This is a genomic window from Streptomyces sp. NPDC003035, from assembly GCF_042888285.1.
GTDB lineage: Bacteria > Actinomycetota > Actinomycetes > Streptomycetales > Streptomycetaceae > Streptomyces.
The window spans coordinates 1-113,295 of the sequence record NZ_JBIAPJ010000014.1; the positions used below are offsets into that span (position 1 = coordinate 1).

Sequence of the window (113,295 nt, forward strand, 5' to 3'; positions counted from 1 at the left end):
GACACCGGAAAAGGTCACCCGTTCCCACCCCGAACACCCAACCGCCCCACCAAGACCTACGCTCACCCCCACACACCAGAACGCAGTAATACACAGAAAAGAACGAGCAGTTGAATACCCCACGGGGCCCGTCGACGGCTTCGCCCGGCCCCTCGGGGACGGCACCTGGCTCACGTACGACGAGGAGAGCGACACGCTCAGCCGGTGGAGGACTGCTCCTCCGACTCCAGCAGCGTCTTGAGCCCGGCCAGGCGCTCGCGCCAGAAGTCCTTGTAGGCCGCGACGGCGTCCGCGTCCGGGAGCTTGGTGTGGCCGAGCCCGATCCGGGTCTTCGCGTCGCCCCGCGGCGTCAGATAGACCTCGATCCGGCTCGTCCCGCCGTCCCAGTCCGCCGTCACCGAGGTGCCCGGCCGGTGGGTGCGCACCTCCAGTTCGCCCTCCGGGAGCCAGCGGCGACGCAGTTCCTCGTCGGCGAAGGCGGCCGTGCAGCGGGCGGCCGGGGCGTTGACCGTCTTGCTCGCGCTCACCTGCCAGTCGCCGGTGGAGGACTGCCCGACGGCGCGCATCCCGCGCTCCTGCTCGTACCCGACGGTGATCGACTGGGCGTGCCAGCCGCTCACCCCCTCGGCCTCCACCAGGTGGCGGGCGATCTCGGTGTGCCCGCGCTCCGTCGCGCCCCAGGCGTCGAGCAGGGCGAACCAGTCGGCCCAGCCCTTGCCGGTCGCGGCGGCGAGGGCCGTGTCGGAGAGCTTCTCGGTGATCTTCCTGCCTGCGGGGCTCACGGTTCGACGTTAGCGTGAACCGTGGTGAGGTGCCTCGGACGGTTCTTCGAGAAAGATGCCGCAGCACCGATGAGTTCCGCCCGGCCCCGCCGTCTTACCTCCTGAATGCGCACACGACACGGACGAACCACAGGGGAGAGTGACCACCATGACGCAGATGATCTTCGTGAACCTGCCCGTGAAGGACCTGGAGACCTCGAAGGCCTTCTGGGGCAAGCTCGGCTACTCCTTCAACCCGCAGTTCAGCGACGAGACCGCCGCTTGCCTGGTCATCAGCGACACGATCTTCGCGATGCTGCTGACCGAGGCGAAGTTCAAGGAGTTCACCAAGCCGGGCAAGGAGATCGCCGACGCGACGAAGACGACCGAGGTGCTGATCGCGCTGAGCGCCGACAGCCGCGAGAAGGTCGACGAGCTGGCGGACGGGGCCCTCGCCGCCGGTGGTTCGGCGGCGAAGGAGCCCCTGGACTACGGCACCATGTACGGCCGCTCCTTCACCGACCCGGACGGCCACCACTGGGAGGTCATGTGGATGGACCCGGCGGCCGTCCAGGGCTGAGCCCCGCGGAGGGTCAGGCGGAGACGCCGCCGTCGATCACCAGGTCGGTGCCGACGACCGAGCCGGCGTCCTCCGAGGCCAGGTACAGTACCGCCGCCGCCACCTCGGAGGCCGCCGAGATACGGCCGAGCGGCGACTGTCCCTTCATCCGTACCTCTCGCTCGGCCTCGGTCTCGCCGGGCAGCAGCGACATCGTGGACTCCGAGGCGCCCGGGCTGACCGCGTTGATCCGGACGCCGTCGGCGATGTGGTCGCGGGCGGCGGCGCGGGTGAGCGCGGACACGGCCGCCTTGGAGACCTGGTAGCCGAAGACGCCCGGGATGCGGACGTGCGGGCCGAGGTTGGACGAGATGTTGACGATCGAGCCGCCGCCGTGGGCGCGCATGTGGGCGATCTCGGCCTGGAGCGAGTGCAGGACGCCGGTGACGTTGGTGTCGAGCAGCGCCTGCCAGTCCTCCAGCGGGAAGTCGGCGGCGGAGGCCCCGCCTCGGAAGATCCCGGCGTTGTTCACGGCGACGTCGAGGGCGCCGAAGATCTCGACCGTCCGGCGGACGAGGTGACGGACGTCCTCGGCCCGGGCCACATCGGCGGTGACGGCGGCCGCGGTGCCGCCCGCGGCCTCGATCAGGGACACCGTCTCGTCGAGGGTGGCCGCGCTGCGGCCGGAGACGACGACCTTCGCGCCCTCGGCGGCGAAGGCGAGGGCGATGGCCCGGCCGAGCCCGGTGCCGGCGCCGGTGACGAGGACGGTCTTGTGCGTGAAGCGTGCGGACATGGTGATGACAACTCCTGGTGAGAGAAACGAACGTCGTTACGCGGTACGAGTGGTCGGTGCGGTGGTCAGGGCGGCCAGGACGGCCAGGGCGGCGAAGCCGACGGCCGTCGCGGCGAGCGAGGAGGCGTCGCTCCCGATGGTGAGCAGCACGGCGAAGAGGACGGTCGGGCCGAGTTCCATGGCCGTGTTGAGAACGCCGCCCGCGAGCCCCGCGCGATGTGGCGGTACGCCGTCGGTGGCCAGGACCGCGGCCCCCGCGAAGGAGGCGGCGGCGCCGGCCGGGAGCAGGAGCAGGCCGGGCAGCAGGCCGGAGGCGTACGGGACGGCGGGGTCGAGCCCCGTCGCGGCGAGGAGCGCCAGCCCGCAGGCCCCCGTCGCGAGGCCGGCGGCGGTGACCCGCCCGGGGCCGTACCGCCCGATCAGCGGGCCCGTGAGCCGTCCCGCGGTGAGCAGGGCGGCGGCGAAGGGGACGAAGGCGGCCGAGGTGAGCAGCGCCGAGTAGCCGCGCTCCTGCTGGAGACCGAGCGAGAGCAGGACGAAGACGGTGGCCGTGCCCGCCGCGGTGAGCGCGATCGCGGCGAGGCCGATGCCGCGGCGGCGGTCGCGCAGGAAGCCGGGCGGCAGCAGCGGGTCCCCGGCCCGCCGCTCGACGGCCGCGAAGGCGGCGAGGAGAACCAGTCCGCCCAGCAGCGGGAGCAGGACGGCCGCCGAGCTCCAGGGATGGGCGTCGGTGCGGACGAGTCCGTAACTGCCCAGCGTGATACCGGCGGTGGCGAGCAGCGCGCCCGGCAGGTCGAGGGTGCGGCCGGGCCCCGGCGGGGTGCGGGGGAGGAGGCGCGGCCCGAGGGCGAGGGCGAGGACGGTCACGACGACCGGCACCGCGAAGGCCCAGCGCCAGTCGGTCAGGGCGGAGACGACGCCGGAGAGCAGATTGCCCGCGGTGGCGCCGAGGACGGAGAGGCCGCCCCAGGTCGCCATCGCCCGTCCGTACGCGGCGGGTTCGGGGAACAGGGTCCGCAGCACCGCCATGGCGGCGGGCGCGACGAGGGCCGCGCCGACGCCCTGCGCGAACCGGGCGGTGAGGAGCGCCTCGTACCCGGGGGCGAGCGGGGCCAGGGCGGACGCGGCCCCGAAGGCGAGGAGTCCGGCGGTGAGGACGCGCCGGCCGCCGTACCGGTCGGTGAGCCGACCGCCGAAGAGCAGGAGCCCGGCGAAGGTCAGCCCGTAGGCGGCGCTGAGCAGGATCAACTGGGCGCGGTCAAGCGCTAGTTCGGAGCCGATGCGGGGCAGGGGCACGGCGATCGACGCGAGCGTGAAGATGAGCGTGACCTGTACGGCCCCGAGCAGCGCGAAGCCCTGGCGGGCGGCGGACCGGGTGAGGGGGTACCCCTCACGGGGTGGGGTCTCGTCGGCCGCGTCGACCGACCGCCCGTCGGCCTCGCGCCGAGCGCGAGGCGCCCCGGCGGGGTGCGCCCCGGCCCCGGACCCGGTTCCGCGCTCGGGCCCGTGGCGGGGCGCCGGCCCAGGCCCAGGCCCAGGCCCGAGTCCGGCCTCCGCCCCGGCGGGCCTGCCGTCCGTGGCCCGGGCCATGCCCGTCCCTGCCTCTGGTGTCGACTTCGGCATCGCGGCCGCCCCCACTTTCTTGACCGTACGTTCCAATATGAAGGCCCAAGAAAAGGGCGCCGTGTGGCGCCCTTCGCGAAGGGTCTCGATCCAGCTCTCAGTCCAGCAGCGACAGCGCCTGTTCCGCCGCGTCGCGGACCCTCGCGGGGTCGCTCGACGCCTTGCCGACCAGGCGGATGCCCTGCATCAGAACGAGCAGCATCCGGGCCAGTGCCTGCGGATCGCGGTCCCCGGGCAGCTCCCCCTGGGCGCGGGCCCGGGCGAGGGAGGCGTGCAGCAGGGTCTCGATCTGCTCCCAGCTCAACTCCACCCGCCGCGCCACCGCCCCGTCGTGCGGCCCCAGTTCGGCCGCCGAGTTGGTGATGAAACAGCCGGTCAGGCGGACCTCGTCCGTCCCCGCCTCCTCGGCGAAGCGGCGGACCAGGGCCCGGACGGGCGGCAGCGCCGGTCCGGGTGCGGACAGCTCCTCCAGCATCAGCGGGTCACGCGTGCGGAGGTAGCAGTCCATCGCCTTCATGTACAGCTGGTGTTTGTTGCCGAAGGTGGCGTAGATGCTGGCGCGGCCGATCCCGAGGTGCTCGACGAGGTCCGACATCGTCGTCGCCTCGTAACCGCGCCGCCAGAACAGCTCCAATGCTGCCTGCAGCGCGGCGTCCGGATCGAACTCCTTGGTCCTGGCCACGCCCTCACCGTAGAACTATCTGGAACGCGCGGTCAAGTTACACCGCGTGGAGCGCACCCTCGTGGACACGGACCGGATACACCGCCACCGCGACCTCCTCGTCGTCCAGGCACCGGCCCGTCTCCAGGTCGAAGCGCTGCTTCAGGAGCGGCGAGGCCACGAACGGCCGGCCGTCCGCCGATCCGAGCAGCCCCCGCGACAGCACCTGCGCCCCGGTGAAGGGATCCCGGTTGTCGATCGCGTACGCGCGCCCCGACCGGTCCTTGAACAGCGCCGCCTGCCGGCCGTCGGGCAGCAGCACGGCCGCGCCCCGGCCCGGCGTCAGCCGGGACTCTTCGCAGACCGGCATCCAGGTGTCGGGCGACGGAGACAGTTCGAGCTTCATGGCTTCAGACCCTTTCCAGGCGGGTTCCGATGGTGAGGACCGTCAGGTCCGGCTTGATCTGGTCCCGCTCGGGCACGAACTTCACCGAGGGGTCCGGCGCTTCGGGCGCGTTCACGAACGACACGAAGCGGCGCAGCCGGTCCGGGTCGTCCAGGGTCTGGGCCCACTCGTCCTGGTAGTCCTCGACGTGGGCCGCCATCAGGGCCTCCAGCTCGTCGCAGAGCCCCAGCGAGTCGTGCACGACCACGTCCTTGAGGTGCTCGAGGCCGCCCTCCAGCCGCTCCAGCCAGGTCGAGGTGCGCTCCAGGCGGTCGGCGGTACGGATGTAGAACATCAGGAACCGGTCGATCAGCCGCACCAGTTCGGCGTCCGACAGATCCTGGGCGAGCAGGTCCGCGTGGCGCGGGGTCGCGCCGCCGTTGCCGCCGACGTACAGGTTCCAGCCGCTCGCCGTCGCGATGACGCCGAAGTCCTTTGACTGCGCCTCCGCGCACTCGCGCGCGCACCCGGAGACCGCCGACTTGAGCTTGTGCGGGGAGCGCAGGCCCCGGTAGCGCAGCTCCAGCTGGATCGCCATCTTCACCGAGTCCTGCACGCCGTAGCGGCACCAGGTCTGTCCCACGCAGGACTTCACCGTGCGCAGCGACTTCCCGTACGCGTGCCCCGACTCGAAGCCCGCGTCGACGAGGCGGGTCCAGATCGCCGGCAGCTGCTCGACCCGGGCGCCGAACATGTCGATCCGCTGACCGCCCGTGATCTTGGTGTAGAGCCCGAAGTCCCGGGCCACCTCGCCGATCACGATCAGCTTGTCCGGGGTGATCTCACCGCCGGGGATGCGGGGGACGACCGAGTACGAGCCGTTGCGCTGCATGTTGGCGAGGAAGTGGTCGTTGGTGTCCTGGAGGGACGCCTGCTCGCCGTCGAGGATGTAGCCGCCCGCACCGATCGTCGGCGCGAGGCTGGCCAGGATCGAGGCGACGGTGGGCTTGCAGATCTCGCAGCCCTCACCGCCGCGCGCAGCCTCCCGGCCGTGCGAGTCGAGCAGCTCGGCGAAGGAGGTCAGCCGCAGCGTGCGGGTGATCTCGTACAGCTCACTGCGGGTGTACGAGAAGCAGGCGCACAGCCCCTTGTCCTTCGGCTCCGGCAGCAGCTGCCCGATGAGCTTCACGCAACTGCCGCAGCCCGTACCGGCCTTGGTGCACTTCTTCACCTCGGGCAGCGTCGAGCACTGGGTGATCGCATGCTTGGTGACGTTGTGGCACGAGCAGATGACGGCGTCGTCGGGGAGCGCGGACGGGCCCAGCGCGACCGGCGCGCCCGCGCCCGCCGGCAGCACCAGCTGCTCGGGCGAGACCGGCGGCACGGTGCCGGTGAGCGGCCGCAGCATGCCGTACGAGTCGGCGTCGCCGACCAGGACACCGCCGAGCAGCACGCCCTCGCCGTCGACCACGAGCTTCTTGTAGACCCCGGAGCGGGAGTCGGAGTAGACGACGTCGAGGCAGCCCTCGGCCGTGCCGTGCGCGTCGCCGAAGGAGGCCACGTCCACACCGAGCAGCTTCAGCTTGGTCGACATGTCGGCACCGGTGAAGCCGGCCGTGTTCTCGTCGGCTTCCTCGGCGATCACCGCCGCCGCCGTCAGCGCCATCTCGTAACCGGGCGCGACCAGGCCGTACACCCGGCCGTCGGTGGCCAGCGCGCACTCGCCGATCGCGTACACGGCGGGGTCGGAGGTCCGGCAGTGCGCGTCGACCGCGATGCCGCCGCGCTCGCCGACGGTCAGACCGCAGTCGCGGGCGAGCTGGTCCCGGGGCCGTACGCCCGCGGAGAAGACCACCATGTCCGTCGCCACTTCGGAACCGTCCGAGAGGCGCATGCCGGTGACCGCGCCGTTCTCGGTCACGACCTCCTGGGTGCCCGTGCCGGTGTGGACGCTCAGCCCCATCTGCTCGATCGTGCGCAGCAGCGCCGCGCCACCGCCCTCGTCGACCTGCACCGGCATCAGCCGGGGCGCGAACTCTACGATGTGCGTGTCGAGCCCGAGCCCCTTGAGCGCGCCCGCCGCCTCCAGACCGAGCAGACCGCCGCCGACGACCGCGCCGGTCGTCGCCGTCTTCGCGTACTCCTCGATGGCGAGCAGGTCCTCGATCGTCCGGTAGACGAAACAGCCGCGGGCCTCCTTGCCGGGGACCGGGGGAACGAAGGGGTACGAGCCGGTGGCCAGGACGAGCGTGTCGTACGCGAAGACCTGTCCGGAGCGCGCGGTGACCGTACGGGCGTCGCGGTCGATCGTCTCCGCCGGGTCGCCGACGTACAGCTCGATGCCGTGCTTCTCCATGAAGCCGTCCTCGACCATCGACAGGTCGTCGGGGGTGCGGCCGGAGAAGTACGAGGTCAGCTGGACGCGGTCGTAGGCGGGGCGCGGCTCTTCGCAGAGCACGACGACCCGCGCCCGCTCGGTGACGCCGCGGTCCGCCAGCGCCTCCAGGAAACGCTGGCCCACCATGCCGTGGCCGACCAGGACGACAGTGGGGGTGTGCACGGGCATGGTCGACATCTCAGGAGCCTCCGTCATGGGTGAGCAGGTGGAGCAGGGGAGCGTCGGGAAGGGCCTCGTCGCCCTCCCACGCCCGGGCGAGCGTGCCGACCGCGGCCAGATCGCCGAGGAGTACGCCACCCACGAGGCGGTCGCCGCGGACGACGACCTTGCGGTAGGCGCGCCGCGTGGCGTCGGTCAGCTGCACGACGTCGTCGCCGGGCAGGGGGGTGGCCTCGCCGAAGGACGCCAGGTCGAGCGAGACCGGACCGCCGAGCGTGAGCCGGGTCAGGGCCCGGGTGCCGGTGTAGTGGGGCCGGGTGGATCCGGGGACCGCCGTCGTGGGTACCGAACCGCCCGGGGCGGAGGCGCCCGCAAGGGCGCCGCCCGTTGTGCCCACCCGTTCCGCCCCAGCGGAACGATTGCCCACAACGGACGGCACGGCGGCCTGCGTGCGCAGCACGTCCGCGAGGACGTCCGCCTGTTCCAGGGCCGGCCCGGCCAGGCCGTACACCCGGCCGTCGTGCTCGGCGCAGTCGCCGATGGCGTGGATGTACGGGTCGGAGGTCCGCAGCTCGTCGTCGACGACGATGCCCTTGCGGACGTCCAGACCGGCGTCCCGGGCGAGACCGACACGCGGCCTGACCCCGCAGGCCAGCACCACGACCTGGGCGTCGAGCACGAAGCCGTCGGCGAGTTCCACGGCCGTGACCGCGCCGTCCTCCTGGCGCAGGCCGCTGACCCGGCACTCGGTGTGCACCTCCACGCCCAGCGCCTCGACATGCTCGCGGAGCAGCTCCGAGGCATGGGCGTCCAGCTGGCGTTCCATCAGCCGCTCGCCCTGCTGGGTGAGCACGACCTCGGCGCCGAGCGCCGCCAGCGCGCGGGCCGCGGAGACCCCCAGCAGCCCGCCGCCGATGACGACCGCGCGGACGCCGGGCCGGAGGAGTGCCCGCAGCTCCAGACAGTCGTCGAGCGTACGGAACGGGTGGACGCCCGACGGCAGCCGCGAGCCGCGCAGGCCGCGCAGCGGCGGCAGCACCGGGTTGGAGCCGGTGGCCAGGACCAGCCGGTCGTAGCCGACCGCCGTCCCGTCCTCGCACTCCACGATCCGGGCGGCCCGGTCGATCCGCACCGCCCGCACCCCGCGCCGCACCGGCTCCTGCGGGGCGGGCAGCGCGATCACCTCGGGCGCGTACCGCCCGGCGAGGACGTCCGCGAGCAGCACCCTGTTGTACGGTGCGTGCGGCTCTTCGCCGAGGAGGGTGACCGGCAGGCGCTGGGCGAGCCGGGCGCCCGCCGTTCCGCCTCCGACCACCACGATCCGTGTACTCATGTCTCGAAGAGTGCGGGGTGGGTGTTACCCGACGGCATCCCGTTTGTTTCCCGCGCGGAACGCTGATCTCAGATCCGGGGGGTTCGCGGTGTGAGGCGCGCGGGTGTGAGGCTCGACCCGCGCCGACCTCCGCCGACTGCTGGAGACCGGCGCCGACCCGCGCCGACGGGTGGAGACCTGCGCAACCTCAGACGTAGCTCAAGTCTCCCGAGATCGATGGACGGCGCACCGATCGTCTCCCTAGGCTCGCGACCATGCCCGACATCTCCTTGACCACGCTCGTCCTGCTCTGCGTCGCCGCACTCGTGGCCGGCTGGATCGACGCCGTGGTCGGCGGAGGAGGGCTTCTGCTGCTGCCCGCGTTGCTGCTCGGGCTCCCGCAGGTCCCGGCGGCCCACATCCTCGGGACCAACAAGGCCGTCGCGATCGTCGGCACCTCCGGCGCCGCCGTCACCTACGTGCGCAAGGCCCCGGTGCAGGTGAGGACGGCGGTACGGATCGGGCTCGCGGCCCTCGCCGGGTCCATGGCCGGCGCCTTCTTCGCGGCCGGGATCAGCAGCGACGTGCTGCGCCCCGTGATCATGGTGGTGCTGGTCGGCGTGGCCGCCTTCGTGATGTTGCGGCCGTCCTTCGGGGCCCGGGGCGAGGACAGGGCGCCCGTCGGCCGGGCCCGTGTCGTCGCCGCGATCGTGCTGGTCGGCGGCGGGATCGGCTTCTACGACGGGCTTTTCGGACCCGGGACGGGCACGTTCCTGGTCCTCGCGCTCACCGCCGTGCTCCACCTCGACCTGGTGACCGCCTCCGCCACCGCCAAGATCGTCAACGTCTGCACCAACGCGGGCGCGCTCGCGATGTTCGCCTACCAGGGCACCGTCCTGTGGCAGCTCGCCGCCGTCATGGCGGTCTTCAACCTGGCCGGCGGGATGATCGGGGCGCGGATGGCCCTGAAGAAGGGCTCGGAGTTCGTCCGCGGGGTGCTGCTGTTCGTGGTCTTCTCGCTGGTCGCGAAGCTCGCCTTCGACCAGTGGAGCTGACGGGTCTCAGCGCACCCCGATGAGGTGGCCGAAGGCCACCACGTTCCCCTGGTAGCCGGACTTCTCGCTGAAACCGCCGCCGCAGGTGATCACCCGCAGCTCGGCCCGGTCCTTCTCCCCGTAGACCTTCTGGTCCGGGAAGTCCTTGTTCTCGTACACCTCGACGGCGTCGATCGTGAACACGGCGGTACGGCCGTCCTGCCGGTCCACCTCGATCCTGTTGCCCTTCTTGAGCGCGCCGAGCGCGTAGAAGACGGCGGGGCCCTTCGCGTTGTCGACATGGCCCGCGACGATCGCGGTGCCCCGGGCACCGGGCGGCGGGCCGTCCTCGTACCAGCCGGCCAGGTTGCGGTCGTCCGCCGGCGGCACGTCGAGCGTGCCGTCCGCGCTCAGCCCGAGCCCCGTCATGGGCGTGTCGACGTCGATCTCGGGGATGCGCAGGCGGACGGGCGCGGAGGGCGGCAGCGGGTCGGCGGCGGCGTCGGTGTGCGCGTTCGGCCCGGCCGCGAAGGCCTCGGCGGCCGACGGGACCGGCGGGGTGACGTCCTCCGAGCCGTTCTGGACGAGCCAGAGGCCGACGCACACGGCGGCGGCTATGCCCCAGCCCTTGCTCCTGCTGCTCACGGTCCCTCCTTCGAGAAAAGTGCATGGCCCTGCCCCCGCCGGGCCTCGTGCGGGCGCGCGGCGGGGGCAGGACGCGGGCGGTACGCCCAGGGAGCCCGGGAGAACCCGGGGCCCCTCAGCGGCCCTGCGCGCCGCTCGCCCGGCGACGCAGGAGCCAGGTACCGCCGACGGCAGCCGCGGCCAGCACCGCCGCGCCCGCCGTGACCTGGGCGGTGTCGGGGCCGACGCTGCCTCCGACACCGGTCTTGACATGACCGCTGGGGACCTTGTGCCGGACGACGAGTTCGCCGCGAGCGGTCTTGCCGTTGTCGCAGGCGACGCTGATGCCGTACGTGCCGGCCTTGGCGTGCTGCGGGACCGTGAACTGACCGACCACGACCTCCTTGTGCGTGCTCGGGTTCAGCCGGAACTCGCCCGCGCCGAGCGAGTCCGCGTCCCCGATGCCGTGCCCGTTCTTGCCGCAGGCGAGGGTGTTCACGGTGACGGTGGTGCCGGGGGTGGCGGAGGAGGGGTAGACCTCCAGCGCCTCGGAGTTCCCGGCGTACGCCGCCGGTGCGGCGAAGGCGCCGATCGCGGCGACCGTCAGCGCGGTACCGGTGAGCAGGCGGGCAGTGGTGCGCATGGGGTCCTCCGGGGCGCGCGAGCGGTCTTCCGTAGGACCGAGGTAAGTGCCGTGACGCGCCCCGCGCCTGCTGATGGGGAATCAGAATTACGCCGTCCGGTGCGGTGTGTCGCCTGGCGGGCGGGCGTTTGCGCAGGTCGGGGCGGGTTACGAGGCGTCAGCTGACACCCGGTGCCGAATGGGTGACGGGCCTCCGGAGCGGCGCTCTCAGTCCCCCAGCGCGTCCCACGGCACCGAAGCGTAGGCCGTGTGCACGCGGTCCATCAGTTTCTCGTCGACCTCGAAGTCCCACCCGTCGATGTGCGACACCGGCGAGATCCCCCGGGAGTTCGTCACGAAGGCCGCCCGGAAGTCCCCGAGGTCGTCCAGGGTGACCCGGCGGCGCACCGACTCCAGGCGGTCCTCCAGCAGGGCCATCGTGACGCCGTGCAGACAGGGCGCCGACGGCCAGACCAGCGACGTGCCGTCCCAGAACGCGATGTTGGTGACGGCGCCCTCGGAGATCTCGCCGTCCGGAGACGTCAGCAGCGCCTCGTCGAAGCCCTCGCGCCGTACCGCCTCGCCGTAGTACGTCTGCCCGAAGCCCCCCACGTGCTTGATGTGGGCCGCCGGGCGCCCGTACACGACGGACTTCAGGCGCTGCGGGGTCGGAATGTGCGTGTACGGCTCGCGCACGGTCACCACCGTCCGGGTGCCGCCGGCGAGGTCCGGGTGGACGTACACCCGCGCCGCCGCGTCCCGGCGGCCCGCCGACTCCAGTGCGCTCCGCAGCAGCGCCCGTACGCGATCCCCGTCGGCGCCCTCGCCGAACAGCTCCCGGTTGGCGCGGTCGAGGCGGGCGAGATGCCGGTCGAGGCCCTGCACCCGGCCGTCGCGCACCTGGGCGGCGGTGAAGTGTCCGTAGCCGGTCAGGAGGCTCGCGAGGAGGGCCGGGTCGGTGGCGGGGGAGCCGTCGATCTCGATGTGCGGGAGCGGTGTCGTCATGCCTTCACCGTAGGGCCGGTACGCACGCGAAAAATCGGCGCTTGACCTCAACCAAACTTGAGGAAGAAAGATCCTCGGCATGGACATCACGAACTCCGCGAACTCCGCCACTTCCGCCAACTCCGCGCCGCTCAAGCTCGCCGTCATCGTCGCCAGCAACCGCGAAGGCCGCTTCGGCCCCGTCGTCGCCGACTGGCTGCTCGGCCGGACCGCCGAACGCGACGACTTCACCGTCGACGTCGTCGACCTCGCCGACATCGACCTGCCGACCTCCCTCTCGCACCACCCCGACGCGACCGTCCGCGCCGAACTGGCCAAGGTCTCCCCGGTCCTCGCCGCCGCCGACGCCTTCGTCGTCCTCACCCCCGAGTACAACCACTCCTTCCCCGCCTCCCTCAAGTCCCTCATCGACTGGCACTTCTCCGAGTGGCAGGCCAAGCCCGTCGGCTTCGTCTCGTACGGCGGGATGGCCGGCGGAGTGCGCGCCGTCGAGCAACTGCGCCAGGTCTACGCCGAGGTGCACGCCGTCACCGTCCGCGACACCGTCTCCTTCCACAACGCCTGGGGGCTCTTCGAGGAGGGCGGACGCCACAAGGACCCCACCGGTCCCGACGCCGCCGCCAAGACGATGCTCGACCAGCTCGCCTGGTGGGCCCACGCCCTGCGCGACGCCAAGTCCAGCCGCCCGTACGCCGCGTGAGGAAGGGGCGAATCGATGCTCCTGCGACTCGTCGGCGGCCGGCTGCGGCCCTACCGGCGCACGCTGGCCCTGGTCGTGCTGCTCCAGCTCGTCCAGATCGCCGCCTCGCTGACCCTGCCCACCCTCAACGCCGACGTCATCGACAACGGAGTCCTGCGCGGCGACACCGGCCATGTCCTGAGGGGCGGCGGCCTGATGGCCGCCGTCACCCTGCTCCAGGCCGCCGCGGCCGCGGCCGCCGTCTACTTCGGCGCGAAGATCGCCATGGGGGTCGCCCGTGACCTGCGCGCCGCCGTCTTCCGCCGCGTCCAGGACTTCTCCGCCCGCGAGATGAGCCGCTTCGGCACCGCCTCCCTCATCACCCGCACCACCAACGACGTCCAGCAGGTCCAGACGTTCGCCGTCCTCGTCCTGACGATGCTCGTGGCGGCACCCCTGATGTGCGTCGGCGGCGTCGTCATGGCCCTCGACCAGGACGTCCCCCTCGCCCTCCTGCTCCTGCTCTTCGTCCCGCTGATGGCCGGGGCGGTCGGCACCGTCGTCCTGCGCATGAGGCCGCTGTTCCGCGGGATGCAGGAGCGCGTCGACCGGGTCAACCGCGTGATGCGGGAACAGATCACCGGGATCCGGGTCGTCCGCGCCTTCGTCCGCGACCGGCACGAGCAGCGGCGGTTCGCCGCCGCCAACGACGAGCTGCGCGAGGTCGGCCTGCGGGTCGGCCGGCTCCAGGCCGTCATGTTCCCGATCGTGCTCATCGTCTGGGAGCTCGCGACCGTCGCCATCGTCTGGGCCGGTGCCCACCGGATCGAGTCCGGCGCGCTGCAGGCCGGTTCGCTGATCGCGTTCCTCGGCTACCTGCTCCAGATCATGATGTCGGTGATGATGGTCCTCTTCCTGATGATGCACATGCCGCGGGCCGAGGTCAGCGCCGAACGCATCCAGGAGATCCTCGCCACCGAGCCGTCGGTCTCCCCGCCCGTCGCACCCGTCCACCAGCTGCGGGGACCGGGACAACTCGAGATCCGCGGCGCCGACTTCAGCTACCCCGGCGCCGAGGAACCGGTCCTCCGCTCGGTGAGCCTCACCGCCCGCCCCGGCCGCACCACCGCCGTCGTCGGCTCCACCGGCAGCGGGAAGACCACCCTCCTCGGCCTCGTCCCGCGCCTCTTCGACGCGACCGGCGGCGAGGTCAGGGTCGGCGGCGTCGACGTACGCGACATGGACCGCACGCTGCTCGCCCGTACGGTCGGACTCGTCCCGCAGAAGCCGTACCTCTTCTCCGGCACGGTCGCGAGCAATCTCCGCTACGGCAAGCCCGAGGCGACGGACGAGGAGCTGTGGCACGCGCTGGAGGTCGCCCAGGCCGCCGACTTCGTACGGAACCTCCCGGAGGGACTCGACGCGCCGGTCGCCCAGGGCGGCACCAACCTCTCCGGCGGCCAGCGCCAGCGCCTGGCCATCGCCCGGGTCCTCGTCGCCCGCCCGCGGGTCTACCTCTTCGACGACTCCTTCTCCGCCCTCGACTACCGCACCGACGCGCTGCTGAGGGAAGCCCTCGCCGCCGAGACCGCCGACGCGACCGTCGTCATCGTCGCCCAGCGCGTCTCCACCATCCGCGGCGCCGACCGGATCGTCGTCCTCGACCAGGGCCGGGCCGTCGGCAGCGGCACCCACGAGGAACTGATGCGGGACAACGCCACCTACCGGGAGATCGTCCTCTCCCAGCTCACCGAGGAGGAAGCAGCGTGAGTACGACGCCGGAACGCCGAGGCCCCGCCGTGCAGCAGCGCGGTCCCGGCATCAGCGCCCCCTCCCTCGAACGGTCCCTCGACTTCCGCTCCTCCGGCCTGCGCCTGCTGCGCACCATGGCGCCCGAACGCGCCCGGCTGCTCGCCGTGCTCGCCGCCGCGGCGGTCGGCGTCACGCTCGCCGTCCTCAGCCCGATGATCCTCGGCCACGCCACCGACCTCGTCGTCTCCGGCGCCGCGAGCCCGGCCGGCGTCGACTTCCCGGCCGTCGCCCGGGTGCTCGCCACCGCGCTGGTCCTGGTCGTCGGCTCCGCCGGGCTCAACTGGCTGCAGCAGCGGCTCGCCACGACCGTCGTCCAGCGGGCCGGCCACCGGCTGCGCGAGGAGGCCCAGAACAAGCTGGCGCGGCTGCCGCTCTCCTACTTCGACAAGCAGCCGCGCGGCGAGGTCCTCAGCCGCACCACCAATGACATCGACAACATCACCCAGACCCTCCAGCAGGCCTTCAGCCAGATGGTGCGGGCCCTGCTCACCCTCGTGGGCGTGCTGGTGATGATGTTCTGGATCTCGCCGCTGCTCGCCCTGGTCGCGCTGGCGACCGTCCCCGTCGCGCTGCTCGTGGCCACCCTGATCGGCAAGCGCGCCCAGCCGCAGTTCGTGAAGCAGTGGGCCGTGACCGGCCGCCTCAACAGCCATGTGGAGGAGATGTTCACCGGACACGCGGAGGTCGTCGCCTTCGGGCGGCGCGACGAGGCGTCGGCACGCTTCGACGCGCTCGGCGAGGAGCTGTACGCGGCGAGCTTCCGTGCCCAGTTCATGTCCGGCTTCATCCAGCCGGCCCTCACCTTCGTCGGCAACGTCAACTACGTGCTGATCGCCGTGGTCGGCGGCCTGCGGGTGGCGAGCGGGACGCTGACCGTCGGCGACGTCCAGGCCTTCATCCAGTACTCGTACGAGTTCAACGGCCCGATCACCCAGGTCGCGGCCATGGCCAACCTGCTCCAGTCCGGAGTCGCCTCCGCCGAGCGGGTCTTCGACCTCCTCGACGCGGAGGAGGAGTCCCCGGCCCCCGCCGGCGCCCCGCGCCCGCAGCCGGTGACCGGCCGGGTCTCCTTCGAGAAGGTCGCCTTCCGCTACGAGCCGGAGAAGCCGCTCGTCGAGAACCTGTCGCTGACGGTGGAGCCCGGACAGACGGTGGCGATCGTCGGTCCGACCGGCGCGGGCAAGACGACGCTGGTGAACCTGCTGATGCGGTTCTACGAGGTGACCGGCGGCCGGATCACCCTGGACGGGGTCGACGTGGCGGGCATGTCCCGGGAGGACCTCCGCTCCGGGATCGGCATGGTCCTTCAGGACACCTGGCTGTTCGGCGGGACGATCGCCGACAACATCGCGTACGGCGTCCCGGGGAAGGTCTCGCGCGAGCGGATCGTCGAGGCCGCCATGGCCACGCACGCCGACCGCTTCATCCGCACCCTGCCCGAGGGCTACGACACGGTCCTCGACGAGGACGGCGCCGGGCTCAGCGCCGGCGAGAAGCAGCTGATCACCATCGCCCGGGCGTTCCTGTCCGAGCCGGTGATCCTGGTCCTCGACGAGGCGACCAGCTCGGTCGACACCCGCACCGAGGTCCTCATCCAGAAGGCGATGTCCTCCCTCCGGGAAGGCCGCACCTCCTTCGTCATCGCGCACCGGCTCTCCACCATCAGGGACGCCGACGTGATCCTGGTGATGGAGAACGGCTCGATCGCCGAACAGGGCTCGCACGACGAGCTGCTGGCGGCGGGCGGCGCCTACGCCCGGCTGTACGCGGCCCAGTTCGCGGTGGTGGCCTGACGGTACGGTGACGGCGTGACCGTCGCACTCACCGTACTGACCACCACCGACAGCGCCGCCAAGGCGCAGGAGCTCGCGCGCGGGGCGGTCGAGGACCGCCTCGCCGCCTGTGCGCAGATCTCAGGGCCCGTCACCTCCGTCTACCGGTGGCGGAACGCGATCGAGACGGAAGAGGAGTGGCAGGTCCTCTTCAAGACGACCGAGGCCCGGTACGAGGCCCTGGAGGCCCATCTCCTCGCCAGGCACGACTACGACACCCCGGAGATCGTCGCCACCCCGGCGGTCCGCGTGTCGGCGGCCTACCTGGAGTGGATCGAGGCCGAGACGACCGTGGCACCGTGACGGAGCCCGTGACAGGGCCCGTGACAGGCCCGCCGTTCTTCGTCTACGGCACCCTGCGACCCGGCGAGTACAACCACGACCGCTTCCTCCTCGGCCGCACCTCGGCGGAGGAGCCCGCCCGCCTCGCGGGCGCGCTGCTGTACGACGGCCCCGGCTACCCGTACGCCGTACCGGGCGAGGGATGCGTCGCGGGCGACCTGGTGACCGCCGCGCCCGGGGCGTACGGCGCACTGCTCGCCGTACTCGACGACGTGGAGTCGGGCGCAGGCTACGAGCGGGTGGAGCGCACCGTCGTACGGCTCCGGGACGGCGCGGCCGTCCGCGCCTGGGTCTACCTCGCGGCGCCCGGCACCCCGCTCGGCCCGCTCATCGGGGGCGGGGACTGGCGGGCTCGAGGCGGACCGCGCACACCTTGAACTCGGGCATCCGGGAGACCGGGTCGAGGGCGGGGTTGGTGAGGGTGTTGGCCCGGCCCTCGCCGGGCCAGTGGAAGGGCATGAAGACGGTGTCCGGCCGGATGGCGGTCGTGACCCGGGCGGGCGCCACCGCCCGCCCGCGCCGCGAGACCACGGCCACCCGCTCGCCGTCGGCCACCCCGAGCCGCTCCGCGAGCCGCGGGTGCAGCTCGACGAAGGCGCCGGGCGCGGCGGCGTTCAGCTCCTCGACCCGACGGGTCTGCGCCCCGGACTGGTACTGCGCGACCACCCGCCCGGTCGTCAGCACGATCGGGTACTCGGCGTCCGTCTCCTCCCCGGCGGCCCGGTGCACGACGGGCACGAACCGGGCCCGGCCGTCGGCGGTCGCGAACCGGTCGAGGAAGAGGCGGGGGGTGCCGGGGTGGGCGTCCCCCTCGGGCTGCTCCGGGCAGGGCCAGAAGACGCCGTTCTCCTCGCGGATGCGGCGGTAGCTGATGCCGGAGTAGTCGGCGGGGCCGCCGGCCGAGGCGCGGCGGAGCTCGTCGAAGACCTCCTCCGGGTCGGTGGGGAAGCCCTTCTCCCAGCCGAGCAGACCGGCCAGCGCGTGCATCACCTCCAGGTCGGTGCGGACCCCCTCGGGCGGGGTCAGGGCCCGCTGCCGCAGCAGCACCCGGCCCTCCAGATTGGTCGTCGTCCCGGTCTCCTCCGCCCACTGGGTCACCGGCAGCACCACGTCCGCCAGCTCCGCCGTCTCCGACAGGACCACGTCCGCGACGGCCAGGAAGTCGAGCGAGCGCAGCCGCTCCTCGATGTGGGCGGCGCGCGGCGCCGAGACGACCGGGTTCGAGCCCATGAGGAGCAGGGACTTCACCTCGCCGCCCAGCGCGTCCAGGAGTTCGTACGCGCTACGGCCCGGACCCGGCAGCGACTCCGGGGCCACGCCCCACACCCGGGCGACGTGCGCCCGCGCCGCCGGGTCGTCGAGCTTGCGGTAGCCGGGGAGCTGGTCGGCCTTCTGGCCGTGCTCCCGGCCGCCCTGGCCGTTGCCCTGCCCGGTGAGGCAGCCGTAGCCGGAGAGCGGACGTCCCGCCCGTCCGGTCGCGAGGCAGAGGTTGATCCACGCGCCGACCGTGTCCGTCCCCTTCGACTGCTGCTCCGGACCGCGTGCCGTGAGCACCATCCCGGTCTCCGCGTCGCAGAACATCCGCATCGCGTCCCGCAGTTGCGGCACCGGTACGCCGGTGATCCGCTCCACCAGCTCGGGCCAGTGCGCCATCACCCCGGCGCGGGCGGCCTCCCAGCCCTCGGTCCGCTCCCGGACGAACTCCTCGTCCACCCGTCCTTCGGCCACCACCAGGTGCAGCAGCCCGAGGGCGAGCGCGAGGTCGGTGCCCGGGCGGGGCGCGAGGTGGAGGTCGGCCTGCTCGGCGGTACGGGTGCGGCGCGGGTCGACGACGATGAGCTTGCCGCCGTTCTCCTTCAGCTCGGTGAGGTAGCGCAGCGCGGGCGGCATGGTCTCGGCCAGGTTGGAGCCGACGAGGATCACGCAGCCGGTGCGGGGAATGTCCTCCAGCGGGAAGGGAAGCCCCCGGTCGAGCCCGAAGGCCCGCTGGTGCGCGGCCGCCGCCGACGACATGCAGAAGCGGCCGTTGTAGTCGATCTGCGAGGTGGCGAGGACGAGCCGGGCGAACTTGCCCAGCGTGTACGCCTTCTCGTTGGTGAGGCCGCCGCCGCCGAAGACCCCCACGGCATCGGGTCCGTGGTCGGCGCGGGTCCGGCGCAGCCCGTCGGCGACGGCGGCGAGGGCCTCCTCCCAGGAGGCGGGCTCCAGGGCACCTGTGTCAGGGCATCGGACCAGGGGCCCGGTCAGCCTGACCCGGGAGGAGAGTACGGCCGGGGCGGTGCGGCCCTTGCCGCACAGCGCGCCCCGGTTGACCGGGAAGTCCGCGCGCTCGACCACCTCGACGGACCGCTCGGCCGTGGGGCGGAGCGACATACCGCACTGGAGGGCGCAGTAGGGGCAGTGCGTGGGGGTGGTGACAGCCTCGGACATGCGGAAAGCATGCGACGGGCGTGTTACGGGAGGGAGCGTGCCGGATTACAAGTCCTGCGCCATCTGCTCCCCCGCCCCCCGCCCGCGACGTGAGGGTCAGCCCGCCGAGGCGAGCGCCTCGGTCACGCCCTCCTCGCGCTCCCCGAGGAAGTGCGGGTCCGGTCGGAGCGCCGCGTCCAGGGCCGCCTTGCTCGCGGCGACGAGCTCGCGGACGCCGCCGTAGTAGAAGACGGAGTCGTGGGGTTCGACGACCTTCACGCCGTACGACTCGATCCCGGCCGCCCGGCAGAGCGCCACCGCCCGCTTGATGTGGAAGTCCTGCGTGACCAGGACCGCCCGGTCGACGCCGAAGATCTTCTTCGCCCGGACGCAGGAGTCCCAGGTGTCGAAGCCCGCGTAGTCGCTGACGATCCGGCCGTCGGGCACCCCGCGCCCGGTGAGGTACGCGCGCATCGCGTCGGGCTCGTCGTACTCCACGCGGCTGTTGTCACCGGTGACGAGGACGACCTTGACCTTGCCGGCCCGGTAGAGCTCGGCGGCGGTGTCGAGGCGGTGCGCGAGGTACGGGGTGGGGCGGCCGTTCCACAGGCCGGCGCCGAAGACGACGGCGACGTCCTGGACGGGCACGTCGGCGGTGGTGCGCAGCCGGCTGTCGGCGACGGCGTGCGTCCAGGTGGCCGGGGCGAGGGCGAGGACGGCGCCGATCATCACGGCCTGGACGGTGCGGCGGCGGGCACGCGTGGTGCGGGGGAGCGGCCTCACCCACTTCAGCCGGGCGGCCACCCGGGCCGGTACGCGTACGCGTCGCATTGGCTGGAACCTCCGTGGATCTTGTCTGCCCCGTCACTCCTCTCGACGCGTACGGGGGCCGTTCGGTTCACCCCGGCCGTACAGAACGGTGGCGAGGGCGACGCCGAGCAGGGTGCCGAGGAGCTGCGCCCCGACGAATCCGGGCAGCGAGGCGGGGGCGATGCCGGTGAAGGAGTCGGAGAAGGCGCGGCCGACCGTCCCGGCCGGGTTGGCGAAGGAGCCCGAGGAGGTGAACCAGATCGCCGCCAGGAGGTATCCGGCCACGGCGACCGGGGCGAGCGAGGAGCGGCCGATGCGGCGCAGCCCCAGGACGAGCAGGACGAGCCCGGCGGTGGCGACGGTCTCGCCGAGCAGCAGATGGGCGCCGGAGCGGACCTGTGTGGACCAGACGCCGGGCGGCCGCCCGAACATGGCCTCGGCGAGCAGGGCGCCGGCGACCGCGCCGGTGAGTTGGGCGGCGAGGTAGACGGCGACCTCGCGGACGCGTGGGGCGCCGTCCTCGCCGCGCCGGGCCCACCAGTCGGAGAGGGTGACGGCCGGGTTGAGGTGGCCGCCGGAGAGCGGGCCGAGGAGGGCGATGAGCAGGCCGAGCCCGAGGGCGGAGGCGAGCGAGTTGGCCAGCAGGCGCACCCCGACGTCCTGGCTGAGCGCGGCCGCCTGGATGCCCGAGCCGACGACGACGGCCAGCAGCGCGGCGGTGCCGACGAATTCGGCGACGGCCCGTCTGAGAAGCCCGAAGGGCCCGGGGACGGGAGAGGGATTCATTCGCATGGCGGAAAAGATATTCCGCTAGATAAAAGAATGAGGAGGTGAGGGGGAGAACCGTACGATCCACAGATGATCATCGAGGCTGTACGCAACAACGCCGAGTGGTGCGAGGCCATGTGCCGCGCCCACGGCCGCCCCGGCACGTTCGGCCCGCGCGCCTGGACCAACCCCGCCCGCACCCCGCTGTACTACCCGGACGCGGTGACGCTCACCGCCGAGGCGTCCGTACGGGACGTGCTGGCCGGCATCGACCGGAGCGCCCCCGGCGCCTCGGTCAAGGACAGCTTCGCCACCCTGGACCTGGCGGGCGAGGGCTTCCAGGAGCTGTTCGAGGCCCGCTGGATCCACCGGCCGGCCGGGCTGCCCGTGCCGGCCGTCGCCGCACGCTGGCAGGCGGTCCGCACCCCGGAGGAGCTGGCCGCCTGGGCCACGGCGTGGAGCGGCGGGGACGCCGACGAGGCCGCCCTCTTCCGTACCGAGCTGCTCGCCGACCCGGCGACGACCGTCGTCGCCGGACACGGCGAGGACGGCCGCGTCGTCGGCGGCGCGGTGCTCAGCGCGAGCGGCCAGGTCACCGGCGTCTCCAACCTCTTCGCCACCGAGGGCACCGACCCGGCCGAGGCATGGGCCGGCTGCCTCGGCCTCGTGGCGGACCGGGGACCCGTCGTCGGCTACGAATCCGGTGAGGACCTGCTCCCCGCACGCGCCCTCGGCTTCGAGGAGACCGGCACCCTGCGGGTCTGGCTGGACGCCGGAGCCTGACATCGCCGCCGGGCGGGCGGTGAGCCGAAGGAAAACACTCGTGACGCCTGCGCAACGGGGAGGCAACGAGCCGCCGTCAGGATCGGTGCATGACGGAGCCGGACACCACGTTCGACAGCACCGCCGAGCTGCTCGGCCGGATCACGACGCAGCTCGGCGGTCAGCTGAGCCATCTCCACCGTGACAGAACGCGCAGGCCGCCCATGAGCGACTCCATGAGCCCGCCCACCCTCGTCGCCGTCGGCCACGGCAGCCGCGACCCCCGGGCGCGCGCCACCCTCGCCCGGCTCCTCGACCGGGTCCGCGAACTCCGCCCCGGCCTCGACGTCCGCCTCGCCCACATCGAGCTGAACGCCCCCCTCCTCACCGAGACCCTCGCCGGCCTCACCGAGGAGGGCGGCCGCGACGCGGTCCTCGTCCCGCTCCTCCTCGGCCGCGGCTACCACGTCAAGCACGACCTGCCCGGCGCGGCCGCCGCCGAACCCGCCCTGCGCATCCGGATCGCCGCCCCGCTCGGGCCGCACCCCCTGCTCGTGGAGGCCCTCGCCGACCGGCTCGTCGAGGCCGGCTGGACCGCCGCGGACAGCGCGTCCCGGTCCACGGGCGTCGTCCTCGCCGCCGCGGGCTCGCGCGACCCCGAATCCCTCGCCGACATCCGCCGCACCGCCGCCCTCCTCGGCGAACGCCTCGGGGGAGTGCCCGTCCTCCCCGCGTACGCCTCCGCCGCCGCGCCCACCGTGCCCGAGGCCCTGCGCACCCTCGCCGCCCGCGGCCGGCACCGTACGGCCGTCGCCTCCTGCTTCACCGCCCCCGGACTGTTCGCCACCCGCGCCGCCGCCCACGCCCCCTGGATCGCCGCCGCCCCGCTCGGCGCCCACCCCGCCCTGGCCCGCCTGGTCCTCCACCGCTACGACCAGGCCCTGGCCCGCGCCCCGCGGCGGGAACTCGCCGTCAGTCGCTGACGCCGCCCGCGCGCCGTGGTTATTCTGCGGGCGGGGGGTGGATCATGCGGGGTGTCGCCAAGGGCGCATCGCTCGCCGGAATCGCGGCGGCGGTCGCCGTACTGGCCTCGCTGGCGGCCAACGCCGCCACGTCCAGCGACCGTTGGCCCGGCGCGCTCGACCGGATCCGACAGCAGCCCTGGTGGTGGGTGGCCGGACTCGCCGCCCTCGGGATCCTCGTCGCCGTGGCCATGGCCTGGCGCCAGGAGCGCGGCGCCACGGCCGCCACGGACCCGCCCCCGCCCCCGCAGCAGACGGTCCCGGACTGGGTCGTCGACCGCACCGAACGGGCCCGCACCGTCAAGGTCGTGTGCCGCACCCGCCGCCGCGGACGCGGCCGTACGGTCGCCATCACGACCTCCCTCGAAGGCGCGGGCGGCTTCGGCAAGACGGTCCTCGCCCGAGCGGTCGCGGCGAGTCCCCGCGTACGCCGGCACTTCCGCGGCCGGATCTACACCGTCACCATCGGCCGCGACGTCCGCGGCCGAGCGGCGATCGCGGCGAAGGTCGCCGAGACCACCCGCTTCATCACCGGCGACACGACCGCCTTCGACGACCCCGGCCTCGCGGGCGAGCACCTCGGCCGGCTCCTCGACCGCCGCCCCCGGACCCTGCTGCTCCTCGACGACGTCTGGGACGCCGAACAGCTCGCCCCGTTCCTGCGCGGCGGCGACCGATGCGTACGGCTCGTCACGACCCGCGTCCCCGGCGCCCTGCCGCGCGGCACCGAGCGGGTGCGGGTCGACCAGATGTCCCCCGCCCAGGCCCACGCCGTCCTCACCTGGGAGCTGCCCGAGCTCCCCGAGACACTCGTACGGGACTTGATGGAGGCCACGGGGCACTGGGCGCTCCTGCTGCGCCTCACCAATCGTCTGATCACCCGTCGGATCGCCACCGGCACCGACCCGGCTCAGGCGGCGGCGGAGGCGCTGCGCGGGCTCGCCGCACACGGTCCGGCCGCCGTGGACACCGACGGCGCCGTGCGCGCCCCCGCGGCGCTCGACCTGGACGATCCGGCCCGCCGTGCCCAGGCCGTACGGGCCACGGTCGAGGCGGCCACGACCCTGCTCCCGACCGGAGGCGACCAGCGCCTCGCGGAACTCGCCGTCTTCGCCGAGGACGAGTCGATCCCCGTCCCGCTGATCGCCCGCCTCTGGGCGTCGACCGGGCGCCTCACCGAGGCCGAGACGCGGTCCCTGTGCGGCGAGCTCGACCGGCTCTCCCTGGTGTCGCTCACCCCCGACCACGGCGGCCGGATCACCCTCCACGACGTGCTCCGGGACTATCTGCACAACGAACTCGGCGAGCCGGCCGTGACCGCCCTGCACGGCACGCTCGCCGACGCCGTGGGGGCCACTCCCTGGCAGCCCGCCGAGAACTCCCGGGGCTACGTCCTCGACCACGCGATCGAGCACCTGCTCGCCGCCGGACGGACGCGGGAGGCCGAACGCGTCGCGAGCGACCTCCGCTGGGTCGAGACCCGGCTGCACCAGCGCGGCCCGACGGCGGCCTGGGCCGACCTGGCCGCCGTCGTCACGGCCACGGCCGCGCACCTGGCCGACGACCTCACCCGCACCGCCCACCTCCTCACCCCCACCGACCCGCCAGAGCTGCTGACGAATGTTCTGCACAGCCGCCTGGAGTCCCTCCCGCTCTGGCGCGACCGCGTCGCCGAACGCCGGGCCGATCCCACCCTCGGACCGCATCTCCGTAACCGCCACACGCCGCCGGACCTGCCCGAACCGGCGCTGATCCGTACCTTCTTCGGCCACACCGGGCCCGTCTGGTCCGTCGCGGTCCCGCCCGGCGGTGACGCGCTCGTCACCGTCGCGGCCGACGGCATGGCACGCGGCCTCGACCCGAACAGCGGCGGCCGGCTCACCGTGGACGTCCACGGAGAGGGCCTCTTCCGGGCGCTCGCGATGTCCCCCGACGGGACGTGGCTCGCCACGGGCGGCTCCGGCCGCACCGTCCAGCTCTGGTCCCCGGACCGCGCCACGACGCCGACCAAGACCTTAGGGCCGGTGGGGAAGGAAGGGGGATCGGTACGCGCCCTGGCGGTCTCCCGGCGGCGGGTCGCCACGGTCGCCACGGACGGCACCCTGGACATGTGGGACGCCGAGACGGGGGAGCACCTCGCCTCCGCCGACCCGCTGCGCGGCAACGAGCCCACCTGCGCGGCGTTCGCCCCGGATGAGGGCTGGCTGGCCGTCGGGAGCAGCAACCGCGGCCTCGTGCGGTTCGACGCGGAACTCGTCCGCGACGCCACGCGCGACGCCACGATGAGCCCCTTGGTGAACGCCGTCGCCGTCGCCCCGGACGGCAGCTGGACGGTCTGCGCTCAAGCGGACGGCGGGCTGCGTGTCCGGGAGGAGCCACCGGCAGGCGAGGGGTGGCGGATCGATGCGCACACCGGTCCCGCCACCGCCGTCGCGGTGTCACCGAACGGAAGGTGGCTGGTGAGCGGTGGCGAGGACGGGACGCTCGCGGTCTGGGACCAGCGGACGCGTACCCGCCGTGCCCGCTACTCGGCCCACCGGGGCCCTGTACACGCCGTCGCTGTCACGCCCGATGGCGATCGGCTGATCAGCGCGGGGGAGGACGGGTCGGTCAAGGTGTGGGACAGCGCCGGACCCGAGCGGTTCCGGTCCGGCGAGGGTGAAGGGATGCGGACCGTCGTCGCCGTCGGCGACGGCGGACAGGTGGCCGTCGCGCACCGAGACGGAGTCGTCCGGCTCGGCAACCCGCTCGAGGGGACCTGGGGGCGCCCCCTGTCCTCCGGGAACGGGAACGACTACCAGGGGCCGATCGACTTCAGCGCGGACGGCGCCTGGTACGCCGTCGGCCACTTGTTCAGGGTCGAGCTCAGGGGCACCGGCGACTCGCCGGGTGCGAGACCCACCGTTCTACGGCTCGGCACCACCGTGTCGGCGCAGGCCCTCGCCATCGCTCCCGACGGCAGCTGGATCGCCGTCGCCGACTCCGACGGCGTGCTCCAACTGTGGGACCGCTCCACCGAGCGGCGGACCGCCCTCCTGCCACGCCCCCCGGGCGCGGTCGGCCGGGCGCACACCGTCGCCATCGCGCCCGACGGCACCTGGCTGGCCGTACTGCGCCACCGGTCCAGCTCCGGCCCCGAAGGGGCGGAGTCGTCGGTGCACGTGTACCGGCTCGCGCCGGGCCGGCGGTCGGCCGAGGGGCACCTCGACCTCCCGCACGACGGAAAGATCACCGACCTCGCCCTCACCCCCGACGGCACCCGCCTCCTCACCGCCTCCGCGACCGGCACGGTCAGCTTCTGGGACCCCCGCACCGGCGACCTCCTCGCCACCCTCACCGACCCCGACGGCCCGGTGCACGGTCTCTCCGTCTCCCCGGACGGACGCCGGCTCGCCACCGCCGGTGCCATGCTCCGCGTATGGGACGCCGACACCGGCCGTACCGTCGCCGGCGTCCGCGCCGAGACGCCCTACACCTCCTGCGCCTGGCTGACCGACGGCAGGGGGCTCGTCGCCGTCGGCGAACGCGGCCTGTATTCCTACGAGTTCCGCCCCTGATCCCACCCCCAGCCGCGTCCTCGTCCCACTTGTCCGTCCCGCCGGTTACCTTCGGTGCATGGAAGGCTTCACGGACACCCCCGGCACCACGGACACCCCCGGCTACGACGACACCGCGACGGAGCGCTGGGCCGCCGAGCCCGACAAGCGGCCCGGCCGGACCGCCTTCCAGCGCGACCGCGCGCGCGTGCTGCACTCCAGCGCCCTGCGCAGACTCGCCGGCAAGACCCAGGTCGTCACCCCAGGAACTCGCAGCCACGCCTGGGACGCCAGCCCCCGCACCCGGCTCACCCACTCCCTGGAGTGCGCCCAGGTCGGGCGGGAGCTCGGTGCCGCGCTCGGCTGCGACCCCGATCTCGTCGAGACCGCCTGCCTCGCCCACGACATGGGCCACCCGCCCTTCGGGCACAACGGCGAGGTCGCCCTCAACGACTTCGCCAAGGACTGCGGCGGCTTCGAGGGCAACGCGCAGTCCCTCCGGCTGCTCACCCGGATCGAACCCAAGCGGTTCATCTCCGACCCCGTCACCGGCGAGCCCGCCAGCGTCGGCCTCAACCTCACCCGCGCCGCCCTCGACGCCGCCACCAAGTACCCCTGGCCCCGGGGCGGCCACCCCGAGCACCCCGACTCGCCCAAGTTCGGTGTGTACGAGGACGACCTCCCCGTCTTCGCCTGGGCCCGGCAGGGCGCCCCCGCGCACCGCAAGTGCTTCGAGGCCCAGGTCATGGACTGGTCCGACGACGTGGCGTACTCCGTCCACGACTTCGAGGACGGCCTGCACGCCGGCCACATCGACCCGAACATGCTCTTCGCCGAGCCCGAGCGCGCCGACATCTGGGCCGTCGCCATCGGACGCTACGTACCGGAGGACACCGACCCGCAGGAGCTCGCCGACGCCCTCGACCGGCTCGTCGACCAGGACTGGTGGCCGCACGGCTACGACGGATCGGCCGTCGCCCAGGCCCGCCTCAAGGACGCCACCAGTCAGCTCATCGGCCGCTTCTGCCTCGCCGCCGAGGGCGCCACCCGCCAGGCGTACGGCTCCGGCCGCCTCACCCGGTACGCCGCCGAGCTCGTCGTCCCCCGCGAGACCCGCAACGAATGCGCCGTCCTCAAGGCCGTCGCCGACCGCTACGTCATGCAGCGCGCCGAACAGGAAGCGCTCCGCGCCGACCAGCGGATCGTCCTCGCCGAACTCGCCGAGGCGCTCACCGCCCGCGCCCCCGAGAGCCTCGAGCCGCAGTTCCGCGCCCTCTTCGACGCGGCGGACGACGACAGGTCGCGCAAGCGGGTGATCATCGACCAGATCGCCTCCCTCACCGACGCCTCCGCCCGCACCCTCCACGCCCGCCTCCGCCACCCCCACGCCTGAGGAACCCCGCCCCCTTCCGCCATCACGCTCCGTGCGGGACGCTCGGCTGAGGGCCCGAGGCGGTACGGCTCGCCGAACGCCCGGAGGCGTAGCGTAGAAGCGGTCGCAACGAGGAGGCATCAAGTGGTCGACGCAGATCAGACCTTCGTCATCGTCGGCGGAGGCCTGGCCGGGGCCAAGGCGGCGGAGACGCTCCGCTCCGAGGGGTTCACCGGCCGAGTGATCCTCATCGGCGACGAGCGTGACCATCCCTACGAACGCCCACCCCTCTCCAAGGGCTACCTCACCGGCAAGGAGGCCCGGGAGAGCGTCTTCGTCCACGAGCCCGCCTGGTACGCCCGCGCCGAGGTCGAGCTCCACCTCGGGCAGCCCGTCACCGCCATCGACCGCGAGGCCCGCACCGTACGCCTCGGCGACGGCACCACCATCCGCTACGACCGGCTGCTCCTCGCCACCGGCGCCGAGCCGCGCCGCCTCGACGTCCCCGGCACCGGACTCGCCGGCGTCCACCATCTGCGCCGGCTCGCTCACGCCGACCGGCTCCGCCACGTCCTGGCCGCCCTCGGCCGCGACAACGGCCACCTGGTGATCGCGGGCGGTGGCTGGATCGGCCTGGAGGTCGCCGCCGCGGCCCGCGGCTACGGCGCCGAGGTCACCGTCGTCGAGTCCGAGCCCACCCCGCTCCACCACGTCCTCGGGCCCGAGCTCGGCCAGCTCTTCGCCGATCTGCACGCCGAGCACGGCGTCCGCTTCGTCTTCGGCGCCCGGCTCACCGAGATCGTCGGCCAGGACGGCATGGTCCTCGCCGTCCGTACCGACGACGGCGAGGAGCACCCCGCCCACGCCGTCCTCGCCGCGGTCGGCGCCGCCCCGCGCACCGCCCTCGCCGAGGCCGCGGGACTCGACCTGGTCGACCGCGCGCACGGCGGCGGCATCGCCGTCGACGCGTCGCTGCGCACCTCCGACCCCGAGATCTTCGCGGCCGGCGACGTCGCCGCCGCCCAGCATCCGCTCCTGCACACCCGGCTGCGCGTCGAACACTGGGCCAACGCGCTCAACGGCGGCCCGGCCGCCGCCCGCGCCATGCTCGGCCAGGAGGTCGGCTACGACCGGATCCCGTACTTCTTCTCCGACCAGTACGACCTGGGCATGGAGTACTCGGGCTGGGCGCCGCCCGGCTCGTACGACCAGGTCGTGCTGCGCGGCGACGTCGGCAAGCGGCAGTTCATCGCCTTCTGGCTCAAGGACCGCAAGGTCCTGGCCGGGATGAACGTGAATGTGTGGGACGTCACAGAGCCGATCCAGCAGCTCGTCCGCGCCGGTGCCCCGGTGGACACCGAGGCCCTCGGGGACCCCTCCGTACCCCTGGAGAGCCTGATCTGAAACCCTCCCCGCCCACGACTGTGTCTTCCGCGGGGGACGACCCCCCGGACCCCCCGTAGAATTCCCGCGTGGCAGGCAGGATCAACGATGACGACGTGAAGGCGGTACGGGACGCGGTCCCGATCGACGCCGTCGTGTCCGAGTACCTCCAGCTCCGCAACGCCGGCGGCGGCAACCTCAAGGGTCTGTGCCCCTTCCACGACGAGAAGTCCCCCTCCTTCCAGGTCAGCCCGAGCAAGGGCCTGTTCCACTGCTTCGGCTGCCAGGAGGGCGGCGACACCATCGCCTTCGTGATGAAGATCGACCACCTCTCCTTCTCGGAGACGGTCGAGCGCCTCGCCGCCAAGGCGGGCATCACGCTGCGGTACGAGGAGGGCGGCTACAACCCCGGCCACCAGCGCGGCGAGCGCATCCGCCTCGTCGAGGCCCACAAGGTCGCCACCCAGTTCTACATCGACCAACTCGCCTCGCCCGAGGCCGAGATCGGCCGGAAGTTCCTCGCCGAGCGCGGCTTCGACCAGGCCGCGGCCGAGCACTTCGGCGTCGGCTACTCCCCGGCCGGCTGGGACCACCTCACCCGCTTCCTGCGCGGCAAGGGCTTCTCCGACAAGGAACTCATCCTCTCCGGCCTCTCCCAGGACGGCCGGCGCGGCCCCATCGACCGCTTCCGCGGCCGGCTCATGTGGCCGATCCGCGACGTCGGCGGCGACGTCGTCGGGTTCGGCGCGCGCAGACTCCGCGAGGACGACAACGGGCCCAAGTACCTGAACACGCCCGAGACGCCGATCTACAAGAAGTCCCAGGTGCTCTACGGCATCGACCTGGCCAAGAAGGACATCGCCAAGGTCAGCCGGGCCGTCGTCGTCGAGGGCTACACCGACGTCATGGCCTGCCACCTCGCCGGCGTCACCACCGCCATCGCCACCTGCGGCACCGCCTTCGGCGGCGATCACATCAAGATCCTCCGCCGGCTCCTGATGGACAACGGCTCGGCCCGCGTCATCTTCACCTTCGACGGCGACGCCGCCGGCCAGAAGGCCGCCCTGCGCGCCTTCGAGGACGACCAGAAGTTCGCCGCCGAGACCTACATCGCCATCGCCCCCGACGGCATGGACCCCTGCGACCTGCGGCTCGCCAAGGGCGACCAGGCCGTCGCGGACCTCGTCGAGCCGCGCACCCCGCTCTTCGAGTTCGCGCTGCGCCAGATCGTGAAGCGGTACGACCTGGAGACCCCGGCCGGCCGGGCCGCCGCCCTCGACGAGGCCGCGCCGATCGTCGCCCGGATCAAGAGCGTCGGCGCGCAGCACGAGGTCGCCGTCCAGCTCGCCGGCATGCTCGGCATCCTCGACACCCAGTTCGTCGTCAAGCGCGTCTCCCAGATCGCCCGCTGGCAGCGCGACCGGGGCGGCCGGGGCACCTCGGCGCCGGCGGCCTCGCAGCATGGGGGTGCCTCCCGCGGCCGAAGGGCTACGGGGGAGTACGAGACCCAGGCCCCCGCCGCGAGCGGCGGCCCGGCGCTCAACCTGCGCAGCCCCGCCCACCGCACCGAGCGCGAACTGCTCAAGCTGGCCCTCCAGCGCCCCGAACTGGTCTCCCCGGCCTTCGACGCGTACGGTGCCGACGAGTTCACCGCCCCGCCCTACGCGGCCGTCCGCCAGTGCATCCAGGACGCGGGCGGTGCCACCGGCGCACCCGCCGACTATCTGTCCGCCGTCCGTGAGGCCGCGCCCAACGACACCGTCCGCGCGCTCGTCACCGAACTCGCCGTCGAGGCGATCTTCGCCAAGACCGTCGACGAGGTCTACGCGGGCGCCCAGCTCGTCCAGGTCCGCCTGCGCGCCGTCGACCGCCGCATCCGCGACATCCAGGGTACCCTCGCCCGCCTCGGCCCCCACGCCGACCCGGAGCAGCTGGCCGCCGTACAGAACGAGCTCTGGGTCCTCACCCAGTACGGCCAGTCCCTGCGCACCAACGGGGCCGCGGCGCTCTGAGGCCGGGCCGCCTCTGACGTACGGTGACCCACCGGACTCAAAAAGTCACCGCACGCCCCTCGTGGCGGCGATGTGTCGTACCCCACACTGGGGGCGGTGCCTGAGCCCCCGGAGCACCGGCAGCGATCACCTGGAGGTCGCCCCCGTGCAGACCCAGACCCTGTCCCCGACGGACGTCGTGCCCGGGCAACGCCCGGCCGTCCCCCACCCGGAGGCGCCGGCCCCCGCAGAGCCGGCCGAGGTCTCCGATCCGCCCGAGCCCGTCGAGTTCGTGGACGACACACCCGAGCCGGAGCCGGTTCCCCGCCGGTTCGACCTCGGCGGGAACGGACCCTCGTCCGACCTGTTCCGCCAGTACCTGCGGGAGATCGGCCGCATCCCGCTCCTCACCGCCGCCGAGGAGGTCGAGCTCGCCCGCCGGGTGGAGGCCGGCCTGTTCGCCGAGGAGAAGCTGCTCAACACCCCTGACCTGGACTCCCGGTTGGCGCTCGACCTGGACCGGCTCGTCGTCCTGGGCCGGATGGCCAAGCGCCGCCTCATCGAGGCCAACCTGCGGCTCGTCGTCTCCGTCGCCAAGCGGTACGTGGGGCGCGGGCTGACCATGCTCGACCTGGTCCAGGAGGGAAACCTCGGCCTGATCCGGGCGGTGGAGAAGTTCGACTACGCGCGCGGCTACAAGTTCTCGACGTACGCGACCTGGTGGATCCGCCAGGCGATGTCCCGGGCCCTCGCCGACCAGGCCCGGACCATCCGCGTCCCCGTCCATGTCGTCGAACTGATCAACCGGGTCGTCCGCGTCCAGCGCCGGATGCTCCAGGAGCGCGGCTACGAACCCACCCCCGAAGAGGTCGCGGCCCAGCTCGACCTGACGCCCGAGCGGGTCGGCGAGGTGCTGCGCCTCGCCCAGGAACCGGTCTCCCTGCACGCCCCCGTCGGCGAGGAGGACGAGGTCGCCCTCGGCGACCTCATCGAGGACGGCGACGCCGCGAGCCCGGTGGAATCGGCGGCGTTCCTCCTGCTGCGCGAGCACCTGGAGGCCGTCCTCTCCACCCTCGGCGAGCGCGAACGCAAGGTGGTCCAGCTCCGCTACGGCCTGGACGACGGCAGACCCCGCACCCTGGAGGAGATAGGCCGCCTCTTCGGCGTGACGCGCGAACGCATCCGCCAGATCGAGTCCAAGACCCTCAACAAGCTCCGGGACCACGCCTACGCGGACCAGCTGCGCGGTTACCTGGACTAGAGGCCCAGCTCTTCTTCACCACGATGATCCGGAACCGCGGTGGCCGGCCCACGGGGGCTGACCCGTGCCGCTCATCATGCGGCACGGGTCATCGGCGAGTCGATCACTGCACGCGACCGGATCAGTCCACCTCGGCGACCGCCTGCGCGAACTGCGCCGCGTACAGCCGCGCGTACGCCCCGCCCGCCGCCAACAGCTCGTCGTGCGTGCCCTGTTCGACGATCGAGCCGTTCTCCATCACCAGGATCACGTCCGCGTCCCTGATGGTGGAGAGCCGGTGCGCGATGACGAACGACGTACGCCCGTGCGCCAGGCGCGCCATCGCCTTCTGGATGAGGACCTCGGTGCGGGTGTCGACCGAGCTGGTGGCCTCGTCGAGGACGAGGATCACCGGGTCGGACAGGAACGCCCGCGCGATGGTGATCAGCTGCTTCTCGCCGGCGCTGACGCCCGAGCCCTCGTCGTCGATGACGGTGTCGTAGCCCTCGGGCAGGGTGCGGATGAAGCGGTCGGCGTGCGCGGCCCGCGCCGCCTCCTCGATCTCCTCGCGGGACACCGCGCGGGACGCGCCGTACGCGATGTTGTCGGCGATCGTCCCGCCGAACAGCCAGGTGTCCTGCAGGACCATGCCGATCCCGGCCCGCAGGTCCTCCCGGGACATCGAGGAGATGTCCGCGCCGTCGAGGGTGATCCGGCCGCCGGTCACCTCGTAGAACCGCATCAGCAGGTTCACCAGCGTCGTCTTGCCCGCGCCGGTCGGACCGACGATCGCGACCGTCTGTCCGGGTTCGACCGTCAGCGACAGCTTCTCGATGAGCGGCTTCTCCGGCTCGTAGCGGAAGGACACCTCCTCCAGCGCGACCTTGCCCTTGACGTCGGCGGACCGCTCCCAGCCGCCGGCCGGCGGCGCCCCGGTCGCGCCGCGCTCGCCCAGGGGTGCGTCCGGTTCCTGCTCCTCGGCGTCGAGCAGCTCGAAGATCCGCTCGGCCGAGGCGACGCCCGACTGCACCAGGTTCGCCATCGACGCGACCTGCGTCAGCGGCATCGAGAACTGCCGGGAGTACTGGATGAACGCCTGCACGTCACCGATCGACAGCGTGCCGCTCGCCACCCGGAGCCCGCCGACCACGGCCACCAGGACGTAGTTGATGTTCGAGATGAAGAACATCACCGGCTGCATGACGCCGCTGTTGAACTGGGCCTTGAACCCCGCCTCGTACAGCGCGTCGTTCTGCTCGCGGAAGTCGGCCGCGGACTCGTCCTGCCGCCCGAAGACCTTCACCAGCGCATGGCCGGTGTACATCTCCTCCACATGGGCGTTGAGCTTGCCCGTGGACCTCCACTGCTGCACGAAGTGCGGCTGCGAACGCTTGCCGATCCTCGTCGCCACGACCACCGACACCGGCACGGTCACCAGCGCGACCAGCGCGAGCAGCGGTGAGATCCAGAACATCATCGCCAGCACGCCGACGATGGTGAGCAGCGAGTTGATCAGCTGCCCCATCGACTGCTGGAGCGTCTGGGAGATGTTGTCGATGTCGTTGGTCGCCCGGCTGAGGACCTCGCCGCGCTTGGCCTTGTCGAAGTACGACAGCGGCAGCCGCGCCAGCTTCGCCTGCACGTCCTCGCGCATCCGGTAGACCGTCCGGTTGATCACCTTGATCGACATACGGGTCGAGACCAGCATGAGGAGCCCGGCCGCCACGTAGATGACCAGCACCCACAGCAGCACCTCGCCCACGGCCGTGAAGTCGATGCCGCGCCCGGGGGTGAAGTCGACCCCGGACAGCATGTCGGCCATCCCGCCGTCGCCCGCCGCCCGCAGCCGCTCGATCTGCTGCGCCTTCGTCGTGCCCGCGGGCATATCCCGTCCGACGACCCCCGCGAAGACCAGGTCGGTCGCCTTGCCGAGGATCTTGGGGCCGACCACCGAGGCCGCCACGCTGAGCACACCGGCGATCAGCATCAGCCACAGCGCGCCCCGCTCGGGCGCCAGCTGCTTCACCAGCCGTTTGCCCGAGCCCTTGAAGTCCATCGACCGCTGGTCAGGGCCGCCACCGGCCATCATTCGTCCGCCAGGACCGGCCATCAGGCTGCCTCCGCCTCGGTCAGCTGGGAGAGCACGATCTCCCGGTACGTCTCATTGCCCGCCATCAGCTCGTGATGGCGTCCGGCGCCCACGACCCGGCCCTCGTCGAGGACCACGATGCGGTCGGCGTCCCGGATGGTCGACACCCGCTGGGCGACGATGACGACGGTCGAGTCCGCCGTCTCCTCCTTGAGTGCCTCTCTCAGCAACGCGTCCGTCCGGTAGTCCAGCGCCGAGAACGAGTCGTCGAAGAGATAGATCTCCGGCCGCTGCACCAGCGTCCTCGCGATGGCGAGCCGCTGCCGCTGCCCGCCGGACACGTTCGTGCCGCCCTGCGCGATCGGCGCGTTCAGCCCGTTCTCCAGCTTCCTCACGAAGTCGGCGGCCTGGGCGACCTCCAGCGCGTGCCACAGCTCCTCATCGGTCGCGTCAGGCTTCCCGTACCGCAGGTTCGTCGCCACCGTCCCGGAGAAGAGGTACGGCTTCTGCGGGACGAGCCCCACGGTCCGCGCCATCAGCCGGGGATCGAGCTTCCGTACGTCCACACCGTCGACGAGCACCTCGCCGCCGGTCACGTCGAACAGCCGCGGCACCAGACCGAGCAGGGTCGACTTGCCGCTGCCCGTCGAACCGATGATCGCCGTCGTCTCACCGGGCCGGGCCACCAGCTCCACGTCCCGCAGTACCGACTCCTCGGCACCCGGGTAACGGAAGTCCGCGCTCCGGACCTCCAGATGACCGCGCCGCTCCAGCTCGGTCACGGGCTCGGCCGGCGGCACCACGCTGCTCCCGGTGGACAGCACCTCCTCGATGCGCTCGGCGCACACCTCGGCCCGCGGCACCATCATGAACATGAAGGTGGCCATCATCACGGCCATCACGATCTGCATCAGATAGGCGAGGAACGCGGTCAGCGCCCCGATCTCCATCCCGCCGCTGTCGATGCGGTGCGCGCCGAACCAGACCACCGCGATGCTGGAGATGTTCACGACCGTCATGACGGTCGGGAACATCAGCGCCATCAGCCGGCCGGTCGCCATGGAGACGTCGGTCAGCTCGGTGTTCGCGCCCTTGAACCGCTCGCGCTCGTAGTCGTCCTTCACGAACGCGCGGATCACGCGGTTGCCGGTGATCTGCTCGCGCAGCACCCGGTTCACGGTGTCGAGCCGCTCCTGCATGGTCCGGAACAGCGGCCGCATCTTCTTCACGATCAGCGAGACCGCGATGCCGAGGACCGGCACCACGGCGAGCAGCACCGCCGACAGCGGCACGTCCTGCCCGAGCGCCATGATGATGCCGCCGACACACATGATGGGCGCGGAGACCATCAGGGTGAACGCCATCAGGACCAGCATCTGGACCTGCTGGACGTCGTTGGTGGTCCGGGTGATCAGCGACGGCGCGCCGAACTGCCCGACCTCCCGGGCGGAGAAGGACTGCACCCGCTCGAAGACGGCGGCGCGGATGTCCCGGCCGAGCGCGGACGCGGTCCGCGCCCCGTAGTACACGGCCCCGATGTTGCAGACGACCTGAAGCACGGAGACCGCGATCATCAGGGCGCCGAACCGCAGGATGTAGCCGGTGTCCCCGTCCACGACACCGTTGTCGATGATGTCCGCGTTCAGGGTCGGCAGGTAGAGGGAGGCGCAGGTCTGCAGGAGCTGGAGCAGGACCAGCAGAGCGATGGGCTTCTTGTACGGCCGAAGGTGGGTTCGGAGAAGTCGTAGGAGCACGGGTTCTACTATCGCCCGCACCCCCGGGACGTGACGACCGGGTTTTGTCGAGTCTTGAACGGACTCCGCTACCAGCCGAACGCCATCCCGCTAGGCCCCGAACGCGCCCGGGTGGATCTGCTCGCGCGTGGCCACGTACTGCTGCCGTACGGCCTGACCCACCGCCAGCTCCTCGCCCGGCTCCAGGACCTGCGCGGCGGCGCCCTGCCAGGCCGGGGGAGCGGTCGGCGAGAGCGTGCCCCGGGAGACACCGAGCGCCCACGCGGCCTGCCGGGCCGCGCCGAGCGCCGCGTAGTCCGCCGGCTGGGGGACGACGACCTGCGCGCCGAAGATCGCCGGTGCGATCGCCTGGACGGCGGGCAGCCCGGCCGCGGCGCCCAGCAGGAACACCCGGCGCACCTCGACCCCCCGCCCGCGCAGCACGTCCATCGCGTCGGTGAGCGAGCAGAGCATCCCCTCGAAGGCGGCCCGCGCGAGGTGCTCGGGCTTCATCGACTCGCGGCGCAGCCCGCTGAGGGTGCCGGCCGTGTGCGGCAGCCGCGGGGTGCGCTCGCCCTCCAGATAGGGCAGGAGGACGAGTCCGGAGGCGCCCGGCGTCGACTTCAGCGCGAGCGCGGAGAGCTCGTCCAGGCTCTCCACGCCGAGCATCTCGGCGGTGCCGCGCAGCGCCCGCACCGCGTTGGAGGTGTGGACGACGGGCAGGTGCATGCCGGTCGCGTCGGCGAAGGAGGTGATCAGACCGTGCGGGTCGGCGAGCGCCTCGTGGTGCACGGCCATCACCGAGCCGGAGGCGCCGAGGGAGACGACGGCGTCCCCGGCCGCGAGGCCGAGCCCGAACGCGGCGGCCATGGTCTCGCCCGTACCGGCGGAGATCAGCAGCCCCTCGGGGGTGGTCCCGGCGGCGTCGGACGGGCCGAGCACCTCGGGAAGCGCGGCCTGGTGACCGAGCGCCAGCTCGACGAGGTCGGGGCGGTAGGCGCCGGCGCCGGCCGACCAGTAGCCGGTGGCCGAGGCGGCGCCGCGGTCGGTGGTGCGGCGCGGGGGCCGGCCGAGCAGCTGCCAGACCAGCCAGTCGTGCGGCTGGAGGAGCATCCCGACGCGCTGGGCGTTCTCCGGCTCGGTGCGGGCCAGCCAGCGCAGCTTGGCGACCGGCTGCCCGGACTGCGGCACGCATCCGACGGCCTCGGCCCAGGCCTGCCGCCCGCCGAACGCCTCGATCAGATCGGCGGCGGCCACCTGCGCCCGCTTGTCGTTCCCGACCATCGCGGGCCGCACCAGAGCGCCCTGCGGGTCCAGCGGCACGATCGCGTGCTGCTGGGCGGAGACCCCGATGGCCTGGACGCCTTCGAGCAGCCCGCCGCCCGCGGCCTCGCCGAGCGAGAGCAGCCACGCCTGTGGATCGACGTCGGAGGCCTTCGGCTCGACGGGATGCGGGGCGTACCCCTGCCGCAGTACGGCACCCGTGTCCGCGTCGCAGACGACGATGCGTGTGAACTCAGCAGAACTGTCCAAGCCGGCGACTATCCCCATGACAGGAGATTCTGCCGCACGCGGGGGAGTAGGCGGAGCGCGTGTGGGGTAGAAAACGCTTTTTCGAGCGCGCGGTCGGCGCGCCTCAGGTGTTGCTCACGCCCCAGTCGTCCTCGGTGACCTGCCCGTTGTGATGGCGCAGCGCGTGGATCCGGTCCGTGACCGACGCGGGCAGCCTGTCGCCGACCTTGTCGCTCACGGCGTGGAGCGCCTTCCCGGCGACGTCCCGTCCGGTCTGGGCCGCGGACTCGGCGGCGTTGCGCACCGCCGGGTTCCGGCTGATGTCCTGCGCGGACTTCTTCAGCTGTTCGTAGCGCTCACGACCGGCCCGCGTCCCGATGACGTAACCGAGGGCCAGTCCCACGACGAACGTCAGCTTGTACCGCACGGCGGCACCACCCTTCCCTGGAGCTTCCCTGATGCATCACTGGTGCCCACGAACGGCCACGGCATACCGATTGGCGGAGCACCCCCCTGCTTGCGCTAATGTATGTGTCGCAGCGAACGCACGCCGCCCGGAACACCCCAGGTGAGTGCGTTCGGTGCAACCGCAGCAATCCCCTGTAGCTCAATTGGCAGAGCAGCCGGCTGTTAACCGGCAGGTTACTGGTTCGAGTCCAGTCGGGGGAGCGCGGTCTCCTGTAGCTCAATTGGCAGAGCAGCCGGCTGTTAACCGGCAGGTTACTGGTTCGAGTCCAGTCGGGAGAGCAGAGGAAAGAGGACCCTTCGGGGTCCTTTTTCTTGTCTCCGGGAACCATGCGCCACGCTGCGCGGTCCTCATGGTCGAGCAGCGCGCAGCAGTGCCGAGCATCCGGAGCAGGAGATCGTATGAGCGGCTATGCTGCGGCAGACGGCGCGCACACATGTACGCGCCACACCGTCAGGGGCGGTAGCTCAGCCGGTTAGAGCAGCGGACTCATAATCCGTCGGCCGTGGGTTCGAGTCCCACCCGCCCCACCAACCGCCCGCTGCCGCAGGAAGGTTTTTCCTGCGGTCGCGGGCTTTCTGCTGTCCATGGTGCACCCCATTGACCTGGGGTTCGTAGCGACACGCCAGCGTCACCCGGATGCTTAGCGCCCTCGCCTCGGGTGCGATGCCTGCCGGGGATGTTGGTGATGTAGCTTCGTTATGTACATCATGGACTCGCGGTGAGAGGCGGCCGGTATGTCTGTTACCCAGATCGATCTCGATGATGAGGCGCTGGCCGAGGCGATGCGGCTGATGGGTGTCTCGACGAAGAAGGAGACCGTCAACGGGGCGCTGCGGGACTACGTGGCGCGCGTCAAGCGGCTGGAGGCTGCCGAGAAGCTGGCCGCGCGGGGTGAGCGGGGCGAGTTCGAGGCCGCGGCTGCGGCGCATGCCGCTGCCAAGCGTGCCCGGCGGGCAGCCTTCGAGTGATCACGTACCTCCTCGACACGTCCACCCTGTGGCACCTCTTCCGTACGCCGGGGGCGTTGCGGCCCTGGGAAGGACACATCGCCGCCGGCGTGTTCCACATCTGCGAGCCCACGAGGGTGGAGTTCCTCCACTCGGCCACGAGCCCGGCCCACCGCGACGAGCTGGCCGAAGAGCTGGATGATCTCTGCCGGTTCTCACCGGTCCCCAAGAACGCGTGGCGCTGGGTCGACACCGCGCAGTACAAGCTCACCCAGCGCGGGCAGCACCGAGCCGCCGGAGCCATCGATCTCCTGGTGTGTGCGACGGCGGTCCATCACGGCCACACGGTGCTCCACGTGGACAACGACTTCGCCACGGTGGCGGGGGTTCTCAAGGAAGTGCAACAGCGAGACGTACGCGCCTGACTCTTCGTCGGCACCGAACGAGAACTGCTCCAGCACCGGCGTGGCAGGCCGGCTCGGAGAAGAGCAGTGACCAGCGCAGATGCCCCTCCGGAGCCGGAAACCGGGAGCCACCGACGCGGCTCCCCTGCCTTTTCAGTTCCGTCCAGGTGACGGCGGGCGGGGGGCCGTGACCCCGGGCCCCGGCGGGGCGTTCCACCGGGTGTCGCCTTCCTGCCACCCCTTGGACAGCGCCTTGCGTATCCGTCCCGTCCTCGCCGCCGTGGCGGCCTCCGCGCTGCTCGCGGTCCTTGCCAGGGCGGCGACCCCGGGCGCCGTTCCCGAAACGGGAGACGTTCTGTGACACGCGGTGTGCTGGTGGGGCGGCCGCTGGTGACGGGCCAGGTCGCGGGCGCGTACGACGCGGTGGTGATCGGGTCCGGGGCCGGTGGGCTGACGACGGCGGTCTGCCTGGCCCGGCAGGGACGGCGGGTGGCGGTGTTCGAGCAGCATTACACCGCAGGCGGCTACACCCACGCCTACCGGCGGCGCGGCTGGGAGTGGGACGTCGGCATCCACTACGTCGGCCAGCTGGCGCAGCGCGAGCCGGTCCGGGTGCTGTCGGACTACCTGACCGGCGGCGCTCTGCAATGGGCCTCGCTCGGGGACCCGTACGACGAGTACCGGCTGGCGGGCGAGGTACACCGGGCGCCTGTCGGCTTCACCGCCTACCGGGCCGGTCTGATCGCGCGTTTCCCCACCGAACGGGCAGGGATCGAGGCACTGTTCCGGCTGGTCGAGCGGTGCCGGGCGACGCTGCCCGTGCTCGCGCTGGGACGCCTGTCGGGCCCGGTGGTACGGCGACTGGCCCGCCTGCTGCGGGCGGCGGCCGTCCCGGCCGAGGCGCTGCGGCCGGCCCGGGACGTCGTGGCGGGGCTGGTCCGCGACGAGCGGCTGCGGCAGGCGGTGCTCACCCCGAGCGCGCTGCTGCTGGCCGACTCCACCGCCCGGCTGCCGTTCTTCCTCCTCGCGGTGCTGTTCGAGCACTTCCGCACCGGTGCCTGGTATCCGGTGGGCGGCAGCGCCGCCATCGCCCGCGCGATGCTCGCCCCGATCCGTACCGCCGGCGGAGAGGTCTTCGTACGGGCGCCGGTCGCCCGGATCGAGCTGGACGGGGCGCGGGCGACGGGTGTGACGCTGGCGGACGGCACCCGTGTGCGCGCCCCGGTAGTGGTCAGCGCGGCGGGCGCCCACCACACCTACCGCACTCTGCTGCCCCGCCCACCTGCCGGCGGCGCAGACCGCCTGGAGGGCATGCGGCGCGGATTCCCGTTCGTGATCCTCTTCGTCGGCCTCGACGGCGACCCGGAGGAACTGGGACTGCCCCGGCACAACCTGATGGTCACCGACGGCGACTGCGACGCCTTCTTCGACGGCACCGGCGGACGCACCAGCGGCCACTTCCTCTCCTTCTCCTGTGCCAAGGACCCGACCTGGACCGCACGGCACCCCGGCCGGTCGACCGGCGAGATCCTCACCTACGTCCACCCGGACCTGTTCGAGCCCTTCCATGGCTCACCCCGGCGCCACCGGGACCCGGCCTACCTCGCTCTGAAAGCCGAACTCACCGCGCAGCTCCTCGACCAGCTCCACCGCCACCTGCCCCGTACCAAAGGTCGAGTGGCCTATCACGAACTCGGCACCCCTCTGACAGCCGAGCACTTCACCGGCTGGCCCGGCGGCAGCCTCTACGGGCTCGCCAAAGACACCGCCGCCTTCGGCGACGGCCGCCACCCCGGCCTCGCGGACTGGCTACGCCCGCGCACCGAGGTCAAGGGTCTCTACCTGTCAGGCCAGGACTGCCTGGCGGGCGGCTTCCTCGGTGCGGTCACCGGCGGCCTCCTCGCCGCCCACGAAGCCCTCGACCCGGTCAGCCGCACCCGCCTGTGGACAGGACTCCTCAAACACGGCATCCGGCCACCCGTGCCCCAGTGACAGCCGAACGCGACCCGGCGGCCGCCGCCCCGGCAAGGCAGAGGGGCCGTCGGGGTGACCGGCCCGACCCGCAGGCCCCAGGCCGGCTGGTCATAACCGGCCCGGCCCTCCACTCACCGCGTGACCGCCGCCAGCAGGTTGCCCGCGATCATCAGGACGACACCGAGCCGGTGCACGGCGAAGCCGGTGCGGCGTGCCCGCATGATGTCACCGCTGCGGAAGCCGAGCAGGTACTGCCGCAGCCGCAGCAGTGAGGCGGGCAGCATCAGCGGCACGAACCACCAGGGAGCGATGCCCACCGCGCTCGCGGCGACGATCGTCAAGAACTCGGTCAGGGACAGGAGGCCGATGAAGCGGGCGTTGCCGCGCTCCGAGACCAGGGCGGCGACGGTGGGGCGGCCCACCGAGCGGTCGCCCTCGACGTCGTTGGTGTTGGAGTAGACCCCGAACATCAGCGGGCCGAACCCGAAGAGGACGGCCTGGATCAGGAGGAACCCGGTGGCCTGGCCGGTGACCATGCCGTAGGGCAGGATGACGAGGGCGAAGCCCAGGGCGACGAGATAGATCTCCTGGAAGCCGTGGTAGCTGAGCTTGACGCCGTAGGAGTACTGGAGAGTCACCACCCACAGGACGAGGAGCCCGATCGCGGTCCAGGCCGGGCGGTGCGGGGCGAGGACGGCGGTCACCCCGAACAGGAGGGCCGCCAGGACGGCGCTTGCCCAGGCGAAGCGCAGGGCTTCGGGCACGGTCAGCGCGCCGGCGACCAGTGGCTTGCGCTTCACGTTGCGCAGCGGGTGGTCGGGGCCGTAGTTGGTGAGGTCGCTGCCGTCGCGGAAGCCCGTGACGTCGTCGAAGGCGGTCATCGCCATGAGCAGGAAGACCTGCCCGACGAGGAACACGCCGAAGAGGGCGGCGGTGCGACCGGTGAGCGTGCCGGCGGGCAGCAGGACGGCGGACAGGGCGATGAAGGTACCCAGGTAGTAGTCGTAGACGTCCAGCTTGCCGAGCCGCGCGTAGGTCTTGAGCCTCCCGTCGGCACGAGGCGTCGGCGCGGGTCGCCCGGTGGGCGCGGTGGTCGTCGTGAGCGTGGAGTCGGTCATGTCGCCTCGGGGCTTGGGATGCTGTCTCGGGTGGTGTCGCGCGGCACGGCTGGAGTGCCGGCGGTGGGGATACGGAGGGGGCGGCGGCCTTGGACGGAGTAGAGGACGCCCGTCGCGGCGGCGAACTCCGGGGCACGCATCATCGAGCCGAGCCGGTCCAGTTCCGCAGGGGTGAAGCCGCTGTCGAGGAGCCGGGGCGCGAGGTGGGCGAGGTGGTGGAGCTGGAGGCCGAGCGCGGGCGTTCCGGGGGCGCGCACCAGGACGTGCGGCCGGATGCGGAGGTCGGTCAGGCCTGCCTCGCGCAGTGCGGCCGCCGCTCGGCGGCCCCAGGTGGGATCGCCGCCGCCCGCGCGCATCAGCGCCGCCTTGGCCGTGGTGAACCGCTCGTACAGACGGGCGTCTTCGGGAGAGGGCGCGAGGAGACACGGCTCGTGCCCGGCGTCGAACTCGTCGACCTGGAGGAGCCCGCCGGGCACGAGCGCGCCGATCAGCCGCCGTAGGACCGCCTGCCGCTCGGGCAGGTGCTGGAGGACCAGACGGGCGACGACGACGTCGTACGCGCTCTGGGGCAGCGGGTCCGTGACGACGTCGTGGGTGAGGACGGTCAGTCCGGACTCCGGCGCGATCCGGCCCGGCTTGATGTCGGTGGCGGTGACGGTGCCGCCGGGAGAGACCAGCCGGAGCAGGCCGCGCGAGACACTGCCCGCGCCGGCCCCGATCTCCAGGCAGTTCATGCCGGGGGCCACACCTGCCTCCCGGAGGTGACCGAGCGTCAGCGGGTCGAGCGCCCCTTCGAGGGACGCGTGGTGGTGGACGCTGTGCGGGCTGTCGTTGTCGAAGACGTAGCCGGGCGGGACGGTGGCGGCCGGGCGCGGCACGGGCGGGCTCCCGGTCATGTCCAGCGGCCGGTGCCGCAGGTTTCCGTGCTGCCCGTCAGCCGTTCGAGAAGGGCCGCGCGCCGGACCTTCCCGGTGCCGGTGCGCGGGACCTCGTCCCAGCCGACCACGACGGGTTCGGCGAGCGCCGGGAGGCCCTCCGCGGCCCGCTTCCAGCTCGCGGGGTCCAGCGTGCCGTCCTCCGTGACGACGACGGGCAGCGGGTCGGTGCCGGTCCGGGCGAGGACGACGCATTCCAGGGCCTCGGACAGCCGGTCCTCCAGCATGTCCTCGGCCTGCAGGCAGCTGAACCCGGGGAGGTGGTCGACCTCCCGGTCGAGGAGCCGGACGCTTCCGTCGCGGGCGATCGTCGCGATGTCCCCGGTGTTCCACCAGGAGCCGTGCCGCTTGGCCGTCCAGCGCTCCCGCTCACCCACGTAGTCAGGGGCGAGCGCTCGGGTGCGGCACAGGATCAGACCGGGGGTGCCGGTGGGCACCGGGCGGAAGGTGAGGGGGTCGACGGCCTTCAGACGGGTCTTCAGGGGGACGGGACGACCGAGGTCGCGCACGGTGGTCGCGGCGCCGTCGGCGGCCCTCGCGACGGAGCGGCGGGTGTGGAAGGCGAAGGTCAGCGGGCCGGTCTCGCTCTGGCCCCAGCCCTGCATCCACAGCGGTCGGCGCCGTGAACTGGCCTGGAGGTAGGAGCGGATGACCGGGGGGTGCACGGCGTCGTAGGTGCTGATGTAGGTCCGTACGTCCCGGAAGGGGTTGTCCAGGCGCCGGGTCAGCGGGCGCAGCCGCACGTAGCGGGACGGCAGCGCCTCGACGACGGTGGGCGGATGGGCGCGCAGCAGCAGGTCGGCCGTCTCGGGCCGCCCGCCGGAGGCGAGGGTGATGTGCCGGGGTGCGCGGGTGGGAGCGACGGCCGTCCAGCAGATGGTACGGCCGTGGGCGTAGGAGCTGGAGTTGAAGAGGCTGTCGTCGCGGCGCAGGCCGATGCGCGGCACCGGCAGGGTCTCGAATCGGGCGAGGTGGTGGACCAGGGTGCGAGTGGTGTGGGAGACCAGCTTCGGTACGCCGGTGGTGCCGCTGGTGTGGACGACGACCAGGGGGGCGTGGTCGTCGCGGGGGTGCGGTCCCGGGTCGGGGTGGCCGCTGAGATCGTCGAGGTGCACGGTGCCGGGCGGGAGGTCGCCGCCGGGGCCGAGGACGATGGTGGTGCGGGCCGTCCCCACGAGGTCCGTCGCCGGGTCGCGGGCGAGCACGTCGAGGTCGGTGACCAGGACGCGGGGGGCGCAGCGGTCCAGGAGGACGCGCAGGACCTCGGGCGCGAGGTGGTCGGAGAGTTTCACGGGGACGGCGCCGGTACGGACGGCGGCGCAGGCGATCAGGTCGTAGTCCCAGTGGTTCGCCTTGACGATCGCGACGCGCTCGCCGGGGCCGGCCCCGGCGGCGGCGAGCGCGCCGGCGGTCTCCTGGACCAGCAGGGCGAGTTCCGGGACGGTCCACTCGGTGGCGCCGGGGCCGGTCGGCGCCGGGGACAGGTCGAAGGGGCGGTCGAGGTGGAAGCGGGTGGGGGTGCCGGCGTCGGCGAGGTCGTCGAAGAGGACGCCAAGGTCGTGGGGGGTCATGCGACGGTCTCCTGCCGGACGGTGCGGCCCCGGCGCGGGGCGAGGTGGGCGAGGACGCGGGCGGCGGCGAGCGCCCCCGAACGGGCGGCGCCCTCGCTGGACGGCCGGGCGGCGACCCAGTCCCCGGCATACTCGACGGCGCGCGCCGGGCGGTGCAGGAACGGGGCGCGCAGCGCGAGGGCGTGGGGGGTGATTTCGGGCATGGCCTGCGGCCAGTGGTGCACATAGGTCGCGGTGAGGGCCGCGCCGAGTCCGGGTACGTAGCGTTCGGCGGCGACGGCGAGCCGGCGGCCTGCCTCCTCCTCGCCCGCCTCGACGAGTTCGGGGATGCGGCGCGGGGAGGCGAGCAGGCTGACCAGGCCCCGTCCGGCCGGGGCCCGGTCGGGGCACTTGAGGTGGTCCGCGATGACGCAGGACAGCAGCGCTTCCTCACACTCGGGGGTGAGGAGCGCGTAGGCGCCGCCGCGTGGAGCGAGCGGCCTGTCGAGGGCGCAGCTGACCTTGAGCATGGGCCGGTAGGTGGAGGCGGCCGGGTAGCCGATGGCGGCCGGGTCGGTGTCTCCGGTGAGCCGCAGCGCGATCGGGGCGGGGACGGCGAGGACCACCGCGCGGGCGGTGAGGGCGGCGCCGTCGACGGTGATCCGGGCGTGGCTGCCGTGGTCGGTGACCTCCTCGACCTCGTGGCCGTAACGCGTCTGGAGTCCTGCGGCCAGGCGGGTGGCGAGCAGGTCCATGCCGCCCCGGTAGGTGCGCCACGCGGAGACCGGCCCGACCGCGAGAAGCAGGCCGACCAGGGGCGCCGCGGCACTGCGTTCGGCGTCCCAGCCGAAGAAGGCGGCGGACAGCGGCTGGAACAGGTGGTCGGTGAGGTCGGGGTGGTAGCGGCGCGCGGCGGAGGCGACGGTTCCGGTGCCGAGCGGGGTGTCCTCGGGGTGGTCGTGGTCGAGGGCGGCGCGATGGCGTCCGCTCCAGGCGAGGAACCGGGCGAGTGAGGGCCGGGCGGCGGGCACGAGTCCGGCGCCGGTGAGTACGGCCCGGGGTTCGCCGACGCCGTTGTGGGGCCGTCCGTCGCGCCAGACGGCCATGGGGCGGCCGATGCGGGGTACGTCGTCGGGGGTGAGGCCGGCCCGGCGCACCAGCTGCCAGGTGGCGCGGTAGCCCTGGGCGGAGATCTGTTCGGCCCCGGTGTCGATGAGGTAGCCGTCGCGGCGGAGGGTGCGCATCCGGCCGCCGGGGGCGTCGGTGGCCTCGAAGACACACACCTCGTGGCCGTTGCGGCGCAGTTCGTGGGCGGCGGCGAGTCCGGCGAGTCCGGAGCCGACGACGGCGATGTCGAGATCAGGGGTCATGCGGGGGTACTCCGTGCGGGGGTGGGAATGGTGGCTCGGTCCGTTCGGGACGGTGCGGTCACCGGCGGGTGCGCAGGGCATGGGCGCGGACGGCGTCGGTGACGTGCTCGACCTGTGCGTCGGTGAGCCGGTGGTGGACGGGCAGGGACAGTTGCCGGCGGGCCGCGTCCCGGGCGTGCGGCCAGTCGGGGCCGGGCCGGTCGGCGGCGACGGGGGCGAAGGCTGCCTGGTCGGGCAGGGTCTTCGGGTAGTAGACGTGGGTGTCGACCCCTTCGGCGGACAGATGGTCGCGCAGGGCGTCCCGGTCGTCGGCGAGCAGGGTGTAGACGTAGTAGCAGCGGCCGTCGGTGCCCGGGGGCGGGGTGGTGATGCCGGGCAGGCCGGTGAGGTGTTCGGTGTAGTGGGTGGCGATCCGGGCCCGGCGGTCCAGGCGGGCGGCGAGGCCGGACAGCCGGTGCAGCTGGAAGGCGGCCTGGATCTCGTCGAAGCGGCTGTTGACACCGATGACGTGGTGCAGGCCGCGCCGGACGCCGTCCTGACCGTGGTTACGGAGCATCCGGACCCGGCGGCCGGTGTCCTCGTCCCGTGTGACGACGGCGCCGCCCTCGCCGGGCATCCCGAAGGACTTGACCTGGACGAAGGAGTACAGCCCGGCGTCCCCCCACAGTCCGGCGGGCGTTCCGTCGAGAACGGCGCCCTGGGCCACGGCGGAGTCCTCGACCAGGCGCAGCCCCCCGGCGGCGGCCAGGGCGGCGAAGCGGGGCATGTCCGCCATGACGGAGAACATGTGGGCCGGCATCAGCGCCTTGGTCCGCGGGGTGACCCGGGCCTGCGCGTCGACGGGGTCGAGGGTGAGCGTACGGGGGTCGATGTCGCCGAAGACGGGGACGGCGCCGGTGTGCAGGACGGCGGCGGCGAGCGGGGCGCAGCCGAAAGCGGGGACCACGACCTCGTCCCCGGGGCCGATGCCGAGAACGGTCAGGATGAGGTGCAGGGCGGAGGTGCCGCTGGAGCAGGCGACCACGTCGGCGGCGCCGAGCCGGTCGCGCAGGGCGTCCTCGAAACGGCGGGTGTGGTCGCCCAGGATGAACTTCTGGTCCGCGCCGGTACCGATCTCGTGCAGGAGCCGCAGGAAGGTGTCACGGTCCTCGTGGAAGAGGTCGGGCGGGAAGAAGGGGACTCGGTCGTCCGTGACGGCAGCGGGGTCCGTGCCTCGGTCGCTGGTCGTGGTCATGCGGGCACCTTCCCGGTGTGGAAGGCGCGGATGGCCGCGCAGACGCGGGCCACCTCCGCCTCGGTGAGGTCGGCGTACAGCGGCAGAGCCAGAGCGCGGCGGGAGGCGGCCTCGGCGACGGGGAAGTCACCGGGCCGGTGGCCGAGTTCCTCGAAGCAGGGCTGGAGGTGCAGGGGCCGGGGGTAGTACGTCTCGGTGCCGATGCCCCGGCCCTGGAGGTGGGCGGCGAGTTCGTCGCGCCGGTCGGTCTCGATCAGGTAGACGTAGAAGACCTCGTCGGGGGCGCCCGTGATCGCGGGCAGCCGGGTGATGCCGGGCGATCCCCGCAGCCCCTCGTCGTAACGGCGGGCCAGGACGGCCCGGTGGCGAATGTCCTCGTCGAGGACCGCCAGTTTGGCGAGCAGGACGGCTGCCTGGAGGTCGTCCATCTTGCTGTTGTGGCCGACGTGCAGCGTCTCGTTGGAGATGCCGGGGAAGTGGGCCAGGGTGCGTCCCGTCCGGCCGTGGTGCCGCAGCGCGGCCACGTGGTCGGCGAGGTCCGCGTCGTCGGTGAGGACGGCCCCGGCGTCGCCGAGCGCGCCGAGTGTCTTGCTCGGGAAGAACGACAGCACCCCGCCGAGTCCGTGCAGACCGGCGTGGATGCCGTTCTGCCGCATGCCGATGCCCTCGGCACTGTCCTCAAGGAGGGAAAGGCCGCGGTCGGCGGCGAAGGCGGAGAGCGCTGCCATGTCGGCCATCCGGGAGAAGAGGTGCACCGGCAGCATGAACCGGGCGACCTCCGCCGCCTCGGCCCCGATCCCGGCGGGGTGCATGGCGTACGTGTCCGGGTCGATGTCGGTGAAGACGGGCTGCCCGCCGGCCAGAACGACGGAGCTGGCGGTGGCGACGAAGGAGTACGCGGGGACCAGGACCCGGTCCCCGGGGCGCAGCCCGCACGCTTTCAGGAGCAGTACCAGAGCGTCGGTCCCGCTGTTCACACCGATCACGTGGCGGGCCCCGGTGTAGTGCGCGAGGGCCTTTTCCAGACAACCGACCTGGCGGGAATGCGAGAACTTGCCGTCGGCGAAAATCTCGTCCACTCCGGCCCGGAGATCCGGCCAGATCTTTTCGAACGTCTTCGCCTGGGTGAAAAAGGGAATACTGGATGGCGTCACGGAAGCAATTCTTCTCGGCCGGCGCTTCGCCGGCGTCAACTCGGGCCAGGACAAAGGGTCCGAGAGGGATGGCGGGCAGGTCGGTGCCCACCTTCTGGAAACCTGCCCAGCGAAACGTAACAGCAGGAAGAATGAAGTCACGAATCCTTAAAGGAGATTCATACTTTTCGGTGACGGCGCGTCTGATTTCCTTGACCGGCGTCGCGCGGTGCAGCGAGATTACTCGCTGCATCCCGCCCGAATCCCCGAATCGCCGAATGGAACAACCGTATGAAACAGCCCCTGATCGTCGGACTGGGCCGTTCCGGGGCCGGGTTGCACCTGCGGGCCCTGCGCACCGCCCGTGACCGCTCGCCGGACGTGTGGCGAGGGCCGGTCGTCGCCGTCGACCCACGGCCCGGGGAGCGGGCCCCGGTGCCGGACGGGGTCACCGTGGTGCCGTCGCTGGAACAGGCACGCGCCCTCCTGCCCCCCGGCCGTGCCGTGGTCCATGTCTGCACACCGCCCGCCACCCGGCTCGCCGTCCTCGCCGAACTGTGCGCCGCGGGCTACCGTGATCTGATCGTGGAGAAGCCGCTGGCCTCCGACGCCGGGGAACAGAGCGCCGTGACGGAACTCCACGCCCGCCACGGGCTGCGCCTCGCGGTGGTGGCGCACTGGCCCGCCTCCGCCCTGGCCGACCGCCTGCGCGAACTGATCGGCTCGGGCAGGCTGGGGCGGCTGCTGCGCATCGACGTCACCCAGCACAAACCGCGCTTCACCCGCTCGCTGCGCACCGACGACGGTCACCCCACGGCGTTCGACGTGGAGATGCCGCACTCCCTCGGCCTGGTCCTGTCACTCGCGGGCCCGGCCGAGACGACCGGTGCCCGGCTGACCGACCTGCGGATCGGAGAGACGGTGCGTCCCGGCCTGGGCTCCGCGCGACTCGAGCTGCTGCACGCGAACGGGGTGCGGACCCGTATCGTCTCCGACCTCACCGCGCCCGTACGAGAGCGCAGGGCCGCCCTCGTCTTCGAACACGGCACCGCCGTCGGCCACTTCGCACCGAGCGATGCCGACGATCACGTCCAGCTCGACGTCGACGGGCGGCGCGAGGTGTTCCGCGACGACGCGCTGACCGCGTTCCTGCTCCGGACCTACTCCCGGTTCCGCACCGTTCCGGCCGAGGACCCCTCCTGGGCGGTGGACTTCGCCCTGCACGCCGACGTGGTCCGGCTCCTGGACGCGGCCAAGCGGCGATGCGCGGACGACACCGCCGGCGCGCGCAACGAGGAGGCGTCCCGTGTCGCGGCCCGTTGACCTGACCGGCCGGATCACCGGCATCGGCGACGAGGCCGCCCCCGGCCTGGCAGGGCAGATCGCCGTCGCCCGGGAACTGGGCTGGTCCGCCCTGGAGTTGCGCACCCTGGACGGCACGGCGCTGGCCGACCTGTCCGCACCGGCCGTGCGGGACGCCGCCGGGCTGCTGCATGCGGCGGGCCTCGGCGTGGTCTGCCTCGATTCCCGGATCGGTAATTGGGCCCGCCCGGTCACCGGCCCCTTCTCCGCCGACCTGGAGGAGCTGGAGCGGCTCGCCGAACACGGCAGGGTTCTGGGCTGCCGCAGCCTGCGCGTCATGTCCTGGACCGGCGACGGGCTGCCCGAGGACGAGTGGGCGGCTCTGGCGATCGACCGGATGCGCCGCCTGGTCCGCCGCGCGGAGCGGCTCGGCGTCGAACTGCTCCACGAGAACTGCACGGGCTGGGCCGGCTCCGACGCCTCCCGGACACTCCGGATGCTGGCCGAGGTGGAGAGTCCGGCGCTGCGCGTCCTGTTCGACACCGGAAACGGGGTGCCGTACGGGTACGACGGCCACGCACTCCTCGAACGGCTGCTGCCGTACGTCGCCCACGTCCACGTCAAGGACGCGCTGCCCGGCGACCGGCCCGCCGAGGCCGTCTACACCCTGCCCGGCGAGGGCGTCGCCCGGGTCGCCGACTGCGTACGGCTGCTGGAGGAGCACGGCTACCGGGGCGCCTACTCCCTCGAACCCCATCTCGCGGTGGTCCCGCACGCGGGGCTGCGGGGCGAGGGCACCGACACGGCCGGCCCGTTCGTCCGGGCGGCCCGCCGCCTGGCCACCCTGCCCATCCCGCCCCTCCCCGCCCCGGCCGACACCGGCCCGGGCCTGCCCACACCCGCCCCGGCTCCTCCTTCTCTCCCCGCCCCCGCCGCCTCCCGGGTCCCCCCGCCGGCGCGGCCGCCCGTCGTCGACACCGGGCTGCTGCTGCACCTGCTGCACACGCCCACCGCGGGCCCCCTGGAGACCGGTCCCGACGCGCCCCACCTGCTGACGGCCGCCCTGCACGCCTACGCGACGGCGGCGGCCCGGCTCGGGTTCCGGACGGTACGCCTCGGCGCCCCGGCCCCCGCGACGGTGCTGCGCGACGACACCCCGCTGCCCGTACGGCGTGCCCTCGCCGCCGACCCGTCGTTCCTGGAACGCCAGCCGAGCCTGGTGCTGCGGCTGGGACCCGCGCTGCCCCGGGAGCGCACGCTGATGTTCAACGTGCACCTGGACACCGTCGCCGGCGGCGAACCCCCCACGTACGACGGGGCCCGGTTCACCGGCCGGGGAGCCGTGGACGCGAAGGGCCCGGCGGTGGCCCTGCTCGCCGGTGTCGCGGCCGCCGCCGCGACCTGCCCGGCGATCGGCCGGGGCGTCGCGGTGCTGGTACAGGCGGTGGCGGGCGAGGAGGGCGGGGCGCTCGGCACCTTTGGCACCCGGCCGCTCGTGGAGGCGGGATACGTGGGCCGGCTCAACGTGTTCTGCGAGCCGACGGGGCTGCGCCACCTGCCCCGCGCGACCGCCGCCGCCACCGCCCGCGTCACGGTCGACGGCGAGGACGCCGTCGACGACCGGCCCGGGGCCGGTCACAACGCCACCGTCCTGCTGGGCTTTCTCGCCCAGCACTTCGCCGCCGCCCTCGGCCCGGCCGCCTCCGGCGGGCCTTCGCCCACGGTCTGCGTGGCGGGGCTGCACACCGGCACGTCGCACAACAAGGTGTACGGCACCGGCAGTCTGCTGCTCAACCTGGCGTACTCCACCGCCACGGCCGGTGCTGCCGCCGAGCGCTCTCTCGTCCGGGCTCTCGATGAAGGGCTGCGGGAGTTCACCGCCCGCTTCTCCGGTACCCCCCTCTTCGCACGGACCGCGGCCGACGGGGCCCGGATCACCCGGCTGGAGTGGGAGAAGCGCGGTCTGCCCGCGCTCGGGCCCCAGCCGGCGTGGGGCGAGGAGCTGATGGCCCGGGCGGGCATCGCCCGGTGGCCGGACGACGAGCCGGGGTTCACCTGTGACGCGATCTGGCTGGACGGCGCGGCGGACACCTTCACCACGGTGTTCGGGCCGGGCTCGCTGGACGCCAACCGGGCTCACGCGGCGGGCGAGTTCGTCGATCTGGTCGACCTGGAGGCGTTCGCGGCCCGTATCGCCGCGCTGTCGACCGCCTTCGCCGATGACGTCCGGTACGGCGCGGCGGACCGCGCCTTACCGGTACCTACCGAGAGAGCAGGAACCGCATGACGTCCACGCTGCCCGACGGTGCCGCACCCCCGAGCACCGGCCCGGAGCCCGGCGACGGAAGGGAGGTGAGGGTCCCGTACGAGGCGCTGCTCGACGAGACCACCGCCTGTTTCGTCCGGCTCGGGGTCCCCGCGGCCCGGGCCCGACTCGCCGCCGAGGCGCTCTGCTACGGCGACCTGACCGGCATGGACTCGCACGGCGTGTTCAACCTGGGCCGGCTCTACCGGCCGCTGCTGGAGTCCGGCGGCGCCGACCCGGCCGCCGAACCGCACGTCCTGCGTGACCTGGGCGCCTGTGTGGTCCTGGACCACCGGCGGGCGCTGGGGCTGTGGGCCGCGTCGGAGGCGATGGACCTCGCGGTGGAGCGCGCGGCCCGCTGTGGCATCGGGCTCGTGTCGGTGCGGGGCGCCACCCACTTCGGCTGCGCGGGCGTCCACGCGCGGCGGGCCGCCGACCAGGGCATGATCGGGGTGGTGGCCTCCAACTGCGGCGGCCAGCGCATCGCCCGCCCGCCGCTCGGCGCCGCCGCCCTGCTGGGGACCAATCCGCTGAGCGTGGCGGCCCCGGCACTGGAGGGGCGCCCGTTCGTCCTGGACATGAGCACCACCGTCGTGCCCACCGGCCGGGTCCGTACGGCGGCCCGCGACGGGCGGGAGGCGCCCGAGGGCTGGCTCACCGACGACGCCGGGCGCCCGGTGCGGGACGCGGCCGCCTACGACCGGGGCGAAGCCTGGCTGGGCTGGCTCGGCGGCACCCCGGCGACCGGTGCCTTCAAGGGGTTCGGTCTTGGGCTCGCGGTGGAGCTGCTGGCCGCCGTGCTGCCCGGAGCGGCCACCGGTCCCGCCCCGGTGGCGCTGGAGGGGGACGGCAGGCCGGGCGGCAGCGACGACGACATCGGCTTCCTCGTCCTGGCGATCGCCCCCGGCGCGCTGCGTGACGGCTTCGACGAGGACGCCCGGGAGATGTTCGGCACGGTACTGGACTGTCCTCCGCTGCCCGGCCAGGGGCCGGTCCGCTACCCGGGCCACCCGGAGGCCGAACGCGCCGAGGAGCGGCGCGCGTCGGGCGTCCCGCTGTCCGTCCCGCTGCACGCCGAACTGACCGCTCTCGGCCTCCGGCTCCCGATCGCCCCGGAGAACCGATGACACCGATGAAACCGACCACAGGAGACGGCTCGCCGCCGCCCTTCGAAGGCACCTCCCCCTCGTCGCCGTCGCCGTCGTCGTCCCCCCGCCGCCTGGGCATCGCCGGGCTCGGGGTGATCTCGCGCTTCTACCTGGCCGCCGCCGAGCGTCTGCCCGGCTGGGAGGTGGCCGCGGTCTGCGACCTGCGCGAGGAGGCTCTCGCCCCGTACCGCGGCCGGGTCGCCTGCCACACCGACCACCGGGAGATGCTCGCCGGCCGGCCGCTGGACGCCCTGGTCGTGGCCGTGCCCAACCACGCGCACGCCGAGGTGTGCGCGGGCGCGCTGCGCGCCGGTGTCCCGGTGTGCGTCGAGAAGCCGCTCGCTCTGGACCCGGCGGACGGGCGACGGCTGGCCGCGCTGTCGCGGGAGTACGGCGTCCCGCTGTTCACGGCGTTCCACCGCCGCTACAACGACCGGGTCCTCGGGCTGCTGCGCCGACTGCCCCCGCCGGACTCGCGGGTGCGGGTGGAGTCCGTGCGGGTGCGGTACCTGGAGCGGATCGAGGAGCACATCGGCGCGGACACCTGGTACCTGGACCCGGCCCTCTGCGGCGGCGGCTGCGTCGCGGACAACGGGCCCAACGCCTTCGACCTGGTCCGGCTGTTGCTGGGCGACACCCCTTCGGAGGTCGTCGCCGTGGAGGTGACCCGGGACGCGGCCGGTACCGACCGGCAGGCCGTGATCGAGCTGGCCGGACCGGGCGGGCGGGGGCGGGTGGAGCTGGACTGGTCGTACCCGGGGGAGGTCAAGGACGTCCTGGTACGGCTCGACGACGGCACCGAGCTGTCCGCGGACATGCTGGACGGCCGCCCCGGTTTCAAGGAGTCGCTGTGGCACGAGTACGAGGGCGTCCTGCGGGACCTCGCCCGGCTGCGTGACCTGCCTGACCCCTCCCGGGCCGTGGAGGGCGGCCTGGCCGCGCTGGAGCTGGTCGCCGCCGTCTACGCCGCGGAGGCCGCGCCGGGTCTCCCGGCGCCCCGCGCCCCGCGGGAACCGCACCTCACACCCCGACCGGAGCCACGATGACCGCCTCCCCAGTCCTCCCCGCGTCCCCGCCTTCCCTGGACGCCGCCCGGCACGAGAACGGGGCCAAGCGCGCGGTGCGCGGGACCCTGGTCAAGGTGCTGCTGCACGAGCGTACGGATCGGGGCATGGCCCTGGAGCCGTTCGCGGCCCGCTGTGTCCGCCAGGGCGAGGTGCACGAGCTGGTCACGACCGACCGGTGGACGGACGTGCCGGGCTCCCGGGTGGACCGGGTCGGCTTCCTCGGCTTCGTGGAGCTGGAGCACGGCGGTGTCCTCGACCGGGGGGACACGGTGCTGATCGGCGGGGAGCCGGTGGGCAGCGTGCTCGGCTTCGACGGCTGCCACCTGCCCAACCACTACAACATCGTGATCCACGCGCCCCGGCTGCTGACCGGCCGGTCCCTGGCACTGGCGCCGGAGACCCCGGTGGTCTTCGTACCGGTCGACTGACGCGCGCTCACGAAGACGGCCGGCCGGCGCCCCCGAAGGGGTGCCGGCCGGCCGCATTCAGCTTCGGTGACGGACTCAGCCGAGCAGCTCGACGTCGGACTCACCGAGGTGGAAGCGGCGTACCGCCGTGAGCAGCTCGTCCTCGGACAGCGTGCCGCTGCCGTCGCTGTCGATCTGCCGGAAGGCGTCGCGGGCCTCGTCCTTGCTCAGGCCGAGCGCCTGGAGCCAGGTGGCGAACTCGCTCTCGTCGATGACGCCGTCGCCGTTCTTGTCGGCCAGGGCCACAATGCCCTTGGTGACCGGGCCGAGGACCGGGTTGAAGGTGGCGGCGCCGCCCTGGACGACCTCACCGGCGGCCTGGAGGAACTGCGCGCGGTCGATCGGGCCCTGCGGCGCGACGCCCGCCCTCTTGGCGAGGTTCTGGAACATGGCGATGAAGCCGTCGCGCAGCTGAATACCCTTCGCCGACTCGGGCTTCTCGCCGAAGGCACGGGCGATGTTGGCGGCCTCGGTGACGAAGTCCGAGGGCTCCAGCACGCCGTCTCCGTTCACGTCCCACTTGTCGAAACGCTTCGACAGGCGCTCCTGGGCGACGTTGCCGACTGCCATGGTCATGAGGTGTTCTCCTTGTTCTTCACTGCGCCGCCCGGACGGATGTCCGGACGGTCTCTCCCACGGCGCGGGACACGGATACGAGGCCCGGGCCGGAGGTCTGCGGGGCGTGGCGCGGCGTCAGAGCCGCACCACGTGTCGGCCTTCCGCCGTTCCCCGGGTGTCCAGTACGGGACAGGCGGCGGCGTCCCAGTCGGCCGACCGGTACTCCGAGTGCTCCTGGAGCAGCACCACCAGGTCGCTGCCCGTCAGGGCCTGCTCCCGTGAGGGCTGCCGGGGCACCGGGACGCCGTCCACCTCGAAGCGTTCGACGTACGGGTCGTGATAGGCGAGCCGCGTCCCGAGGGCACTCAGCGCGCGGGCCACGGGATAGGCGGGTGACTCCCTGGTGTCGGAGATGTCGGCCTTGTAGGCGACGCCGAACAGGGTCACCCGGGCCCGCGCGGGGTCCTTGCCCGCCGCGACGAGCAGGTCGCGGGCCCGTCCGGCGACGTGCTCCGGCATGGCGTCGAGGACGGTGCGGGCGGCGCGCAGGGTATGGAAGGCGAAGCCCTGTTCGGCGGCGCGGGTCATCAGGTAACGGGGGTCGACGGGGATGCAGTGGCCGCCCACGCCGGGGCCCGGCCGGAACCCGGAGAACCCGAAGGGCTTGGTCTCCGCGCAACGCAGCGCGTCCCAGATGTCGATACCGACCCGGTCGCAGTAGAGGGCGGCCTCGTCGACCAGAGCGATGTTCACGTACCGGTAGGCGTTCTCCAGCAGTTTGGCCATCTCCGCCTCCCGGGTACCGGCGGCGAGGACGACCTCGTCGACGAGACGCTCGTAGAAGGCGGTGGCGTGTTTGGCGCAGAGCTCGGTGCAGCCGCTGACGACCTTCGGCGTGGTGCGCAGGGTGTAGTGGCGGTTGCCGGGGTCGATGCGCTCGGGGGAGTACGACAGGTGGAAGTCCTCGCCGACGCGTAATCCGTGCGCTTCGAGGAGAGGCCGGACGATCTCCTCCGTGGTGCCCGGGTGGCTGGTGGATTCGACGCAGACCAGCATGCCCGGTTCCAGATGGCGGGCCACGGTACGGGCCGCCGAGGTCAGCGGTTCCAGGTCCGGTTCGCCGGCCGGGGTGAGTCCGGTCGGTACGCAGATGACGACGGTGTGGGCACCCGCGAGGATGCCGGGGTCGGAGCTGGCGCGGAAGCCCGCGGCGCGCATCGCTCCGATGTCCTCGGCGTGGATGTCCTCGATGTGGGAGCTCCCCTGGTTCAGCCCCTCGACGACGTCGGCGCCGATGTCGTAGCCGACGGTCGCCAGCCCCGCCTCGCAGGCCCGGCGGGCCAGCGGGAGGCCGACGTAACCGAGCCCGACCACGGCGACTTCTGTGGGCATGTGTCCCCCCATGTTTCCGGTGCGTCCCTCGCGATGGGTGGTCAGGTGCCGAAGCTGCCGCTGCCGGGCGCCACGTGGGAGCCATGGCCGGGAGCGACCTCGAGGGACGGCCCGAGACAGAACGGGTCGCCGTAGATGCGTACCGGCCCGTCCGTGGCATTGGCCAGCACGTGTGCCGTGCCCGGCAGTCTGTGGCAGCCGTTCGGGTTCTCGTACACGGCCAGGGGCTGTGCCTCCGTCCGGAAGACGGTGACGGTCCCGTCGGACGCGGAAGCGGGGGTCTGGAGAAGACCCAGCACCGCGCCGGTGGAGGCGAGGCCGAGGATGACGCGGGAACGCCGCAAGCGAGTTGCTCCATAACTTGCCGGGCCGCCGAGGGCCCCTGCCGCGAAGGGAGTTGAATCAAAAATTCCGTTTGCAGTTCCAGAATTGCATGCAATTCAGCGCTCAGGCGCTATTCATCCGCTACTTCCCCTGTATGAGTGAAATGTTCTGCCGTGGGTTCACGTGGACCGTCGCGCCGGGCGGTGTTCCGGCGCCCAGGGCTTCCACGGCCCAGCCGGTGACGGTGCGGCGGCAGACCTTCCCGGTGGGCCGCAGCGGCAGCCGCTCCAGTACCAGCAGGTACTCGGGGAACTTCCGCCGCTCCAGCCCCAGGGCTTCGAGATGCGAGGTCACGGTGTCCAGGACCGGCGCGGGCGCCCCCGGAACCGGCCGTACACACGCGCACAGCCGCTCCCCGAACTCCTCGTCCGGCACCGGGACGCACACCGCCTCGGCGATCCCGGGATCGGTGCCCAGTTCGTGTTCCACCTCGGCCGGGCTGATGGTGTAACCGCCTCTGATCACCACGTTCTTGAGCCGCCCGAGGACCCGCAGCCGTCCCGCCTCGTCGAGCGCCCCGAGGTCGCCGGTGCGGACCCAGCCGGTGGCGGTGCGGTAGCGGGCGTCCAGTTCGGGCGCGCCCACGTAGCACAGCGGGGTCATGGGCCCCTTGGCCTGGATCTCCCCCGGCTCCCCGGTGGCCGCCGGAGAACCGTCCGGCCGGACGATCCGGATGACGGCCACGGCGGGGTCGGGGGTGCCGGCGATGTCCCCCGCGGGGGCGGCGGTGTGGCAGTTGACACCGTCCGACGAGCCGTACACGGTGACGACCGGCACGCCGAAGCGTTCCCGGCAGGCGGTCGCGGTGGAGGCGGGCAGCGCGGCGCCGCTGGAGACGACGGCCCGCAGGCAGGAGGTGTCCTCCCCCGGGAGGCGCGGCAGGTCCGCCATCCGCCGCAGCATGGTCGGCACGGCGAACACGTGGGTGGGCCGGTGCTCGACGACCGCCCGGAGCGCGTCGGCGGCGTCGAACCGCCCGCGCACGATCAGGGTCGCCCCGAGCGCGGCGAGCGCGACCGGGACGCCCAGAGAGCCGTACGAGGAGGCCAGCGGGACGAGGACGAGGAACCGGAGCGGTCCGGCCGGAAGGCCGGCAAGGGCCCGCAGGTAAGCGGCCCGGCCCCCGGCCATGGCCTGGTGGCTGTAGGCGACCATCTTCGGCTCGGCCTCGGAACCGGAGGACACGAGGAGCCGTGCCGGCGCGGTGGCCTCGGCAGGGGGGCCGGACGGCCGGAACGTCCTGCCGGGTGTGGCACGGTCCAGCCGCCGCGCCCCGGTGGCCGCGCCCGAGGAGACCGTGAACACCGCTCGCAGCCACGGCAGTTCGGCCGCCGCTTCGAGGTCCCCGGCTTCGCTGAGGACGGCTCCGCCCGCCCTGGACCGGGCCAGGAGCGTACGGGTGTCGCGGATCCCTCCACCGAGCGGATAGGGGAGCGCGACCGCGCCGAGGGCGTAGACCGCCAGCTCCGCCGCCGCCGCGAGGCGCCCGTTGGCCAGCCGGAGCGCGATCACGTCCCGGGCGCCGAGCCCCGCCTCCGCGAACAGGGCCGCGATGCGCAGAACCTCCGCGTACAGCTCCCCGTAGGAGACGGTGCCCCGCTCGTCCACCACCGCCTCGCGGCCCGGGGAGGCCAGGGCGTGCCGTCGGAAGAGGGTGAAGAGGTCGGTGTCGGGGCACAGGCCCTGGGCCTCCCACGCCCTGCGGTCGGCGAGCGGGACCCGGTCGGGCAGGTCCAGGCCGTTCCGGGAGCGCCAGAGGGCCTCCCGCACGGTGTGCGTCGCGGTCATCGGGTCCTGCCTTCTCGGTCGGGACGAGCGAGCCGTTCGCAGGGTCGGCTCACCCGGGGGGGGCATCAGCGGACCGACGCCCCAGCAAGCGTGTGGAGGTGCCCGGCCAGTTGTCGGCAGCGGTCGGGTCCCGTCCTGGTCGATCACCAGGCAGGGGTGATGTGCCCTCCCGATGCCCACGCCGGTCCTGGTCCGGGCACGGTCATCAACAGGTCTCCTCCGTGAACGTCCAGGGCGTGGCGGGGCGGGCGTACGGGAGGTGCTCGTCCGGCGGCAGGACGGCCCGGGCGAAAGCCGGGTCCGTGGCGAGGCCGGCCAGGTCGGTGCGGACGGCCACGGACGGCAGTCCGGCCGCCCGCAGTTCGGCCAGCCACGCGTCCGTCCCACGGATCCTCAGCCGTTCCCTCACCGAACCGGCGCCTGAGGCGCCGACGGTCCGGGCGACCTCCTGGGGCCGGGCCCGCGCCTCGGCCCCCAGGTACAGCAGTCCGTCGGCGGTGGCCAGCGGGTGGTCCAGCGGGGACAGTCCGACCCGCAGGTCCGGGCGGGGGATCAGCGCGGCCGCGGACAGCAGCGACGACGTGACGCGACAGCCCTGGTGCGTCCGCTCGCGGGCGAGGAGACCGGCGAGTACCGCCTGCGCCAGGACCAGGCCGCCCAGGACGTCGGTGACGGTCATCAGGGAGGGGGCAGGGTGTTCCCCCGCGGGGCGCAGCGCGGCGGCGAGGCCGCCGTACACCTGGGCCAGGTAGTCGGTGCCGATCGGCGGCACGGCGCCGAGGGCGGTGCCGAAGCCGGAGGCGGAGGCGTACACCAGGCGGGGGTTGAGGGCGTGGAGCGCGTCGGCGTCCAGCAGGAGGGCCCGCTCCTTGCCGGGGGCCCAGTTGTGCAGGAAGACATCGGCGCGGGAGACCAGTTCGCCGACGGTGTCCCGTCCCTGGCGGGTGGTGAGGTCGGCCTCGACGGCGGGCTTGCCGTGGTTGAGCGCGGAGAACCGGACCGAGCAGCCACCGGCGACCGGGGGCAGGGCGCGCTGGGGGTCGCCGCCGGGTGGTTCGACGCGAACGACCTCGGCGCCGAGCATCCGCAGGACGTGTCCGGCCATGGGGCCCTGGACGCGGCGTGCCGATTCGACGACCCGTACGCCGGCCAACGGCAACGCGCCCCCGCAGGGCGCGGTCGTGGGCGGGGGCCGGTGGGGAGGGTGGGCGCGGGGGCCGGGTTCGACGGTCCAGGGGACAAGACCGGGCGACGCCGTCGTCTCCCCGATCTCGACGACCGACACGCCGTGCGCGGCGCCCGCCTGCCGTACGGCCTGCAAGGGATGGGCCAGAACGGCGGCACGGAGTTCCGGGGGCAGCGGACAGACCGCTGTCCCGAAGCGGGTCTGGAAGGGCAGCCAGCCGCGTCCCGCCGTCCGGGGCGACACGCCTAATCGGCGCCAGAACCCGGCCCAGGCCGTGGGGTCGAGCGTCTCGATCTCGACGCGCGCGGCGTCGGCGGTGACGAGGGTGGCGAGTCCCGTACCGCTTCCCGGCAGCGGCAGTTCGTCGTCAGCGGCTGTGGCGGCGGCGAGATACTGGGTGACCGTCAGGAGCGCCCCTTGGGCGAGGGAGGTACCGGTCCGCAGCGGTGGGCGGCCGTGGGCGCGGGCGAGCAGGGCCGCCGTGGCACCCTGGGCGGCGAGCACACCGGTCACGGTGGAGACGTAGTCCGCGACGAGCGGCGCGGGGGCGCCGGTGGCCCGGCCGTGCACCTGCATGACGCCGCACGCGGCCTGCACCGCGCGCTCGTCGCCCGCGTCGATGCCGACCGGCCCGGCGCCGCCGACGGCCCACCGGGGCCGGTCGGTCGCTCCGCCGGGCAGGACGCCGAGCGTGTGGCCGAGCACCTTCTCGGCCACCGTGCGGGCGGTACGGGCGGGCCCGGACACCGTCCAGGTCCCGGTCTCCTCGGACAGGCTCACGTGCGCCGCCCGTCTTCCCCGCCTCGCCGCATCGCGCCCTCTTCCTCCACCGAAACGATCTTTCCTCCGGAAGGAACAGGGAGAGGGCGGCCGGAGGCACGGTGTCGTCGCCACTTCACCCCCAATGATCAGGACTCGCAAGGCTGTCCGACAGGCCGCCGACGGACCGGCCTCTATGTGGCACGCGGTCGGCCGATCCCAGACCTGGTGCCGGTGCGCTCTCGTACGCACGGCCCACACCGCGCCCTCCAGCCGCTGCATGCAGCGTGGATCCCCGCTCGCATATCGCTCCGGGGCGGGCCGGCGAACACGCGGGCGGCGGCGCCCATGCCGGCTGGGACGTCCTCGCTCGGCCACCGAGCGTGTTCGTTCGCGTACTGACAGTCGCTACACTCCCCGTGCATGTTGCTCTGGCTGCTCAACCACTTCAGCACCTTCACTCTGGCCGTGGTCACCGTCGGCGGGACCGTCACTCTCGCCGTGGCCGGCAGTGTGCTGCTTCGGCGCAGGTACCCGTCGCTGGCGCAAGGTGAGCACAACGACATGGTCGGGGTGACGCTGGGCATGTTCGGCGCCATCTACGGGATCATCCTCGCCTTCGTCATCGTCACCCTGTGGACCCAGCTGGACGCCACGCAAACCGTCGTCGCGAGCGAGGCCACCAGCACCGCGCTCATCGCCCGCGATGCCACCGCCTTCCCGCCCACCGTCCGCGCCGACCTCGATGCCGCCCTCAGCGGCTATGTCCACGCCGTCGTCGAGGATCAGTGGCCCCTGATGCGCGCCGGGCGGCCGAGCTACGGGGCCACCGAGGGGCACCTCCGGGCCGCGTTCGAGGTGCTCCAGACGTACAACCCGCAGACCGCGCGCGAAGAGGTCTTCTACGAAGAAGCCGTCAGTCACCTCAACGATGTCGCGTCCCAGCGCCGCGCCCGGCTCACCATGGCCGACCAGCAACTCCCCCCACTGCTTCAGGCCCTGGCCTTCGGCGGCGCACTCGTCCTCATCCCGCTCACCTTCCTCTACGGCATGCGCAAGCTGCGCATCCAGCTCCTCTTCGTCGCCTCCGTCGCTGCCCTCATCGGCTTCAGCCTGCTCCTGGTCCTCGTCCTCGACCGCCCTTTCGCGGGCGACCTCAGCGTCAGCCCGGCCCCGTACCGAGAGGGAGCACTCGCGCGGTACTGGAGCCCGTGAGCCGGCCGGGTCGAGGCGCGATCACTCCGCGGCCTCGGCGGCCCGCGACATGAAGATGCTCATGCCGCGGGCGGCCCGGGACCGGACGACCCACTGGCGGGATGCGTAACCCGCGCTCGGGAACGGACCACACAGCCCTGTCTGTCGCCGCCGTTCGTTCAGCGGAGGGCGAGCGCGACGATCTGTGTGACCGCGTCCTTGTCGAAGTTGTCGTCGCTGACGAGGATCAGCGACCGCTCGCCGGACGGCAGGACGGGTCCCCAGGTCATGCCTTCGGTGTTGTCGACGGTGGACAGCCCGAGGGTGTGGAAGTCCGCGACGAGCTTCTTGCGCATGGGCACAACGTGCCGTCCGGCCAGGGAGTTCACCGCCCGTACGTCGGTGGCGCCCCGTGTGGTGGCGTCGTAGAGGCGGATCTTGTATCCGGAGCCGGCGACCCAGGTGCGTTCGAGCACGAGGTAGCGGTCGGGGTCGTCCGGGAAGGCGAGGAGGGACGGAACGCCGGTGTCGGGGCCCCAAGGGCTGTCCGGGTCGGATTCGGCGAAGATCTTCTCGATGGGGTACGCGAACTGTCCGAGCACCCGGCCGCCGCGGCTCTGCTGCGTGACGCGGACGAGCGCACCGTGCGTCAGGTCCGGCACCGGGCCGTCCTGGAGCAGTGGGCCCTCGACTGCGCTGGTGATCATCCTGCCCCGGGCGCCGAAGGTGAGCGCCTCGACGGCCTGGTTCCGGCGTGGTCCGCGCTCCGCTGTGATCGTGTAGTTCTCCGGCAGCCGCAGGCTGCCGCGGTGGGTGCCGTCCGGGTCGGAGATCTCGATGGACGGCTGGATCGACGGCGGGCCGGCCACGGCGGGCCGGTCGCCCTCCTGCCCCCACCAGTAACGGCAGTCGAGCGGGTCGACGCGGATCTCCTCCGGGTCGACGGCCTTGCCGTCTCCGAGGGCGGGCGAGGGGTAGACCGACCCGTCCGCCTGGCGGAGGGGTCGGGTTCCGTGAAGTCGACGGAGTGCACGCCGTCGGCGTCGACGTCCAGCTTCGCGGTGTAGAAGCGCGCGGGCTGGAGGAAGGAGCGGTCGTCGCTGATGAACACGTACTCGCCGGTGCACCGGTTGCGGTCGACGCCGGAAAGGCCACCGACCGTGGTGTCCTGGAAGTCGAGCTTGTACGGAACGATCTGCTCGCCGAGCAGGCGGGCCTGGACCGCGCGCCCCGACTCCGGCGCCGGGCCGCCGGGTTGGGGGGCGGCAGTCACCGCGGGAGCCAGCGTGGACGTCATGAGCAGTGCCGCGGCACAGGCGCGGTAGATCAGGGAGGCACTCATGCCGGTGATCATGGACCGCCCGCTCCCGTCCCGCAGTCACCCACACGGGTATTCCTCCCGCGGGTCGGCCGCCTCCCCGCCACCTGGCCCATCAGTCGGATGATCGGCCCAGCCGTGATCCGCCGACGGCCAGGCATGGCGACCTATGCGGTGATTTCGGGCCGCTGGCGGGCGGAGTTCCTGATTTCCGGGGCTACTCGATGACGAGCTCGACCTGGATGTTGCCGCGCGTGGCCTTGGAGTACGGGCAGAACGCGTGGGTCTTCTCGAGGAGGTCGCGGCCCGGCTCGCCCTGGAGGTGGTCGGGGAACTCGGCGCGCATGACGACCGCGAGGCCGAAGCCGCCGTCCTTCTCGTCCTTGCCGATCGAGACCTCGGCGGTGATCGAGGCGTCGTTGATGTCGATCTTCTCCTGGCGTGCCACCACGCCCATGGCGCTCGCGAAGCAGGCCGCGTAGCCGGCGGCGAAGAGCTGCTCCGGGTTCGTTCCCTGACCGCTGCCGCCGAGGGCCTGCGGGTGGGCGAGCGGGAGGTCGATGTGGCCGTCGGAGCTGACGGCGCGGCCCTCGCGGCCGTTGGCGGTGGCGACGGCGGTGTAGATCGCGTTCATGGATCCTCGTTTCCGGTCAGGGTCGGGGTGCGGTTATGAAGGTAGCGCGCTATTCAGTTGTGCACAACTCAATCGCTTGCGATGTGATGTCCCGTACCCTGGAGCCATGGCGACGCTCCACACGACCCGGGACGAGGACTTCCTCCGGCTCGACCACCAGATCTGCTTCTCGCTGCACGCCGCCACCCGCGCCTTCAACGGCGTGTACCGCGGCGCCCTCAAGGAGCTCGGGCTCACCTATCCCCAGTACCTGGTGATGCTGGTGCTCTGGGAACACGGCGAGCTGCCGGTGAAGGGGATCGGGGAGCGGCTGAGGCTGGACTCGGGCACGCTGTCGCCGCTGCTCAAGCGGCTGGAGGCGGCCGGATACGTCGAGCGGCGGCGCAGCGCGGAGGACGAGCGCTCGGTGACCGTGCGACCCACGGGGGAGGGCGCGGCGCTGCGGGCGAAGGCCCTCGACGTGCCGAAGCGGATCGCCGCCGCGACGGGCATGGAGCTGGAGGAGATCCGTGGCCTGCGGGCCCGGCTCGACGAACTGGCCGCCCGGCTCGACAGCGTCGACCCGGACGACCTGAGCGCCTGTGTGCAGGGCGCCTCCTAGGGAGCGCCGCCCGAGGTGATGCGCGGGACGCCCCGCAGCAGCACCGCCACCAGCACCGCCGTGACCAGCGCGAATCCCGCGCTCAGCGCCGACGCCGACTGCAGGGCCGTCGTGAACGACTCCCGCGCCGTCGCCAGCAGACTCTCGTCGGCCACCGCGCTCGCCGCGCCCAGCGACTCGCGCGCCGCGGCCGGGGCGTCGCCCGGAATACCGCCCCGGTAGACCGCGACCGCCACGCTGCCGGTCACCGCGATCCCCAGGGCCAGCCCCAGGTCGTACGCCGTCTGACCGGTCGCCGCCGCCGCGCCCGCCTTCTCCGGCGGGGCCGCGCCGACCGCCAGGGCGGTGCCGAGGACGCTGATCGGGGCCGACCCGAACATGATCACCGCGAGGCCCAGGGACGACACGCCCACCCCCGAGGCGAGGGCGATCGCCGCGTACCCGGTCAGCGCCACCAGCAACCCGCCGATCAGGACGAGGGCCGGGCGGAAGCGGCGGGCCAGCACCGGGGTCAGCTGCGATCCGGCGATCAGCCCCACCGCCCCCGGCAGCAGCCAGAGGCCGGCCTCCAGCGGCGACCGGCCGGCCACCGCCTGGAGGTACTGCGGGACCAGGTACTCCACGCCGTTCAGCGCGGTCATGCCGAGCAGCAGGGTGAGCAGCGCCCCTGTGAAGGCGCGGTCGCGGAAGAGGCGCAGATCGAGCAGCGGCGTGGCCAGCCGGCTCTGGCGGCGGACGAAGAGGAGCGTGAGGACGATGCCTCCGGCGAAGGCCGCGGCCGCCTCCGCCGTCGGGCCGTGCGAGGCCACCGACTTCACCCCGTACACCAGCGGCAGGACCGCCAGGAGGAAGAGCGCCACGCTCGGCACGTCGATCCGGCCGGCTTTCGGGTCGCGGTACTCCGGCAGCAGCACCGGCGCCGTGACCAGCGCGATCAGCATGACCGGCAGACCGATCAGGAACACCGAACCCCACCACCAGGACGCCAGCAGCACCCCGCCCACGATCGGGCCGATCGCCAGCCCGACCGAGAGCGCGGTCACCCACATCGCGATCGCGGTCGCCCGTTGACGCGCGTCGGTGAACATATGACTGATCAGGGCGAGCGTCGAGGGCAGGACGGCGGCCCCCGCCACGCCCAGCAGGGCGCGGGCCGCGATCAGCGTCTCCGGGTTCGGGGCGTACGCGGCGAGCAGCGAGGCCAGCAGGAAGCCCGCCGAGCCGGCCATCAGCAGCCGGCGCCGGCCGAGGCGGTCGCCGAGCGTGCCCATGATGACCAGGGTGCCGGCGGTGAGAAAGCCGTAGATGTCGGTGATCCACAGGATCTGGGCGCTGCTCGGCCGCAGATCCGCCGCCAGGTACGGAGTGGCGAGCCACAGCACGCCGAGGTCGGCCGTCATCAGGGTCACGGGCAGGAGCAGCAGGGCGAGCCCGAGCCACTGGCGGGCACCGGCCCGCGCCGGTGCCGCCTCGGAGGGCGTCGACAGGGTCGTGGTCATCGGGGCAGCGCTTCTTCCAGGGCCGCGCCCGCGTCCTCCAGCAACTGCCGCACCCGCTCCGGGCGCAGGTCCTTCGGTACGCCGGACAGCTCGGTGCCGTACACGACACGGACGGCGGAGTCCGTGATCCCGCAGTACTCCGAGACGCCGAGCCGCAGTTGGGTCTCCAGGACGGTGTCGAGGCCGAGCTTCTCGATGTCCTCCAGGGGGCTGCCCATCAGGGCCAGCCACAGCATCCGCTTCGAGGCCAGGCGGGGCTTGCTGCGCCCGTACGCGAAGCCGTAGTTCCACACCCGGTCGATCCAGCCCTTGAGGACGGCGGGCGGTGCCATCCACCACACCGGGAAGACGATCGCGATGTCGTCGGCGGCCAGGATGCGGTCCATGTGGGCGTGGACCTCGGGAGAGTACGCCTTCTCCCGGTTCTCCCAGTCCGGTTCGTCGGCCGGGTGGAGGACGGGGTCGAAGCCCTCGGCGTACAGATCGAGTACGTCGACGGTCCCGCCCTCGTCCTTCAGCCGTGCGTGGAGGAGCGTGGCGACCTGGGCGGTGAGGGAGTCCGTGCGGGGGTGGGCGTGGACGAGCAGGGTGTGGCGCGGCATGAGGTGTCCTTCGGGAGAGGGAGGGGAGAGCGCTCGGGGTCAGAGGCCGAGGCCGGAGCCGCCGCTCGCGTCGATGTTCTGGCCGGTCACCCAACGGGCGTCGTCCGAGGCGAGGAAGCCGACCACGTCGGCCACGTCCCCCGGCTGCCCGACCCGGTCGAAGACGGAGAAGCCGGCGGCGTGCGCCTTGGCGGCCGGGTCGGCCATCCACGGGTGGATGTCCGTCTCGATCGTGCCGGGGGAGACCGCGTTGACGGTGATGCCCCGGGCGCCGAGGGTCTGGGCGAGGGTCAGGGTCAGCACCTCGACCGCGCCCTTGGAGGCCGCGTACGAGGTCATGCCGGGGAAGGCGACCTTGGTGACCCCGGAGGAGATGTTGATGATCCGGCCGCCGTCGCGCAGCCGGCCGAGGCCGTGCTTGACGATGAAGAACGGAGCCTTGGCGTTGACCGCGAAGACCCGGTCGTAGTCGGCCTCCTCGACCTCGTCGATGGTGCCGGGCCCGGCGATCCCGGCGTTGTTCACCAGGATGTCGACACCGTCGGCGTGTGCGTCGAAGGCCGTCCACAGGGCTTCGGCGTCTCCGGGGACGCCCAGTTCGGTACGGATCGCGAAGGCGGAACCGCCGGCCTCCTCGATCGCGGCGACCGTCTCCTTCGCGGCGGCCTCGTTGCTCGCGTAGTGGACGGCGACGCGGGCGCCGTCGGCGGCCAGGCGCAGCGCGATCGCGCGGCCGATGCCGCGGCTGCCGCCGGTGACGAGGGCGGTCTTGCCGGTGAGCGTCTTCTTGCTGGTGGGGGCGGTCTGGAAGGTCATCGCGGTCTCCTCGGTGGTGGTGTTTCCTGCTGACGAGGGAGACTCTGCGGGACGGCGGTTCGGGTCCGGCTCGGGTGTGGTTCGGGTGTGGTTCGGGTCGTGTTCGGGCGGAGGGCTACGGTGGCCCCATGCGATTCGGGGTGCTGGGGGAGACGGCCGTCTGGACCGAGGACGGGCGGACCGTCCGGGTCCCGGAGCTCAAGGTGCGCACGCTGCTCGCCTCCCTGCTCGTCGACACGGGCCGGCCGGTGGCCGCGCACCGTCTCGTCGACGACCTGTGGGGCGAGGAGACGCCCGGCAATCCGTTGCGCGCCCTCCAGGCGAAGGTCTCCCAGCTCCGGCGCGTCCTGGAGGAGGCCGAACCGGGCGGCCGGGACCTGCTCGTCTCCCGCGCCCCCGGCTATCAACTCCTCCTCCCCAAGGACTCCTTGGACGCCGACCGGTTCACGGCGCTCGCCGCCCGCGCCCGCTCCGTCGCCGATCCGGAGCGGCGGGCCGGGCTGTTCGCCGAGGCGCTGGAGGTGTGGCGCGGTCCCGCGTTCGCGGACTTCGCGGACGAGCCGTTCGTCCGGGCCGCCGTGAACCGCCTCGAGGAGGAGCGCCTCCTCGTCCTCGAAGAGGCCGCCGTGAACCGCCTCGACATGGGTGAACACGCCCTGTTGACAGGAGAGTTGGCGGAGCTCGTCGAGCGGTATCCGCTGCGGGAGCGGCTGTGCGCCGTACGCCTGAAGGCGCTCTACCGTGCGGGCCGGCAGAGCGAGGCGCTGGCCGGGTACGAGGAGCTGCGCGCCCGCCTCGCGGAGGACCTGGGCCTCGACCCCGGACCGGAACTGGTCGCCCTGCACGGGGCGATACTCCGCCAGGACCCCGCTCTCGACGCGGTGCGGGCCGGCCCGTCGGTCTCCGCGACGGACCCCGTCCCGGCCGCGCGGTCGCGCGATGTCCATGAGGTCCGCGGCAATCTGCCCGTACCGCTCAGCGGGCTCGTCGGGCGCGAGGCCGCCGTCGAGGAGATCCGGGAGCTGCTCGCCGGGCGGCGGCTCGTCACGCTCACCGGCCCTGGAGGCGTCGGCAAGACGCGGCTGGCCGTGGAGGCCGCCGGGCAGGTGCGCGAGCTGTTCCCCGACGGGGTGTGGCTCGTCGAACTCGCCGGTGCGGGCGGCGCGCTGGCCGAGGTCGTCGCCGCGGCCATGGAGCTGCGCGACGACGGAGCCTGGGGACTGCGGCCCGTGGAGGGGTGGACGCCGGGCGGGGCGGAGCGGCTCGCCGCCGTCCTGCGAGGCAAGCGGATGCTGCTCGTCCTCGACAACTGCGAGCACGTGATCGACGAGGCCGCCACGCTGGCGGAGCTGCTCCTGCGCACCGTTCCCGACCTGGTGGTGCTGACGACCAGTCAGGAGCCCTTGTCGCTCGCCGGGGAGACGCTGTGGGCGGTGCCACCGCTCGATCTCTCCGGGGCGGTCGAGCTGTTCGTCGCGCGGGCGACCGCCTCGGCGCCCGGCTTCGTACCGGACGCGTCCCAGATCGCCGCCGTGGAGGGGATCTGCCGTCGCCTCGACGGCGTGCCCCTCGCCCTGGAGCTGGCCGCCACCCGCGTGCGGGCCCTCGGCGTGCACCGGCTGCTCGAACGGCTCGACGACCGGTTCCGGCTGCTCAGTGCCGGGCAGCGGGGCGCGCCGGCCCGTCAGCAGACGCTCCGCGCGGTCATCGACTGGAGCTGGGAGCTGCTGCCCGACCCCGAGCGCGCGGTCCTGCGGCGCCTGGCCGTGCACGCGGAAGGCTGCACGCCGGAGGCCGCGGAGGAGGTCTGCGCGGGCGGGGAGGTGGCGCCCGAGGACGTGCTCGACCTGCTCGTACGGCTGGTGGACCGCTCCCTCGTCGTCACCGTGGACGGCAAGGACGGGCCCCGTTACCGGCTGCTCGAATCCGTCGCGGCGTACTGTGTGGAGCGGATGCGGGAGGCGGGCGAGACCGGAGCCGTACGAGAACGGCACCTCGCGTACTACACGCGGCTCGCCCGGACGGCCGAACCGGAACTCCGCGGGCACGGGCAGCGGGAGTGGTCGGCGCGCCTGGACGCCGAGAGCGCGAACCTGCGCGCCGCCCTGGAGGGGGCGGTGCAGGAGGGGGCGGCGCAGGAGGCGTTGGGGCTCGTGGACGCGCTGGCCTGGTACTGGATCCTGCGCGGGCGCCTCGGCGAGGCGATCCGCTCGGTGACCACGGCGCTGGGAACGGAGGGCGGTGACGCCCGGCTGCGCGCGCGGGTCGAGGTGTGGCGGACCGGTCTGACGGTGATGAGCGGCGACGGCACCGACCGGCATCAGCGGATCGCGGCCGCGCTCGCGTCGTACGACGCGGCGTCCGGCGTTACGTCCGACGCGGTGACGTCCACCGGGCGGACGCAGGGTCACGCCCCCTGGGCGCGGTGGTTCCTGGCCCACGCGCTGTGCGGCACCGGAGCGCAGAGCGAGGGCGAGGAGCTGACCGGGGAGGCGCTCGACGGATTCCGGGAGCAGGGCGATCGGTGGGGCGAGGCCGCGGCTCTCTCGGACCGGGCCGTCCAGCGGCTCCTCAGGGGGGACCTGGCCGGTGCGGAGGCCGACGCCGCTTCGGGCGCCGAGCTGTTCGCACGGCTCGGGGACGTGTGCGGCGGGCTCTGGTCCGTCTATCCGCTGGCGACGGTCGCCGAGATCCGCGGCGAGTACGAGCGGGCCGCCCGGCTCAAACGCGCCGCCCTGGACGCCGCCCAGAGCTTCGGCCTGACCACCGAGGTGCCCGACCTCCTGTCGGGGCTCGGGCGGACCGCGCTGCTCATGGGGGACCTGGCGCAGGCCCGCGCGTACCACCAGGCGGGCCGGGAGAAGGCCGTCGAGGTCGGCTTCCGGGCGGGCGAGATGAACGCGGTCCTCGGCCTGGGCCTCGGCGCCCGCCGCGAGGGCCTCCTGGACGAGGCCGAGCAGCACCTCCTGGAGGTCCTCGAGGGGCACCGGCTGGTCGGGCTCGACGGAGCCAACGCGCTGATCCTCGCCGAGCTGGGCTTCGTGGCCGAGCTGCGCGGCGACGCGGAGGCGGCGCTGGCGCTGCACGAGGAGGGGTACGCGACGGCGCGGACGACCGGGGACCCGCGGGCGGTGGCGCTGGCGCTGGAGGGGCTGGCGGGCGCGCACGCCCTGGCGGGGCGGGGCGAGGCGGCGGCGGTGCTGTTGGGGGCGGCCGGGGCGGTGCGGGCATCGACGGGAGCGCCGTTGCCTCCGGCGGAGCGGGGGGACGTGGAGCGGGTCGAGGGCGTCGTGCGCGCCGCGCTGGGGGAGGTGGCGTTCGAGGGCGCCCACGCGCGGGGCGAGGGGCTTTCGCCGGAGGCGGCCGTGGCGGAGGCCCGGAGGGTCTTGGGCGAGCCGGTCCCGTAAGGGGAGCCGCCCTTGTGGGGCGTGCCCACCCCGTTCCGCCCTGGCGGAACAGACGCCCGCAACGGATGGGGTGGCGACAGGGAGGAAATGGTAAGGACCCACTCTCTGCGCCGCCCCTATACTCGATCCATGTCCTTTCCCACCCTCCGGCGGGCCACCGCCGACGACTCGCGTCGGCTGACCCAGCTCGTCCGGAAATCGGCCGCCTACCGCGGTGACTACGCCGCGATGGTCGACGGCTATGTCGTCGGTGGGACGTACATCGAGCACCACCCCGTCTTCGTCGCCGTGGACGAGCGCGAGCGCGTACTCGGGTTCTACGCGCTCCTCCTCGACGAGGCCGAGCTCGACCTCGCCTTCGTCGCCGACGACGCCCAGGGACGCGGTATCGGACGGCTGCTGATGGAGCACATGATCGGCCAGGCCCGCGCCGCCGGGCTCACCTCCATACGGGTCGTCGCACACCCGCCCGCCGAGGACTTCTACCTGCGGACGGGAGCCCGCCGCACCGGCACCGTCGAGCCCACCGGTCACATCCACTGGGCCAGGCCCGAGCTCCGGTTCGACGTCGCGTGAGCACCACCGAACAGACCGAGCGCCGCCGCGTCCTCGCCGACCTCACCCCGCTCCGTACCTCCGCGCACTACCGCCGCCTCTGGTTCGGCAACACCGTCTCCTGGGTCGGCCAGGGCATGACCGCGCTCGCGGTCTCGCTCCAGGTGTACGAGATCACCCGCTCGCCGTTCTCCGTGGGCCTCGTCGGGCTGTTCTCCCTCGTACCGCTGATCGTCTTCGGCCTCTACGGCGGTGCCATCGCGGACACCGTCGACCGCCGCAAGCTCGGGCTCGCCAGCGCCTCCGGCTCCGCCGTCCTGTCCGCCGCCCTCGCCGCGGTGGCGTTCGCGGGCTTCCACCGGGTCTGGTTTCTGTACGTGATCGTGGCCCTGCAGTCCGTCTGCGCCGCGCTCAGCTCGCCCGCCCGGAGCTCGATGATCCCGCGCCTGCTGCCGCCCGAGCAGCTGCGCGCCGCCAACGCGCTCAACTCGATGACGACGACCTTCGGCACGCTCGTCGGCCCGAGCCTCGGCGGTCTCATCGTCGGCTTCGGCGGCTACCAGATCGCCTACCTCGTCGACGCCGTCGCCTTCTCCGCCGCGCTGTACGCGATGTGGCGGCTGCCCTCGATGCTCCCCGAGCGGACCGGCACCAAGCGCGCCTCCGTCCTGGACGGGCTGCGCTTCCTCGCCACCCGGCCCAACCTGCGCATGACGTTCTTCTCGGACTTCTGCGCGATGATCCTCGCCCACCCGCGCGCGCTGTTCCCCGTCGTCGCCGTCCTCTGGTACGACGGCGACGCCCGCACCACCGGACTGCTCGCCGCCGCCCCGGCGGCCGGAGCGCTCCTCGGCGGGGTGCTCAGCGGATGGCAGGGGCGCATCCGGCACCACGGACAGGCGATCCTGCTCGCCGTCGCCTGCTGGGGCACCGCCATCGCCGTCTTCGGGCTCACCCGCAACCTCTGGCTCGGGCTGCTCCTGCTCGCCCTCGCCGGCTACTCCGACACCGTCTCCATGATCTTCCGCAACACGATGATGCAGGTCGCGGCCCCGGATGACATGCGCGGTCGACTGCAGGGCGTCTTCATCGTGGTCGTCGCGGGCGGACCGCGGCTCGGCGACTTCCTCGCCGGGGCGGTCGCCGATCTGACCTCCCCGGCCGTCGCCATCACCGGCGGCGGCATCGCCTGCGTGCTCGCCGTCGGCGTCCTCGCCTTCTTCGGGCGCGGATTCCTCCGCTACGACGCCCTCAAACCCACGGCCTGAACCGGCGGTTGGCCGCCACGGCACATAGCCGCCAGGCAGTTCCGCACTCGACCGGCACGATCGACGGCGGCTCCCTGGAGGTCTCGTACGACGACGGCGCGACCTGGCGGAAGGGCGCCCTGCGGTCCTCCTCGGTCGGACCGGCCTGGACGGGTGAGCCGCGGGTGCCGGACGGCGCGTGGTACGTCTCCCTCCGGGTGGGCGCGTCCGACGACCGCGGTGGCGCGGCCACGCAGGAGCTTCTGCGCGCGGTGGGCGTGACGTAGCACGGCCCGACGGGCATCCCGAGTGAGCCCGGGACGCCCGCTCTCCGGGAGGTGACGCCTCCTCGGATGGACGATCGTGTGCCCCGAACGCCCGTCAGCGTTTGCCGCTGTCCTATGCCCGGGACAGGCTCCGAGGTGAGCAACCCCGCTCGTCACAGGAGGTTTTCATGCGTAAGACCATTGCCACCCTCGCCCTGGCCGCCGCGGCCGTTCTCGCCGGCTCCGGCTCGGCCCTCGCCCACGGCGGCCCGGGCTGGGACGGCCCGGACTTCAGCACCGAAATCAGCAACGACACCCACCTGGTCGAGGTCGAGGTGGACCACACGGTCGTCGTCTGCGGCGACTTCAGCGAGTGCGAGGGCGACGAGGGCTGATCGTCCGCCGACGCGCAACGAAGCCCCCTCGCACCGAGGGGGCTTCGTGCTGTCCGGGCTCTGCCTAGGGGGCGTCTCGCGTCACGATCCCGCGCACGATCCCCAGCTCCACGAGGTCCTGAGGGCGCAGCCGGAGCTGGTCGGCGGTGACCGCGGCGTGCTCGGGTGTCCTCTTGAGGATCGCCGCGGCGAGCTCCGGGGCGATGACGGAGAAGTAGCCGTCGGGCGTGGTCCAGGTGTTGTCCCGCGCGGCCAGCGCCAGGGCCCCGCCCGAACCGCCCTCGCCGACCAGGAGCGACGTCACCGGGACCCGGGCCCCGGCGATCGCGGTGAACGCGTCCGCGATCGCCGGGCCCGCCCCGGCCCGCTCGGCCTCGGCGTCGTTGGCCGCGCCGGGCGTGTCGATCAGCGTGAGGACGGGGATGCCGAGCCGGTCCGCGAGCCGTACGAGCCGGGCGACGGTACGGAACCCCGCCGGGCGGGTGGCCGAACCGTCCTGCGCGGCGTACGCGACCGTCCGCCCCTCGTGCAGCCCGAAGCCGCACTCCACCCCGGGGTCCACGCCGCCTGCCCGGTCGCCGCGGACGGTCGCGCGCGCGGTGAAGTAGGCGTCCAGATAGGCCCCGGCGCGCGGACGCCCGGCGGACCGCGCCCGGACGACGGCCTCCCACCCGGTGCCGGGCGGTCCCGCTTCCGCCAGCGCGCGGGGCGGGGGAGCGGGATCCGGTGTCTCGCCGGGCGCGCCTCCGGGGGCGCCGCCCGTCAGCAGCCGCAGCCAGAGGGAGAGCGTCGCCCGTAGGTCCGCCGGGTCCACGAGTGCGTCCACCTGCCCGCACTCCCACTGGCCCTCGGCCGTGTACGCCGCCGGGTCGGCGTCCCGCGGCCGGACCCGCGAGCCGGCGAACGCCACCTGGGCGGAGGGAAGCGCGAGCACGACGTCCGCGCCCGCGCCGACCGTGGCCCAGCCGCCGCCGGTGGACGGGTCGCGCAGGACCGTCACATGGGGGACGCCGGCCGCCCGCAGCCGCACGGTCGCCTCCGCCACACGCTGGAGCTGGGTGAGGGCGATCATGCCCTCCTGTATCCGGCTGCCGCCCGTCGCCACCAGCGACACCAGCGGGACCCGGGCCGCCTGGGCGGCGCGGTACGCGGCGACGAGCCGGTCCCCGGCCGCCCGGCCGAGCGAACCGCCGAGGAAGCCGAACTCGAAGACGACCAGGACCACCGAGTGACCGCCGATCGTCGCCCTGCCGTACAGGACGGACTCCTCCTCGCCGGTCTGCTCGGCCGCACGCGCGCGTGCCGCGTCGTACCCGGCCCAGCCGAGCGGACCGTCGGGAAGCAGGGGCGCGTCGGTGGCCGGGGTCCTCAGCCGGGTGAAGTCGTCGGTGACCAGCGCGATGACCTCGCGGGCCGTGAGGCGCTCAGCCATGGAGGGCCTCCGGAAGAGCCTTCTTCAGGAGCTTGCCCATGTCGTTGCGGGGCAGCGCGCGCAGGAAGTGGACCGTGCGCGGGCGCTTGTGCGGGGCGAGCAGCCCGGAGACATGGTCCGCCAACTCCTCGGCCGTCGGCGGGTTCTCCGCGTCCGCCGGCACCACCCAGGCCACGATCCGCTCCCCGAGGTCGGGGTCCGGCGCACCGGTCACGGCGGCCTCCCGCACCGCCGGATGGTCCAGGAGCGCGTTCTCTATCTCGCCCGCGCCTATCTTGTAACCGCCGCTCTTGATCAGGTCCGTGGCCTTGCGGCCCACGATCCGCAGGTACCCGTCCGGTTCGCGGACCGCCATGTCCCCGGTCCGGAACCAGTCGCCGTCGAACGCGGCCGCCGTCGCGTCCGGCCGGTTCAGATACGCGGTGAAGAGGTTCGGGCCCCTGACCTGGATCTCGCCGACGCTCTCCCCGTCGTACGCCGTGATCCGTGAGCCGTCCTCCTCCACCAGCCGGAGCTCAACGCCGCGGAGGGGCAGCCCGACGGACCCGGGGCGGGGCCCGGAGCCCACGGGCACGCTGGTGTTCATGAGCGTCTCGGTCATGCCGTACCGCTCGATCACCGTCCGGCCCGTCGCGGCCGTGATCCGCCCGTGGTCGTGGACCGGCAGCGCCGCCGAGCCGGAGACGAGCAAGCGCGCCCCGGCCAGCGCCCGTACGAGCGCCGGATCGTCGTCCAGCGCGTCCGCGATCCGGTGGTACATCGTCGGTACGCCGAACAGCATCGTGCCGCCGCCCGCGCCGAGCTCCCGTGTCACGCCCGCCACCGAGAACGCACCGAGATGCCGGACCGATCCGCCGCGCCGCAGCGGCCCGAGGACGCCCAGGACGAGTCCGTGGACGTGGAAGAGCGGCAGCGCGTGGACGAGGACGTCGTCAGCGGTCCACGCCCAGGCGTCCTCCAGGGCGTCGAGGGAGGCGGCGATCGCGCGGCGGGAGAGGACGACGCCCTTGGGCGGACCGGTGGTGCCGGAGGTGTAGACGATCAGCGCGGGCGACTCGGGTCCGACGGCGCCGCCGCTCTCGGTGGCCACCACCCGTCGCCCCGCGCCGCCGGACTGCCGGACGGCGTCCGGTGTTCCGGCCGCGTCGGCCTCCTGCCCGGGCCGTCCGGCCGCGCCCGGCGTTCCGGACGCGTCGTCGCCGTGCCCGCCGGACTGCCGGTCGGCGTCCGGCGTTCCGGCCGCGTCGGTCTCCTGCCCGGGCCGGACGGCCGCGCCCGGCGTTCGGTCGCTGCCGGGGCGCACGGCCCCCCGCGGCCCCCGGACGTCCACGTCGATGCGCCGCAGTCCCGCGAGCCCGGCCGGCAGGTCGTCCTCCGCGCCCGCCAGGACCGCGCCGGGGGCGCTGTCGCCGATGATGTGCGCCAGTTCCCGCTCGCCGGTGCGCGGGTTGAGCGGAATCGCCGGAACGCCGGCCAGCAGCGCGGCCACCACGGCGACCGCCGTCCGCTCCGTGGGGGTCGCCCAGACGGCCACCCGGCCGAAGTCCCTGATCCGCGCGGCCTCCGCGCTCGCGGCGGCGGCCAGTTCGCCGTACGTCAGGGCATCCGCGCCGAAGCGCAGTGCGGGCCGGTCCGAGCCGGCCACCAGGGCCGGGAAGAGCGCGCTCAACGGTCGTCCTCCTCGCGTAGCGGGATGCGACAGGCATTCTTCCCGCGCGTCAGGGACGGCGCGCTGCGACCTTGCTCACCTCCGGGGCCGCGCCGCCCTCCCCGGCGGGCCGGATCGTCCGCATCCGTCCGTACGCGTACACGCAGCCCGCGAGCGCCAGATCGGACAGGAGCATGAAGCCGATCGAATAGGAGTCCTTCGCGCTGTAGATCGCGCCCATCACCAGCGGCGGCACGAAACCGCCGAGTCCGCCCATCGCTCCGACGATGCCGGTGACACTGCCGACCTGCCGCTGCGGGGTGACCTGGGAGACCAGCGCGAAGACCGAGCCGCTCGCCGTGCCGAGGCCGGCGGCCATACAGAGCAGGGCGATCGTGCCGCCCGGGTTCAGGGGCGGGTCGAAGGCCTGGACGATGGCCACGAGGGCGGCGAGACCGAGCGCGGCGGCGGTCACGAGCGCCGGGTGGACCCGGTCCGAGAGCCAGCCGCCGACCGGCCGGAAGACGACCGTGACCAGGGCGAATCCGGCCGCCTTGGTGCCGGCGTCGGTCGGGTCGAGCGCGTACCAGGTCTTCAGGTACGTCGGCAGGTACACCCCGAACGCGACGATGCCGCCGAAGCCGATCGCGTACAGCGCCGACAGCTCCCAGGTCACCCGCAGCCGGCCGGCGCTGCCCAGCCGGGACGCGAGGGAGGCCGTGGGGACTTGCCGGTCGGGGCGGTCGGTGATCAGGAGCCACGCGAGGACGGCGTACACGGCGAGCGCGAGCGCGACGACGACGAACGGCAGGTTCTCCCCGTGGTTCGCGATGCGCGGCGTGAAGTAGCCGGACAGCGCCACACCGCCCATGCCCATCCCGAAGACACCGAGCGCCAGGCCCCGTTTGGCCGGCGGGAACCAGGAGTTGACCAGGGGGATGCCGATGGCGAAGGTCGTGCCGCCGAGGCCGAGGAGGAAACCCACGGCGAGCATCGCGCCGTACGAGTTCCTCGCCGGGATCAGCAGCAGGACGGGCACGATCGTCAGCGCCGACACCAGCGGGAACATCACCCTGGCGCCGAAGCGGTCGGTGAGCGCGCCGGCCAGGATCCGGCCCAGGGAGCCCACCAGCACCGGGATGGCGACGAGCAGCGACTGCTCGAAGGAGCTGAGGTTCAGCCGGTCTCCGTACGCACCGGCCAGCGGCGCGATCAGGTTCCACGCCCAGAAGGTGAGCGTGAACCCGATCGTGGCCATGGCCAGGTTCCGGTAGGCGGCGCCGGAAGGCTTCTCGACGGTGTCCACCTGATCAGTCAAGGTCGGGGCGCCGGGCGGGGCGCGCCGGATTGGGCCGTACGGGTGGGTGGGAGGCGCCCGCCAAGGCACCCACCCCCTACGGCCAGGTGACCGTCGCGGGCGGCTGCCCGTCGTCCGACACCACCAGCCGCGGGCCCTCCGCGGTCACCCCCACCTCGACCGTGATCGCCGAGACGCCCGCCCGGCGGTGGGCCGCCGCCAGCGCGCCGCGCAGCGCGGCGAGGAGCCGCTCGGCGTCGGCGTCGGAGATCAGGGTGTCGACCGCGCCCGAGAAGTGCACCGAGGGCTGGAAGCCCAGCAGGACCGCCGCGCCGCCCGTCTCCCGCAGGACGCGCCCCCGGAAGGTGGCGGGCGCGTCGGCAGGCGGCTGCTGGAGGGCGAAGATCGTCGTCCGTACCTCCTGGATGGTGGAGTCCAGCTCGTCCACCGCCCGCCCGAGCAGCGCGTTCTCCTCGGTCGACGCCGCGGCCCGCCGCCGGGTCGACTCCAGCATCATCTCGGTGGCGAACAGCCGCTGGACGACGAGATCGTGCAGGTCGCGGGCGATCCGGTCGCGGTCCTCGTACACCGCGAGCCGCTCCCGGTCGTGCTGCGCGTCCGCCAGGACGAGGGCCAGCGCGGCCTGGGAGGCGAACTGCGAGGCGAGGAGGCGGTCCACCGCCGTGTACGGGCGCCCGCCGCGTCGCCGGGGGAGGGCGAGGGTGCCGATGAGCCGGCCGCCGCTCTGCAGCGGCAGCATCATCGAGGGCCCGAACCGCGAGCGCACATGCGTGGTCATCCGGGGGTCGGTGGCCGAGTCCTCGACGAACACCGGCTCGCCGCCGAGCAGTTGCTCCAGGACCGGTGAGCCGGGTGCGATCGTCGTGCCGACCAGATCCCCCGGGTCGTCCACCGTCGAGGCGGCCACGATCTCCATCCCGCCCTCCTCCGTGGGCTGGAGCACGACCCCGGCCGAGGCGTCCGCGAGCAGCCGTGCCCGCTCGGCGACCGTGGTCAGCGCGTCCGCCGCCGGTTCCCCGGAGAGGAGGGCGGTCGTCACCGCCGCCGCGCCCTCGATCCAGCGCTCGCGCTGCCGGGCGGTCTCGTACAGCCGGGCGTTGCCGATGGCGATCCCGGCCTGCGAGGCGAGGACCCGCAGCAGGGCGAGGTCCTCGTCGGTGAACGGGCCTCCGCGCTTCTCGGTGAGATAGAGGTTGCCGAACACCTCGGTGTGGACCCGGATCGGGACACCGAGGAAGGAACGCATCGCGGGATGGCCCTCGGGCACCCCGCCGGAGCGCGGATCGGCCGTCAGGTCGTCGAGCCGCAGCGGCTGGGGGTCCTGGATCAGGACGCCGAGGAGCCCGGTGCGCCCGTCGGGGAGCCGGGGGACGCGCTGCCGCTCGGCCTCGGTCATGCCTGCCGTGAACAGCTCGGTGAGCCGGTCGCGCTCGGGGTCGACGACCCCGAGCGCTCCGTACCGTGCGTCGGTCAGCTCGGCCGCGGAGTCCACGATGTGCTGGAGCGTGGCCCGCAGTTCCAGCTCGGTGCCGACACTCAGGACCGCTTCGAGGAGGAGCGGCAGCCGGGGTGTCGGCTCGTCGGCCCGGCCCGTGAGTGACATGGGGGCATTGTCATACGAAAGGGAGGTATGGGGCGATCATTCGGCGACGGTCAGCGGGTCGAGCACCATCGGCTGGATCTTGCCCTCCAGCATCGCGCCGAGCCCGAGGATCGCGCACACGTCCGGCCGCTCGGCGATGTGCACCGGCATCCCGGTCGCCTCGCGGAGCATCTGGTCGAGCCCGGGGAGCAGGGCGCTGCCGCCGACCATCATGATGCCGCGCTCGGCGAGGTCGGCCACCAGGTCGGGCGGGCAGTCCCGCAGGATCTTGCCGATGCCGTCGAGCACGGCGGTCAGTGGGGTGTGGATCGCGTCCCGTACGGCGGCGGTGTCGACGGTCACCGAACGGGCGAGCCCCGTGGCCACGTCCCGGCCGTGGATCTCGGTGGAGGACGGGCCTTCGAGGGTCAGGCCGTTGCCGCTGAGGGCGAGCTGCAGCGGGCGGACGGACTGGCTGGGCAGCATCAGCTCGTGCTGGTGGCGCAGGTGCTGGATGACCGCGTGGTCGATGGCGTCGCCGCCCACGGGGATCCGCTCGGCGGTGACGATGGAACCCAGCGAGAGCACGGCGACCTGGGTGGTCGCCGCCCCGCAGACCATGATCATGGTGGCGGTGGGCTGTTCGACGGGCAGTCCGCAGCCGACGGCCGCCGCGATCAGGGTGTCGACCAGCTCGACCCGCCGGGCGCCGAGGCCGACGAGGGTCTCCACGGCGGCGCGCTGGGCGAGCGGGTCGCTGTCGTGCGGCGTGCTGGCGGCGGCGCGCAGCCGGGGCTTGCGGCGCAGCTGGCGGCGGAGCTTCTCGCCGAGGAGGTGACGGAGCATCCGCTGGGCCATCTCGATGTCGACGACGGTGCCGCCGGAGACGGGACGGACGACGCGGATGTAGTCGGGGGTGCGGCCGGTCATCTTCTCGGCCAGCGCGCCGACGGCGATCAGGGCGCCGGTGCGGGTGTTCACGGCGGCGACGCTCGGCTCGTCGACGACGAGTCCGGCGCCCTTGACGAAGACGCGGGTGCGGGCGGCCCCCAGGTCGACGGCGACATGGCAACGGCGCAGCTGCTCAAGGCTGACGGTCACGGCAGATCCTCCGGAGTGCGGTGCTGGCACAGAGCGAGGTGGTACGCCGTTTTGCTTCGGCGCGTTCTGTTCGCATCGTGCGACCGGCTCGGGCGCGGCGCGCGCTGGGATGAGCCGCCCGGGGGTGTGGGCCGCCTGAGGCCGCGTCAGAGCATCCGCTGCAGCAGGCCCCAGGTGAACTCGGCGGAGCGTGGGCTTCCGTCGGGAAGGGTGAAGTCCAAGCGCAGCCGGGTGGGTGCGCTGCCGTCGCGGGCCCGGGAGGGCGGGAAGGCGTTGCCGACCTCGGCGATGGTGCAGCTCCAGGGCCGCAGATCGGCCTCGGTGCGCAGGTCGGGCACGGGGAAGCCGGGCGCGCGGACCAGTCCGCTGCCCCAGACCGCCGGCGCGGTACGGCCGCCGGGAGCCCCCACGATCACCTGCCAGCGCAGCGCGGGCCAGAGTGGAAGCTCCCACTCCAGGAGCTCGGCGCCGAGCTCGGGGACCGCGCGGCGCGCCACGGGCTCGCCCAGGGCGGAGCGGTAGCGGGCCAGATCCCCCCGGCCCCGCCGGGCGTGGGTCCAGGCCTGCCAGCGCCGGTTCGCCTCACGCGACTCGGCCCGGGTCGCCCCCAGCCGCCGCAGCGCGTCCTCGACCAGGCCCGGTTGGTGGTCGGCCATGCGGCGCAGCAGGACGAGCTGGAACTCGCGTGGCCCGAAAGGCTCGGACGGTGGCCCGAAAGGCCCGGACGGCGTCATGAGCCCATCCTGCCCGAAGCGGGAGAATCATGACGACACGCCGTCGACCTGGTGTTTCCTCACAGGATCCTCACGTTCCCGCCTACCTCAGGTGTCCTGTCGACACATACTCTGCGGCAGCCATGGACTACTGCCACCAGTGCCGACGGCACCTCAACGGCGCGCTTGCCTGTGCCGGATGCGGGACCCCCGTCGAGGAGCTGCGGTACGAGACCCCCCAGCCGGCCCCGCGCGCCGTCGCGGCCGAGCGTGTCGCGTACGTCGAGCCCGGTGAGCGTGGCGAGCCCGGCGGGCGGGCGGAGCGCGAGGAGCCGCCGGCCGAGCATGTCTACGAACTGGACCCGCTCGAGCCGCCGCGCACGGCCGCTCCGGGTGGTCGCGCCGCGCGTCGTGTCGCGGCGTCGGGGCGTTCCGGTACCCGTCGCAACCGGCGGGCGCGCAGTCGCAAGGGGCGCAACGTCCTGGTGGGCACGCTCGGCCTCGTGCTCGCGGCCGGGACGCTGAGCATGGCGAAGCTGGCCCTGGCGCCCCCGGGCGAGGGCGGCGCCGCCACGGCCGTACAGGAGGAAGAGGTCGTCGAGACCTCGCTGCCGCCGCTGCCCACGGAGAGCGCGACGCCGCCGGACGGCGGGCCGACCCCGGTCGAGGTGACGACGTCCGCCTCCCCGAAGGGCTCGGACGCGCCCGCGCCCGGCCATACGGGCATACCGGGCGAGGGCAGCGGTGGCTCCGGCAGCGGCGGGTCGGACAGCGGCGGCTCCGGCAGTGGCGACTCCCAGGGCTCCGGAGACGGGGCGCCGGGCGGTTCGCCGTCGGACTCGCCTTCGGCGTCGCCCCCGGCCGACGAGCCCGGCCCGAGTGGGAGCCCCTCGCAGCCCGGCACGACTCCCTCCGGGACGCCCAGCGGCGGGGCGCCGACGACAGCCACGCCCTCCCCGACGCCGAGCCCCACCAGAGACTGCTGGTTCATCTTCTTCTGCCGCTAGAGAGGCGGGCGTTACGAGACGTCCTCGCCCAGCATCCGCTTCAGCAGGTCCCGCAGCAGTGAGCGCTCCACGTCCGTGAGCTGCCCGAGCGGCTCGCGCGCGAAGTCGAGCGAGTCACGCAGCCGCCGCGCGGTGTCCAGCCCCTCCGGGGTGGGCGCGGCCAGCTTGACGCGACGGTCGGCCGGGTCCGGGCGGCGCTCCACCAGGCCGCGCGATTCGAGCCGGTCGACGATCCCGGTGACGTTCGACGGCTCGCACTTCAGCTTCTGCGCGATCTTCCGCATCGGGACCGGCTCCAGGGTGAGAAGCCCGAGGACCCTCGCCTGGGCCCCGGTGAGCGCGTGCTCGGCGGCCGCCTGCTCGTACTCCGCGTAGTACCGCGCCACGACCGTGCCGATCAGCTCGACGACTTCGCGGGTGAGGGGGTCTGGGGGTGAGGTGGCCATGGGCTCTATCGTACCCAGATACTTGACAACATGAAATATCCAGGAGCATGGTTGTTTCAGGTAGTGAAATAATTTCTTCCAGGAGGCCGTACCGATGTCCGTACTTCCCGCGTCCAGCCGTGAGTGGCACCTCGTCGCCCGTCCGCACGGCTGGCCCACTCCCGCGGACTTCGCGCTCCGTGAGACCCCCGTCACCGAGCCCGCCGAGGGCCGGATCCTGGTCAAGAACCTGCACTTCTCCGTCGACCCGTACATGCGCGGCCGGATGAACGACGTGAAGTCCTACATCCCGCCGTTCAAGCTCGACCACCCCATGGACGGCGGCGCGGTCGGCGAGGTCGTCGCGTCCAACGCGGAGGGCTTCGCCGTCGGCGACCACGTCCTGCACGGCCTCGGCTGGCGCGAGTACGCCGACGTGCCCGCCCAGCACGCCACGAAGGTCGACCCGGAGCTGGCCCCCCTCTCCAGCTATCTCGGCGTCCTCGGCATGACGGGCCTGACCGCCTACGCCGGCCTCTTCGAGGTCGCCTCCTTCAAGGAGGGCGACGCCGTCTTCGTCTCCGGCGCGGCCGGCGCCGTCGGCAGCCAGGTGGGCCAGATGGCGAAGCTCAAGGGCGCCTCCCGGGTCATCGGCTCGGCCGGCTCCGACGAGAAGGTCAAGCTCCTGGTCGAGGAGTACGGCTTCGACGCCGCCTTCAACTACAAGAACGGCCCGGTGAAGGACCAGCTCCGCGCGGCCGCCCCGGACGGCATCGACGTGTACTTCGACAACGTCGGCGGCGACCACCTCGAAGCCGCGATCTCCTCGCTCAACGTGCACGGCCGCGCCACCATCTGCGGCATGATCGCGCAGTACAACGACACCGAGCCGGTCCCCGGCCCGCGCAACATGGCCATGATCATCGGCAAGCGGCTGCGCCTCCAGGGCGTTCTCGTCGGCGACCACTACGACCTGCAGCCGCAGTTCGTCGAGGAGGTCGGCGGCTGGCTGCGCTCCGGTGATCTGAAGTACGGCGAGACCTTCGTCGAGGGCATCGAGAACGGGGCGGAGGCCTTCCTCGGTCTGCTCCGCGGGGAGAACACCGGAAAGATGATCGTCTCGGTGACCGGCTAGTCTTCCCTCAGCCGTCGCGATCGTGGGCGCGAGTCGCGGCGAACGAGGTAAAGGATCACCTAGATGTCCATACAGCAGTCCGACGTCCTGTACACCGCCGTCGCCACCGCCGAGAACGGGCGGGACGGCCGTGTCGCCACCGACGACGGTCAGCTCGATGTCGTCGTCAACCCGCCCAAGGCCATGGGCGGCTCCGGCGCCGGCACCAACCCCGAGCAGCTCTTCGCCGCCGGCTACAGCGCCTGCTTCCAGGGTGCGCTCGGCGTCGTGGCCCGTAACGAGAAGGCCGACATCTCGGGTGCGACGGTCACCGCCGAGGTCGGCATCGGCAAGAACGACGACGGCTTCGGCATCATCGTCAAGATCTCCGCGACCATCCCGAACGTGGACGTGGAGACCGCGAAGAGCCTGCTCGAGAAGGCTCACCAGGTCTGCCCGTACTCCAAGGCGACCCGCGGCAACATCACGGTCGAGCTGGCCGTCTGATCGTGCCGCCGCGTTCGCGCGGCTGCGTTTGCGCGTACGCTTGACGAGGGCCGCACCCCGACCGACCGGGGTGCGGCCCTCTCGTCTCACCGCGCCAGCAGAGCCCGTCCGACCTGCGCGAACACACCCTTCGGGTGGTCGCGGAAGAGCGGCTCCGTGCCGAACAGGACCACCGGCGCACCGTGTGCCGCCGTCCCGCTGATCACCGCCGCCTGCCCGGCCGCGTCCGCCGGACCACCCCGGCCGTCCGCCGCGGGCCGCCAGTGCCCGGAGACGAGCGGATCGGACGCCGCGTACGACTGCTCGGCCCGCACCCCCGCCCCCAGCTCCGTGAACCAGAGCGGCGAGTAGACGAAGGTGTGCCCGGGAGCGCCGCCGGTGATCGCACCGCCCGCGTTGCGTACGGTCACGACACCGTTCGCGTCGCCGTTGCCCGCCACGGCCGTGGCCGGGAGCAGCCCCGCCGCCTTGTTGAACGCGGCGCCCGCGGGACCGACACCCACCACACCCGCGCCGCTCGCCCGCAGCGCCTCCCGTGCGGCCGGGGTGAGCTTCCCGTACTCCAGGCCGCGCGACACGAACAAAACCTGCGCCGCCGACCAGTCGAAGCCCGCGTTGAGGATCTCCGTCGAGACCGGTACGACCTCGAAGCCCATCTCCCGCAGCGCGAACAGCTCACCGGCCGAGACCGAGGCCGCGACTCTGGTCCGCTCCAGCGGCGCCGTTCCCCGCTCCTTCGTGGCCCGGAACACCACGCCGTACCGGTCCGCGAGCACCCGCGCGGCCCCGCGGGCCGAGGAGGGCACCACCGCCGAGCCGTCGGCCGCCCGGCGCACCTTCACCCCCTGCGCGAGCAGCGAGTTGACGGCGGCCAGCTCCTTCGGGTCGTCGAGCCGCAGCGACAGGTCCCCGAAGGGCGCGACCGACCCCGTGGGGGCCGCGGCGTGGACCGTGCGCACCACCCGGGGCACCGGACCGTGCTCGACCTTCCGCACCGTCGCGCCCCACAGCAGACCGAGGCTCCAGCCCGAGATGTCGTACATCGTCGACACGTCCGCGCTGATGTCCCGGCCCTCCGCCAGGATCACGTTCGCCATCCCCCGCTTGGGCTGGCGCATGTCGACGACGTACGAGCCGTCGGCGGCCTGCCCGACCCGCACGTCGTTGGCGACCAGATGGTCCACGAGCCGGGCCGCGGCCACCGCCGACCTCTGGGTCCGCCCCGCCGGGATGACGTACGCGCGGGGGAAGGTGGTGGTGTAGACGTCCTCCGGGCCGATCCCCGGCACCCCCGGCACGGTCTCCTCGGACACCGGCCGCTGCACCTCGCCGGCCGCGCCCCGCCGAAACGTTTCGATCTGGTCGGCGATCAGCGACGCGCGGCGGGCGAGGGTGTGGTCGAGCGTCGCCCGCATCGCCGCGCCCGCGATGTCGACGTTGATCGCGGCCCGGCGGCGCAGCTCGGCCTCCGGCAGCGTGTCGTAGGCCCGGTTGTTCACGGTCATCGGGAACTCGATGGTGTGCGCGGCCACCGCGCCCTGGAACGGCATGTACTGCGGGGTGAAGATCGGCGGCCAGTCGTCCCAGCCCTCCTCCTCGTCACGGAAGGGGATGACCGCCGGCCGCACGCCGTCCTTCGCCTCCGTGTAGCCGAGGCCGTTGACCGCCTTCTCCATGCCGAGGGCGTTGGCGTAGGAGTTCTTCAGGAAGAGGTCGTACTCGTAGTTCTCGCCGTGCGGCGGGGTCGTCGGCTCGATCAGCGTGCCGTTGACGTACCCGTGCAGATCCAGCATCACGGCCGGCTGCTTGTCGATGGCGATCCGCCGGATCGCGCGCGCCTCGGGCTGCGAGGCGGTGATGAAGTCCCGGTTGAGATCGAAGCCGTCGCCGTTGGCACGGGTGCCGGCGATCCGCCCGTCGGGGTTGGCGGTCACGTTGAGGTAGACCCGCGTCGTCGCGAGCAGCCCCGCCGTCTTGCGGTCGGTGGCGGTGGCCAGCTCCTCGATGAGCTCCAGGGCCGCGTCCGTGCCCTCCCACTCGTTGCCGTGGATGTTGTTGTTGATGAAGACCGGCGTCTTGTACGCGGCCTTGATCCGCGCGTCCTTGGCGGCCGCGGCGGGTGCGTTCTCGATCCGCTCCCGCATCCGCTCCTGCTCGCGGGCCTCCCGCGCGCTCTCCGGAGCGGTGACCGTGACCAGATACAGCTCGTGCCCGCCCGCCGACCGCCCGGCCACCTCGACACTCACCCGGTCGCCGAGCCGCTGCAGCGCGTTGAGACGCGGGGCGAGGGAGTGGTACGGAGCGAGGCCGAGCTTGACCGAAGCGTCGGCCGGGTTCACGGGCGGGACGGCGAGGGCCGTACGGCGTGGGTAGCCGCCGTCCCGGCGCAGAGGGGTGTCGGTGTCGGCCTCGGGAAGGGCGCGCGCCGTGAACGTGCGCGGCGGCGCGGCCGAGGCGTCCCGCCCGCTCCCTTCGCGTACGAGCCCGCCCCCTTCGCGTACGAGCCCGCCCCCTTCGCGTACAGGACCGGGCTCGTGCGCCGGGCCGGGCGCGGCGCTCGCGGGCAGCGCCGTGAGGACGAGCGCTCCGAGGAGCGCACCGCAGACGGTGGTGATCAGGACGGGTCCGGGTTTCGCCATGCGTACGCAACCTCCGTGGGTGATCAGTACGCAGGGGTCTACCGTGTCGTGCCCCGGACAACAAGAGGGCGTCCGGACCAGGCCCGATAGGGTGATCCCCATGCGTGATTTCGGGGCCGGTCTCGGTTATCTGGTACAGGGTCAGAAGTGGGTGGGCCGGCACGGCCGGTGGTTCGGGTTCGGGCTGCTGCCCGGTCTCGTGACCCTCGTCCTGTATGTCGGCGCGCTCGTCGGCCTCGGCTACGGGGCGGACGACCTGACGGCGTGGGCGACCCCGTTCGCCGACGACTGGACCTCCCCCTGGCAGGGGCTCCTTCGGGGCACCCTGACCGCTTTCGTGTTCGTCTTCGGACTCTTCCTCGCGGTCATCACCTTCACCGCCGTGACGCTGCTGGTCGGCCAGCCCTTCTACGAGTCGCTGTCCGAGCAGGTCGACCGCAGCGAGGGCGGCGAGGTCCCCGAGTCGGGCCTGCCGCTCTGGCGCGAGCTGTGGATCTCGGCCCGCGACAGCCTCAAGGTCGTCCTGCGGGTGGTGTTCTTCGGGGTGCTGCTCTTCGCCTGCGGCTTCATCCCTGTCGTCGGCCAGACCGTCGTCCCGGTGCTCGGCTTCTGCGTCTCCGGCTTCTTCCTCGCCGAGGAGCTGACCGCCGTCGCCCTCCAGCGCCGCAGGGTCGAACTGAAGGACCGTCTGCGGATGCTGCGCGGCCGCCGGATGCTGACCCTGGGCTTCGGCGTCCCGCTGACCCTGGCGTTCCTGGTGCCGTTCGTGGCCGTGTTCCTGATGCCGGGCGCGGTCGCCGGCGCAACGCTGATGGCCAGGGAGCTGACGGGGGAGGCCCGCGCCGACGAGGACGGGTCCGAGGGCGAGGGCCCGGCGTCCACAGCCGCTTACGGCAAGACCCTCTAGTCGACGCGGGGGCCGCTCAGCCCACTTCGGCGAGCACGTGTCCCGGCTTCTCGGGGCCGGCGTCGGCGATCCGCTCGCCGTCCGGGCCCCACACTCCCGCGGCACCACAGCCCACGCCGTCCTCGTTCGGCCCGAGCGCGTTGCCGAGCACCACGTACAGACCGAAGTCCCGGGCCCGTACCGGATAGACCTTCTGGAACGAGTCGTTGTCGGCGGTCAGCACCGAACTGGCCAGATAGACCGCGCAGCCGTCGGCGGCGGCCCGCTCCGCGAGCTCCGGGAACCGGTTGTCGTAGCAGGTGGCCGTCGCGAACCGTACGCCGTCGAGGGCGAAGCGGCCGTCGGCCGTGCCCGGCGCGAAGACCTCCGCCTCGACGCCGTACAGGTGCTGCTTGTCGTAGCGGGTGAGGAGTGAGCCGTCCGGTCCGATCACCAGCGTGGTGATCCCGGTCCCGCCGTCGGCGGCATGGACGGGGCCGTTGACCACGGCCGCCGCGCCGGCCGCGCGGCAGGCCTCCCGGATCGGCTCCAGGCGCCCGTCGTCCTCGGAGAGCACGAGGGCCGGGGTGTCCCGGATCAGACTCGGCTCGTAGCCGGTCAGGCAGAGCTCGGCGAAGACGACCAGCCGGGCGCCGTCGGCGCCCGCCGCCCCGATCAGCCCGGCGATGGTACGGACATTGGCCTCGACGTCCCCGGCGACCGGGGCGAACTGCGTTGCGGCGACGATCATGGCCACCATCATCGCCCGCGTCCGCCCCGCCGGGGAACCCCGGGGCGCTACCGGGACGCCGCCACTCCGATGACGGCCCGCACCTGGGCGATGATGTCCAGCCGGTTGCGGACGAACTCCGGGTCCGTGACCGCGCCCGTCGCCGGGTCCGTGTTGCCCGCGCCGAACTGCAGGACGGGGGTGTGGACATGACCGCCGGGCAGGTCCGGCAGACCGAGCCGGTCGCGCAGCAGCGTGGCGCGGTAGGCGATCTCGTTGGAGAGGTAGTTCCCGCCGCCGCCCGCACGGGCCGTGGAGTCCGGCGTCGGCCCGTCCGGGCGTGCCACGGGAGCGCTCGCCCCGGCCGGGATCTCGGTCACCGCCGTGTTGTCGTACACCGGGAAGCGCCCCGTGTCCGCCGCGACGATCGCGCGGTACGGGAGGGTGGTCACCGTCCACTGGGGCCGGCCGGCCGGGTCGGCGACCGGGACGGTCTCCGTGCGCGAGAGGTTCTCGTTGTCGGGGAAGCCGCCCCGCCAGGCCCCGTTGAACCGTTCGATGTCGAAGCGGCCGACCCGGCCCTGGCTGACCGTGGTGAAGAGGTCCACCTTCGGCAGCTGGTCCCGCAGGGTCCGCTCGACGGTGCCCTCGGTGAAGTCCTGCCAGCGGACGGGGAAGACGGCCGTCTCGATCCGGGCGAGGCGCCCGTCCGCCGTGCGGATCCAGGTGCCGTCCAGGGCGAGGGCGGTGGCGCCGGAGGGGTTGCTGATCCGGACGTCCCGGTCGAGCGTGAACGGGTCGAAGCCGGTCATCAGGATCCGCTTCACGCCCTGGCCGGCCGGGTACCGGATCGAGTCCTGGCCGCGCGAGGTGCGTTCGAGCCGGTCGAGGAGCCGGGCCCGCCCCGCCTCGTCGAGCGCGAACTCCGGCCGCCAGGACCGCAGTTCCCGCGTCATCGCGAGCCGGGCCCAGTACAGCGGCCGATCGTCGTCCCGGCTCAGATCGCCCCGTACGCGACGTCCCTGCGCCCGGTCGACCGCGTCCTTCCAGAGCCGTGCCCCGTGCCGTACGACCGTGCGCTCGGCCTCCTCGGGCGACGCGGCTCCGGCGAGGGCGCGGGCGAACTCCGGTGCCACGGAGTCGAACCCGCCGCGCCGCAGGATCTCCTGGGGTGCGGCGCGGTCGAGCCGGGCCTCCTCGACCGTGCCGGCCGTCGAGCCGACCGTCGCGCCGGCCGTCCTGGCGTCCGGCGCACCCCCGTCGGCCGACGCCGGCGGTGACGTCAGGACCAGGGAGGCGGTGATCAACGCGAGACCGAGCGAGGCATGACGTATCCGGGACAGCACAGGTGAGCCCTCCGTCGGGTCGGGAACCGGCCCGGGGAGTATCCCGCCCCACCCGCAACTCCCGCTACAGGGCGCTCACTTCTCGGTCCCGTACAGCAGCCGGAGGAAGTCGCGGAAGGCCGCCGGCATGTCGACCGCGTCCGGGTCCAGGAGCCACTGGTACTGCAGGCCGTCCATCACGGCCGTGATCAGCGGCGCCGCCCGTTCCGGCGTCAGGCCGCCCGGCAGGCGCTCGCCGAACTCCATGCGCAGGACCGTCGCCATCGAGGCGCGCACCTGGGCGTACCGCTCGGTGAAGAACTCCCGCGCCGGGTGGCCGTCGGTCACGCTCTCGCCGAGCAGGGCGGAGAAGGTCTGCACGATCCCCGGCCGCATGGCGTTGTACTCGACGAGGGAGTCGAGCAGGTCGAGCCGCCAGCTCTCCCGCCCCGGGCCCCCGCTCGTGTCCCACGCGTCGCGCTCCTGGAGGACCGCGACGAGCAGGGCCTCCTTGGTGGGGAAGTAGTGCAGCAGCCCCTGCTGGGTGAGTCCGACCCGCTCGGCGACGGAGCCGAGCGAAGCGCCGCGGTAGCCGCGCTCGGCGATCACCTCGAGCGCCGCGCGCAGGATGTCCGCGCGCCGCTCCTCGCTCCTGGCGGTCCTGGTGCTGCTCATGGGGTCACCGTACGGCATGCCCCCGACGCAAAAATAACAGCAAGATAACGAAACCTACCGATCTACCGGTCTTGGGTGCACGATGGGGGCCACCGGCGGACGGCCACCGGTCAACGGACTTCGACGAGGAGGTGCCGGCATGGCGCACCAGGACGGCAACAGCGACAGTGCGGCCCGCACCAGGGAAGCGGTGGTCGAGGCGGCGCTCGGCAAGCTCGACCTGGACACCAGGACCCGGCTGCTCGCCGGTCAGGACATGTGGTCCCTCCCGGCCCTGCCCGAGATCGGGCTGAAGTCCCTGGTCATGTCCGACGGCCCGATCGGTGTCCGGGGCGTCCGCTGGACCGCCGACGACCCCTCGATCGCCCTGCCGTCCCCGACCGCGCTGGCCGCGTCCTGGGACCCGGCCCTCGCCCGCCGCGCCGGCCGGCTCCTCGCCCAGGAGGCCCGCCGCAAGGGCGTCCACGTCCTTCTCGCGCCCACCGTCAATCTGCACCGCTCACCGCTCGGCGGCCGCCACTTCGAGGCGTACAGCGAGGACCCGTACCTCACCGGCGAGATCGGCACCGGCTATGTCCAGGGCGTCCAGGACGGCGGCGTCGGCACCACCGTCAAGCACTTCGTCGCCAACGACGCCGAGACCGACCGCTTCACCGTCGACAACAAGGTCGCCGCCCGACCGCTGCGCGAGCTCTACCTCGCGCCCTTCGAGGCCATCGTCAAGAACGCCCACCCCTGGGGCATCATGACCGCCTACAACCAGGTCAACGGCGTGACCATGACCGAGCACCACCACCTCGTCAACGAGGTCCTGCGCGGCGAATGGGGCTTCGACGGCGCCAACGTCTCCGACTGGATGGCCGCCCGCTCCACGCGGGGCGACATCGAGGGCGGCCTCGACATCGCCATGCCCGGCCCGCGGACCGTCTACGGCGAGGCGCTCGCCGCGGCCCTCCGCGCCGGGGAGGTCGAGGAGTCCGCGGTCGACACGGCCGTACGGAACGTGCTGCGGCTCGCCGCCCGCGTCGGCGCCCTGGAAGGCGCCCCGCCGGCCGTCACCGAGGGGGCGCGGACCTCAGGGACGGCGACGGACGGCGTCGCGCTGGCCCGGGAGATCGCCCGGCGCGGCTTCGTCCTCGTACGCAACGAGGGCGCCGCGCTCCCGCTGAAGAACGGCACCGTCGCCCTCTGCGGAGCCGCCGCCCGCGACGCCCGGGTCCTCGGCGGCGGCTCCGCCCAGGTCTTCCCCGACCACACCGTCTCCCCGCTCGACGGCCTCACCGCCGCCCTCCCCGAAGGCGCCCTGACCTTCTCGGTCGGCGCCGACCCCAGTGACGAACTCACCCCCGCCGACCAGGGCTTCTCCCTCCGCGCCGTCTGCCGCGGCGCCGACGGCACCGTCCTCGGCGAGGGCAGCCTGCCAGGCGGCCAGGTCCAGTGGATCGGCGACGACCTCCCGGCCGGCGTCACCCACGAGACCCTGTACTCCATCGAGGTCACCGGCACCTTCACCCCGCGCGAGTCCGGCGAGCACTCCTTCGGCACCCGCGGCCTCGGCGCCTTCACCCTCCGCGTCGGGGGCGAGACCGTCTTCGACGGCGTCCAGACGATGGGCCCGGAGACCGACCCCTTCGAGGCGTTCTTCGGCTCCCCGGTCGAGCGTGCCAAGGTCGCGCTCACGGCGGGCGAGTCCGTCGAGGTCTCCCTCCGCCACACCCTGGACAAGGAGTTCGCGCCCCCGCTGCCCGCGGTCATGTTCTCCTTCGTCCATCTCGGTCCGCGCCGCGACCCCGACGAACTGATCGCCGAAGCCGTCGAGGCCGCCCGCGCCGCCGACACCGCCGTCGTGGTCGTCGCCACCACCGAGCGCGTCGAGTCCGAGGGCTTCGACCGCAAGGACCTGGCGCTCCCCGGCCGTCAGGACGACCTCGTACGGGCCGTGGCCGCCGCCAACCCGAACACGGTCGTCGTGGTCAACGCCGGCTCCCCGGTCGAGATGCCCTGGCGCGAGGACGTCGCCGCGATCCTGCTCAGCTGGTTCCCCGGCCAGGAGGGCGGCGCCGCGCTCGCCGACGTCCTCACCGGCGCCGCCGAGCCCGGCGGCCGGCTCCCCACCACCTGGCCCGTCGCCCTCGCCGACGTCCCGGTCACCGAGGTCACCCCGACCGACGGCGAACTGGCCTACGAAGAAGGCGTGTTCATCGGCTACCGCGCCTGGGACAAGGCCGGCGCCACCCCCGCGTACGCCTTCGGCCACGGCCTCGGCTACACCACGTGGGTCTACGACTCCCTGGAGGTCACCCCGGCGTCGGCGAAGGTCCGGATCACCAACACCGGCACCCGCACCGGCCGCGAGGTCGTCCAGATCTACCTGGCGCCGGCGTCGGACCCGGTCGAGCGCCCGGCGCGCTGGCTGGCCGGCTTCGCCTCCGTCGAGGCGGAGGCCGGCGCGAGCGTCGAGGTCGACATCCCGCTGCCGCGCCGTGCCTTCGAGATCTGGGACGAGGAGAAGAACGACTGGGTCTTCGTCCCCGGGACGTACGAGGTCAGGGCCGCCCACTCGCTCACCGACGCGCGCCTCACGGCCACGCTGGAGGTCTGACCCCATGACCGGCGCCGGGGCGGAACCTGACATCCGCCCCGGCGCTTCAGCGCGTTCCGAAGCGGTACGTCGTCGTGGAGGCGTAGGTCTCGCCCGGCCGGAGCACCGTGGAGGGGAACTCCGGACGGTTCGGCGAATCCGGGAAGGCCTGCGCCTCCAGCGCGACCCCGCCCAGCTCCGGGTTCGCGTACACCTGCAGCCCCGGTTCGGTCGTCTCCACGGTCACCGTCCGCCCGGTCTCCGGCGCGTACAGCCCGGCGGCCGGACCCCCGCCGTCCAGGACGAAGTTGTGGTCGAGGAGGAGATCGAGCGCGCGCCCGGCGCGGAAGTCCAGCTCCGTGCCCGCGACCTCGGCGAACTCCCCGGTGGGGATGCCCGTCCCGTCGGTCGGCGTCCAGCGCGAGGCGGCCACCCGCAGCTCCTGGCCCGTCCCGCCGCCGAGATCCCAGTACGAGTGGTTCGTCAGCGCCACCACCGTCGGCGCGTCCGTCTCCGCCCGGTAGGCGATCCGCAGCGCCCCCTCGGCGTCGAGCGTGTACGTCACCGCGACCTCCAGACGGCCGGGGAAGCCCTCCTCGCCGTCCGGGCTCACCCGGGACAGCCGTACCCCGGACGCGACCTCCTCGGCGGCCCACACCCGCTTGTCGAAGCCGCGCTCACCGCCGTGCAGGCAGTTCGGCCCACCGTTGCGGGCCAGCCGGTACGTCGTCCCGTCCAGGACGAAGGAGCCGCCCGCGATCCGGTTGGCGTACCGCCCCACCAGGGCGCCGAAGTACGGCTCCGGACGCTTCAGGTACCCCTCCAGATCGGGGAAGCCCAGGACCACGTCACCCGGGACACCGTCCCGGTCCGGCGTCTCGACCGACTGGACGATGCCGCCGTACGTCAGCACCCGTACCCGCACCGTGCCCCGCTGGAGGGTCCAGCGCGTGACGTCCGTGCCGTCGACCGAACCGAAGGGTTCACTCGTGATCCTCATGATCCGGAACCCTACGCGGGCGGCTCGGCGGCCGTCACCTGCCGGTGGGCGATCTCCGCGAGCCGCGCCTGCCCGTCCCTGCTCGGGTGGAACCAGTCCCACGGGCTGAGCTGCCGGCCGTCGAAGCGGAAGCCGAACACCGCGCCGCCGTCGTACCGGCAGCGCCGGTCCATCGCGCAGACCTCCCGCAGGGCCGCGTTGTACGCCACCACCCGGTCGTGCACCAGGGTCCTGCGCCGCTCGGCCCGGGCGCTCAGGTCCTCCGCGTCGGCGAGCATCGAGGCGCAGAGGCCCAGCTTCCAGACCTGGCGGCCCATCGGGTTGTCCTTGCCCTGCGACCACAGCCGCTTCAGGTCCGGCACGCTCGACACGTACACCTGCGCATCGGGCGCCGCCGCCCACAGCCGGGTCAGCGCCGTCGCGAAGTCCGTACGGAACTCCTCGACCGGCGTCATCAGTTCGGCCCGGTCACGACAGGCGTCGTTCGCGCCCATCATCACCGCCACCAGCTCCGGCTTCCGCGCGGCGGCCCGCGCCATCTGCTCGGGGAGCTCCGCCATCCGCGCCCCGGTCCGTGCCAGGTTCCAGCTGCGCTCCGCCACACCGTCCCCGCCGATCAGCCGCAGCGCCAGGCTGTTGACCCCGGCGTCCGTGCCGGTCGCCCAGGAGACCTCCGGGCAGTCCGCCAGGACCGAGCAGGCGTCGAAGGCACGGGTGATGGAGTCGCCGACCGCCGCGACGGAGGCGGGGGAGCGGTCCCAGACGGGCGTGGGCGTCGGTGTCGGCTTCGGTGTGGGCGGGGCGGCGGCCCGGGAACCGGCCGCCTCACACCCCGTCAGGGTGCCCGCGCACAGCAGCAGTGCGGCCGCCGCGGAGGCGACGGCGGTGCGGAAACGTTCTCTGCCACGCATCCCTCGGCCCCTCCTCCGGCGTCCGTTCGGCGTCCTGGCGAGTGAAAGCTTGGTGTTCACCCGCCCCCGGACCGACCGTACGTCACCCCAAGGGCGGCGCGGCACGGTAGCTTTTCCCCCGTCGAACCAGAGGCACCTTTGCCAATCGGCTCCGGTAAATTACATCACGTCACATGCTGTCCCTTTTTCAGGGGTTTGCGAAGTTTTACTCCCGATGCTGTTTACTGAGGCCGCTGGGAAAGGCGAACCTCGTCCCACACTGGAGGTCCCGGTGACGACACGTGGAGTCCTGTACGTACACTCCGCACCGCGCGCGCTGTGCCCGCACGTCGAATGGGCGGTGGCGGGTGTCCTCGGTGCGAGAGTCCAGCTCGACTGGATCCGCCAGCCGGCGTCACCCGGCACCTGGAGAGCCGAGTTCTCCTGGCAGGGCGAGACCGGCACCGCCTCCAAGCTCGCTTCCGCGCTGCGCGGCTGGCAGATGCTCCGCTTCGAGGTCACCGCGGAACCCTGCCCCACCGCCGAGGGCGAGCGCTACAGCGCCACGCCGGAGCTGGGCATCTTCCACGCCGTCACCGGGATGCACGGCGACATCCTGATCCCGGAGGACCGTCTGCGCGCCGCACTGGCCCGCTCGGTGCGCGGCGAGACACAGCTCGAGGCGGAGGTCGCCAAGCTCCTCGGCAAGCCCTGGGACGACGAACTGGAGCCCTTCCGGTACGCCGGTGAGGGCGCCCCGGTGCGCTGGTTGCACCAGGTCGTCTGAGGGGGTCCGTACCGGGGCGCTCGCCCCGCAGCCGGACGGCACCGTCGGCATCTCGATGGACGGCGAACCGGCCGTCTTCGCCCTCCGCCGACACGCCGAAGGCCCACCCCGAACCGGGGCGGGCCTCACACGCTGGGCGACCGCGAGGTCAGACCGTGCGGAACGCCAGGACCACGTTGTGGCCGCCGAAGCCGAACGAGTTGTTGATCGCGGCGATCGTGCCCTGCGGCAGCTCACGCGGCTCGTCGCGGACGATGTCCGCGTCCACGTCCGGGTCCAGGTCGTCGACGTTGATCGTCGGCGGGGCCAGACGGTGGTGGAGCGCCAGGACCGTCGCGACGGTCTCGATGCCGCCCGCGCCGCCGAGGAGGTGACCCGTCATCGACTTCGTCGCGGAGATCGCGACGTGGTCCAGGTCCTCGCCCAGCACCTTGCGCAGCGCCTTGATCTCGGCGACGTCGCCCTGCGGCGTCGACGTGGCGTGCGCGTTGAGGTGGACGACCTCGGAGGGCTTGAGGTCCGTGGAGTCCAGCAGGTTCTGCATCGCGGCGGCGATACCCCGGCCGGTCGGCTCGGGCTGCGCGATGTGGTGGCTGTCGGCCGACAGACCCTGGCCCAGCACCTCGCAGTAGATGCGGGCGCCGCGCGCCTTGGCGTGCTCCTCGGACTCGAGGATCACCACGCCCGCGCCCTCGCCGAGCACGAAGCCGTCGCGGCCGGTGTCGTACGGACGCGAGGCCTTGGTCGGCTCGTCGTTGTTCTTGGACATCGCCATCATGTTGGCGAACGCGGCGATCGGCAGCGGGTGGATCGCCGCCTCCGTGCCGCCGGCCACGACCACGTCGGCCCGACCCGTACGGATCATCTCGACGGCGTAGCCGATCGCCTCGGCACCCGACGCGCACGCGGAGACCGGGGTGTGCACGCCCGCCCGGGCGTTCACCTCCAGGCCGACGTTGGCGGAGGGGCTGTTCGGCATGAGCATGGGCACGGTGTGCGGGGAGACACGGCGTACGCCCTTGTCCTTCAGCACGTCGTACTGGTCGAGCAGAGTCGTGACACCGCCGATGCCGGAGGCGATGACGGAACCGAGCCGCTCGGGCGCGATCTTGTCGTCCTCGCCGGCCGGGGCGGAGTAGCCCGCGTCGGCCCAGGCCTCACGGGCCGCGATCAGCGCGAACTGCGCCGAGCGGTCCAGCTTGCGGGCGAGCGGGCGGGGCAGAACGTCACCCGGGTCGACCGCGGCGAGCGCGGCGATCTGGACGGGCAGTTCGGCGAATCGTTCGCCCTCGAGAGGCTTGACGCCGGAGCGCCCCGCGATCAGACCTTCCCAGGTCGATGCGGAGTCGCCACCCAGCGGTGTGGTTGCGCCGATACCGGTGACGACCACGGTGCGATTGGTCGAGTTCACAGGAATTCTTTCTCCACGTGTGTGATGGTCGAAAAACGGCGCCACCGCCGGGTGGCTGACCGAGTCAGCAAGGGCCGAATCAGCCCTTCGAGATGCCGCCGTCCTGGTGCTTCAGGATGTAGTCGGTCGCGTCGCCGACCGTCTTGAGGTTCTTGACGTCCTCGTCCGGGATCTTGACGTCGAAGCGCTCTTCGGCGGCCACGACGACCTCGACCATGGACAGCGAGTCGACGTCCAGGTCGTCGGTGAAGGACTTGTCCAGCTGGACGTCCTCGACCGGAATGCCGGCGATCTCGTTCACGATCTCGGCGAGACCTTCGACGATCTCTTCCTGGGTGAAGGCCATGTCGGCGCTCCTTCTGTGATTGCTTCGGTGCTCGGTAAAGGGCTTCCGGAAAGATCCGGTGTGCCTAGGGGAGGGTAACGACCGTCGCGGCGTAGACGAGACCCGCCCCGAAGCCGATGACGAGCGCGGTGTCGCCGCTCTTCGCCTTCCCGGTCGCCAGAAGCCGCTCCATGGCGAGCGGAATCGAGGCGGCCGAGGTGTTGCCGGTGGTCTCGACGTCACGGGCGACCGTCACGTGCTCCGGCAGCTTCAGAGTCTTCACCATCGAGTCGATGATCCGCATGTTCGCCTGGTGCGGGATGAAGACGTCGAGGTCGTCCGCCGAGATGCCGGCGGCGTCCAGCGCCTGCTGGGCGACCTTCGCCATCTCGAAGACGGCCCAGCGGAAGACCGCCTGACCCTCCTGCGTGATGGCCGGGAACTTGATCTCGCCCTGCTCGTTGAGGGGGAGCTTCGAGACGTCGCCGACGTGGAACTCGTTCCACGGCACGGTCTGCTTGATCGTCTCCGACTTGTCACCCTCCGAACCCCAGACCGAGGGGCCGATGTGCGGCTCGTCGGAGGGGCCGACGACGACCGCGCCGGCGCCGTCGCCGAACAGGAAGGCCGTCGCGCGGTCCTCCAGGTCGGTCAGGTCGCTCAGCCGCTCGACGCCGATGACAAGGACGTACTCCGCCGAGCCCTCGACGATCATGCCCTTGGCGAGGGTGAGGCCGTAACCGAAGCCCGCGCAGCCGGCGGAGATGTCGAACGCGGCCGGCTTGCCGGCGCCGATCTTGTCGGCGATCTCGGTGGCGACGGCCGGGGTCTGCTTGAAGTGCGAGACCGTGGAGACGATCACGGCGCCGATCTGCTCCGGGTCGATCCCGGCGTCGGCGATGGCCTTGCCCGAGGCCTCGACCGACATGGCGGCCACGGTCTCCTCGGGGGAGGCCCAGTGGCGGGTGGCGATGCCGGAGCGCGAGCGGATCCACTCGTCGGACGAGTCGATCTTCTCGAGGATCACCTCGTTCGGCACGACACGGGTGGGGCGGTAGCCGCCGACACCCAGAATCCGTGCGTACGGGGCGCCCTTGCTGGGCTTGATCTTCGACATGCTTCTCTCGGCTCCTATCGGGCTGCTGAAACGTCGGCGATCAGCGTGCGGGCCGCGTCGAGGTCGTCGGGGGTCTTCAGGGCGACGGTGGGAACGCCCGGCAGCGCGCGCTTCGCGAGACCGGTCAGGGTGCCGCCCGGGCACACCTCGATCAGCGCGGTCGCGCCCAGAGCCTTGAAGGTCTCCATGCACAGGTCCCAGCGGACCGGGTTGGCGACCTGGCCGACGAGGCGGGAGACGACCTCGGAGCCGGTGGCGACGGTCTGCCCGTCCTTGTTGGAGACGTAACGCACCGTCGGGTCGGCGACGGTCAGCTCCTTCGCCGCCGCCTCCAGCGTCGCGACGGCGGGAGCCATGTGGTGCGTGTGGAACGCGCCGGCGACCTTGAGCGGGACGACCCGGCGGACACCCTCGGGCTTGTCCGCCTCCAGGGCGGCCAGCTGCTCCAGGGTGCCGGCGGCGACGATCTGGCCGGCGCCGTTGACGTTGGCCGGGGTCAGGCCGAGCTTCTCCAGGTGCGGGACGGTCACCTCGGGGTCGCCGCCGAGCAGCGCGGACATGCCCGTCTCGGTGATCGCGGCGGCCTCGGCCATCGCCAGGCCACGCGTCCGTACGAGATGTAGGGCGGCGGTGTCGTCGAGGACGCCGGCGAACGCGGCGGCGGTGATCTCGCCGACGCTGTGGCCCGCGACGGCGCCGGGGGCGACCGCGCCGAGCGCGGCGGCGGACAGCAGTCCGGCGGCCACGAGCAGCGGCTGGGCCACGGCGGTGTCACGGATCTCGTCCGCGTCCGCCTTCGTGCCGTAGTGGACGAGGTCGAGCCCGATGGCGTCGGACCAGGCCGCGAGGCGGTCGGCGGCACCGGGGAGTTCGAGCCAGGGAGTCAGGAAGCCGGGCGTCTGAGCGCCTTGGCCGGGAGCGACGAGTACGAGCACCCTCACACTCTCTCTTGGGGACGGCTCCCAGCGCCCGTGGGGACTAGGACGAAGAACCGTCAGGGGAATTGTCGGTGTTCCACAAAAGTCTAGAGCTGTGAATCTCCGTCGGCCAAGCGCCCCAGGATGAGCGCGATCCGCAGCGTGAAGGCGGAACGGACGTCGGAGGGTGACCAGCCGGTGACATCTGTCACACGTCGAAGCCGGTAGCGCACGGTGTTGGGGTGGACGAAGAGCATCCGCGCGGCACCTTCCAGGCTGCTCGCCTGCTCCAGGTAGACACTCAGAGTTTCCAGGAGCGCCGAGCCCGCTTCCTCCAGCGGTCTGTAGATCTCCTCCACCAGTTGCTCACGAGCCGACGGGTCCGACGCGATCGCGCGCTCCGGCAGCAGATCGTCCGCGAGGACCGGGCGCGGGGCGTCCTGCCAGGCGGAACACGCCTTGAGCCCGGCGGCGGCGGCCTGCGCGGAGCGCGTCGCGGCGAGCAGGTCGGGGACGACGGGGCCCGCGACGACCGGCCCGGCGGCGTACGGGCCGATCAGGGCCTTCGCGACCGCGAGCGGGTTGTCGTTGCCGCCGGCGATGACGACGAGCCGGTCGCCGAGGACGCCGGTGAGGACCTGGAGCTTGGCGTGCCGGGCGGCGCGGCGGATCGCCTCCACGGTCAGCTCGCTGTCGCCGTCGGGTGCGGTGCCGAGGACGACGCAGACGTGCTCGGGGGAGTTCCAGCCGAGGGCGGCGGCACGGGAGACGGCGCCCTCGTCGGCCTCGCCGGAGAGGACCGCGTTGACCACCAGGGACTCGAGCCGGGCGTCCCAGGCGCCGCGGGCCTCGGCGGCCTGGGCGTAGACCTGCGCGGTCGCGAAGGCGATCTCGCGGGCGTAGACGAGCAGGGCCTCGCGGAGGATGGACTCGTCACCGGGGGCGGCGACCTCCTCGATCGCCGTCTCCATGACCTCGATGGTGGTGCGGACCATCTCGACGGTCTGGCGCAGGGTGATGGCGCGGGTCAGCTCACGGGGCGCGGTGCCGAAGACGTCCGTGGAGATGGCCTGTGGGGTCTCCGGGTGCCGGAACCACTCGGTGAACGCGGCGATACCGGCCTGCGCGACCAGACCGATCCACGACCGGTTCTCGGGCGGCATCGCCCGGTACCACGGCAGCGTCTCGTCCATGCGCGCGATGGCGTTGGCGGCGAGCCGCCCGGAGGACTGTTCGAGGCGCTTCAGGGTCGCGGTGTGCGGGTGAGGAGTGTTCGTGGGTTCTGGCACGGGGACAAGACTGCCTTATCGGGACGGCCGGGTGCGGGGTCGGGGCCGTTTCCCCGGCCGGGGTGCCGCGCCCGGCGGCTACCGTTTCCCCGTGATTCGTATCCAACGCGCCGGCGACCGCTACCCCGGGGGTGATCCCGCCGCCGGGATCGAGACCCGGCACGCCTTCTCCTTCGGACGGCACTACGACCCCGACAACCTCCGCTTCGGCGCGATCCTCGCCTGCAACGAGGAGCGGCTCGCTCCCGGCGCCGGGTTCGCCGAGCATCCGCACAGCCACACCGAGATCGTCACGTGGGTCGTCGAGGGCGAGTTGACCCATCGTGACTCGGCCGGTCACACCACCGTCGTGCGCCCCGGTGACGTCCAGCGGCTCAGCTCGGCGGCGGGAGTGCGGCACGAGGAGCGCAACGACGGCGATGTGCCGCTGGTCTTCGTCCAGATGTGGCTCGCACCGCTGGAGACGGGGGGCGAGCCCTCGTACGAGATCGTGCGCGGCATCGCCGACTCCACCCCGTACGCGCTCCCGGAGGCGGCCTCGATGCTGCACGTCCGCCGCCTGGAGCCCGGCGAACGCACCGCCGTCCCGGACGCGGACCTCGTCTACGTCCACGTGGTGCGCGGCACGGCCCGCCTGTCCGGCGAGGAACTCACCCCGGGCGACGCGGCCCGCGTCACCTCGGCACAGGACCTCGCACTGATGGCCACCTCGGACGCGGAGATCCTGCTCTGGGAGATGCGGCCGGCCTGAGAGGCGGCGCGGCCGGTGCGGGGAACCGCTGCCCGCACGGCGGCCGGCCGAGCCGGTCCGGCCGCAGTCCGCACCGCGCATGCCTGAGCCGGTCCCGACACACACGACCACACCGCGCCCGCGCCGTACGCGTGCGCCCCGTACGAGGACCCTCCGCCTTGCGATCGCACGCACCAGACGCCGTGGGCCCCGCCCTGCGGGCAGACGGCGCTACTTTCCGGACACGGCCGAGTGGCCGGGCCCGCCCGCGCGTCCTGGTGGCCCGGCCCGGCTCCCTTCGCGGAGCGCACGCGCGTCAGCGAGCCACCGCGCCGCCGCGGGCCCGGCGCCTCGGGGGCAGGGGCCGGGCAGGCCCCTGCGTGGTCGCGCTCGCGTCAGCGAGCCATCGCGCTCTTCGCGCGCCACCGCTCCCACGGCACGTTCCACGCCCCGTAGCCGTTGCCCTCCGCCACCACGCCCTTCGTGTCCGCGCCGCGGATCTCGAAGGGGTCGCCCGGGCGGACCTGGGCGTAGAACCACGCGGCGTCGGCGTCGCTCATGCCGATGCAGCCCGAACTGCGGTTCGCCCGGCCGAAGTGCGCCGCGTTCCACGGCGCCGCGTGCGCGTACATGCCCGACCACGTCAGCCGCATCGAGGAGTCGACCATCTTGTCGTAGGCGTCGCCGAGCCCGACCGTCTCCGAGTTCATGTTGATCGTGCCCTCCTTCGCCATCAGCACCGCCGTGCCCCGCCACGACCGCTTGTCGCCGCCCGGCGTCCCGCCCGACACGGGGATCGTGCGCACCGCGCGCCCGTCCCGTTCCAGCACGAGCCGCTTGCGGTCCAGGTCGACCTTGACGACCTGCGCGGCGCCGACCGTGAAGCCCGTGCGGTAGTCCCGTACGAACCAGCCCCCGCCCGAGTCCGTCCCGTCGAGTGTCGCGTCCAGGTTCACGCGGGTCCCCGGCTTCCAGTAGTCCTTCGGCCGCCAGTCCACCCGGTCCTTGCCCGACCAGTCCTTCAGCCAGCCCCAGGACCCGACCGTGCCGTTCGACGTGGTCACCCTGAGCTGCTTCTCCACCTCTGCCTTGTGCGTCACCGGCCGGTCGAAGACGATCGACAGCGGCTGCCCGACACCGACCGTCGTGTTCTTCCCGGGCGCCAGCGTCAGCTTGTTGACCTGCGCGGCCTCGGCCGTCGTGAACGTCGAACGGGTCGTCGTCTCCTTCCCGCCGGCCGTACGGGCCGTCGCCTCCACGCGGTACGACGTGCCCGGCACCGCCTTGCGGTCCGAGACCCAGGGCGTCCCGCCGGACCCCGTACGCCCCGCCAGCACACCGCCCTCGGCGTCCACCACCTTCACCGCCGTCAGCGTGCCGCCGGTGGCCGTGACCGTCACCGTCCGGCCGGCCGCCGGGCTCACGACGGCCACCTTCGCCGGGCCCTCGGCCTGCTTGGCGGCATCGGCCGGGCCGGCGTCACGGGCCGCGCCCACCGCCCCCGACGAACAGGCGGTGAGCGCGCCGCAGAGGGCGACCGCCGCGAGCGTCTGGCGTATTCGGGTACGTCGGGTACGTACGGGCAACACGGAAGCCTCCGGAAAGGTATGGGATGCCCGGACTGTAGGACGCCGAAAGCACTCGGAACGCTTTGTGACAAGGGCTGCAGAGAAACGGTCATCGTCCGGTCACACACGACGCGCGGCGCGGTCAAGGACGGCTGTGAGCATCCTGTGCGCCCCCCCGACCGAGGGGGCGGATCAAGGAGGCTCACGTTGTGTCGGCTCTGCTCGTGACACCCGCGGCTCAGCACACCACCACCCGCCTGGAACAGGTCACCCCCGAGGCGTACCGTGCCTTCCTCGCGGGCAGCGGGTTCGGGCCCAGCTTCCTCCAACTCCCCTCCTGGGCGTCGGTCAAGGACGGCTGGCGGCACCAACTCCTCGGCTGGCGTACGGGAGACGGCCCGCTCACCGGTGGCGCCCTGGCCCTGCTCCGCCCGTTCCCCGGCACCCGCAAGTACTTCGCGTACCTCCCCGAAGGGCCCGTCGCCGACTGGTCCGACCCCGCCATCGACGGCTGGCTCACCCCACTGCTCCGGCACCTGAGGGCCGCCGGTGCCTTCGCCGTACGCATCGGGCCCTCGCCCGCCTTCCGCCGCTGGAACGCCGCCACCCTCAAGGCCCACACAGGCCCCGGCCGCCGCCTCGCCGACGTCCTCGCCGACGAGGTCGACCCGCTCGGCACCGCCGTCGCCGAACGCCTCCGAGCCCGCGGCTGGCGCCGCTGCGGCGGCGACTCCACCGGCGACTCCGACGGCGCCGACGCCCAGCCCCGCCACGTCTACCAGGTCCCGCTCGCCGGCCGGACCACCGACGACCTGTGGAGCGGCCTCAACCAGGAGTGGCGGCGCAACGTCCGCAGGGCCCGCACGTGCGGCGTCGAGGTCGTCGTCGGCTCGGCCGCCGACCTGCCCGAGTTCCACCGGCTCCTGCGGATCACCGAGGAGCGCGACGGCTTCCGGCTCGGCCGGTCCCTCGCGTACTACGAACGGCAGTACGCGGTCCTCAACGCCGAGGAGCCCGGGCGGATGCGGCTCTACCTCGCCCGCCACGAGGGCGAGACCCTCGCCGCCCACACCATGCTCACGGCGGGGCGGCGGGTCTGGTACCAGACCGGCGCGTCCGCCGACCACCGCCGCGAGGTCCGCCCCTCCAACGCCCTGCAGTGGCGGATGATGCTCGACGCCCATGCCGCCGGGGCCGACGTCTACGACATGCGCGGGATACCCTCCACCCTTGATCCGGACGACCGCGCCCACGGTCTGCTGCGCTGGAAGCTCGGCACGGGCGGACAGGCCGTCGAGACGCTGGGGGAGTGGGAGACACCGTTGGACGGCACGACGAACCACACGCTGTACCGGGCGTTCCAGGCGTACATGGCGCGCCGATGACGGCGACGGCCCTCGTCGAGCCGAAGCGGCGCACGCCGTCCGTGCTGCGCAGCGGCGCGCTGATGGCCGCCGGGTCGCTGGTCTCGCGCGCCACCGGTTTCGTCCGCTCGGCGATCGTCGCCGCGGCCCTCGGCGCCGGGGCGATCGCCGACGGCTACGCGGTCGGGAACTCGATCCCCACCATCGTCTACATGCTGCTCCTGGGCGGCGCCCTCAACGCGGTCTTCGTGCCCGAACTGGTCAAAGCCGCCAAGGAACACGAGGACGGGGGCGTCGCCTTCACCGATCGTCTCCTGACGGCCTGCGTCCTCGCCCTGCTGGTGCTCGCGGCGGGCGCGGTGCTCGCGGCGCCCGCGATCGTCGACGCGTACACCGACTACACCGGCGCGCAGCGGTCGATGACGGCCGCCTTCGCCCGGTACTGCCTGCCGCAGATCTTCTTCCTCGGGCTCTTCACCCTGCTCGGGCAGGTGCTGAACGCGCGGGGCCGGTTCGGCGCGATGATGTGGACGCCGGTCCTCAACAACGTCGTCGTCATCGCCGTCTTCGCGCTGTACCTGGCGACCGCCGACGGCGGAGAGCTGACCGGCCGGGAGACGGCACTGCTCGGCTGGGGCACGACGGCGGGCATCGCCCTCCAGGCCCTCGCACTCGTCCCGTCCCTGCGCGCCGCCGGCTTCCGCTGGCGCCCGCGCCTCGACTGGCGGGACGCCGGGCTCACGGCACCGCTGCGGTCGGCCGGGTGGCTGGTGCTGCTGGTCCTCACCAACCAGGCGGCGTACTGGGTGACGACGAAGCTGGCGACGGCGGCGGGCCTGCGGGCCGAGGAGCTGGGCGCCGGCGGGGGCTTCGGCTTCGCCGCGTACAACAACGCGTATCTGCTGTGGGCCGTGCCGCACGGCATCGTCACCGTCTCCCTGGTGACCGCCCTGCTGCCCCGGATGAGCGGGGCGGCGGCCGACGGCGACCTGGCGAAAGTGCGCGGGGACGTGTCGTACGCGCTCCGGAACAGCGCGGCGGCCGTCGTACCGGCGGCCTGCGCGCTGTTCGCGCTGGCGGTGCCGCTGATGGGGGTGGTCTTCCAGTACGGCAGGACCGACGCGGGCGACATCCGGGCGATGGCCTGGATCCTGATGGCCTTCGCCCCCGGCCTCGTCGCGCTCTCGGGCCAGTACGTCTGCACCCGCGCCTTCTACGCCCTGCGCGACACCCGCACCCCGTTCCTGCTCAACCTGGTGATCGCCGGCCTCAACGCGGGCCTGTCGCTGGCCGCGTACGCGCTCCTCCCGCCGACCTGGGCGGTGGCGGGCATGGCGGGCGCGTACTCGGTGGCGCTGTGGGCGGGCTGGGCGGTGACGGCGTACGCGCTGCGACGACGGCTGGGGGGTGCGGGGGATGCGCGGGGTGCGCGGGGTGCGGGTGGTTCGGGCGGCGCGGCGGATGCGCGGGGTGCGCGGGGCGCGGGTGGTGCCGGGGATGCGGCCGCCTCAGGCCCGGACGCGGGCCAGGCGCCCGGCCCGGGCCTGCCCGCCACCGCGGACCGGTCCGACTCCGGTGCGGTCGGCACCTCGGGCCGGTCCGACTTCGGTGCGGTCGGCACCTCGGGCCGGTCCGACTTCGGTGCGGTCGGCACCCCGGGCCGGTCCGACTCCCGCGCGGCCGACCGCCCAGCCGGGCCGACCGTGCCCGGGCAGGCCGACGGGGCATCGGGTCCGTCGGGTCCGTCGGGACCCGCCGGCCCGGACGCGTACGTCGCGTCCGGCGCGGCCTCCGCTCTCGCGCGGCTGCTCGTGGCAGCCGTGCCCGCCGCCGGGTGCGGTCTCTTCGTCGCCGACGCGACCGCCCCGACCGGGGCCCTTCCGGCGGGTGCGGCCGGCGGCCTCGTCATCCTGGCCGTCTTCTGCCTCCTGGCCCGCCCGCTCCGACTCACGGAGGTGCAGGCCCTGCTGGCGAGCGCGAGCCGCCGCCTGCGCGGCCTTGCGGGGCGCGGCTGACGCCCGCCGTACGGCCCGCTGGCCGCCCGGCCACCGCCTGGCGGCCTTGCGCGGCGTGGCTGACGCCCGCCGTTCGGCCCCCGGCCGCCCGGCCACCGCTGGCGGCCTCGCACGGCACCCTGACCACCCGCCACCGCCTGGCGGCCTTGCCCGGCACTCTCCGGCGGGACCCGGGCGGCAGGCGGCTCTCGTCCCCGCCCTCCCCTGGGGGAGGCCCTTCCACCCACGTTGGGATACTGCTCGAATGCCTCGCGTGCTCCTCATAGAAGACGACCCCTCCGTGCGCGAAGGGGTCGAGCTCGGGCTGCGGCGCCGTGGGCACGAGGTGCGGGCCGCCGCGACCGGGGAGGCGGGACTCGCCCTCCTCGCGGAGTTCCGGCCCGATCTGCTGCTGCTCGATCTGATGCTGCCCGGGATGAACGGCGTCCAGGTCTGCCGCCGCGTCCGCGAGACCAGCCAGCTGCCCATCATCATGCTCACCGCGCGCGGCGACGACTTCGACGTCGTCGTCGGCCTGGAGGCCGGAGCCGACGACTACATCGTCAAGCCCGCCCGTACCGAGGTCATCGACGCCCGCATACGGGCCGTACTGCGGCGCATCGAGGAACCCGGCGCCGGACGGCCAGCCGTCGAGTTCCACGGGGAGCTCGCCATCGACCGGGTCGGCCTCACCGTCGCGAAGTCCGGCGAGCGCCTCGCCCTCGCCCCCTCCGAGCTCAAGCTCCTGCTCCATCTGACGGCCGCCCCCGAGCAGGTCTTCAGCCGGCAGCAACTCCTCGAACACGTCTGGGAGCACAGCTACCACGGCGACGCCCGCCTCGTGGACGCCTGCGTACGCCGGCTGCGCAACAAGATCGAGGACGCCCCCGGCACCCCCCGCTACATCCAGACCCTGCGCGGCTTCGGCTACCGCTTCGGACCGCTGTGAAGCGCCGCCTGCGCCCCTTCGGGCTCCGTACCCGGCTCGTCCTCGCCTTCCTCCTCGTCGCCGCCGTCGGCTGCGGCACCACCGCCGCGCTCACCTACCGCGCCGCCCGCAACGCGATCCTCGAACAGGCCCAGGACACCGCCGTCTCCGCCTTCCGCGAGCAGGTCGGGACGCTGTCCACCCCGCTGCCCGTCGACCCGGACCAGCTGCGCGACTCGCTCTTCCGGATCGCCAAGCAGGGCAAACCGGACCCCTGGCGGGTCTACGCCCAGTACGGCGACCTCTGGGTCTCCTCCACGGACCGCCCCACCTCCACCGTCCTCACCCCCGAACTCCGCGCCCGCGCCCAGGCCACCGCGCACGGCAGCTTCCAGCGGGTCGTCAAGAACGGCACCCCCTACCTCACGATCGCCGTCCCCGCCCTCCTCAAACCGGGACCCGGCGCCGTCGGCCACCCCACCGGCCTGGTCCTCTACGCCGTCGTGGACATGAGCAACGAGCAGGAGAACATCGAGGCCCTGGTGGCCGCGGCCCGCGGTGGCGCCCTGCCGGCCCTCGCCATCGCGCTCGTCCCCGCCCTGATCGCCGCCCGGAGCGTGCTGCGGCCGGTGCGGGACCTGAGGCGTGCCGCGCACAGCATGGGCCGGGGTGAGCTGGACACCCGTATCCAGGCCAAGGGAAGCGACGAACTCGCCGATCTGGCCCGGACATTCAACGAGTCCGCCGCCGAACTCCAGCGCTCGGTCGAGGAGCTGCGGCGCGCCGAGACACGCGCCCGCCGGTTCGCCTCCGATGTCTCGCACGAACTGCGCACCCCGCTGGCCGGGATGCTGGCCGTCACCGAGGTCCTCGACGAGGACGCCGCCGGCCTCGACACGGACACGGCCCGCGCGGTCCGGCTCATCAGTGCCGAGACGGGCAAGCTCGCCGTCCTGGTCGAGGACCTGATGGAGATCTCCCGCTTCGACGCGCGCGCGGCCGAACTGCACACCGACGAGGTGGACGTCGCCGAGACGATCCGCCGGACCCTGAGCAGCCGCCGATGGACCGACCCGGAGCAGGTGGTCCCCGACCTCCAGCCCGGCATCCGGGCCCGGCTCGACCCGCGCCGCTTCGACGTCGTCGTCGCCAATCTGGTCGGCAACGCGCTGCGGCACGGCCGCCCGCCGGTGACGGTACGGCTGTTCACCGAAGGCTCCTGGCTGGTCACGCAGATCGTGGACCAGGGGCCGGGTATCGCACCGGAGGTGCTGCCGCACGTCTTCGACCGCTTCTTCAAGGCGGACCCGTCGCGCGCCCGTTCCTCCGGCAGCGGTCTGGGGCTGGCGATCACCCAGGAGAACGTATGGCTCCACGGCGGCACGGTCGTGGCCGCGAACCACTCCGACGGTGGGGCGGTCTTCACGGTGCGGATCCCGCTGTGAGCGCGTACCGCGTCGTTCCGGCCGTTCTCGCCCTGCTCCTCGCCCTCGGGGCCTGCGGCATCCGTGGCAGCGACGTCGTCGAGGCGGGTGAGGCGGCGGCCGTTCCCGTCGGCCCGCCGCCCGCGCTCCGGATGACGCTCTTCTTCGTCGACGGCGACGGGCGTCTGCTGCCGGTGGTACGGGACGGGCCGGGCGTCCAGGTCCGGCCGGACCCCACCCCCACCCATCCTGGTGGTGTCGAGTCGCTGCTCGACGACAAGCGTGAGGGCGCCGCAGGCCACCCTCTCAAGGCACTCGTCGCCCTGCTGGCCGGCCCCACGGCCGCCGAACGCGCCGCGGGCCTGCGCACGCGCCTCCCGGGGCCGGAGCACCGGCAGCACGAGCTGTACGTGAGCGACGACGCGATCAGGCGGGGGGAGGAGGACGAACCGGTGTTCCGGGTGCGGTTCATGGGTCCGGTGACGGTCCTGGACCCGCTCGCCGTCCAGCAGATCGTCTGCACGACGGTCTACGCGCTGCACCCTATGGGCCGGGTCTCGGTCGAACTCACGGGCCCGGACGGCACGCTGCCGACTCGGTCCTGCCTGTCGACGGACGAGGATTGACCGGCCGGCTCTCACTCAGGCCCGGCCGGCTCCCGCTGAGGCCACGTCCCCGGCTCCCGCTCAGGCCCAGGGCCCGAACTCCCGCTCAGGCCCAGGACCCGAACTCCCGCTCAGGCTCGGCGTCGGCCGACCACTCGCCGTCCGGCCCCGGCTCCCGCTCAGGCCCCGGCGTGCAGCTCCGCGAGGACCGCGTCCGTGAACGGCGGCCACGCCTCCACCGCCCACGGCCCGAAGGCCCGGTCGGTCAGCGCCACGCACGCGGCGCGCGCGTCAGGGTCGATCCACAGGAACGTGCCCGACTGCCCGAAGTGCCCGAACGTCCGCGGCGAGGACGAGGCCCCCGTCCAGTGCGGCGACTTGGAGTCCCGGATCTCGAAGCCGAGCCCCCAGTCGTTGGGCCGCTGATGACCGTAGCCGGGCAGGATGCCGGTCAGCCCGGGGTACGTCACCGTCATCGCGTCGAGCACCGTGCGCGCGTCGAGCAGCCGGGGCGCCTGCACCTCCGCCGCGAACCGCACCAGGTCGTCGACCGTCGAGACGCCGTCCTTGGCGGGCGAGCCCTCCAGCGTGGTCGAGGTCATCCCCAGCGGCTCCAGGACCGCCTGGTGCAGATACTCGGCGAACGGGATGTCCGTCGCCTTGGCGACATGGTCGCCGAGCGCCTCGAATCCGGTGTTGGAGTAGATCCGGCGGGTGCCGGGGGAGGCCATCACCCGGTCCTCGTCGAAGGCGAGCCCGGAGGTGTGGGCGAGGAGATGCCGTACGGTCGCGCCCTCGGGCCCGGCGGGCTCGTCGAGGTCGATCGCCCCCTCCTCGTACGCGACGAGGACGGCGTAGGCGGCCAGCGGCTTGGTCACGGAGGCGAGCGGGAACCGCTGCCCGGTGGGGCCGTGGGACCCGGCCAGGGTGCCGTCCGCGCGCACGACGGCGGCGGCCGCGGTGGGGACGGGCCAGTTCTCGATCATCGCCAGGCTCTGCAGGGACATGGCACCGAGCGTACTTGCTTGGAGTGCACTCCAAGGTCCTAGCGTGGGGCCCATGAGCGTGATCGAGCGAAGCGTCACCTACACGATCAGCGAGGTGGCCGCCCTGACCGGCCTGTCGGCGCACACCCTGCGCTGGTACGAGCGGATCGGGCTCATGCCGCACGTCGACCGTTCGCACACCGGCCAGCGCCGCTTCTCCCAGCGCGACCTGGACTGGCTGGGGTTCGTCGGAAAGCTCCGGCTGACCGGGATGCCGGTCGCGTCGATGGTGCGGTACGCGGAACTGGTGCGGGAGGGCGACCACACCCGAGACGAACGGCGCGAGCTCCTGGAGACCACGAGGAGGGACGTGCTGTCCCGGATCGCGGAGCTCCAGGACACGCTCGCCGTGCTCGACATCAAGATCAGTCACTACTACGCGGAGGCGTGACCCGATGAGCAGGATCAGCACCGTCCGACTCGGTACCGACGGCCCCGAGATCGGCGTCCAGGGCTTCGGCGCCATGGGCATCAGCGAGTTCTACGGCGACACGGACGAGGCCGCCGCCCGCGACACCCTCGACGCGGCCCTGGAGGCGGGCGTCACGCTGATCGACACGGCGGACGTGTACGGGAGCGGCGCCAACGAGGAGTTCCTCGCGCCGTTCGTCGCCGCCCACCGGGACGAGATCACCCTCGCCACCAAGTTCGCCATCGAGCGGCGGGCCGACGACCCGCACTACCGGGGGATCCGCAACGACCCCGCGTACATCAGGAGCGCGGTCGAGGCGAGCCTGCGCCGCCTGGGCGTCGAGACCATCGACCTCTACTACATGCACCGGCGCGACCCGGACGTCCCGCTCGCCGAGTCGGTCGGGACGATGGCGGAGCTGGTACGGGAGGGCAAGGTCAAGCACCTGGGCCTGAGCGAGGTGACCGGCGCGGAACTGCGCGAGGCGCACGCCGTGCACCCGATCGCCGCGCTCCAGTCGGAGTGGTCGCTGTTCTCGCGCGACGTGGAGCGCAGCGCGGTCGGCGCGGCGGCCGAGCTCGGCGTGACGTTCGTGCCGTACTCGCCGCTCGGCCGGGGCTTCCTGACCGGCGCCTTCGCGGACGCCTCGAAGGACCTGTCGGGCGGTGACTTCCGCCAGTACCAGCCCCGCTTCACCGGCGAGAACGCGACACGGAACGCCGCCCTCCTCGCCCCGGTCCACACGATCGCGGCCGCGCACGGCGCGACGGCGGCGCAGATCGCCCTGGCCTGGGTGCAGCAGCGGTCGGCCGTGCACGGCCTGACGGTCGTCCCGATCCCGGGCACCCGCAAGCGTGCCCGCCTGGAGGAGAACGCTGCGGCGACCCGCATCACGCTGACGGAGTCCGAACTGGAGGAACTGGAACCGATCGCCGCGGAGGTGGCGGGGGACCGGTACCCGGACATGACCTTCACTTCGGCGGCGCGCGAGTAGGAGACGGAGAGGGGCGGGTGAGGGGCGGAGCTCCGGGCCCCCGCGCGCGCCGCGCCCGTCCCCTCACGCCAGCCCCAGGGCGAAGACCGCGAAGCCCGCGGCGAGGAGGCCCGCTGCCGCCCGGCGGGCGGTGCCCGTGTGGGTCCACGGGGACTCGAAGCCGCGGGCGTACCGCCCGATCAGCAGCAGCAGGATCGCGAACAGCGGCATCCAGGTCAGCCGGGCGAGGATCCAGCCGACCGAGTCCGGCGCGCCGACCAGGCCCGGGATCTCACCCGCGTACGAAGCCGGGATCGCGGCGGCGAGCATCGCCGTCTGGTGCCAGCACAGGATCGTCATGGCGGACAGGTTCACGACCACGACCGGCGCCCACAGCGCGGGCCGCTTCAGGAGCGTGCCGAGCCGGCCGCGCAGCAGGATCGCCGCGCCGCTCTGGGCGGCGGCGAGGGCCAGGACGAGGAGCGACGGCGGGTGGGAGTTGGTGCGGGCCTCGCCGGGGACGCCGACCATCGAGGCGGGGTAGCCGAAGGCGAGCAGCAGCGCGGCGAAGAGCGCCGCCCCGCCGAGCAGCAGCCCCCACGCGTGGCGCCGGGTGACCCGGCCCTCGCCCCAGGAGACGCCGAGCTGGTAGGCGAAGAGCCAGCCGGGCAGGATGTTCAGCAGGCTGAGCCAGGACGGCACGGTGTCGGCGTACGGCCCGTAGCGAAGGAAGTCGACGACGGCGACCGAGGCGAGCAGCGGGGCCGCCGCCCACACCCCCGCCCGACGGGTGGCACGCACGCACAGCGGGGTCAGCGCGGTGACCACCGTGTACACCCCGACGAACCACAGCGGCTGGATCACGAGCGTGGACGCCGTCCGCAGCGTGTCGCCCGGCACGCCGAACCCGTAATGGAGGAGCGGGAGCAGCGCCGCCCACACGGCCGTGACGCCGAGGACGGGACGGCCGAGCCGGGCGAGCCGTCCCTTGAGCCACTCGCCGGTGGAGCCCGTGCGCTTCCGGTAGGACAGGACGGAGGCGTAGCCGCCGACCAGGAAGAAGATCCCGAGCATCTGCAGGATCCAGCTGACGGGGGCGAGTCCGCCGAAGGTGCCGAGCGGGCTGGCGTTGTGGAGGGCCCCGTCGGAGGAGAGCGTGAACCCGCCGAGCAGCCAGTGCCCGGTCGGCACGGCGAGCAGCGCGAGGGCGCGCAGCCCGTCGATCGCCCGGTCGCGGTGGGCGGGGGTGCCGGCCTCGATCTTCGAGACGGTCCTGGTGAGCGTGCTCATCGGGCACCCCCCTCGGGGAGCGCGGCGATGGCGGCGAAGGTACGGAGGGACTGCGTGCCGGCCACGAAGTAGCCGTCGTGACCGGGGGCGTCGGCGGCGGGGACGCGGCGGGCGCCGAACTCGGGGGCGGTGGGGTCCGCGCCGTGGCCGAGCCCGGCGAACGCGACGTTCGGCACGTTGTCGATCCAGTCGGACGGGTCCTTGGCCGCCCACACCCGGGCGGAGGTGCGCAGTTCGGCGACGTTCGCGGCGCGCATGCCGGGGGAGCCGAAGACGACGAGGTCCTT

Annotated in this window: 96 protein-coding genes, 3 tRNA genes and 2 pseudogenes (1 of these 101 only partly in view); 46 read left to right on the forward strand and 55 right to left on the reverse strand. The window is 73.1% G+C overall.

What is annotated here, in order from left to right; all coding sequences use genetic code 11:
* Positions 1-197 precede the first annotated feature (197 nt).
* Positions 198-782, reverse strand: a complete 585-nt coding sequence (locus tag ACFYV5_RS33295; protein WP_389174895.1) for a hypothetical protein — start codon at positions 780-782, stop codon at positions 198-200.
* 148 nt (positions 783-930) lie between these two features.
* On the opposite strand from ACFYV5_RS33295, the gene ACFYV5_RS33300 reads away from it, so the two are divergent.
* Complete coding sequence (locus tag ACFYV5_RS33300; protein WP_389174898.1) at positions 931-1,341, forward strand: VOC family protein; 411 nt, start codon at positions 931-933, stop codon at positions 1,339-1,341.
* A gap of 13 nt (positions 1,342-1,354) precedes the next feature.
* Here ACFYV5_RS33300 and ACFYV5_RS33305 read toward each other — a convergent pair whose 3' ends face one another.
* The 6 genes from ACFYV5_RS33305 to ACFYV5_RS33330 form a co-directional block, all read right to left on the reverse strand.
* On the reverse strand, positions 1,355-2,116 hold the full coding sequence (locus ACFYV5_RS33305; protein ID WP_389174901.1) for an SDR family NAD(P)-dependent oxidoreductase: 762 nt from the start codon (positions 2,114-2,116) through the stop codon (positions 1,355-1,357).
* Between the two features lie 36 nt (positions 2,117-2,152).
* The gene (locus ACFYV5_RS33310; protein WP_389174904.1) at positions 2,153-3,706 is read right to left on the reverse strand and encodes an MFS transporter; all 1,554 of its coding nucleotides are present in this window, start codon (positions 3,704-3,706) and stop codon (positions 2,153-2,155) included.
* A gap of 130 nt (positions 3,707-3,836) precedes the next feature.
* A complete protein-coding gene (locus ACFYV5_RS33315; RefSeq protein ID WP_355108386.1) occupies positions 3,837-4,421 on the reverse strand; it encodes a TetR/AcrR family transcriptional regulator in 585 nt (194 codons plus the stop codon).
* Between the two features lie 37 nt (positions 4,422-4,458).
* On the reverse strand, positions 4,459-4,806 hold the full coding sequence (gene nirD, locus ACFYV5_RS33320; RefSeq protein ID WP_355108387.1) for a nitrite reductase small subunit NirD: 348 nt from the start codon (positions 4,804-4,806) through the stop codon (positions 4,459-4,461).
* 4 nt (positions 4,807-4,810) lie between these two features.
* Complete coding sequence (gene nirB, locus ACFYV5_RS33325; protein WP_389174908.1) at positions 4,811-7,360, reverse strand: nitrite reductase large subunit NirB; 2,550 nt, start codon at positions 7,358-7,360, stop codon at positions 4,811-4,813.
* Between the two features lies 1 nt (position 7,361).
* The gene (locus ACFYV5_RS33330; RefSeq protein WP_389174911.1) at positions 7,362-8,675 is read right to left on the reverse strand and encodes an NAD(P)/FAD-dependent oxidoreductase; all 1,314 of its coding nucleotides are present in this window, start codon (positions 8,673-8,675) and stop codon (positions 7,362-7,364) included.
* A 254-nt stretch (positions 8,676-8,929) separates the two neighbouring features.
* Here ACFYV5_RS33330 and ACFYV5_RS33335 point away from each other — a divergent pair, with 254 nt between their 5' ends.
* Positions 8,930-9,709 (forward strand): sulfite exporter TauE/SafE family protein, encoded by a 780-nt coding sequence (locus tag ACFYV5_RS33335; protein ID WP_389174912.1) that lies wholly within the window; start codon positions 8,930-8,932, stop codon positions 9,707-9,709.
* A 6-nt stretch (positions 9,710-9,715) separates the two neighbouring features.
* On the opposite strand, the gene ACFYV5_RS33340 is transcribed toward ACFYV5_RS33335, so the two are convergent.
* From ACFYV5_RS33340 to ACFYV5_RS33350, 3 genes are all read right to left on the reverse strand, one after another.
* Complete coding sequence (locus ACFYV5_RS33340; RefSeq protein WP_389174914.1) at positions 9,716-10,333, reverse strand: class F sortase; 618 nt, start codon at positions 10,331-10,333, stop codon at positions 9,716-9,718.
* Between the two features lie 115 nt (positions 10,334-10,448).
* The gene (locus tag ACFYV5_RS33345; RefSeq protein WP_389174917.1) at positions 10,449-10,955 is read right to left on the reverse strand and encodes a hypothetical protein; all 507 of its coding nucleotides are present in this window, start codon (positions 10,953-10,955) and stop codon (positions 10,449-10,451) included.
* 207 nt (positions 10,956-11,162) lie between these two features.
* Positions 11,163-11,939 carry an aminotransferase class IV gene (locus tag ACFYV5_RS33350; protein WP_389174920.1) on the reverse strand — a complete coding sequence of 259 codons (777 nt, stop codon included), beginning with the start codon at positions 11,937-11,939 and terminating at the stop codon, positions 11,163-11,165.
* Positions 11,940-12,018: 79 nt separating this feature from the next.
* On the opposite strand from ACFYV5_RS33350, the gene ACFYV5_RS33355 reads away from it, so the two are divergent.
* From ACFYV5_RS33355 to ACFYV5_RS33375, 5 genes are read left to right on the forward strand one after another with little or no spacing between them, the layout of a single operon-like run.
* Positions 12,019-12,639 carry an NAD(P)H-dependent oxidoreductase gene (locus tag ACFYV5_RS33355; RefSeq protein ID WP_355108400.1) on the forward strand — a complete coding sequence of 207 codons (621 nt, stop codon included), beginning with the start codon at positions 12,019-12,021 and terminating at the stop codon, positions 12,637-12,639.
* A 15-nt stretch (positions 12,640-12,654) separates the two neighbouring features.
* The gene (locus ACFYV5_RS33360; protein WP_389174925.1) at positions 12,655-14,388 is read left to right on the forward strand and encodes an ABC transporter ATP-binding protein; all 1,734 of its coding nucleotides are present in this window, start codon (positions 12,655-12,657) and stop codon (positions 14,386-14,388) included.
* Entirely contained in the window at positions 14,385-16,223 is a 1,839-nt protein-coding gene (locus ACFYV5_RS33365; RefSeq protein WP_389174928.1) for an ABC transporter ATP-binding protein, read from the forward strand. Before ACFYV5_RS33360 ends, ACFYV5_RS33365 begins: the two co-directional genes overlap by 4 nt.
* A gap of 15 nt (positions 16,224-16,238) precedes the next feature.
* The gene (gene cutA, locus ACFYV5_RS33370; protein WP_389174931.1) at positions 16,239-16,565 is read left to right on the forward strand and encodes a divalent-cation tolerance protein CutA; all 327 of its coding nucleotides are present in this window, start codon (positions 16,239-16,241) and stop codon (positions 16,563-16,565) included.
* Positions 16,562-16,981 carry a gamma-glutamylcyclotransferase family protein gene (locus tag ACFYV5_RS33375; RefSeq protein ID WP_389174934.1) on the forward strand — a complete coding sequence of 140 codons (420 nt, stop codon included), beginning with the start codon at positions 16,562-16,564 and terminating at the stop codon, positions 16,979-16,981. Before cutA ends, ACFYV5_RS33375 begins: the two co-directional genes overlap by 4 nt.
* On the opposite strand, the gene ACFYV5_RS33380 is transcribed toward ACFYV5_RS33375, so the two are convergent.
* The 3 genes from ACFYV5_RS33380 to ACFYV5_RS33390 form a co-directional block, all read right to left on the reverse strand.
* Positions 16,932-19,034, reverse strand: a complete 2,103-nt coding sequence (locus ACFYV5_RS33380) for a molybdopterin oxidoreductase family protein (protein WP_389174937.1) — start codon at positions 19,032-19,034, stop codon at positions 16,932-16,934. The genes ACFYV5_RS33375 and ACFYV5_RS33380 overlap by 50 nt on opposite strands.
* A 96-nt stretch (positions 19,035-19,130) precedes the next feature.
* The gene (locus tag ACFYV5_RS33385) at positions 19,131-19,844 is read right to left on the reverse strand and encodes a vancomycin high temperature exclusion protein (RefSeq protein WP_389174940.1); all 714 of its coding nucleotides are present in this window, start codon (positions 19,842-19,844) and stop codon (positions 19,131-19,133) included.
* Between the two features lie 33 nt (positions 19,845-19,877).
* Positions 19,878-20,615, reverse strand: coding sequence for an aquaporin (locus ACFYV5_RS33390; protein ID WP_389174943.1), 738 nt, complete (start codon positions 20,613-20,615; stop codon positions 19,878-19,880).
* Positions 20,616-20,681: 66 nt separating this feature from the next.
* Here ACFYV5_RS33390 and ACFYV5_RS33395 point away from each other — a divergent pair, with 66 nt between their 5' ends.
* The 7 genes from ACFYV5_RS33395 to ACFYV5_RS33425 all read left to right on the forward strand — a co-directional run bounded on the left by ACFYV5_RS33395 (position 20,682) and on the right by ACFYV5_RS33425 (position 31,918).
* Positions 20,682-21,374 (forward strand): hypothetical protein, encoded by a 693-nt coding sequence (locus ACFYV5_RS33395; protein ID WP_389174946.1) that lies wholly within the window; start codon positions 20,682-20,684, stop codon positions 21,372-21,374.
* 89 nt (positions 21,375-21,463) lie between these two features.
* Positions 21,464-22,336 (forward strand): sirohydrochlorin chelatase, encoded by an 873-nt coding sequence (locus ACFYV5_RS33400; protein WP_389174949.1) that lies wholly within the window; start codon positions 21,464-21,466, stop codon positions 22,334-22,336.
* A 44-nt stretch (positions 22,337-22,380) separates the two neighbouring features.
* Positions 22,381-25,932: an NB-ARC domain-containing protein gene (locus ACFYV5_RS33405; RefSeq protein WP_389174951.1), complete on the forward strand. Its 3,552-nt coding sequence runs from the start codon at positions 22,381-22,383 to the stop codon at positions 25,930-25,932.
* A gap of 58 nt (positions 25,933-25,990) precedes the next feature.
* On the forward strand, positions 25,991-27,304 hold the full coding sequence (locus tag ACFYV5_RS33410) for a deoxyguanosinetriphosphate triphosphohydrolase (protein WP_389174954.1): 1,314 nt from the start codon (positions 25,991-25,993) through the stop codon (positions 27,302-27,304).
* Between the two features lie 123 nt (positions 27,305-27,427).
* Complete coding sequence (locus tag ACFYV5_RS33415; RefSeq protein WP_389174957.1) at positions 27,428-28,687, forward strand: NAD(P)/FAD-dependent oxidoreductase; 1,260 nt, start codon at positions 27,428-27,430, stop codon at positions 28,685-28,687.
* A 68-nt stretch (positions 28,688-28,755) separates the two neighbouring features.
* Positions 28,756-30,678, forward strand: a complete 1,923-nt coding sequence (gene dnaG, locus ACFYV5_RS33420) for a DNA primase (protein ID WP_355108425.1) — start codon at positions 28,756-28,758, stop codon at positions 30,676-30,678.
* 70 nt (positions 30,679-30,748) lie between these two features.
* The gene (locus tag ACFYV5_RS33425; RefSeq protein ID WP_389174961.1) at positions 30,749-31,918 is read left to right on the forward strand and encodes an RNA polymerase sigma factor; all 1,170 of its coding nucleotides are present in this window, start codon (positions 30,749-30,751) and stop codon (positions 31,916-31,918) included.
* A gap of 121 nt (positions 31,919-32,039) precedes the next feature.
* Here the strand turns inward: ACFYV5_RS33425 and ACFYV5_RS33430 are convergent, their stop codons facing one another.
* From ACFYV5_RS33430 to ACFYV5_RS33445, 4 genes are all read right to left on the reverse strand, one after another.
* Positions 32,040-34,007 (reverse strand): ABC transporter ATP-binding protein, encoded by a 1,968-nt coding sequence (locus ACFYV5_RS33430; RefSeq protein WP_355108431.1) that lies wholly within the window; start codon positions 34,005-34,007, stop codon positions 32,040-32,042.
* Positions 34,007-35,740 (reverse strand): ABC transporter ATP-binding protein, encoded by a 1,734-nt coding sequence (locus tag ACFYV5_RS33435; RefSeq protein WP_389174965.1) that lies wholly within the window; start codon positions 35,738-35,740, stop codon positions 34,007-34,009. The genes ACFYV5_RS33430 and ACFYV5_RS33435 overlap by 1 nt, the downstream gene beginning before the upstream one ends.
* Before the next feature lie 90 nt (positions 35,741-35,830).
* On the reverse strand, positions 35,831-37,270 hold the full coding sequence (locus ACFYV5_RS33440) for an FGGY family carbohydrate kinase (protein ID WP_389174968.1): 1,440 nt from the start codon (positions 37,268-37,270) through the stop codon (positions 35,831-35,833).
* Positions 37,271-37,355: 85 nt separating this feature from the next.
* Positions 37,356-37,658, reverse strand: coding sequence for a YtxH domain-containing protein (locus ACFYV5_RS33445; protein WP_355108437.1), 303 nt, complete (start codon positions 37,656-37,658; stop codon positions 37,356-37,358).
* Positions 37,659-37,827: 169 nt separating this feature from the next.
* On the opposite strand from ACFYV5_RS33445, the gene ACFYV5_RS33450 reads away from it, so the two are divergent.
* The 6 genes from ACFYV5_RS33450 (at position 37,828) to ACFYV5_RS33475 (ending at position 41,043) form a co-directional block, all read left to right on the forward strand.
* Positions 37,828-37,900, forward strand: a tRNA-Asn gene (locus ACFYV5_RS33450).
* A 5-nt stretch (positions 37,901-37,905) separates the two neighbouring features.
* Positions 37,906-37,978, forward strand: a tRNA-Asn gene (locus tag ACFYV5_RS33455).
* A gap of 175 nt (positions 37,979-38,153) precedes the next feature.
* Positions 38,154-38,230: transfer RNA gene (locus ACFYV5_RS33460), tRNA-Ile, on the forward strand.
* Between the two features lie 204 nt (positions 38,231-38,434).
* Positions 38,435-38,668, forward strand: a complete 234-nt coding sequence (locus ACFYV5_RS33465; protein ID WP_355108439.1) for a type II toxin-antitoxin system VapB family antitoxin — start codon at positions 38,435-38,437, stop codon at positions 38,666-38,668.
* Positions 38,665-39,072 (forward strand): PIN domain nuclease, encoded by a 408-nt coding sequence (locus ACFYV5_RS33470; protein ID WP_389174971.1) that lies wholly within the window; start codon positions 38,665-38,667, stop codon positions 39,070-39,072. The genes ACFYV5_RS33465 and ACFYV5_RS33470 overlap by 4 nt, the downstream gene beginning before the upstream one ends.
* Before the next feature lie 336 nt (positions 39,073-39,408).
* On the forward strand, positions 39,409-41,043 hold the full coding sequence (locus ACFYV5_RS33475; protein ID WP_389174974.1) for a phytoene desaturase family protein: 1,635 nt from the start codon (positions 39,409-39,411) through the stop codon (positions 41,041-41,043).
* 113 nt (positions 41,044-41,156) lie between these two features.
* Here ACFYV5_RS33475 and ACFYV5_RS33480 read toward each other — a convergent pair whose 3' ends face one another.
* Genes ACFYV5_RS33480 through ACFYV5_RS33505 form a run of 6 tightly spaced genes read right to left on the reverse strand, consistent with a single transcriptional unit; the run spans position 41,157 to position 48,386 of the window.
* The gene (locus tag ACFYV5_RS33480; protein WP_389174977.1) at positions 41,157-42,143 is read right to left on the reverse strand and encodes a UbiA family prenyltransferase; all 987 of its coding nucleotides are present in this window, start codon (positions 42,141-42,143) and stop codon (positions 41,157-41,159) included.
* Positions 42,140-43,021 carry a class I SAM-dependent methyltransferase gene (locus ACFYV5_RS33485; protein WP_389174980.1) on the reverse strand — a complete coding sequence of 294 codons (882 nt, stop codon included), beginning with the start codon at positions 43,019-43,021 and terminating at the stop codon, positions 42,140-42,142. Before ACFYV5_RS33485 ends, ACFYV5_RS33480 begins: the two co-directional genes overlap by 4 nt.
* Before the next feature lie 14 nt (positions 43,022-43,035).
* Complete coding sequence (locus tag ACFYV5_RS33490; RefSeq protein WP_389174983.1) at positions 43,036-44,649, reverse strand: AMP-binding protein; 1,614 nt, start codon at positions 44,647-44,649, stop codon at positions 43,036-43,038.
* Positions 44,646-45,998 (reverse strand): protoporphyrinogen/coproporphyrinogen oxidase, encoded by a 1,353-nt coding sequence (locus tag ACFYV5_RS33495; RefSeq protein ID WP_389174986.1) that lies wholly within the window; start codon positions 45,996-45,998, stop codon positions 44,646-44,648. Before ACFYV5_RS33495 ends, ACFYV5_RS33490 begins: the two co-directional genes overlap by 4 nt.
* A 58-nt stretch (positions 45,999-46,056) precedes the next feature.
* Positions 46,057-47,232 (reverse strand): DegT/DnrJ/EryC1/StrS family aminotransferase, encoded by a 1,176-nt coding sequence (locus ACFYV5_RS33500; protein WP_389174989.1) that lies wholly within the window; start codon positions 47,230-47,232, stop codon positions 46,057-46,059.
* Complete coding sequence (locus ACFYV5_RS33505; protein WP_389174992.1) at positions 47,229-48,386, reverse strand: DegT/DnrJ/EryC1/StrS family aminotransferase; 1,158 nt, start codon at positions 48,384-48,386, stop codon at positions 47,229-47,231. The genes ACFYV5_RS33500 and ACFYV5_RS33505 overlap by 4 nt, the downstream gene beginning before the upstream one ends.
* A gap of 270 nt (positions 48,387-48,656) precedes the next feature.
* Here ACFYV5_RS33505 and ACFYV5_RS33510 point away from each other — a divergent pair, with 270 nt between their 5' ends.
* The 5 genes from ACFYV5_RS33510 to ACFYV5_RS33530 are packed head-to-tail and all read left to right on the forward strand — an operon-like array spanning position 48,657 to position 54,615.
* Positions 48,657-49,688 carry a Gfo/Idh/MocA family protein gene (locus ACFYV5_RS33510; protein WP_389174995.1) on the forward strand — a complete coding sequence of 344 codons (1,032 nt, stop codon included), beginning with the start codon at positions 48,657-48,659 and terminating at the stop codon, positions 49,686-49,688.
* On the forward strand, positions 49,672-51,954 hold the full coding sequence (locus ACFYV5_RS33515) for a M20/M25/M40 family metallo-hydrolase (protein ID WP_389174999.1): 2,283 nt from the start codon (positions 49,672-49,674) through the stop codon (positions 51,952-51,954). The genes ACFYV5_RS33510 and ACFYV5_RS33515 overlap by 17 nt, the downstream gene beginning before the upstream one ends.
* A complete protein-coding gene (locus tag ACFYV5_RS33520; RefSeq protein WP_389175002.1) occupies positions 51,951-53,099 on the forward strand; it encodes an Ldh family oxidoreductase in 1,149 nt (382 codons plus the stop codon). Before ACFYV5_RS33515 ends, ACFYV5_RS33520 begins: the two co-directional genes overlap by 4 nt.
* Positions 53,100-53,104: 5 nt before the next feature.
* The gene (locus ACFYV5_RS33525) at positions 53,105-54,166 is read left to right on the forward strand and encodes a Gfo/Idh/MocA family protein (RefSeq protein WP_389175005.1); all 1,062 of its coding nucleotides are present in this window, start codon (positions 53,105-53,107) and stop codon (positions 54,164-54,166) included.
* Positions 54,163-54,615, forward strand: coding sequence for a DUF6917 domain-containing protein (locus ACFYV5_RS33530; RefSeq protein ID WP_389175009.1), 453 nt, complete (start codon positions 54,163-54,165; stop codon positions 54,613-54,615). Before ACFYV5_RS33525 ends, ACFYV5_RS33530 begins: the two co-directional genes overlap by 4 nt.
* Positions 54,616-54,690: 75 nt before the next feature.
* Here ACFYV5_RS33530 and ACFYV5_RS33535 read toward each other — a convergent pair whose 3' ends face one another.
* From ACFYV5_RS33535 to ACFYV5_RS33555, 5 genes are all read right to left on the reverse strand, one after another.
* Positions 54,691-55,230, reverse strand: a complete 540-nt coding sequence (locus tag ACFYV5_RS33535; protein ID WP_389175011.1) for an EF-hand domain-containing protein — start codon at positions 55,228-55,230, stop codon at positions 54,691-54,693.
* 117 nt (positions 55,231-55,347) lie between these two features.
* The gene (locus ACFYV5_RS33540) at positions 55,348-56,604 is read right to left on the reverse strand and encodes a nucleotide sugar dehydrogenase (RefSeq protein ID WP_389175013.1); all 1,257 of its coding nucleotides are present in this window, start codon (positions 56,602-56,604) and stop codon (positions 55,348-55,350) included.
* A gap of 41 nt (positions 56,605-56,645) precedes the next feature.
* The gene (locus tag ACFYV5_RS33545) at positions 56,646-56,948 is read right to left on the reverse strand and encodes a hypothetical protein (protein ID WP_389175016.1); all 303 of its coding nucleotides are present in this window, start codon (positions 56,946-56,948) and stop codon (positions 56,646-56,648) included.
* Between the two features lie 121 nt (positions 56,949-57,069).
* Complete coding sequence (locus tag ACFYV5_RS33550) at positions 57,070-58,776, reverse strand: class I adenylate-forming enzyme family protein (protein ID WP_389175019.1); 1,707 nt, start codon at positions 58,774-58,776, stop codon at positions 57,070-57,072.
* Between the two features lie 205 nt (positions 58,777-58,981).
* Positions 58,982-60,742, reverse strand: coding sequence for a CoA transferase (locus ACFYV5_RS33555; RefSeq protein WP_389175022.1), 1,761 nt, complete (start codon positions 60,740-60,742; stop codon positions 58,982-58,984).
* 402 nt (positions 60,743-61,144) lie between these two features.
* On the opposite strand from ACFYV5_RS33555, the gene ACFYV5_RS33560 reads away from it, so the two are divergent.
* A complete protein-coding gene (locus ACFYV5_RS33560) occupies positions 61,145-61,936 on the forward strand; it encodes a DUF4239 domain-containing protein (protein WP_389175025.1) in 792 nt (263 codons plus the stop codon).
* A 158-nt stretch (positions 61,937-62,094) separates the two neighbouring features.
* Here ACFYV5_RS33560 and ACFYV5_RS33565 read toward each other — a convergent pair.
* A pseudogene (locus ACFYV5_RS33565) lies at positions 62,095-63,269 on the reverse strand (esterase-like activity of phytase family protein).
* 181 nt (positions 63,270-63,450) lie between these two features.
* Entirely contained in the window at positions 63,451-63,867 is a 417-nt protein-coding gene (locus ACFYV5_RS33570; protein ID WP_389175027.1) for an organic hydroperoxide resistance protein, read from the reverse strand.
* Positions 63,868-63,973: 106 nt separating this feature from the next.
* Here ACFYV5_RS33570 and ACFYV5_RS33575 point away from each other — a divergent pair, with 106 nt between their 5' ends.
* Positions 63,974-64,468, forward strand: a complete 495-nt coding sequence (locus tag ACFYV5_RS33575) for a MarR family winged helix-turn-helix transcriptional regulator (protein WP_389175030.1) — start codon at positions 63,974-63,976, stop codon at positions 64,466-64,468.
* On the opposite strand, the gene ACFYV5_RS33580 is transcribed toward ACFYV5_RS33575, so the two are convergent.
* Genes ACFYV5_RS33580 through ACFYV5_RS33590 form a run of 3 tightly spaced genes read right to left on the reverse strand, consistent with a single transcriptional unit; the run spans position 64,465 to position 67,385 of the window.
* Positions 64,465-65,967: an MFS transporter gene (locus tag ACFYV5_RS33580; protein WP_355108485.1), complete on the reverse strand. Its 1,503-nt coding sequence runs from the start codon at positions 65,965-65,967 to the stop codon at positions 64,465-64,467. The two genes, ACFYV5_RS33575 and ACFYV5_RS33580, sit on opposite strands and share 4 nt — an antisense overlap.
* The gene (locus tag ACFYV5_RS33585) at positions 65,964-66,569 is read right to left on the reverse strand and encodes an NAD(P)H oxidoreductase (RefSeq protein WP_389175034.1); all 606 of its coding nucleotides are present in this window, start codon (positions 66,567-66,569) and stop codon (positions 65,964-65,966) included. The genes ACFYV5_RS33580 and ACFYV5_RS33585 overlap by 4 nt, the downstream gene beginning before the upstream one ends.
* Before the next feature lie 39 nt (positions 66,570-66,608).
* Entirely contained in the window at positions 66,609-67,385 is a 777-nt protein-coding gene (locus ACFYV5_RS33590) for an SDR family oxidoreductase (protein WP_355108489.1), read from the reverse strand.
* Positions 67,386-67,513: 128 nt separating this feature from the next.
* Here ACFYV5_RS33590 and ACFYV5_RS33595 point away from each other — a divergent pair, with 128 nt between their 5' ends.
* From ACFYV5_RS33595 to ACFYV5_RS33615, 5 genes are all read left to right on the forward strand, one after another.
* The gene (locus ACFYV5_RS33595) at positions 67,514-70,792 is read left to right on the forward strand and encodes a BTAD domain-containing putative transcriptional regulator (protein WP_389175038.1); all 3,279 of its coding nucleotides are present in this window, start codon (positions 67,514-67,516) and stop codon (positions 70,790-70,792) included.
* A 129-nt stretch (positions 70,793-70,921) separates the two neighbouring features.
* A complete protein-coding gene (locus ACFYV5_RS33600) occupies positions 70,922-71,368 on the forward strand; it encodes a GNAT family N-acetyltransferase (protein WP_355108493.1) in 447 nt (148 codons plus the stop codon).
* Positions 71,365-72,615 carry an MFS transporter gene (locus tag ACFYV5_RS33605; RefSeq protein WP_389175041.1) on the forward strand — a complete coding sequence of 417 codons (1,251 nt, stop codon included), beginning with the start codon at positions 71,365-71,367 and terminating at the stop codon, positions 72,613-72,615. The genes ACFYV5_RS33600 and ACFYV5_RS33605 overlap by 4 nt, the downstream gene beginning before the upstream one ends.
* An 8-nt stretch (positions 72,616-72,623) precedes the next feature.
* Positions 72,624-72,881 carry a hypothetical protein gene (locus ACFYV5_RS33610; protein WP_389175044.1) on the forward strand — a complete coding sequence of 86 codons (258 nt, stop codon included), beginning with the start codon at positions 72,624-72,626 and terminating at the stop codon, positions 72,879-72,881.
* A 167-nt stretch (positions 72,882-73,048) separates the two neighbouring features.
* On the forward strand, positions 73,049-73,255 hold the full coding sequence (locus tag ACFYV5_RS33615; protein WP_355108499.1) for a hypothetical protein: 207 nt from the start codon (positions 73,049-73,051) through the stop codon (positions 73,253-73,255).
* A 64-nt stretch (positions 73,256-73,319) separates the two neighbouring features.
* Here the strand turns inward: ACFYV5_RS33615 and ACFYV5_RS33620 are convergent, their stop codons facing one another.
* From ACFYV5_RS33620 to ACFYV5_RS33645, 6 genes are all read right to left on the reverse strand, one after another.
* A complete protein-coding gene (locus tag ACFYV5_RS33620; RefSeq protein WP_389175047.1) occupies positions 73,320-74,687 on the reverse strand; it encodes a carboxyl transferase domain-containing protein in 1,368 nt (455 codons plus the stop codon).
* Positions 74,680-76,356, reverse strand: coding sequence for an acyl-CoA synthetase (locus ACFYV5_RS33625; protein ID WP_389175050.1), 1,677 nt, complete (start codon positions 76,354-76,356; stop codon positions 74,680-74,682). The genes ACFYV5_RS33620 and ACFYV5_RS33625 overlap by 8 nt, the downstream gene beginning before the upstream one ends.
* Positions 76,357-76,405: 49 nt before the next feature.
* A complete protein-coding gene (locus ACFYV5_RS33630; RefSeq protein ID WP_389175171.1) occupies positions 76,406-77,593 on the reverse strand; it encodes a nitrate/nitrite transporter in 1,188 nt (395 codons plus the stop codon).
* A 136-nt stretch (positions 77,594-77,729) separates the two neighbouring features.
* Positions 77,730-79,256 carry a GAF domain-containing protein gene (locus tag ACFYV5_RS33635; RefSeq protein ID WP_389175053.1) on the reverse strand — a complete coding sequence of 509 codons (1,527 nt, stop codon included), beginning with the start codon at positions 79,254-79,256 and terminating at the stop codon, positions 77,730-77,732.
* Between the two features lie 36 nt (positions 79,257-79,292).
* Positions 79,293-80,336: a rod shape-determining protein gene (locus ACFYV5_RS33640; protein WP_355108507.1), complete on the reverse strand. Its 1,044-nt coding sequence runs from the start codon at positions 80,334-80,336 to the stop codon at positions 79,293-79,295.
* Positions 80,337-80,482: 146 nt separating this feature from the next.
* Positions 80,483-81,070, reverse strand: a complete 588-nt coding sequence (locus tag ACFYV5_RS33645) for a hypothetical protein (protein WP_355108509.1) — start codon at positions 81,068-81,070, stop codon at positions 80,483-80,485.
* A 122-nt stretch (positions 81,071-81,192) separates the two neighbouring features.
* On the opposite strand from ACFYV5_RS33645, the gene ACFYV5_RS33650 reads away from it, so the two are divergent.
* A complete protein-coding gene (locus ACFYV5_RS33650) occupies positions 81,193-82,056 on the forward strand; it encodes a hypothetical protein (protein WP_389175057.1) in 864 nt (287 codons plus the stop codon).
* 11 nt (positions 82,057-82,067) lie between these two features.
* On the opposite strand, the gene ACFYV5_RS33655 is transcribed toward ACFYV5_RS33650, so the two are convergent.
* The gene (locus ACFYV5_RS33655; RefSeq protein WP_355108513.1) at positions 82,068-82,502 is read right to left on the reverse strand and encodes a MarR family transcriptional regulator; all 435 of its coding nucleotides are present in this window, start codon (positions 82,500-82,502) and stop codon (positions 82,068-82,070) included.
* A 94-nt stretch (positions 82,503-82,596) separates the two neighbouring features.
* On the opposite strand from ACFYV5_RS33655, the gene ACFYV5_RS33660 reads away from it, so the two are divergent.
* Positions 82,597-83,616, forward strand: a complete 1,020-nt coding sequence (locus ACFYV5_RS33660) for an NADP-dependent oxidoreductase (protein ID WP_355108515.1) — start codon at positions 82,597-82,599, stop codon at positions 83,614-83,616.
* A gap of 63 nt (positions 83,617-83,679) precedes the next feature.
* Positions 83,680-84,102, forward strand: coding sequence for an organic hydroperoxide resistance protein (locus ACFYV5_RS33665; protein ID WP_355108517.1), 423 nt, complete (start codon positions 83,680-83,682; stop codon positions 84,100-84,102).
* Positions 84,103-84,188: 86 nt separating this feature from the next.
* Here ACFYV5_RS33665 and ACFYV5_RS33670 read toward each other — a convergent pair whose 3' ends face one another.
* Positions 84,189-86,741 carry a M14 family zinc carboxypeptidase gene (locus ACFYV5_RS33670; RefSeq protein WP_389175062.1) on the reverse strand — a complete coding sequence of 851 codons (2,553 nt, stop codon included), beginning with the start codon at positions 86,739-86,741 and terminating at the stop codon, positions 84,189-84,191.
* 100 nt (positions 86,742-86,841) lie between these two features.
* Between ACFYV5_RS33670 and ACFYV5_RS33675 the strand changes: the two genes are divergently transcribed.
* Positions 86,842-87,648 (forward strand): EI24 domain-containing protein, encoded by an 807-nt coding sequence (locus tag ACFYV5_RS33675; protein WP_389175065.1) that lies wholly within the window; start codon positions 86,842-86,844, stop codon positions 87,646-87,648.
* Between the two features lie 16 nt (positions 87,649-87,664).
* Here the strand turns inward: ACFYV5_RS33675 and ACFYV5_RS33680 are convergent, their stop codons facing one another.
* The 3 genes from ACFYV5_RS33680 to ACFYV5_RS33690 form a co-directional block, all read right to left on the reverse strand.
* Positions 87,665-88,378: a carbon-nitrogen hydrolase family protein gene (locus ACFYV5_RS33680; RefSeq protein WP_389175068.1), complete on the reverse strand. Its 714-nt coding sequence runs from the start codon at positions 88,376-88,378 to the stop codon at positions 87,665-87,667.
* A gap of 47 nt (positions 88,379-88,425) precedes the next feature.
* Positions 88,426-89,700, reverse strand: a complete 1,275-nt coding sequence (locus ACFYV5_RS33685) for a pyroglutamyl peptidase (protein ID WP_389175174.1) — start codon at positions 89,698-89,700, stop codon at positions 88,426-88,428.
* A 78-nt stretch (positions 89,701-89,778) separates the two neighbouring features.
* A complete protein-coding gene (locus tag ACFYV5_RS33690; protein WP_355108525.1) occupies positions 89,779-90,375 on the reverse strand; it encodes a TetR/AcrR family transcriptional regulator in 597 nt (198 codons plus the stop codon).
* Positions 90,376-90,496: 121 nt separating this feature from the next.
* Here ACFYV5_RS33690 and ACFYV5_RS33695 point away from each other — a divergent pair, with 121 nt between their 5' ends.
* Positions 90,497-92,959, forward strand: a complete 2,463-nt coding sequence (locus ACFYV5_RS33695) for a glycoside hydrolase family 3 protein (protein WP_389175071.1) — start codon at positions 90,497-90,499, stop codon at positions 92,957-92,959.
* 46 nt (positions 92,960-93,005) lie between these two features.
* On the opposite strand, the gene ACFYV5_RS33700 is transcribed toward ACFYV5_RS33695, so the two are convergent.
* Positions 93,006-93,938: an aldose epimerase family protein gene (locus ACFYV5_RS33700; protein ID WP_389175074.1), complete on the reverse strand. Its 933-nt coding sequence runs from the start codon at positions 93,936-93,938 to the stop codon at positions 93,006-93,008.
* Between the two features lie 11 nt (positions 93,939-93,949).
* Entirely contained in the window at positions 93,950-94,849 is a 900-nt protein-coding gene (locus ACFYV5_RS33705; RefSeq protein WP_389175077.1) for an SGNH/GDSL hydrolase family protein, read from the reverse strand.
* Between the two features lie 271 nt (positions 94,850-95,120).
* Here ACFYV5_RS33705 and ACFYV5_RS33710 point away from each other — a divergent pair, with 271 nt between their 5' ends.
* Positions 95,121-95,615 (forward strand): DUF3145 domain-containing protein, encoded by a 495-nt coding sequence (locus ACFYV5_RS33710; protein ID WP_355108533.1) that lies wholly within the window; start codon positions 95,121-95,123, stop codon positions 95,613-95,615.
* 148 nt (positions 95,616-95,763) lie between these two features.
* On the opposite strand, the gene fabF is transcribed toward ACFYV5_RS33710, so the two are convergent.
* The 5 genes from fabF to fasR all read right to left on the reverse strand — a co-directional run bounded on the left by fabF (position 95,764) and on the right by fasR (position 100,674).
* The gene (gene fabF / locus ACFYV5_RS33715; protein WP_389175081.1) at positions 95,764-97,026 is read right to left on the reverse strand and encodes a beta-ketoacyl-ACP synthase II; all 1,263 of its coding nucleotides are present in this window, start codon (positions 97,024-97,026) and stop codon (positions 95,764-95,766) included.
* 79 nt (positions 97,027-97,105) lie between these two features.
* Positions 97,106-97,372, reverse strand: coding sequence for an acyl carrier protein (locus ACFYV5_RS33720; RefSeq protein WP_355108537.1), 267 nt, complete (start codon positions 97,370-97,372; stop codon positions 97,106-97,108).
* 64 nt (positions 97,373-97,436) lie between these two features.
* Positions 97,437-98,468: a ketoacyl-ACP synthase III gene (locus ACFYV5_RS33725; protein WP_389175084.1), complete on the reverse strand. Its 1,032-nt coding sequence runs from the start codon at positions 98,466-98,468 to the stop codon at positions 97,437-97,439.
* A gap of 14 nt (positions 98,469-98,482) precedes the next feature.
* Positions 98,483-99,403, reverse strand: a complete 921-nt coding sequence (locus ACFYV5_RS33730; protein WP_389175087.1) for an ACP S-malonyltransferase — start codon at positions 99,401-99,403, stop codon at positions 98,483-98,485.
* A gap of 89 nt (positions 99,404-99,492) precedes the next feature.
* The gene (fasR, locus tag ACFYV5_RS33735; protein WP_355108543.1) at positions 99,493-100,674 is read right to left on the reverse strand and encodes a fatty acid biosynthesis transcriptional regulator FasR; all 1,182 of its coding nucleotides are present in this window, start codon (positions 100,672-100,674) and stop codon (positions 99,493-99,495) included.
* Positions 100,675-100,765: 91 nt separating this feature from the next.
* On the opposite strand from fasR, the gene ACFYV5_RS33740 reads away from it, so the two are divergent.
* Complete coding sequence (locus ACFYV5_RS33740) at positions 100,766-101,425, forward strand: pirin family protein (protein WP_389175090.1); 660 nt, start codon at positions 100,766-100,768, stop codon at positions 101,423-101,425.
* A gap of 374 nt (positions 101,426-101,799) precedes the next feature.
* Here ACFYV5_RS33740 and ACFYV5_RS33745 read toward each other — a convergent pair whose 3' ends face one another.
* Entirely contained in the window at positions 101,800-102,993 is a 1,194-nt protein-coding gene (locus tag ACFYV5_RS33745; RefSeq protein WP_389175093.1) for an Ig-like domain-containing protein, read from the reverse strand.
* Positions 102,994-103,181: 188 nt separating this feature from the next.
* Here ACFYV5_RS33745 and ACFYV5_RS33750 point away from each other — a divergent pair, with 188 nt between their 5' ends.
* The 5 genes and pseudogenes from ACFYV5_RS33750 to ACFYV5_RS33770 all read left to right on the forward strand — a co-directional run bounded on the left by ACFYV5_RS33750 (position 103,182) and on the right by ACFYV5_RS33770 (position 109,308).
* A complete protein-coding gene (locus ACFYV5_RS33750) occupies positions 103,182-104,357 on the forward strand; it encodes a lipid II:glycine glycyltransferase FemX (RefSeq protein WP_389175096.1) in 1,176 nt (391 codons plus the stop codon).
* Positions 104,354-105,850, forward strand: a pseudogene (murJ, locus tag ACFYV5_RS33755) (murein biosynthesis integral membrane protein MurJ); the annotation flags it as partial. The gene ACFYV5_RS33750 and the pseudogene murJ, both read left to right, overlap by 4 nt.
* A 745-nt stretch (positions 105,851-106,595) precedes the next feature.
* Positions 106,596-107,279, forward strand: a complete 684-nt coding sequence (locus ACFYV5_RS33760) for a response regulator transcription factor (RefSeq protein ID WP_355108553.1) — start codon at positions 106,596-106,598, stop codon at positions 107,277-107,279.
* Positions 107,276-108,703 carry a sensor histidine kinase gene (locus tag ACFYV5_RS33765; protein ID WP_389175099.1) on the forward strand — a complete coding sequence of 476 codons (1,428 nt, stop codon included), beginning with the start codon at positions 107,276-107,278 and terminating at the stop codon, positions 108,701-108,703. The genes ACFYV5_RS33760 and ACFYV5_RS33765 overlap by 4 nt, the downstream gene beginning before the upstream one ends.
* On the forward strand, positions 108,700-109,308 hold the full coding sequence (locus tag ACFYV5_RS33770) for a hypothetical protein (RefSeq protein WP_355108557.1): 609 nt from the start codon (positions 108,700-108,702) through the stop codon (positions 109,306-109,308). Before ACFYV5_RS33765 ends, ACFYV5_RS33770 begins: the two co-directional genes overlap by 4 nt.
* 158 nt (positions 109,309-109,466) lie before the next feature.
* Here ACFYV5_RS33770 and ACFYV5_RS33775 read toward each other — a convergent pair whose 3' ends face one another.
* Positions 109,467-110,294 carry a serine hydrolase domain-containing protein gene (locus ACFYV5_RS33775; protein ID WP_355108559.1) on the reverse strand — a complete coding sequence of 276 codons (828 nt, stop codon included), beginning with the start codon at positions 110,292-110,294 and terminating at the stop codon, positions 109,467-109,469.
* A gap of 52 nt (positions 110,295-110,346) precedes the next feature.
* On the opposite strand from ACFYV5_RS33775, the gene ACFYV5_RS33780 reads away from it, so the two are divergent.
* Together ACFYV5_RS33780 and ACFYV5_RS33785 are read left to right on the forward strand one after the other, a co-directional pair.
* On the forward strand, positions 110,347-110,724 hold the full coding sequence (locus ACFYV5_RS33780) for a MerR family transcriptional regulator (protein ID WP_355108561.1): 378 nt from the start codon (positions 110,347-110,349) through the stop codon (positions 110,722-110,724).
* 4 nt (positions 110,725-110,728) lie between these two features.
* Entirely contained in the window at positions 110,729-111,739 is a 1,011-nt protein-coding gene (locus ACFYV5_RS33785; protein WP_355108563.1) for an aldo/keto reductase, read from the forward strand.
* A 63-nt stretch (positions 111,740-111,802) separates the two neighbouring features.
* On the opposite strand, the gene ACFYV5_RS33790 is transcribed toward ACFYV5_RS33785, so the two are convergent.
* Both ACFYV5_RS33790 and ACFYV5_RS33795 read right to left on the reverse strand, forming a co-directional pair.
* Positions 111,803-113,008 (reverse strand): acyltransferase, encoded by a 1,206-nt coding sequence (locus tag ACFYV5_RS33790; RefSeq protein ID WP_355108565.1) that lies wholly within the window; start codon positions 113,006-113,008, stop codon positions 111,803-111,805.
* Positions 113,005-113,295, reverse strand: the 3' end of a protein-coding gene (locus ACFYV5_RS33795) for an alpha/beta hydrolase (RefSeq protein WP_389175105.1). The gene runs 699 nt beyond the window's last position; 291 of the gene's 990 nt are visible here — the last part of the coding sequence; the start codon falls outside the window, past its right edge; its stop codon occupies positions 113,005-113,007. The genes ACFYV5_RS33790 and ACFYV5_RS33795 overlap by 4 nt, the downstream gene beginning before the upstream one ends.

Excerpts from the sequence above, each read along its gene's own strand:
- ACFYV5_RS33300 (WP_389174898.1), top strand. The coding sequence starts at position 931 with ATGACGCAGATGATCTTCGTGAACCTGCCCGTGAAGGACCTGGAGACC.
- ACFYV5_RS33305 (WP_389174901.1), bottom strand. The coding sequence starts at position 2,116 with ATGTCCGCACGCTTCACGCACAAGACCGTCCTCGTCACCGGCGCCGGC.
- ACFYV5_RS33310 (WP_389174904.1), bottom strand. The coding sequence starts at position 3,706 with ATGGCCCGGGCCACGGACGGCAGGCCCGCCGGGGCGGAGGCCGGACTC.
- nirD (WP_355108387.1), bottom strand. The coding sequence starts at position 4,806 with ATGAAGCTCGAACTGTCTCCGTCGCCCGACACCTGGATGCCGGTCTGC.
- nirB (WP_389174908.1), bottom strand. The coding sequence starts at position 7,360 with ATGTCGACCATGCCCGTGCACACCCCCACTGTCGTCCTGGTCGGCCAC.
- ACFYV5_RS33330 (WP_389174911.1), bottom strand. The coding sequence starts at position 8,675 with ATGAGTACACGGATCGTGGTGGTCGGAGGCGGAACGGCGGGCGCCCGG.
- ACFYV5_RS33335 (WP_389174912.1), top strand. The coding sequence starts at position 8,930 with ATGCCCGACATCTCCTTGACCACGCTCGTCCTGCTCTGCGTCGCCGCA.
- ACFYV5_RS33345 (WP_389174917.1), bottom strand. The coding sequence starts at position 10,955 with ATGCGCACCACTGCCCGCCTGCTCACCGGTACCGCGCTGACGGTCGCC.
- ACFYV5_RS33350 (WP_389174920.1), bottom strand. The coding sequence starts at position 11,939 with ATGACGACACCGCTCCCGCACATCGAGATCGACGGCTCCCCCGCCACC.
- ACFYV5_RS33355 (WP_355108400.1), top strand. The coding sequence starts at position 12,019 with ATGGACATCACGAACTCCGCGAACTCCGCCACTTCCGCCAACTCCGCG.
- ACFYV5_RS33360 (WP_389174925.1), top strand. The coding sequence starts at position 12,655 with ATGCTCCTGCGACTCGTCGGCGGCCGGCTGCGGCCCTACCGGCGCACG.
- ACFYV5_RS33380 (WP_389174937.1), bottom strand. The coding sequence starts at position 19,034 with ATGTCCGAGGCTGTCACCACCCCCACGCACTGCCCCTACTGCGCCCTC.
- ACFYV5_RS33385 (WP_389174940.1), bottom strand. The coding sequence starts at position 19,844 with ATGCGACGCGTACGCGTACCGGCCCGGGTGGCCGCCCGGCTGAAGTGG.
- ACFYV5_RS33390 (WP_389174943.1), bottom strand. The coding sequence starts at position 20,615 with ATGCGAATGAATCCCTCTCCCGTCCCCGGGCCCTTCGGGCTTCTCAGA.
- ACFYV5_RS33395 (WP_389174946.1), top strand. The coding sequence starts at position 20,682 with ATGATCATCGAGGCTGTACGCAACAACGCCGAGTGGTGCGAGGCCATG.
- ACFYV5_RS33400 (WP_389174949.1), top strand. The coding sequence starts at position 21,464 with ATGACGGAGCCGGACACCACGTTCGACAGCACCGCCGAGCTGCTCGGC.
- ACFYV5_RS33405 (WP_389174951.1), top strand. The coding sequence starts at position 22,381 with ATGCGGGGTGTCGCCAAGGGCGCATCGCTCGCCGGAATCGCGGCGGCG.
- ACFYV5_RS33410 (WP_389174954.1), top strand. The coding sequence starts at position 25,991 with ATGGAAGGCTTCACGGACACCCCCGGCACCACGGACACCCCCGGCTAC.
- ACFYV5_RS33425 (WP_389174961.1), top strand. The coding sequence starts at position 30,749 with ATGTGTCGTACCCCACACTGGGGGCGGTGCCTGAGCCCCCGGAGCACC.
- ACFYV5_RS33430 (WP_355108431.1), bottom strand. The coding sequence starts at position 34,007 with ATGGCCGGTCCTGGCGGACGAATGATGGCCGGTGGCGGCCCTGACCAG.
- ACFYV5_RS33440 (WP_389174968.1), bottom strand. The coding sequence starts at position 37,270 with ATGGGGATAGTCGCCGGCTTGGACAGTTCTGCTGAGTTCACACGCATC.
- ACFYV5_RS33465 (WP_355108439.1), top strand. The coding sequence starts at position 38,435 with ATGTCTGTTACCCAGATCGATCTCGATGATGAGGCGCTGGCCGAGGCG.
- ACFYV5_RS33480 (WP_389174977.1), bottom strand. The coding sequence starts at position 42,143 with ATGACCGACTCCACGCTCACGACGACCACCGCGCCCACCGGGCGACCC.
- ACFYV5_RS33490 (WP_389174983.1), bottom strand. The coding sequence starts at position 44,649 with ATGACCCCCCACGACCTTGGCGTCCTCTTCGACGACCTCGCCGACGCC.
- ACFYV5_RS33495 (WP_389174986.1), bottom strand. The coding sequence starts at position 45,998 with ATGACCCCTGATCTCGACATCGCCGTCGTCGGCTCCGGACTCGCCGGA.
- ACFYV5_RS33500 (WP_389174989.1), bottom strand. The coding sequence starts at position 47,232 with ATGACCACGACCAGCGACCGAGGCACGGACCCCGCTGCCGTCACGGAC.
- ACFYV5_RS33510 (WP_389174995.1), top strand. The coding sequence starts at position 48,657 with ATGAAACAGCCCCTGATCGTCGGACTGGGCCGTTCCGGGGCCGGGTTG.
- ACFYV5_RS33520 (WP_389175002.1), top strand. The coding sequence starts at position 51,951 with ATGACGTCCACGCTGCCCGACGGTGCCGCACCCCCGAGCACCGGCCCG.
- ACFYV5_RS33525 (WP_389175005.1), top strand. The coding sequence starts at position 53,105 with ATGAAACCGACCACAGGAGACGGCTCGCCGCCGCCCTTCGAAGGCACC.
- ACFYV5_RS33530 (WP_389175009.1), top strand. The coding sequence starts at position 54,163 with ATGACCGCCTCCCCAGTCCTCCCCGCGTCCCCGCCTTCCCTGGACGCC.
- ACFYV5_RS33535 (WP_389175011.1), bottom strand. The coding sequence starts at position 55,230 with ATGACCATGGCAGTCGGCAACGTCGCCCAGGAGCGCCTGTCGAAGCGT.
- ACFYV5_RS33540 (WP_389175013.1), bottom strand. The coding sequence starts at position 56,604 with ATGCCCACAGAAGTCGCCGTGGTCGGGCTCGGTTACGTCGGCCTCCCG.
- ACFYV5_RS33550 (WP_389175019.1), bottom strand. The coding sequence starts at position 58,776 with ATGACCGCGACGCACACCGTGCGGGAGGCCCTCTGGCGCTCCCGGAAC.
- ACFYV5_RS33560 (WP_389175025.1), top strand. The coding sequence starts at position 61,145 with ATGTTGCTCTGGCTGCTCAACCACTTCAGCACCTTCACTCTGGCCGTG.
- ACFYV5_RS33570 (WP_389175027.1), bottom strand. The coding sequence starts at position 63,867 with ATGAACGCGATCTACACCGCCGTCGCCACCGCCAACGGCCGCGAGGGC.
- ACFYV5_RS33575 (WP_389175030.1), top strand. The coding sequence starts at position 63,974 with ATGGCGACGCTCCACACGACCCGGGACGAGGACTTCCTCCGGCTCGAC.
- ACFYV5_RS33580 (WP_355108485.1), bottom strand. The coding sequence starts at position 65,967 with ATGACCACGACCCTGTCGACGCCCTCCGAGGCGGCACCGGCGCGGGCC.
- ACFYV5_RS33585 (WP_389175034.1), bottom strand. The coding sequence starts at position 66,569 with ATGCCGCGCCACACCCTGCTCGTCCACGCCCACCCCCGCACGGACTCC.
- ACFYV5_RS33590 (WP_355108489.1), bottom strand. The coding sequence starts at position 67,385 with ATGACCTTCCAGACCGCCCCCACCAGCAAGAAGACGCTCACCGGCAAG.
- ACFYV5_RS33595 (WP_389175038.1), top strand. The coding sequence starts at position 67,514 with ATGCGATTCGGGGTGCTGGGGGAGACGGCCGTCTGGACCGAGGACGGG.
- ACFYV5_RS33600 (WP_355108493.1), top strand. The coding sequence starts at position 70,922 with ATGTCCTTTCCCACCCTCCGGCGGGCCACCGCCGACGACTCGCGTCGG.
- ACFYV5_RS33615 (WP_355108499.1), top strand. The coding sequence starts at position 73,049 with ATGCGTAAGACCATTGCCACCCTCGCCCTGGCCGCCGCGGCCGTTCTC.
- ACFYV5_RS33620 (WP_389175047.1), bottom strand. The coding sequence starts at position 74,687 with ATGGCTGAGCGCCTCACGGCCCGCGAGGTCATCGCGCTGGTCACCGAC.
- ACFYV5_RS33630 (WP_389175171.1), bottom strand. The coding sequence starts at position 77,593 with ATGGCCACGATCGGGTTCACGCTCACCTTCTGGGCGTGGAACCTGATC.
- ACFYV5_RS33635 (WP_389175053.1), bottom strand. The coding sequence starts at position 79,256 with ATGTCACTCACGGGCCGGGCCGACGAGCCGACACCCCGGCTGCCGCTC.
- ACFYV5_RS33645 (WP_355108509.1), bottom strand. The coding sequence starts at position 81,070 with ATGACGCCGTCCGGGCCTTTCGGGCCACCGTCCGAGCCTTTCGGGCCA.
- ACFYV5_RS33650 (WP_389175057.1), top strand. The coding sequence starts at position 81,193 with ATGGACTACTGCCACCAGTGCCGACGGCACCTCAACGGCGCGCTTGCC.
- ACFYV5_RS33655 (WP_355108513.1), bottom strand. The coding sequence starts at position 82,502 with ATGGCCACCTCACCCCCAGACCCCCTCACCCGCGAAGTCGTCGAGCTG.
- ACFYV5_RS33660 (WP_355108515.1), top strand. The coding sequence starts at position 82,597 with ATGTCCGTACTTCCCGCGTCCAGCCGTGAGTGGCACCTCGTCGCCCGT.
- ACFYV5_RS33665 (WP_355108517.1), top strand. The coding sequence starts at position 83,680 with ATGTCCATACAGCAGTCCGACGTCCTGTACACCGCCGTCGCCACCGCC.
- ACFYV5_RS33670 (WP_389175062.1), bottom strand. The coding sequence starts at position 86,741 with ATGGCGAAACCCGGACCCGTCCTGATCACCACCGTCTGCGGTGCGCTC.
- ACFYV5_RS33675 (WP_389175065.1), top strand. The coding sequence starts at position 86,842 with ATGCGTGATTTCGGGGCCGGTCTCGGTTATCTGGTACAGGGTCAGAAG.
- ACFYV5_RS33680 (WP_389175068.1), bottom strand. The coding sequence starts at position 88,378 with ATGATCGTCGCCGCAACGCAGTTCGCCCCGGTCGCCGGGGACGTCGAG.
- ACFYV5_RS33690 (WP_355108525.1), bottom strand. The coding sequence starts at position 90,375 with ATGCCGTACGGTGACCCCATGAGCAGCACCAGGACCGCCAGGAGCGAG.
- ACFYV5_RS33695 (WP_389175071.1), top strand. The coding sequence starts at position 90,497 with ATGGCGCACCAGGACGGCAACAGCGACAGTGCGGCCCGCACCAGGGAA.
- ACFYV5_RS33700 (WP_389175074.1), bottom strand. The coding sequence starts at position 93,938 with ATGAGGATCACGAGTGAACCCTTCGGTTCGGTCGACGGCACGGACGTC.
- ACFYV5_RS33705 (WP_389175077.1), bottom strand. The coding sequence starts at position 94,849 with ATGCGTGGCAGAGAACGTTTCCGCACCGCCGTCGCCTCCGCGGCGGCC.
- ACFYV5_RS33720 (WP_355108537.1), bottom strand. The coding sequence starts at position 97,372 with ATGGCCTTCACCCAGGAAGAGATCGTCGAAGGTCTCGCCGAGATCGTG.
- ACFYV5_RS33725 (WP_389175084.1), bottom strand. The coding sequence starts at position 98,468 with ATGTCGAAGATCAAGCCCAGCAAGGGCGCCCCGTACGCACGGATTCTG.
- ACFYV5_RS33760 (WP_355108553.1), top strand. The coding sequence starts at position 106,596 with ATGCCTCGCGTGCTCCTCATAGAAGACGACCCCTCCGTGCGCGAAGGG.
- ACFYV5_RS33775 (WP_355108559.1), bottom strand. The coding sequence starts at position 110,294 with ATGTCCCTGCAGAGCCTGGCGATGATCGAGAACTGGCCCGTCCCCACC.
- ACFYV5_RS33780 (WP_355108561.1), top strand. The coding sequence starts at position 110,347 with ATGAGCGTGATCGAGCGAAGCGTCACCTACACGATCAGCGAGGTGGCC.
- ACFYV5_RS33785 (WP_355108563.1), top strand. The coding sequence starts at position 110,729 with ATGAGCAGGATCAGCACCGTCCGACTCGGTACCGACGGCCCCGAGATC.
- ACFYV5_RS33790 (WP_355108565.1), bottom strand. The coding sequence starts at position 113,008 with ATGAGCACGCTCACCAGGACCGTCTCGAAGATCGAGGCCGGCACCCCC.